At 52.3% G+C, this 115,343-nt stretch carries 101 protein-coding genes, 1 tRNA gene, 8 pseudogenes and 1 riboswitch (1 of these 111 running past the window's edge); of the genes and pseudogenes, 43 read left to right on the plus strand and 67 right to left on the minus strand.

All coding sequences use genetic code 11. From position 1 onward, the window contains the following. Nucleotides 1-553 precede the first annotated feature (553 nt). Genes IEV46_RS10075 through IEV46_RS10090 form a run of 4 tightly spaced genes read right to left on the minus strand, consistent with a single transcriptional unit; the run spans nt 554 to nt 3,612 of the window. Nucleotides 554-1,363 (minus strand): energy-coupling factor ABC transporter ATP-binding protein, encoded by an 810-nt coding sequence (locus IEV46_RS10075; protein WP_229736041.1) that lies wholly within the window; start codon nt 1,361-1,363, stop codon nt 554-556. Continuing rightward, nucleotides 1,360-2,202 (minus strand): energy-coupling factor ABC transporter ATP-binding protein, encoded by an 843-nt coding sequence (locus IEV46_RS10080; RefSeq protein WP_188432452.1) that lies wholly within the window; start codon nt 2,200-2,202, stop codon nt 1,360-1,362. The genes IEV46_RS10075 and IEV46_RS10080 overlap by 4 nt, the downstream gene beginning before the upstream one ends. Beyond that, nucleotides 2,199-2,966 carry an energy-coupling factor transporter transmembrane component T family protein gene (locus IEV46_RS10085; RefSeq protein WP_188432563.1) on the minus strand — a complete coding sequence of 256 codons (768 nt, stop codon included), beginning with the start codon at nt 2,964-2,966 and terminating at the stop codon, nt 2,199-2,201. The genes IEV46_RS10080 and IEV46_RS10085 overlap by 4 nt, the downstream gene beginning before the upstream one ends. 40 nt (nt 2,967-3,006) lie before the next feature. Continuing rightward, complete coding sequence (locus IEV46_RS10090; RefSeq protein ID WP_188432453.1) at nt 3,007-3,612, minus strand: ECF transporter S component; 606 nt, start codon at nt 3,610-3,612, stop codon at nt 3,007-3,009. A gap of 332 nt (nt 3,613-3,944) precedes the next feature. Between IEV46_RS10090 and IEV46_RS10095 the strand changes: the two genes are divergently transcribed. Further along, on the plus strand, nt 3,945-4,475 hold the full coding sequence (locus IEV46_RS10095; protein ID WP_188432454.1) for a hypothetical protein: 531 nt from the start codon (nt 3,945-3,947) through the stop codon (nt 4,473-4,475). Nucleotides 4,476-4,550: 75 nt separating this feature from the next. Here the strand turns inward: IEV46_RS10095 and IEV46_RS10100 are convergent. Beyond that, nucleotides 4,551-5,906 (minus strand): annotated as a pseudogene (locus IEV46_RS10100) (alpha-amylase family glycosyl hydrolase); the annotation flags it as partial. A gap of 285 nt (nt 5,907-6,191) precedes the next feature. Here IEV46_RS10100 and IEV46_RS10105 point away from each other — a divergent pair. Continuing rightward, nucleotides 6,192-7,139: a superoxide dismutase gene (locus tag IEV46_RS10105; protein ID WP_188432456.1), complete on the plus strand. Its 948-nt coding sequence runs from the start codon at nt 6,192-6,194 to the stop codon at nt 7,137-7,139. 91 nt (nt 7,140-7,230) lie between these two features. Here IEV46_RS10105 and IEV46_RS10110 read toward each other — a convergent pair whose 3' ends face one another. From IEV46_RS10110 to IEV46_RS10140, 7 genes are all read right to left on the minus strand, one after another. Next, nucleotides 7,231-7,527 (minus strand): hypothetical protein, encoded by a 297-nt coding sequence (locus IEV46_RS10110; protein WP_188432457.1) that lies wholly within the window; start codon nt 7,525-7,527, stop codon nt 7,231-7,233. A gap of 126 nt (nt 7,528-7,653) precedes the next feature. Further along, nucleotides 7,654-7,950, minus strand: coding sequence for a hypothetical protein (locus tag IEV46_RS10115; RefSeq protein WP_188432458.1), 297 nt, complete (start codon nt 7,948-7,950; stop codon nt 7,654-7,656). Between the two features lie 65 nt (nt 7,951-8,015). Continuing rightward, nucleotides 8,016-9,449, minus strand: coding sequence for an Asp-tRNA(Asn)/Glu-tRNA(Gln) amidotransferase subunit GatB (gene gatB, locus IEV46_RS10120; RefSeq protein ID WP_188432459.1), 1,434 nt, complete (start codon nt 9,447-9,449; stop codon nt 8,016-8,018). Continuing rightward, entirely contained in the window at nt 9,446-10,903 is a 1,458-nt protein-coding gene (gatA, locus tag IEV46_RS10125; RefSeq protein WP_188432460.1) for an Asp-tRNA(Asn)/Glu-tRNA(Gln) amidotransferase subunit GatA, read from the minus strand. The genes gatB and gatA overlap by 4 nt, the downstream gene beginning before the upstream one ends. A gap of 12 nt (nt 10,904-10,915) precedes the next feature. Then, a complete protein-coding gene (gatC, locus tag IEV46_RS10130; protein WP_188432461.1) occupies nt 10,916-11,206 on the minus strand; it encodes an Asp-tRNA(Asn)/Glu-tRNA(Gln) amidotransferase subunit GatC in 291 nt (96 codons plus the stop codon). Between the two features lie 313 nt (nt 11,207-11,519). After that, complete coding sequence (locus IEV46_RS10135) at nt 11,520-11,771, minus strand: hypothetical protein (RefSeq protein ID WP_188432462.1); 252 nt, start codon at nt 11,769-11,771, stop codon at nt 11,520-11,522. Nucleotides 11,772-12,019: 248 nt separating this feature from the next. Beyond that, nucleotides 12,020-13,270: an SGNH/GDSL hydrolase family protein gene (locus tag IEV46_RS10140; RefSeq protein WP_188432463.1), complete on the minus strand. Its 1,251-nt coding sequence runs from the start codon at nt 13,268-13,270 to the stop codon at nt 12,020-12,022. Between the two features lie 344 nt (nt 13,271-13,614). Here IEV46_RS10140 and IEV46_RS10145 point away from each other — a divergent pair, with 344 nt between their 5' ends. Then, complete coding sequence (locus IEV46_RS10145) at nt 13,615-14,232, plus strand: DUF5819 family protein (protein ID WP_188432464.1); 618 nt, start codon at nt 13,615-13,617, stop codon at nt 14,230-14,232. Then, nucleotides 14,229-15,575 (plus strand): DCC1-like thiol-disulfide oxidoreductase family protein, encoded by a 1,347-nt coding sequence (locus tag IEV46_RS10150; protein WP_188432465.1) that lies wholly within the window; start codon nt 14,229-14,231, stop codon nt 15,573-15,575. The genes IEV46_RS10145 and IEV46_RS10150 overlap by 4 nt, the downstream gene beginning before the upstream one ends. 189 nt (nt 15,576-15,764) lie before the next feature. Here the strand turns inward: IEV46_RS10150 and IEV46_RS10155 are convergent, their stop codons facing one another. The 3 genes from IEV46_RS10155 to pruA all read right to left on the minus strand — a co-directional run bounded on the left by IEV46_RS10155 (nt 15,765) and on the right by pruA (nt 18,791). Beyond that, nucleotides 15,765-16,565, minus strand: a complete 801-nt coding sequence (locus IEV46_RS10155) for a cyclase family protein (RefSeq protein ID WP_188432466.1) — start codon at nt 16,563-16,565, stop codon at nt 15,765-15,767. Between the two features lie 133 nt (nt 16,566-16,698). Beyond that, nucleotides 16,699-17,040 carry an EthD family reductase gene (locus tag IEV46_RS10160; RefSeq protein WP_188432467.1) on the minus strand — a complete coding sequence of 114 codons (342 nt, stop codon included), beginning with the start codon at nt 17,038-17,040 and terminating at the stop codon, nt 16,699-16,701. A gap of 200 nt (nt 17,041-17,240) precedes the next feature. Further along, a complete protein-coding gene (pruA, locus tag IEV46_RS10165; protein WP_188432468.1) occupies nt 17,241-18,791 on the minus strand; it encodes an L-glutamate gamma-semialdehyde dehydrogenase in 1,551 nt (516 codons plus the stop codon). Nucleotides 18,792-18,982: 191 nt separating this feature from the next. Here pruA and IEV46_RS10170 point away from each other — a divergent pair, with 191 nt between their 5' ends. The 5 genes and pseudogenes from IEV46_RS10170 to IEV46_RS10185 all read left to right on the plus strand — a co-directional run bounded on the left by IEV46_RS10170 (nt 18,983) and on the right by IEV46_RS10185 (nt 20,879). Then, nucleotides 18,983-19,906, plus strand: a complete 924-nt coding sequence (locus tag IEV46_RS10170; RefSeq protein WP_188432469.1) for a proline dehydrogenase family protein — start codon at nt 18,983-18,985, stop codon at nt 19,904-19,906. 13 nt (nt 19,907-19,919) lie between these two features. After that, nucleotides 19,920-20,123: a hypothetical protein gene (locus tag IEV46_RS10175; RefSeq protein WP_188432470.1), complete on the plus strand. Its 204-nt coding sequence runs from the start codon at nt 19,920-19,922 to the stop codon at nt 20,121-20,123. A 227-nt stretch (nt 20,124-20,350) separates the two neighbouring features. Next, nucleotides 20,351-20,482, plus strand: a pseudogene (locus tag IEV46_RS18485) (tetratricopeptide repeat protein); the annotation flags it as partial. Nucleotides 20,483-20,511: 29 nt separating this feature from the next. Then, nucleotides 20,512-20,691 (plus strand): hypothetical protein, encoded by a 180-nt coding sequence (locus IEV46_RS18490; RefSeq protein ID WP_308420301.1) that lies wholly within the window; start codon nt 20,512-20,514, stop codon nt 20,689-20,691. After that, nucleotides 20,682-20,879: a hypothetical protein gene (locus IEV46_RS10185; RefSeq protein WP_308420298.1), complete on the plus strand. Its 198-nt coding sequence runs from the start codon at nt 20,682-20,684 to the stop codon at nt 20,877-20,879. Before IEV46_RS18490 ends, IEV46_RS10185 begins: the two co-directional genes overlap by 10 nt. Nucleotides 20,880-20,948: 69 nt before the next feature. On the opposite strand, the gene IEV46_RS10190 is transcribed toward IEV46_RS10185, so the two are convergent. The 20 genes from IEV46_RS10190 to IEV46_RS10285 all read right to left on the minus strand — a co-directional run bounded on the left by IEV46_RS10190 (nt 20,949) and on the right by IEV46_RS10285 (nt 41,837). Next, nucleotides 20,949-22,064 carry a hypothetical protein gene (locus IEV46_RS10190; RefSeq protein WP_188432472.1) on the minus strand — a complete coding sequence of 372 codons (1,116 nt, stop codon included), beginning with the start codon at nt 22,062-22,064 and terminating at the stop codon, nt 20,949-20,951. 243 nt (nt 22,065-22,307) lie between these two features. Further along, complete coding sequence (locus IEV46_RS10195) at nt 22,308-22,619, minus strand: TM2 domain-containing protein (protein ID WP_188432473.1); 312 nt, start codon at nt 22,617-22,619, stop codon at nt 22,308-22,310. A 90-nt stretch (nt 22,620-22,709) separates the two neighbouring features. After that, a complete protein-coding gene (locus IEV46_RS10200) occupies nt 22,710-23,210 on the minus strand; it encodes a hypothetical protein (RefSeq protein ID WP_188432474.1) in 501 nt (166 codons plus the stop codon). Between the two features lie 175 nt (nt 23,211-23,385). Then, nucleotides 23,386-25,161 (minus strand): acyl-CoA dehydrogenase FadE, encoded by a 1,776-nt coding sequence (locus IEV46_RS10205; protein WP_188432475.1) that lies wholly within the window; start codon nt 25,159-25,161, stop codon nt 23,386-23,388. A gap of 102 nt (nt 25,162-25,263) precedes the next feature. Next, on the minus strand, nt 25,264-26,445 hold the full coding sequence (locus tag IEV46_RS10210; RefSeq protein ID WP_188432476.1) for an acetyl-CoA C-acetyltransferase: 1,182 nt from the start codon (nt 26,443-26,445) through the stop codon (nt 25,264-25,266). A 172-nt stretch (nt 26,446-26,617) separates the two neighbouring features. Then, complete coding sequence (locus IEV46_RS10215) at nt 26,618-29,017, minus strand: 3-hydroxyacyl-CoA dehydrogenase/enoyl-CoA hydratase family protein (protein WP_268235893.1); 2,400 nt, start codon at nt 29,015-29,017, stop codon at nt 26,618-26,620. A gap of 296 nt (nt 29,018-29,313) precedes the next feature. Beyond that, nucleotides 29,314-29,547 (minus strand): ferredoxin family protein, encoded by a 234-nt coding sequence (locus tag IEV46_RS10220; RefSeq protein WP_188432477.1) that lies wholly within the window; start codon nt 29,545-29,547, stop codon nt 29,314-29,316. Nucleotides 29,548-29,697: 150 nt separating this feature from the next. Next, the gene (locus IEV46_RS10225; RefSeq protein WP_188432478.1) at nt 29,698-30,606 is read right to left on the minus strand and encodes a DMT family transporter; all 909 of its coding nucleotides are present in this window, start codon (nt 30,604-30,606) and stop codon (nt 29,698-29,700) included. Between the two features lie 144 nt (nt 30,607-30,750). Then, nucleotides 30,751-31,050, minus strand: a complete 300-nt coding sequence (locus tag IEV46_RS10230; protein WP_188432479.1) for a hypothetical protein — start codon at nt 31,048-31,050, stop codon at nt 30,751-30,753. A gap of 41 nt (nt 31,051-31,091) precedes the next feature. Continuing rightward, entirely contained in the window at nt 31,092-31,829 is a 738-nt protein-coding gene (locus tag IEV46_RS10235; RefSeq protein ID WP_188432480.1) for an ABC transporter permease, read from the minus strand. Next, nucleotides 31,826-32,548: an ABC transporter permease gene (locus IEV46_RS10240; protein WP_188432481.1), complete on the minus strand. Its 723-nt coding sequence runs from the start codon at nt 32,546-32,548 to the stop codon at nt 31,826-31,828. The genes IEV46_RS10235 and IEV46_RS10240 overlap by 4 nt, the downstream gene beginning before the upstream one ends. Then, nucleotides 32,548-33,462 (minus strand): ABC transporter ATP-binding protein, encoded by a 915-nt coding sequence (locus IEV46_RS10245; protein WP_188432482.1) that lies wholly within the window; start codon nt 33,460-33,462, stop codon nt 32,548-32,550. Before IEV46_RS10245 ends, IEV46_RS10240 begins: the two co-directional genes overlap by 1 nt. A 69-nt stretch (nt 33,463-33,531) precedes the next feature. After that, nucleotides 33,532-35,256, minus strand: a complete 1,725-nt coding sequence (locus IEV46_RS10250) for a sensor histidine kinase (protein ID WP_188432483.1) — start codon at nt 35,254-35,256, stop codon at nt 33,532-33,534. Continuing rightward, nucleotides 35,246-35,971, minus strand: coding sequence for a response regulator transcription factor (locus tag IEV46_RS10255; RefSeq protein WP_188432484.1), 726 nt, complete (start codon nt 35,969-35,971; stop codon nt 35,246-35,248). Before IEV46_RS10255 ends, IEV46_RS10250 begins: the two co-directional genes overlap by 11 nt. A gap of 101 nt (nt 35,972-36,072) precedes the next feature. Further along, nucleotides 36,073-36,525, minus strand: a complete 453-nt coding sequence (gene ybiA, locus IEV46_RS10260) for a riboflavin biosynthesis intermediates N-glycosidase (protein WP_188432485.1) — start codon at nt 36,523-36,525, stop codon at nt 36,073-36,075. 3 nt (nt 36,526-36,528) lie between these two features. After that, nucleotides 36,529-37,455, minus strand: a complete 927-nt coding sequence (gene rnz / locus IEV46_RS10265) for a ribonuclease Z (protein WP_188432486.1) — start codon at nt 37,453-37,455, stop codon at nt 36,529-36,531. A 70-nt stretch (nt 37,456-37,525) separates the two neighbouring features. Continuing rightward, nucleotides 37,526-38,452 (minus strand): methyltransferase domain-containing protein, encoded by a 927-nt coding sequence (locus tag IEV46_RS10270; protein WP_188432487.1) that lies wholly within the window; start codon nt 38,450-38,452, stop codon nt 37,526-37,528. A 94-nt stretch (nt 38,453-38,546) separates the two neighbouring features. Further along, on the minus strand, nt 38,547-40,085 hold the full coding sequence (locus tag IEV46_RS10275; protein WP_188432488.1) for a helix-turn-helix domain-containing protein: 1,539 nt from the start codon (nt 40,083-40,085) through the stop codon (nt 38,547-38,549). A gap of 573 nt (nt 40,086-40,658) precedes the next feature. Beyond that, complete coding sequence (panD, locus tag IEV46_RS10280) at nt 40,659-41,051, minus strand: aspartate 1-decarboxylase (protein WP_188432489.1); 393 nt, start codon at nt 41,049-41,051, stop codon at nt 40,659-40,661. Between the two features lie 120 nt (nt 41,052-41,171). Then, on the minus strand, nt 41,172-41,837 hold the full coding sequence (locus IEV46_RS10285) for a C40 family peptidase (RefSeq protein ID WP_229736031.1): 666 nt from the start codon (nt 41,835-41,837) through the stop codon (nt 41,172-41,174). 499 nt (nt 41,838-42,336) lie between these two features. Here IEV46_RS10285 and ptsP point away from each other — a divergent pair, with 499 nt between their 5' ends. Beyond that, nucleotides 42,337-44,046, plus strand: coding sequence for a phosphoenolpyruvate--protein phosphotransferase (ptsP, locus tag IEV46_RS10290; RefSeq protein ID WP_188432490.1), 1,710 nt, complete (start codon nt 42,337-42,339; stop codon nt 44,044-44,046). Between the two features lie 167 nt (nt 44,047-44,213). On the opposite strand, the gene speD is transcribed toward ptsP, so the two are convergent. Beyond that, entirely contained in the window at nt 44,214-44,621 is a 408-nt protein-coding gene (gene speD / locus IEV46_RS10295; RefSeq protein WP_188432491.1) for an adenosylmethionine decarboxylase, read from the minus strand. A 236-nt stretch (nt 44,622-44,857) separates the two neighbouring features. Next, the gene (fabI, locus tag IEV46_RS10300; protein ID WP_188432492.1) at nt 44,858-45,628 is read right to left on the minus strand and encodes an enoyl-ACP reductase FabI; all 771 of its coding nucleotides are present in this window, start codon (nt 45,626-45,628) and stop codon (nt 44,858-44,860) included. An 865-nt stretch (nt 45,629-46,493) separates the two neighbouring features. Here fabI and IEV46_RS10305 point away from each other — a divergent pair. Beyond that, a complete protein-coding gene (locus IEV46_RS10305; protein ID WP_188432493.1) occupies nt 46,494-47,342 on the plus strand; it encodes a MurR/RpiR family transcriptional regulator in 849 nt (282 codons plus the stop codon). A 45-nt stretch (nt 47,343-47,387) separates the two neighbouring features. Next, nucleotides 47,388-48,287 (plus strand): annotated as a pseudogene (gene murQ / locus IEV46_RS10310) (N-acetylmuramic acid 6-phosphate etherase). Nucleotides 48,288-48,353: 66 nt separating this feature from the next. Here the strand turns inward: murQ and nagB are convergent. Together nagB and IEV46_RS10320 are read right to left on the minus strand one after the other, a co-directional pair. Beyond that, entirely contained in the window at nt 48,354-49,115 is a 762-nt protein-coding gene (nagB, locus tag IEV46_RS10315) for a glucosamine-6-phosphate deaminase (protein ID WP_188432494.1), read from the minus strand. Between the two features lie 250 nt (nt 49,116-49,365). Next, complete coding sequence (locus IEV46_RS10320; RefSeq protein ID WP_188432495.1) at nt 49,366-50,781, minus strand: YvbJ-related protein; 1,416 nt, start codon at nt 50,779-50,781, stop codon at nt 49,366-49,368. A 548-nt stretch (nt 50,782-51,329) separates the two neighbouring features. On the opposite strand from IEV46_RS10320, the pseudogene IEV46_RS18100 reads away from it, so the two are divergent. The 3 genes and pseudogenes from IEV46_RS18100 to IEV46_RS10330 all read left to right on the plus strand — a co-directional run. Then, nucleotides 51,330-51,773, plus strand: a pseudogene (locus tag IEV46_RS18100) (NucA/NucB deoxyribonuclease domain-containing protein); the annotation flags it as partial. Nucleotides 51,774-51,866: 93 nt separating this feature from the next. Continuing rightward, nucleotides 51,867-51,974, plus strand: a pseudogene (locus tag IEV46_RS18105) (excalibur calcium-binding domain-containing protein); the annotation flags it as partial. Nucleotides 51,975-52,126: 152 nt separating this feature from the next. Then, entirely contained in the window at nt 52,127-52,609 is a 483-nt protein-coding gene (locus IEV46_RS10330; protein WP_188432497.1) for a DinB family protein, read from the plus strand. Between the two features lie 261 nt (nt 52,610-52,870). Here IEV46_RS10330 and IEV46_RS10335 read toward each other — a convergent pair whose 3' ends face one another. From IEV46_RS10335 to IEV46_RS10345, 3 genes are all read right to left on the minus strand, one after another. Continuing rightward, the gene (locus IEV46_RS10335) at nt 52,871-53,212 is read right to left on the minus strand and encodes a hypothetical protein (RefSeq protein WP_188432498.1); all 342 of its coding nucleotides are present in this window, start codon (nt 53,210-53,212) and stop codon (nt 52,871-52,873) included. A 144-nt stretch (nt 53,213-53,356) separates the two neighbouring features. Further along, nucleotides 53,357-53,743: a hypothetical protein gene (locus tag IEV46_RS10340; protein ID WP_188432499.1), complete on the minus strand. Its 387-nt coding sequence runs from the start codon at nt 53,741-53,743 to the stop codon at nt 53,357-53,359. Next, nucleotides 53,736-54,689: an alkaline phosphatase family protein gene (locus IEV46_RS10345; protein WP_188432500.1), complete on the minus strand. Its 954-nt coding sequence runs from the start codon at nt 54,687-54,689 to the stop codon at nt 53,736-53,738. The genes IEV46_RS10340 and IEV46_RS10345 overlap by 8 nt, the downstream gene beginning before the upstream one ends. Nucleotides 54,690-54,804: 115 nt before the next feature. Between IEV46_RS10345 and IEV46_RS10350 the strand changes: the two genes are divergently transcribed. Both IEV46_RS10350 and IEV46_RS10355 read left to right on the plus strand, forming a co-directional pair. Next, nucleotides 54,805-55,119: a DUF1811 family protein gene (locus tag IEV46_RS10350; protein WP_188432501.1), complete on the plus strand. Its 315-nt coding sequence runs from the start codon at nt 54,805-54,807 to the stop codon at nt 55,117-55,119. Between the two features lie 25 nt (nt 55,120-55,144). Then, nucleotides 55,145-55,900 carry an FHIPEP family type III secretion protein gene (locus tag IEV46_RS10355; RefSeq protein WP_188432502.1) on the plus strand — a complete coding sequence of 252 codons (756 nt, stop codon included), beginning with the start codon at nt 55,145-55,147 and terminating at the stop codon, nt 55,898-55,900. Nucleotides 55,901-56,027: 127 nt separating this feature from the next. On the opposite strand, the gene IEV46_RS10360 is transcribed toward IEV46_RS10355, so the two are convergent. Next, nucleotides 56,028-56,411, minus strand: coding sequence for a DoxX family protein (locus IEV46_RS10360; RefSeq protein ID WP_188432503.1), 384 nt, complete (start codon nt 56,409-56,411; stop codon nt 56,028-56,030). A gap of 134 nt (nt 56,412-56,545) precedes the next feature. On the opposite strand from IEV46_RS10360, the gene IEV46_RS10365 reads away from it, so the two are divergent. The 3 genes from IEV46_RS10365 to IEV46_RS10375 all read left to right on the plus strand — a co-directional run bounded on the left by IEV46_RS10365 (nt 56,546) and on the right by IEV46_RS10375 (nt 58,024). Then, nucleotides 56,546-56,899 carry a winged helix-turn-helix transcriptional regulator gene (locus IEV46_RS10365; RefSeq protein ID WP_188432504.1) on the plus strand — a complete coding sequence of 118 codons (354 nt, stop codon included), beginning with the start codon at nt 56,546-56,548 and terminating at the stop codon, nt 56,897-56,899. A gap of 53 nt (nt 56,900-56,952) precedes the next feature. Further along, complete coding sequence (locus IEV46_RS10370; RefSeq protein ID WP_188432505.1) at nt 56,953-57,624, plus strand: tetratricopeptide repeat protein; 672 nt, start codon at nt 56,953-56,955, stop codon at nt 57,622-57,624. 223 nt (nt 57,625-57,847) lie between these two features. Beyond that, nucleotides 57,848-58,024 carry a hypothetical protein gene (locus IEV46_RS10375; RefSeq protein WP_188432506.1) on the plus strand — a complete coding sequence of 59 codons (177 nt, stop codon included), beginning with the start codon at nt 57,848-57,850 and terminating at the stop codon, nt 58,022-58,024. A 62-nt stretch (nt 58,025-58,086) separates the two neighbouring features. Here IEV46_RS10375 and IEV46_RS10380 read toward each other — a convergent pair whose 3' ends face one another. Further along, nucleotides 58,087-59,049 carry a 4-hydroxy-3-methylbut-2-enyl diphosphate reductase gene (locus IEV46_RS10380; protein WP_188432507.1) on the minus strand — a complete coding sequence of 321 codons (963 nt, stop codon included), beginning with the start codon at nt 59,047-59,049 and terminating at the stop codon, nt 58,087-58,089. A gap of 433 nt (nt 59,050-59,482) precedes the next feature. Here IEV46_RS10380 and IEV46_RS10385 point away from each other — a divergent pair, with 433 nt between their 5' ends. Next, the gene (locus tag IEV46_RS10385) at nt 59,483-59,632 is read left to right on the plus strand and encodes a hypothetical protein (RefSeq protein ID WP_188432508.1); all 150 of its coding nucleotides are present in this window, start codon (nt 59,483-59,485) and stop codon (nt 59,630-59,632) included. 259 nt (nt 59,633-59,891) lie between these two features. Here IEV46_RS10385 and IEV46_RS10390 read toward each other — a convergent pair whose 3' ends face one another. The 4 genes from IEV46_RS10390 to IEV46_RS10405 form a co-directional block, all read right to left on the minus strand. Next, complete coding sequence (locus IEV46_RS10390) at nt 59,892-61,754, minus strand: bifunctional homocysteine S-methyltransferase/methylenetetrahydrofolate reductase (RefSeq protein ID WP_188432509.1); 1,863 nt, start codon at nt 61,752-61,754, stop codon at nt 59,892-59,894. Between the two features lie 14 nt (nt 61,755-61,768). Further along, complete coding sequence (metH, locus tag IEV46_RS10395; RefSeq protein WP_188432510.1) at nt 61,769-65,245, minus strand: methionine synthase; 3,477 nt, start codon at nt 65,243-65,245, stop codon at nt 61,769-61,771. Nucleotides 65,246-65,323: 78 nt separating this feature from the next. Continuing rightward, nucleotides 65,324-65,434, minus strand: a riboswitch (SAM riboswitch). A 359-nt stretch (nt 65,435-65,793) separates the two neighbouring features. Continuing rightward, nucleotides 65,794-67,509 carry a phospho-sugar mutase gene (locus tag IEV46_RS10400; RefSeq protein ID WP_188432511.1) on the minus strand — a complete coding sequence of 572 codons (1,716 nt, stop codon included), beginning with the start codon at nt 67,507-67,509 and terminating at the stop codon, nt 65,794-65,796. Between the two features lie 296 nt (nt 67,510-67,805). Beyond that, entirely contained in the window at nt 67,806-68,300 is a 495-nt protein-coding gene (locus IEV46_RS10405) for a PTS sugar transporter subunit IIA (RefSeq protein WP_188432512.1), read from the minus strand. A gap of 368 nt (nt 68,301-68,668) precedes the next feature. Between IEV46_RS10405 and IEV46_RS10410 the strand changes: the two genes are divergently transcribed. The 3 genes from IEV46_RS10410 to IEV46_RS10420 all read left to right on the plus strand — a co-directional run bounded on the left by IEV46_RS10410 (nt 68,669) and on the right by IEV46_RS10420 (nt 71,767). Next, the gene (locus IEV46_RS10410; protein WP_188432513.1) at nt 68,669-68,827 is read left to right on the plus strand and encodes a hypothetical protein; all 159 of its coding nucleotides are present in this window, start codon (nt 68,669-68,671) and stop codon (nt 68,825-68,827) included. A 180-nt stretch (nt 68,828-69,007) separates the two neighbouring features. Then, nucleotides 69,008-69,778 carry an EcsC family protein gene (locus tag IEV46_RS10415; protein WP_188432514.1) on the plus strand — a complete coding sequence of 257 codons (771 nt, stop codon included), beginning with the start codon at nt 69,008-69,010 and terminating at the stop codon, nt 69,776-69,778. A 636-nt stretch (nt 69,779-70,414) separates the two neighbouring features. Next, complete coding sequence (locus IEV46_RS10420) at nt 70,415-71,767, plus strand: alkaline phosphatase (RefSeq protein ID WP_188432515.1); 1,353 nt, start codon at nt 70,415-70,417, stop codon at nt 71,765-71,767. 444 nt (nt 71,768-72,211) lie between these two features. Here IEV46_RS10420 and IEV46_RS10425 read toward each other — a convergent pair. The 11 genes and pseudogenes from IEV46_RS10425 to IEV46_RS10475 all read right to left on the minus strand — a co-directional run bounded on the left by IEV46_RS10425 (nt 72,212) and on the right by IEV46_RS10475 (nt 83,432). Next, nucleotides 72,212-72,287, minus strand: a tRNA-Ala gene (locus IEV46_RS10425). A 101-nt stretch (nt 72,288-72,388) separates the two neighbouring features. Then, nucleotides 72,389-73,291 (minus strand): LCP family glycopolymer transferase, encoded by a 903-nt coding sequence (locus IEV46_RS10430; RefSeq protein WP_188432516.1) that lies wholly within the window; start codon nt 73,289-73,291, stop codon nt 72,389-72,391. A 130-nt stretch (nt 73,292-73,421) separates the two neighbouring features. Continuing rightward, nucleotides 73,422-74,294, minus strand: coding sequence for a hypothetical protein (locus IEV46_RS10435; RefSeq protein ID WP_188432517.1), 873 nt, complete (start codon nt 74,292-74,294; stop codon nt 73,422-73,424). Between the two features lie 181 nt (nt 74,295-74,475). Next, the gene (locus IEV46_RS10440) at nt 74,476-74,697 is read right to left on the minus strand and encodes a hypothetical protein (protein ID WP_188432518.1); all 222 of its coding nucleotides are present in this window, start codon (nt 74,695-74,697) and stop codon (nt 74,476-74,478) included. A gap of 50 nt (nt 74,698-74,747) precedes the next feature. Further along, complete coding sequence (locus IEV46_RS10445; RefSeq protein WP_188432519.1) at nt 74,748-75,026, minus strand: hypothetical protein; 279 nt, start codon at nt 75,024-75,026, stop codon at nt 74,748-74,750. A 179-nt stretch (nt 75,027-75,205) separates the two neighbouring features. After that, on the minus strand, nt 75,206-76,684 hold the full coding sequence (locus IEV46_RS10450) for a hypothetical protein (RefSeq protein ID WP_188432520.1): 1,479 nt from the start codon (nt 76,682-76,684) through the stop codon (nt 75,206-75,208). A gap of 192 nt (nt 76,685-76,876) precedes the next feature. Next, nucleotides 76,877-77,686 carry a DUF6612 family protein gene (locus IEV46_RS10455; RefSeq protein ID WP_188432521.1) on the minus strand — a complete coding sequence of 270 codons (810 nt, stop codon included), beginning with the start codon at nt 77,684-77,686 and terminating at the stop codon, nt 76,877-76,879. 143 nt (nt 77,687-77,829) lie between these two features. Beyond that, on the minus strand, nt 77,830-79,341 hold the full coding sequence (gene argH / locus IEV46_RS10460) for an argininosuccinate lyase (protein WP_188432522.1): 1,512 nt from the start codon (nt 79,339-79,341) through the stop codon (nt 77,830-77,832). A gap of 18 nt (nt 79,342-79,359) precedes the next feature. Then, entirely contained in the window at nt 79,360-81,027 is a 1,668-nt protein-coding gene (locus tag IEV46_RS10465) for an ABC transporter permease (RefSeq protein ID WP_188432566.1), read from the minus strand. 31 nt (nt 81,028-81,058) lie between these two features. Further along, nucleotides 81,059-82,154: pseudogene (locus IEV46_RS10470) on the minus strand (ABC transporter ATP-binding protein). Between the two features lie 201 nt (nt 82,155-82,355). Next, the gene (locus IEV46_RS10475) at nt 82,356-83,432 is read right to left on the minus strand and encodes an extracellular solute-binding protein (protein WP_188432523.1); all 1,077 of its coding nucleotides are present in this window, start codon (nt 83,430-83,432) and stop codon (nt 82,356-82,358) included. Between the two features lie 252 nt (nt 83,433-83,684). Between IEV46_RS10475 and IEV46_RS10480 the strand changes: the two genes are divergently transcribed. Then, complete coding sequence (locus tag IEV46_RS10480) at nt 83,685-86,207, plus strand: PIG-L family deacetylase (protein ID WP_188432524.1); 2,523 nt, start codon at nt 83,685-83,687, stop codon at nt 86,205-86,207. Nucleotides 86,208-86,513: 306 nt separating this feature from the next. Here the strand turns inward: IEV46_RS10480 and IEV46_RS10485 are convergent, their stop codons facing one another. Then, a complete protein-coding gene (locus IEV46_RS10485; RefSeq protein WP_188432525.1) occupies nt 86,514-87,857 on the minus strand; it encodes a VWA domain-containing protein in 1,344 nt (447 codons plus the stop codon). A gap of 182 nt (nt 87,858-88,039) precedes the next feature. On the opposite strand from IEV46_RS10485, the gene IEV46_RS10490 reads away from it, so the two are divergent. Then, nucleotides 88,040-88,267, plus strand: a complete 228-nt coding sequence (locus IEV46_RS10490) for a hypothetical protein (protein WP_188432526.1) — start codon at nt 88,040-88,042, stop codon at nt 88,265-88,267. A gap of 234 nt (nt 88,268-88,501) precedes the next feature. Beyond that, nucleotides 88,502-88,966 (plus strand): hypothetical protein, encoded by a 465-nt coding sequence (locus IEV46_RS10495; protein WP_188432527.1) that lies wholly within the window; start codon nt 88,502-88,504, stop codon nt 88,964-88,966. A 288-nt stretch (nt 88,967-89,254) separates the two neighbouring features. On the opposite strand, the gene IEV46_RS10500 is transcribed toward IEV46_RS10495, so the two are convergent. Then, on the minus strand, nt 89,255-90,538 hold the full coding sequence (locus IEV46_RS10500) for a helix-turn-helix domain-containing protein (RefSeq protein WP_229736033.1): 1,284 nt from the start codon (nt 90,536-90,538) through the stop codon (nt 89,255-89,257). A gap of 584 nt (nt 90,539-91,122) precedes the next feature. Between IEV46_RS10500 and IEV46_RS10505 the strand changes: the two genes are divergently transcribed. Next, nucleotides 91,123-91,662 carry an undecaprenyl-diphosphatase gene (locus IEV46_RS10505; protein WP_188432528.1) on the plus strand — a complete coding sequence of 180 codons (540 nt, stop codon included), beginning with the start codon at nt 91,123-91,125 and terminating at the stop codon, nt 91,660-91,662. A 170-nt stretch (nt 91,663-91,832) separates the two neighbouring features. Here IEV46_RS10505 and gmuD read toward each other — a convergent pair whose 3' ends face one another. The 4 genes from gmuD to IEV46_RS10525 all read right to left on the minus strand — a co-directional run bounded on the left by gmuD (nt 91,833) and on the right by IEV46_RS10525 (nt 95,385). Next, nucleotides 91,833-93,251 carry a 6-phospho-beta-glucosidase GmuD gene (gmuD, locus tag IEV46_RS10510; RefSeq protein ID WP_188432529.1) on the minus strand — a complete coding sequence of 473 codons (1,419 nt, stop codon included), beginning with the start codon at nt 93,249-93,251 and terminating at the stop codon, nt 91,833-91,835. A 151-nt stretch (nt 93,252-93,402) separates the two neighbouring features. Next, on the minus strand, nt 93,403-94,710 hold the full coding sequence (gene celB, locus IEV46_RS10515; RefSeq protein ID WP_188432568.1) for a PTS cellobiose transporter subunit IIC: 1,308 nt from the start codon (nt 94,708-94,710) through the stop codon (nt 93,403-93,405). A gap of 20 nt (nt 94,711-94,730) precedes the next feature. Further along, on the minus strand, nt 94,731-95,075 hold the full coding sequence (locus IEV46_RS10520) for a PTS sugar transporter subunit IIA (RefSeq protein WP_188432530.1): 345 nt from the start codon (nt 95,073-95,075) through the stop codon (nt 94,731-94,733). Next, the gene (locus tag IEV46_RS10525) at nt 95,068-95,385 is read right to left on the minus strand and encodes a PTS sugar transporter subunit IIB (protein ID WP_188432531.1); all 318 of its coding nucleotides are present in this window, start codon (nt 95,383-95,385) and stop codon (nt 95,068-95,070) included. Before IEV46_RS10525 ends, IEV46_RS10520 begins: the two co-directional genes overlap by 8 nt. Nucleotides 95,386-95,516: 131 nt before the next feature. Here IEV46_RS10525 and manA point away from each other — a divergent pair. The 15 genes and pseudogenes from manA to splB form a co-directional block, all read left to right on the plus strand. Further along, nucleotides 95,517-96,464 (plus strand): annotated as a pseudogene (manA, locus tag IEV46_RS18775) (mannose-6-phosphate isomerase, class I); the annotation flags it as partial. A 45-nt stretch (nt 96,465-96,509) separates the two neighbouring features. Then, a pseudogene (locus tag IEV46_RS18780) lies at nt 96,510-97,391 on the plus strand (ROK family protein); the annotation flags it as partial. A 33-nt stretch (nt 97,392-97,424) separates the two neighbouring features. Beyond that, nucleotides 97,425-98,150, plus strand: coding sequence for a GntR family transcriptional regulator (locus IEV46_RS10535; RefSeq protein WP_188432533.1), 726 nt, complete (start codon nt 97,425-97,427; stop codon nt 98,148-98,150). A 348-nt stretch (nt 98,151-98,498) separates the two neighbouring features. Further along, nucleotides 98,499-100,247 carry a sensor histidine kinase gene (locus IEV46_RS10540; protein WP_229736035.1) on the plus strand — a complete coding sequence of 583 codons (1,749 nt, stop codon included), beginning with the start codon at nt 98,499-98,501 and terminating at the stop codon, nt 100,245-100,247. Further along, nucleotides 100,244-101,032 carry a response regulator transcription factor gene (locus tag IEV46_RS10545; protein WP_188432534.1) on the plus strand — a complete coding sequence of 263 codons (789 nt, stop codon included), beginning with the start codon at nt 100,244-100,246 and terminating at the stop codon, nt 101,030-101,032. The genes IEV46_RS10540 and IEV46_RS10545 overlap by 4 nt, the downstream gene beginning before the upstream one ends. Before the next feature lie 97 nt (nt 101,033-101,129). Beyond that, nucleotides 101,130-102,431, plus strand: coding sequence for an extracellular solute-binding protein (locus IEV46_RS10550; RefSeq protein WP_188432535.1), 1,302 nt, complete (start codon nt 101,130-101,132; stop codon nt 102,429-102,431). A gap of 80 nt (nt 102,432-102,511) precedes the next feature. Next, on the plus strand, nt 102,512-103,390 hold the full coding sequence (locus IEV46_RS10555) for a carbohydrate ABC transporter permease (RefSeq protein ID WP_188432536.1): 879 nt from the start codon (nt 102,512-102,514) through the stop codon (nt 103,388-103,390). A 90-nt stretch (nt 103,391-103,480) separates the two neighbouring features. Then, nucleotides 103,481-104,371, plus strand: coding sequence for a carbohydrate ABC transporter permease (locus IEV46_RS10560; protein ID WP_373284598.1), 891 nt, complete (start codon nt 103,481-103,483; stop codon nt 104,369-104,371). Nucleotides 104,372-104,422: 51 nt separating this feature from the next. Further along, nucleotides 104,423-106,564: a glycoside hydrolase family 52 protein gene (locus IEV46_RS10565; protein WP_188432538.1), complete on the plus strand. Its 2,142-nt coding sequence runs from the start codon at nt 104,423-104,425 to the stop codon at nt 106,562-106,564. A 39-nt stretch (nt 106,565-106,603) separates the two neighbouring features. Then, nucleotides 106,604-107,233, plus strand: coding sequence for a YesL family protein (locus IEV46_RS10570; protein ID WP_229736036.1), 630 nt, complete (start codon nt 106,604-106,606; stop codon nt 107,231-107,233). 14 nt (nt 107,234-107,247) lie between these two features. Then, the gene (locus IEV46_RS10575; RefSeq protein ID WP_188432540.1) at nt 107,248-108,255 is read left to right on the plus strand and encodes an aldose 1-epimerase; all 1,008 of its coding nucleotides are present in this window, start codon (nt 107,248-107,250) and stop codon (nt 108,253-108,255) included. A gap of 22 nt (nt 108,256-108,277) precedes the next feature. Further along, nucleotides 108,278-109,603, plus strand: a complete 1,326-nt coding sequence (gene xylA / locus IEV46_RS10580; protein ID WP_188432541.1) for a xylose isomerase — start codon at nt 108,278-108,280, stop codon at nt 109,601-109,603. Between the two features lie 60 nt (nt 109,604-109,663). Continuing rightward, nucleotides 109,664-111,163 carry a xylulokinase gene (gene xylB / locus IEV46_RS10585; RefSeq protein WP_188432542.1) on the plus strand — a complete coding sequence of 500 codons (1,500 nt, stop codon included), beginning with the start codon at nt 109,664-109,666 and terminating at the stop codon, nt 111,161-111,163. Between the two features lie 249 nt (nt 111,164-111,412). Further along, the gene (locus IEV46_RS10590; protein ID WP_188432543.1) at nt 111,413-111,682 is read left to right on the plus strand and encodes a transcriptional regulator SplA domain-containing protein; all 270 of its coding nucleotides are present in this window, start codon (nt 111,413-111,415) and stop codon (nt 111,680-111,682) included. Beyond that, on the plus strand, nt 111,675-112,703 hold the full coding sequence (gene splB, locus IEV46_RS10595) for a spore photoproduct lyase (RefSeq protein WP_188432544.1): 1,029 nt from the start codon (nt 111,675-111,677) through the stop codon (nt 112,701-112,703). The genes IEV46_RS10590 and splB overlap by 8 nt, the downstream gene beginning before the upstream one ends. Nucleotides 112,704-112,804: 101 nt before the next feature. Here splB and IEV46_RS10600 read toward each other — a convergent pair whose 3' ends face one another. Together IEV46_RS10600 and IEV46_RS10605 are read right to left on the minus strand one after the other, a co-directional pair. Further along, complete coding sequence (locus IEV46_RS10600) at nt 112,805-114,619, minus strand: acyl-CoA dehydrogenase family protein (RefSeq protein WP_188432545.1); 1,815 nt, start codon at nt 114,617-114,619, stop codon at nt 112,805-112,807. After that, a protein-coding gene (locus tag IEV46_RS10605; RefSeq protein WP_188432546.1) for a class I adenylate-forming enzyme family protein crosses the window boundary here: on the minus strand, nt 114,612-115,343 show its 3' portion. 828 nt of this gene lie beyond the right edge of the window; the window shows 732 of its 1,560 coding nt (coding positions 829-1,560); the start codon falls outside the window, past its right edge; the stop codon is at nt 114,612-114,614. Before IEV46_RS10605 ends, IEV46_RS10600 begins: the two co-directional genes overlap by 8 nt.

The raw sequence follows: 115,343 nt of genomic DNA on the forward strand, positions 1-115,343 counted from the left end.
ATAATGGGGGTGGAGGAGGTGCAACTCCTCCACCTTCGGGGCAATCGGTCGTCCGCCGCGGCGGCCGATCCGCCCAGGTTTCTCTGTGAACCCGGAAACAGTATTGGGTACTAGCTGCCGGGCCACAGGATTCGGGTGGCCGTCCTCAGGAGTTCGATCAACTCGCTGAGGACGGCTGTTTTAGGCAGGTCAACGATCAACAGGACGAGCAAAGCGTGCAAAAGCCGCTTCCATCGTTCCCTTCGCTGCCGCTTCCTCCTCGGGGGAAGCGGTTTGCCTTGCCGCTGCCTTCTCGGAGGCAGCGGCCCAACCGAACCTGGGATGGCTTCACCCCCTCTCTTCCCTGGGGGATCCGCCGACCCGGCAACCACACCTATCCGATTGTCCCTGGCGGGATGACTCCCACCAGGAAGAGTATACCATATCTTCTGTCTAAAGTTTGATTCATTTTCACATACGATAAATTTGGATTCGCGGTGAAATCTCCTTACTTAAGCCCCATGTATAAGTAAAAAACGCCAACCCTCTTCTCGGGTCGACGCCGTCATTTGATTCACTCCTGTGATCTCTTTGCCTCACGGAGGGCGGTTACGAGTTCCTCCACGGTTAAAAAGGTGTCGGATACGCCCAACTCTGCACCGAGTCGGGCCACTGCCGGAGGCTCCAAATGAGCTTGGCAAAGGAGATCGGGACGGGAGAAGATTTCCCGGGTGTCCCCGTCGAGCATGACTTTCCCCCGGTTGAAGACGATGGTTCGTTCAAAGCACTCCGCCACAAAGTCCATATCGTGAATAATCGTCAACACCCCTTTACCCTGATCGGTCAGAGTCCGGATGATTTGTCGGATCCGCTCTTTTCCCTCGTGATCCTGGGCGATGGTCGGCTCATCCAAGATGACGATATCTGTATCCATGGCCACCACGGCGGCGATGCAGACCAATTTTTTCTCCGACAGGCTCAAATCCTGGGGGTTGATCTCCAACCGCTGCTCCAAGCCCACCATTTCCAACGCATCCATCGCATTTTGCCGGGCCGTTTCCCGATCCTGTCCGATATTGAGCGGGCCGAAGAGTACTTCTTCCAGCACGTTTCCCTTAAAGATCTGATCATCAGGGTTTTGAAACACCAGACCGACTTGTCGCGCCAAAGTGGCGGCGGTGGCTGTCCGGGCATCGGTTTCCCCGACAGTGATCCCCCCTTGATCCGGCTTCAACAAACCTTTCAGCAGCTTGACAAAAGTAGTCTTGCCCGCTCCGTTCTGACCGATGATCGCGGTGGGTCGATGGTCGAAGTCGAGGGTGATATCCTGTAACACTGGAACATCCCGTTGATAGGAAAAGGATAGATTCTCCACACGGATCATCGCCATTTTTCCAACACCTCACGCGCTTCCTCCAACGTGATCGGAAACAGGCCGGAATCCACCCGCCGGAGATTCAATTGCCGGCAAACCTTCGTGTAAATCGGCGCCTCCACCCCGTACTCCGCCAGATCTTCCCTCGAAAACACCTGTGCCGGGGTGTCAAAATCCACCACCCGGCCGTCATCCAACAACAACACCTTGTCAGCGAAGCGGGCGATCTTCTCCGGTTTATGCTCTGTCAGGATTACAGTCATCCCTTCGCGACTCAAGCTTTGCACCGCCTGAAACACCTCTTCCGAACCCTGGGGGTCCAGCTGGGAGGTGGGTTCATCCAGGACGATCATCTGTGGCTTCATAGCGATGATGCCGGCAATGGCCATCCGCTGCATCTGCCCCCCGGACAGATCGAAAGGGTTGCGATCTTTGGATTCCTCCAGCCCCATCAGCTGAAGTGCATCATCGATCCGCTCCAGCATTTCCCGGCGCGGCACGCCCATGTTCTCCAGCCCGAAAGCCACTTCCTCCAGTACACTCAATTTGGAGCCGGTCACCTGAGTGAAGGGATTTTGAAAGACAATCCCCACTTTTCGCGATATCTCACTGATCGTATGGTTTTTCACTTCCAACCCGTCGACGATCACCTTGCCGCCATAAGCACCGTGATAAAAGTGGGGAACCAGTCCGACCAGTGCCTGGCACAAAGTGGATTTTCCCGACAGATTGCGGCCGATGATCCCGATGAATTCTCCGGTTTCCACTTCAAAAGAGATATCCTTCAAGGCCAGTTCCTGAGCTCCCGGATAGCGATATTTCAACCCTTCCACCACAAGTTTCTTCATAGAAATACCCTCCAGACCGCCGCCGCGATCATCACCGTCCATAACCCCCACAGAATGGAGCGTGTAGCCACATATGCCTTTTCCTCATGGAGAAAAGTTTTCTCCCCCTTTGCGTTAAATCCGCGGACTTCCAGTGCCATCGCCCGCTCTTTCACTTGGATCAGGGAGCTGAGCACCACCGGGCCGATCAGGGGCAGAAAGGCCTTGATCCTCACAGACAGTTTCCCTTCCGTCTCCATCCCCCGGGAACGTTGGGCATCAGTAATCCTTTTCATCGTCGACATCATCTGGGGAACGATCTGAAAGACGGAGCCGAGGACATATCCAAAACGGGGGGAGAGCCCCCGGCGCACCAGGGATTCAACCAGATCCGACGGCTTCGTCGTCAAAACCAGGATTAAAAAGGAACCGACGATGTTGATCACCCGAAAGGTGATCCACAGTGCAAACAGAAATCCCTCCCGATAATACGTCACCAGCCCCAAGGAAAAAAGCGGCGTTTCATTGGATGGGTGGAACAACCCCTGAATGAGAATCACCGTGATTAAAATAAGAAAGACAAATCCGTAGACCGGCAGCGATTTTTGGAACACCTTTCCGATCCAAAGTAAAAAGAGGCTGCATAACATGCAGATCAGGGCCATATACCAGTTGGGAACCAGGATCGGAAGAGCAATCGCCGCCAAAATATAAACCATTTTATTGACCGGGTCGATCCGGTGAAGGATGGAATCCCGGTCGACGTAGAGACTGATCGATTTCACAATGGCTTCACCGCCTTTCCGATGGAGTCTCTCCACTGGATCAATCCAAATCTTCCACTTGGCTGTGGCGGTGGAACATTTGCTTCACATTGTCGGGAAGTCCCCGGTAGATGGCATAGGCCGCCAAGACAACCAACACCTTGTCCGGAAGATCGACAACGATCTCATCGAGAAAGGAAGCCAACCAGATGGAGGAGGTTTGGGCCATGACTGCGGCAAAGACGGCATCGCCCCAAAGGTTTCCCGTCTGTCCGCCCCAAAAGGCAACATTGAGCGGAGTGGAGATCACCACTGCGGTGAGACCGACAGCCACTCCGACGACCACGGCCTTCCCCCAGCTCTGAATCCACCCTTTGTGGGCCATGATCCCGGCGATCAACCCGATAAAGAGACTGGTGATCCCGTATACAAAGGAAATCGGATCCATAGTCAACCCATAGATGATATTGTTCACCGCTCCGGAAATCGCCCCGATGACCGGTCCTGCCAGCATACTGGCCAGGATCGTCCCGATGGCATCCAGCCACAACGGCAATTTCAATACCCCGGCAAACAGCTTTCCGATATAGTTGATCCCGACAGCTGCCGGAATCAAGACGAGTGAAGCAGTTGAAAAATGAAATGACCATAGGCTTCTCTTTTCCATGTGCAATCCCCCTTACATCTTTTTTCTCCGGTTGTTCGGCTCCGGGCATATCCCCCGTCCATTCCCCATCTCTGATCATAACCCTTTCAGCCTGTGATGAATAGATCCTATATCCTGACAACCATGTATTCTCTCCTGTTTTCCCCGAAAAAACTTCCTGGGACCACCTGGCATTTCTGTTCGGTCCCCTGCCCGGAGTCATCTGAAAATCCAATGCTGGATGTCCCAGCAATCAAACCGCGAGTTTCTCCGTCTTCATTTTCGCAATCCGCCGACAGATGAATCCGCAACTTCCCGCATACAATGGGGAAAAGAAAAAGGAGGTCGGATGTATGGAAAGCTCACAACGGGAATCGGAAGAACAAAACCTTTGCCCACCGGAACAGCCGAAGCAAAAGATCCCGAGGGGGGGGCCGCGCCCGGAACGGATGGATGCAGTGAAGAAAGCACTGGAACAAAGCCTGTTCGCCGAATCAATCCTGCTCACCCTCTCCGGCCAGTTCGCTTCCATCCCCGAGCTGAAAGGCCAACCCGGACTTGCTTCCGTCTCAGGTGAAGAAGCCTGGACCGGCTCCCTGAGACTGACGGCTAAGGGTTGTCTCGAGCGGATGACAGGGCAGGATTGGCATGAAACCGTGCTGTCCCAGCTGGTCCACAGTATGTATGAAGCCCGCCGCCGGGACCGCCTGAAACGCGGGTATCTGATGGAACTGAAGCGAAATGCACCGGAAGATGCCCGTCCGGCTGTGGAAAACTGGATCCACTGGGTGGACTACGCAGAGTTGAGCCTTCAGGAAGCGATGGTCCATGCCCGGGAACTGATCGGCAGCCACTCCTGGGATCACTTCGCTCCTCAAAAATAATGGGCCACACAAGTGGCCCTTGACTGTTTACTGAATCCCTGTTCGCATATACCGGTCTGCCGCCCGTTTCTCCCCTCATTTCGTAAAAATCTTCACCTCTTTCGGCCCCAAGGTGGAGGTAATCTTCCCACCGGAAACAGTCTCCCGATCGGATCCCATCCGGTTGTACATCGTTGTTCCATCGGGGAGATTGGACAGATTGGGAATGGTGCGGGTCTGACTGTTCCAGGAATTGTTGATCATGACAACCACCTCATCCCCGCCCTTGGAACGCTGGAAGGAATAGAAAACATCATCTACCCACTTTTCCTGCTGACTTCCATTCTGCAAGGCGGGATGGGAATTGCGGACAGCATTGAGTTTGGCAACATATCTGTACAGTTCATGATCCGCATCAAACACCATATCTTCCCGGTTATACGGATCCTGACCGCCATGGAACCCTTGCTCGGTCCCCTGATACATAACAGGAATCCCCCGGATGGTGAACATAAAACCGAGGGCCGTTTTTAATTGCGGCCATTTATCCCAATTGGCGCCGGGCCGGCCCGAAGCTTCGTTCAAGAAACGGGGCACATCATGATTATCCAGAAAGACCCCATTCAGATGTATATTGCGGTAGCGCCAATCTTCATTAAATCGCTCCCGGATTTGGTACATGGATTGATCCTGACCGAATACGTCTTTGATCGTATAATACATCGGAAAGTCCAACACACCGTCCAGGTAGTTGGAATAATCCGCCACATAGGCCGGATCCCCATGGTAGACCTCTCCCAAGGTGAAGGTATTGGCTGCTGCATCAAAATCTCGCCAAAACCATTTGGGCACATGTTTGACCGTATCCACCCGCAGACCGTCGACTCCCGTACTTTGAACCAGCCAGCTGATCCACTTTTTCAGCTCTTCTGCCACTGCCGGATTCTCATGGTTCAGATCATCCAGACCAGCAACATCTCCATTTTCCAACCACCATTGATTGTTCCAATCCTGTACATCCCCATGATGATGATACCAGTCATATTGATCGAAGGGAGCCTTTGCATACCCGTTATTCGGTTGAAAATCTCCCGTATGATTTGCCACTACGTCCAACATGACGGCAATTCCTTTGGAATGAGCCTCGGAAACGAGCTCCTTGAGCTTGTTCATATCTCCCAGATGCCCGTCAATGCTGTAAAAGTCGTAAGTCCAGTATCCGTGATATGCTTGGGCGCTTTTTTGCATCGTGACCGGTGTGATCCAGATCGCGGTAAAGCCCATGTTTTTAATGTAATCCAACCGGTTAATGATCCCTTGAAAGTCACCTCCGTGATACTTGCGTGGATCATTCTTGTCAGAAACAAAACCGCCGTAGTTGTCATTGGCTGGATCCCCGTTGGAAAACCGATCCGTCATGATAAAGTAAATACTCCGCTTCTCCCACTCCGTTTCGGACATTCCATGTACGGGCGGTTTCACCACAACCCAAAGCAGAACCAGCGTCAAGAGAATGACCGCACTTTTGGCTCTTTTCCTGCGGATTGGCCCCATCAACCTTCCCCCTTAATGCAATCGTTTGCACTATATAATAAATCAAATGGATTGAATTTTCAATATTATGTCCCTTTTCTCCTTTAGAGATGATGAAGATCGGGCATGTTGAAAATCTCCGCACCAACCTCCTTTTTTCACATATGCTGGAGAAGCTCAACATTTTGTGGGGAGGAAACAGAGATGCTCATGGATTCAGATCCTTATAAAAGGGGAATCCGACAAAAAATCCTGACCATTGTCCAACACAGCCGTCGTTTATTGACCCGTGAGGATCATCTTTCATTCTCGACGGAAGAGCGAAACCGCCTGCTGTCCGATCTGCTTCATTTAGAACAGACTGCCACCTTCCCCGGTACAACTTCCGCCCAGCTATCCTGGCTGTATCAAAGGGCAATCGATCTCTATAACAACTATCTGCAACAACGGGGCAAAAGGGCATCCACATCGAATGAAAGAACTGACACCTCAGCGGAAGAAGAAGAACACACCATTCCTTACAAACCCGTTCCCATCGGACAGCACGTTCTTCCCCCACTCCCCTACCCCTATGATGCATTGGAACCCCACATCGATGAAAAGACCATGCGGCTGCACCACGACAAACACCACAAAAGTTACGTGGATGGTCTCAACAAAGCGGAAAGGATGATGGCCAAGGCCCGGAAGACCGGGGATTTTGAGCTGATCAAACACTGGGAGCGGGAAGCGGCCTTCAACGGGGCCGGCCACTATCTCCATACGATCTTCTGGGATATCATGGGTCCCAGGGAAGGCGGAAAGCCCACAGGAGAGATTAAAAAACAGATCCAACATGATTTTGGAAGTTTCGAATCCTTTAAAAAGCATTTTTCCTATGCTGCAGAAAAAGTGGAAGGGGGCGGCTGGGCGATCCTGGTGTGGTCCCCCCGTTCACATCGCCTGGAGATCTTGCAGGCGGAAAAACACCAAAATCTAAGCCAGTGGGATGTGATTCCTCTCTTGGTGCTGGATGTCTGGGAACATGCCTATTATCTCAAGTACCACAACGACCGCAAGAGATACATCCACGCCTGGTGGAACGTGGTCCGCTGGAGCGCCGTCAATCACCGATATCTGAAAGCAAGGAAATTGCGCTGGAAACCTTATTAAAGAAGACGCTCATTAATATGTAAAAGGGCGGGCAATACCCGCCCCCGGCCTGATGTTCACGGCCAAAATCAAAGGCTTCGGCTCTTTGTCTTCAATATTGCTGGTATCCGGCGGGCTTGCTGATCGATTGAGCTTGCTGAATTTTTTGCTGGGCTTGGCTCAGCCCCTGCACTGCTTGTTGCAATTGTTGCTGCTGCTGGGCGTTCATCTGAGCTCCCTGACTCTGCTGCAATTGCTGAACCTGTTGCTGAGCTTGCTGCAATTGCTGTTGGGCTTGTTGCAAAGCCTGGGGATTGGCCTGGGATTGAGCCTGCTGGACCTGTTGCATCGCTTGGCGTGCCGCCTGAACGGCTTGCTGGAATTGCTGTTGTTGCTGTTGCTGTTGCATAACTCATCGCCCCCTGATCCGATTTTGGCGGGCGGCCGAAAAAGACCCGCCGACAGTTAGAGTGCGACGAAAAAAAGAAAGTTATGCCCCCCTACCGGGAAAGAAAAAACCTGTCGTTTCGACAGGTTATTGTTTGACACGACGCCGGGCCTGCAAAGCGAAATATGCGAAAAAGAGGCTAACCAACCCATAGATCGCGTTCTGTTCCGCAAGAAAAAACTGGATCATCGCATTTCCCAACAAAAGCAGGCTTAAAAGCATATAGGTTCCCCGGGAAAAGGGATTTCCCCGAAATTCAAACATGATAATGAAAAAATACAACGCGATCACCATAAAGTGGACCGCGTTGGGCGGATCATCCTGCAGGTAGAAAATCCCCGTACCCAGAAAAAACAGGACGATCATCCCGTAGAGTATTTGCATGCAAAACACCTCATTTAGTCCCGCTCCCGAAAAGCCCGGCACTTCCACAAAGGAGCGGAAGACTGTCAATCGCCAATGTTCTCGAGGATCAGCTGGTTCACCATCTTCGGGTTGGCTTTGCCTTTGGTTGCCTTCATCACTTGGCCGACCAAAAAGCCCAACGCCCGGTCTTTCCCGTTTCTATAATCGGTCACTGATTGCGGATTGGCTTGCAATACATCGCTGACGATCTCTTTCAGTTTGCCTTCGTCGCTGATCTGTACCCAGCCTTTTTCCTCCACGATTTTGGCCGGGTCTCCTCCTTGTTCCACCAGCTCTTTAAAAACCTTTTTGGCCAATTTGGAGCTGATGGTTCCCTGATCGATCAATTGTATCATCCGTGCAAGGGAACTGGCGGTGATTCGGGTCTCCTCCAGTTCCTTGCCCTGGTTGTTCAGATAACCAAGCAACTCCGAGGTGATCCAATTGGCCGCTGATTTGGGATCTGCCCCTTCCGCCGTCACTTGATCAAAGAAGTCGGCGATTTTTTGGGAGGAAGTTAAGAGGCCTGCATCGTAGGCGGACAGACTGAAGCTGCTCATATAACGTTCCCGGCGTGCATCCGGCAATTCCGGCAGGGAGTCTTTCACTTTTTCTTTCCACGCTTCATCGATGTGAAGCTGAACCAGATCCGGTTCGGGGAAATACCGGTAGTCATGAGCTTCTTCCTTGCTTCTCATCACCTGGGTCCGCCCTTGATCCTCCAGCCAGCGCATCGTTTGCTGAACGATGGTGCCTCCTTCGGAAAGAACCTGTGCCTGCCGCTCTTCCTCGTATTTGAGGGCCCGTTCCACATTACGGAAGGAGTTGAGATTTTTCATCTCCGTCTTGGTGCCAAAGGTGGTGCTTCCGACAGGTCGCAGGCTGATATTGGCGTCACAGCGAAGGGAACCCTCTTCCATTTTTACGTCGGAGACACCTGTGTATTGAATAATCTGCTTCAATTTTTCCAGGTAAGCCCGGCCTTCTTCCGGTGAACGCATATCCGGCTCCGACACGATCTCGATCAGAGGCACCCCGACGCGGTTGTAATCCACCAGTGTGCCGTCCCCTTGGTCGGAGTGGATCAATTTGCCGGCGTCTTCTTCCAGATGGACACGGGTGATTCCGATTTTCTTTTTCTTTCCGTTCACTTCAATCTCCAGCCAGCCGTCGGTTCCGATCGGTTGGTCATATTGAGAGATCTGGTATGCCTTGGGCAGGTCCGGGTAAAAATAGTTTTTCCGGTCAAATTTGCTCACATCGGCGATGTTGCAGTTGAGGGCCAGCGCGGCCTTCATCGCAAATTCCACCGCCTGCCGGTTCAGCACCGGGAGCACTCCGGGATGGCCGAGACAGACGGGACAGGTTTGTGTGTTGGGCGGAGCCCCGAACTCGGTGGAGCAACCGCAAAAGATCTTGGTCTGGGTGGACAGTTCCGCGTGAACTTCCAGGCCGATTACGGTCTCAAATGGACTCATTGGGTGTCACCTCCCAGCTTCGGTTCCGGCAAGCGTTCCCCATGTTGTTCGTAAGCGTGGGCCACCTGAAGTACCTGGGCTTCAGCAAAGGGGCGACCCACAATCTGGAGACCGACTGGCAATCCGTCAGAGAGGCCGCAGGGAACACTTACTGCAGGCAGTCCGGCCAGGCTGACCGGAATGGTACAGATATCATTCAGATACATGGTGAGAGGATCCTTCGTCTTCTCTCCCAGTTTAAAAGCCGTCGTCGGAGTCGTGGGGCCCACCACCACATCGTAACGATCGAAAATGCTTTCAAAATCCCGACGGATCAGAGTCCTCACCTGTTGTGCCTTTTTGTAGTAGGCATCATAATATCCTGAACTGAGGGCATAGGTGCCCAGCATGATCCGCCGTTTCACTTCTTCCCCAAAACCGGCGCTCCGGGTGCGGCTGAACATGTCGATCAGATTTTCCCCGGCGGCACGTTGACCGAAACGCACCCCGTCGTAGCGGGCCAGGTTGGACGAGGCTTCCGCAGGAGCCAACAGATAGTAGGTGGCCACTGCATACTCCACATGGGGCAGTGAAACCTCCTCCACCACCGCCCCCAGATCCTCCAACACCTCCAGTGCCTGGTTCACCCGATCCTTCACACCGGAATCGATCCCGTCCCCCATCAGTTCCTTGGGGACCGCCGCTTTGATTCCCTTCACATTCCCGGTGAGGGCGGAGACATAATCAGGCACTTCCACATCCGCCGATGTGGAATCCAGGGGATCGTGCCCTGCCATCGCCTGCAGGACATAGGCGGCGTCCTCCACGTTTCTGGTGAGAGGGCCGATCTGGTCGAGAGAAGAAGCGAAGGCGATCAATCCGAAGCGGGAGACCCGTCCGTAAGTGGGCTTCAGACCCACCACACCGCAGAAGGCCGCCGGTTGCCGAATGGAGCCGCCGGTATCAGAACCCAGGGCGAAGGAGACTTGCCCCGCCGCCACCGCCGCCGCTGAACCGCCGCTGGAACCGCCGGGGACCCGCTCCGGATCCCAGGGATTGTGGGTCTCGTGAAAACCGGAGTTTTCGTTGGAAGAGCCCATGCCGAATTCATCCATGTTCATCTTTCCGACCAGGTTAGCCCCCGCTTGTTCCAGCCTGTCCATCACGGTCGCATGGTAGAGAGGAGTGTATCCCTCCAAAATTTTGCTGCCGGCGGTGGTGGCCACCCCCTCGGTGCTGATATTATCCTTGATCCCCATGGGAATTCCCACGAGGGGACCCTTTTCCCCGGAACGCTGATCCAGAGCCTGTGCCCGTCGGCGGGCGCCTGCTTCATCCACTTGCAGAAAAGCGCGAAGGTTGCCGTCGGTCTCCCGGATCCGCTTCAAAGAGGCATCCAGGAGGTCCGAGGCAGTGAAATCTCCGTTTTTCCATCCGTTATGTATCTCCTTGAGAGATTTCTTCAACAACGACATGGTCTTCCTCCTTTACTCCTCAAATACATCGGGAACCCGGAACATCCCGTCTTTTTGGTCCGGTGCGTTCAGCAGTGCTTGTTCCCTGTTCAGGGAAGGCCGTTTCTCATCCGCGCGCAACACATTGGCCATGGGCAATACATGGCTGGTGGGCTCCACACCCTCCGTGTCCAGTTCGTTCAGTTTTTCAGCAAATTGGAGAATATCATTTAACTGCCCGGTGTACAGCCGGACCTCCTCATCAGTCAAGGAGAGACGAGCCAGTCGGGCCACATGTTCCACCTGTTCCTTGGAAATCGCCATTTTTCAAACCACCTCCCCATTTATGGAAGCAATCCAAACAGCATCGTCGGCCGCCCGGTTCCACCTATCGAACAGGCCTTTCCTTCCTAAACAGTATAGCACAAACCCCCTTCTCTCTACCCCCTGCCCCTGCAATATCTATTGAGCTCATGGATTGGAAAAAACTCTCCCAACGGGAGCCGAATAAAGAAGGAACAAAGGCTGAAAAGAATTAATTCACCCCGCAAATGAAGTCACTTTCTCTTTGGCAGATCTACCTGCCCATACAAAATTCCGCCTCCCACTGTTCACGTAACCCATAACCTGTCTTACATCAAACATGGATGATATGCGGCGTGTCGTAAAACTCATCATCCTCAAAGCGCCAGTATCCGATGAAGTGATCCCCTTCGCCTACCCCTTCGATATAGGGCTTAATCCACTCGATGAAGAGATTCACTTGATCAAATCCCAAGGAAATATAAGTTCGAATCACTACGTCGATATACTTTTCCCCATCCACTTCATGTATTTGAAGCTCACTATGAGGGAAACCGGCGAAGGATCCATCATCCCCCCATAACATACATTTCCAATCGGAAGTTTGAAACAGCGGGTGGTTGGGAGGATCAAACTCCGATTCCTCTGCATCTGAAATCCAATGTTCGAATCACAGATTCCGGGGCATCGCTTCTAAGTTTAAAAGCTGCAACAAATTCGCATGAATTCATTTGAATTCCTCCCCTTCTCAATTGCAATACATAATGCTGGAAAATTGATTTGTTTTTACAAAAAACCGAACCCATCAAACGGTTCGGTCCATCCATCTTTGGCTCAATAAGTTTCTACAGTTTCCACTGGTGGATCCGGGCGGAATCGATCCAAGTTGACTGTTTCCGCCATCGCCCGGTAACCAGCATCGTTGGGGTGGAGATGATCACCGGAATCGTAGGCAGGGAGGAGGCGGTCCGGGTCTGCAGGGTCGCGGAGAACTCTTTCAAAATCAAACACCCCGTCAAAAGCACCGGAAGTGCGGATCCACTCGTTCACTTTTTTCCGTGTGGCGTTTCCCTCTTCAGTATAATAATCGGATCCTTTATACGGCAGCAAAGTCCCCCCGTATATGTTCACCCCCCGCTCATGGGCCTGATCGATGATGCGCTTCAACCCTGCAATGATGTGCTCGGCATCATAGTCGTGGGGAGTATGGCCAATATCGTTGATCCCCTCGAGCAGGATCACATCGGTTACACCGGGTTGACTCAACACATCCCGCTCCAGCCGGTTCAGGGCGCTCGGTCCATACACCGGGTCATCCCGCCAGATCTTGTTTCCCGAAATGCCGGCGTTCATCACAGACATGCGAATCCCTTCCTGCCGAAGGCGAACCGACAATAGATCGGGATAGCGCTGGTTGGTGCTGTGAGTGGAGCCCGCTCCATCAGTGATGGAATCCCCCAGGGTGACGATGCCGCCGGTGGTTCGAGGGTGGGGAATCACATCCACGCCGGTCAGCCAATACCACGCCTGGATCGGTTGGGTAAAAGCGGTAGGCTCCGTCTCCAACGCATGATTACCCGGTTCGGAAATATAGGAGCGCTGTTTGGCGAGCCGGTGCCAGCTGACAGGCCCGCTCTCCCCAGGGACGTACAGACTGACCGCCAGATCCTCCCCCGCCTTCACCTCGAATCGAAGAGGATCGCTGTGGGCTGTCATCCCCGGTTCAATGGTGACCGTCCCCTTTCCTCCGAATGTGACCCGGGTGTTGGTGTGGGGAAGCAATGCCGCTCCTTCCTCCACCTTCCCGATGTAAACGTTCCTGAAGGTGACCGGTTGCTGACCAAACTGGTTGGAGAGGCGGAGACGCACTCTTTTTCCATCCAGATGGGGATGGATGATCAGTCGCAACGTCCGGTTCTCCACTCCCTCCAGTGCCTCTCCGGAGGGTTTCTGGTGACTGGCCGTCCAGACACCCATCCACGGCTTCTCGGGCTTGACCGCCTCCGCCTCTCCCCGGACATCCAAATGGAACACCGCCCATATCACCCCGATCAGCGCTGCCGCCCCGATCACTATTTTCTTCATTCTTTTCCGTCCCCTTGTATTTTCGTGATTACGATTCCTATGTATATCTCGACTTTCACCTATTTTACCCGGTAATTTCCTGTTTGTTCAACCATCTTCTCTATTCAACAGCGATTTCCGCAATTCTTTCAATTTATGTCCCGTTTTCTGTTGATCTTTTCACCTTTTTCACGGATAAATGATCATCTTATCCCACAGTGCCGGACACATAGATTCCTTCATCTGTACACGCTTGCACATGAGAAATCAAAAACTTAATAGCCAACCACTGAATTTTCCTCCCTTCTCCTCGCAACTCCCTGTGTTATTATGGACACACAAATCCAAGCGGCCGGGGTGATTTGGTGAAACGGTTCGGCATCTCGGGCCCTCTCTGGTGGGCCGTACTGCTGGCGGTTGTTCTTGCCATACACTTTTTCATCACCTTTTGGTACCTGACACCCAACAACCCTGTAAAAAGTAAGTGGTGGGATCGACTGTACGCTTATATGGATCCTCTATTCACCCAAAATTGGCAACTCTTTGCCCCCAATCCCGTTTCCCAACATCAGGATGTCTGGGCCAAGGCCCGGGTGAAGGACCCCGCGACCGGTCAGCTCCGGGAGACGGATTGGAAAAACATCACCCGGCCGATGATCCGGGACAAGCAATCACAACGGATCTCCTCGGAAGGCCGGGTTCTGCGGCAGATCAGTGTGGGGGCCCGCCATTTCCGCGGCGACGACCCGAAGGAGAAACAAAAGGGGGAGTGGATCCTGCAACGGTCTGTCTCCACGGCTCTGGGACTAACCTTCTCCGACAGCGACATCCAACAGGTAAAATTCCGGGTGGTGACCAATCTCTTTCCCCGATTCCAGGATCGCCGCAAGGGGGATGATGAAACGCCACTTTATTTTCATGAATCGGGCTGGCTGGAATTCCTTCCGGTGGGTCCCGCCGCAGCAAAGGAGTGGCCGGAATGATCAAGCGCCTGGAACACTTCCTGACCACGCGCCATCTGCTGATCGGAACAGGCCTGATGCGATTTTTCCTCGGGAGCGGAATCTTGTATCATCTGTTATTCCACTACCGAGAACGACATTTGTTGTGGGGGTCCGGTGGGCTGTGGCCGACGGACAAATTTTTGGAAGCGTCGGCCGAACGGGGGATCATCACCTTGTTCCAACTGTCGGATTCCCCCTGTTTTTTCGAATGCATCTACCATCTCGGCATCCTGATTGTCCTGATGTTCACTCTGGGATTTCGAACCCGGTTGGCGACCGTGCTCACTTTTTTGCTGTTCTGGTCCCTGTATTACCGTAACCCTTTCATTACCAACGGCGGTGACAATTTGGTGCGTATCCAGCTCTTTTATATGATGTTTACTCAGGCGGGAGCCGCTTTTTCCCTGGACCGATGGCTGAAAAAACGGAAACAGGGGAAAATACGGGGCCGGCTCGCCCCCTATGGGGCCGTTCTGCACAATGTCGCGGCGGCGGCCATCATCATTCAACTTGTGTTTGTATATTTTACTTCGGGTATATATAAAGTGATGGGGTCAATGTGGCAAGAAGGAACCGCCGTCTATTATGCGATGCGGGTGCAGGACTATGTATGGCCAAAGGTGAGCCCCTGGTTCTGGCAATCGGAAACGATAATCGTCTTCCTCAGCTATGCTTCCGTACTGTTTCAGGTATCCTTTCCTTTTCTGCTCCTCAACCGGTTCACCAAATACTTGGCGTTGTTGGGAGCCTTCACCTTTCATACCGGGGTGGGACTGATGATGAACCTGGCCCTTTTCTCCTGGTACATGATCGCCTGCGAATGGATTCTGCTCGGCGACCGGGAGTACCGTCGCTTGGCCCGCTTCGGAAAAGGGATTCGATCCAAAGGAGGTGCCTGGATGCTGAAGCACCGACCCGCTTTTTTCACCCGTCGAGAAGTGACCATCTTTTACGACGGCTGGTGTCCCTTCTGCACCCAAAGTGTCAACACTGCCCGTCGGTTGGACTGGTTTCGTCTGTTGAAGTTTGTCTCTTTCCGGGAGCCCGGAGTGCCGGAACGCTTCAACCTCGACCCCGCCCGCCTGGAACAGCGGCTCCACAGTACCGGGGACGGAAAAACTTTTCACGAGGGAATCGACGGGATTCTGCAGATGGTGACCCGTCTCCCACTTCTGTGGCCGGCCCTCCCCTTTTTGTTTCTCTCCCACTGGCTGGGCTTCGGCCAACGGGTCTATGACTGGATCGCCACCCGTCGTACCATCCTCCCCACCGGAGGTTGTGATAAACACTGCTCCATCGAAAACCCGAAAAAATCCTCCTGACACGGAACAAAAGCACCGGACATGGAAAACTCCGGTGCTTTATCAAATGTAACGCCTATTTGATTGTCCCTTGCGGGATCACACACCTTCTATTCAGGATTCTACTCCGATTCCATCATGCCGGACTCTTCAACCATCGCGATCCAGATTATTTATGGACAAATTATCAACTCCTGTATCTTCCCGATCTTACTCCCCGATCTCTTCTTCAAAAATCGCCACCACCCGACTCCAAGCGGCGCTGGCTTTGGCAATTTTTATTGGGAAAGCGCTCACTTTAAAGCCGAAGGGCTTTGGAAGCTTATCCAGGTTGCATAATTTTTCGATCTGACAATACTCTTTCTCTCTCCCCACCAGATGGGCTTCCCAGAATTCCGTTTTTCCTTCCTTCGCCTCCCGTGCCATTTGATCAAGGGGGCGATCCAATCCCCAAGCATCAATACCGATCAATCGCACCCCGTGATCCACCAACCATTCCACTGCGGATTTCGTCAGTCCAGGTTGTTTGAAAGCGTACTGGGGTGTTCCAAAATGCTTGGATGCGCCGGTGTGGATCAGTACAATATCATAAGGTTGAATTGAATACCCGATTCGCTTCAGTTCTCGCTGGATGTCGGAGTCCGTGATACCTTCACCGACTTTCTTATGGCTCAGATCCAAAAGAACACCATCCCCATAACACCAGTGCAATGGCACTTGATCGATGGTACGGGCAGGTTTCCCTCCACTCGTGGGGCCATAATGGTAGGGAGCATCCACGTGGGTGCCGGAATGGGTGGAAAGGTTGACCTCTTCCACCGCCCATCCCACACCGTCCCGCCACTCTTCTCTGCCGATTCCCAGCATATCTTCGGTTACTCGGACGGATTCCTCATGATCGAAATAATGAATTTCATGACGGTTCAATTCATAGGAAGCGGTGGAATTGTCCAAGGGGTCGCTCAGATCAATCAAAATTTTCCGCTTTCCGTTTTTATCAAAGGTCTCCATGCTTTTCTCCTCCAATGACACATCCACCATTTCTGCTGGATGGGGATCGGGTTTGGGTAACTCATTGTCTGCGGATCCACACTCCATCTTTTTTATGTTCAAAAAGAGAGTACCTGGCATACAAATGGAAGCTTTACAAACGCAGGACCGTACTCTTCACCTTATATTCCTGAGCGACATAAGCTCCGATTTTTCCCTGACCTTTGGCAGCCAACAGACTTCCCAGTTGTCGTCCTTCCTCGGTAGCCATCAGTTGACGAATGGTTTCAGCTGATTCATAATAAGTCTCCACCACGAGTTGAATATCTTGCAATCCCGGATCTTGGTTGGGCAATTGAGTGGGAACCAGCTTACTGATTTTCATTTCCAGCACGCCGGGCAATTTCAACATCCGGGGCATGAATTCAGATATGTAAAACCGCTCAAACTCCTGCACATCCTCCATCTTCCGGTATATACCCACCGTCTTGTACATAATCTCCCCCACTTTTCAATCCTTTCAATCTTCTCATCCTGCTGTTTCCTGCCAAAGACTGTAAGCCTGCCCTGTGGGTACATTTTCCTTTCCAAATTAAATCATTATCCTATAAAAGATGCAACACTTTTAGGAGAATTCATTGAATGAAAAAGAAAGTACTCCTCCAAAGCAGAGAAGTACTTTCTCCATCCGCCCGTTCAAAACACTTCCGACACCAGTTTGGCCTGGGTGAATTGAAGCAGGTAGTCAGGGCCCCCGGCTTTGGAGTCGGTACCGGACATGTTGAAGCCGCCGAAGGGATGAACACCGACAAGAGCTCCGGTACTTTTGCGATTGAAGTAAAGATTACCCACATGAAATTCATCACGGGCCTTTTCCAGATGCGCCCGGTTGCGGCTGTAGACAGAACCCGTGAGGCCGTATTCGGTGTTGTTGGCGATGGCCAGGGCGTGGTCGAAGTCCTTCGCCTTGATGAAAGCCAGCACCGGCCCGAAGATCTCTTCCTTGCTGATCCGGGCCTCGGGATCCACGTCAGCGAACAGGGTGGGCTGAATGAAATAGCCATTTCCTTTCCCTTTGCCACCCCCGGTCACCAACCGGCCTTCTTTTTTTCCGATCTCAATGTAATCCATGATCTTCTCCACCGCCCTCTCATCCACCACCGGCCCCATATCGATCTCCAGGTTTCGGGCCGGTGCCACCTTCAACTGTTGGATCAGCCGGGTCACCTTTTCCAACATAATGTCGTAGACATCCTTGTGAACTACCGCTTTGGAACAGGCGGAACATTTCTGACCGCAAAACCCGTAGGCTGAACGGACGATATCCCCCGCCGCTTTGTCCAGATCTGCGTCCCGATCCACAATGATGGAGTTTTTGCCACCCATCTCGGCGATCACCCGTTTGATCCACTTTTGCCCAGGTGCTGTTTTCGCAGCCAGTTCGTTGATACGCAGCCCCACCTCCCGGGAACCGGTGAAGGAGATGTACCGGGCCAGCGGATGTTGCACCAGATACTCCCCCACCTCTCCTCCCGGGCCAGGGAGGAAGTTGACCACCCCGTCAGGCAAACCGGCTTCGATCAAGATCTTCATAAATTGGGCGGCGATCACCGAGGTGTTGCTGGCCGGCTTCAGAACGACCGTGTTCCCGGCCACGACGGAGGAAACCGTGAGACCCACCATGATCGCCAGGGGAAAGTTCCACGGCGGGATCACAATCCCCACTCCCAGGGGGATATAGTGTTGCCGATTGTCTTCCCCCGGATTGCGGGTCAGGGGCACCGGTTGTGACAACCGGATCATCTCCCGACCGTAGTATTCCAGGAAATCGATGGCCTCCGCAGTGTCTGCGTCGGCCTCCACCCAACTTTTCCCCGCCTCCAACACCATCCAGGCGGAAAATTCATGCTTACGGCGGCGCAGAATCCCCGCCGCCCGAAACAGGATGTCGGCCCGGGCTTCCGGGGTCACCCGTTTCCAACTCTCAAAAGTGTGGACCGCCGATTGAATGGCTTTCTCCGCCAACTCCTTGTCCCCCCGGGCCACATAGCCGATCACCTGATCCAGGTTGGAGGGATTGATCGAGCGAATCTTCTTCTCCGTGAAGACCTCTTCTCCCCCGATGATCAGAGGGTAATCCCCTCCCAGCTGATTCTCCACCCGGGACAAGGCCGCTTCAAATGCCGCCCGGTTCAATTCCTGGGAAAAATCGGTAAAAGGTTCGTTTCGAAAGGGAGTGACTCCCATCTCATCCTTCTCCTTTCCTGTGGTTTCTCCCGGATCCGATGATGGGGCAACGGGACCCGGGTTCCACCATCCGCATATATTATTCTGAACCCAAAACCGAATTCCATCCGGGGTGAACCCGTCGGAAAGAGGGAATGATACCGGATACTTTATGTATGCTTCAAATCTCCTGGACAGATTGTGAGGGATGAATGGTGTCCTTTACACGTAAAGTCGTATTAACCTTATCCGCGCATCCGCGGGTGACGAGGCTGATTTCCAGATACGGCATGAAATGGGGGGCCTCCCGCTTCGTGGCCGGTGAAACGATGGCTGAGACCGTCCGCACTGTGAAGGAACTGAACGCCGATGGACTGATGGTTACACTGGATCTGCTGGGTGAAGGTATCACCACCGGAGAAGAAGCAGCAGCAGCCGCTCAGGCCGCCATTGAGTCCTTGGATGTGATCAGTGCAGAAGAGCTCAACTCCACCATTTCCGTCAAGCTGACCCAGCTGGGGCTGGACATCGACCCTGGTCTCTGCCTGGATCATATGGACCGAATCGCCGCCAAAGCAAAGGAAACGAAAAACTTCGTCCGGATCGACATGGAAGATTCCCCCCGAATCGAGGCTACCCTCGACATCTTTAAAACCCTCCTCTCTCGATACGGAAAGGAACGGATCGGTACAGTCATCCAATCCTATCTCTACCGCTCGGAACAGGATGTCCGGGAGCTGGGGGAACTGGGGGCCAACCTGCGCATTGTGAAGGGGGCTTACAAAGAGCCCAAGGAAGTGGCTTATCCGAATAAAAAAGATGTGGACGCCAACTATCTGCGGCTGGTGAAGATGCACCTGTTGCGAGGCGGTTACACCGCTGTAGCCACCCATGATCCACAGATCATCGACTGGACAAAGCGGTTTGTCCGGGAACACCACATCTCCAACGACCGATTTGAGTTTCAGATGCTCTACGGGATCGCCAACACCCTCCAACGGGACTTGGTCAAGGAAGGATACAATGTGCGGGTCTACACCCCTTACGGAAAAGATTGGTATCCCTATTTCACCCGCCGCATCGCCGAACGCCCCGCCAACGCCCTGTTTGTGTTGAAGGGCTTGTTACGGAGGTGAAATCCGGCAACCCATGGAATCGGCCCACAGCGGCCGACTTTTTCTATCTCCCCGACGGATCGAGAGCAATATGATCACCATGTACATTGGAGTTCCGTACGGAAAGATCCGGTTGTCCAGGAGTCTCCGCTCCCTGTTCCAGCCCCGGACCGTGGAGAAGAAAGCCGTCCACACATCCCACCGCCGGGTGATGGAAGTGCTCAGAATGATCCCCTGAAAAGAGCAGGGACATCTCGCTTACCGGACGGGAGCTGTATTCATGTAGAAGTCGTGTCTGTGATAATCGGGAGGCGGGTGTGAAGCAGCGGGGGGCGGTTGCCTCACTTCCTTGATGCAAGTACACTATTGTAAAGGAATTTTATGTTGCCGGGGAATTCAGAAACGAGCGGAGAATTCATGAAAGAACTGCGGGAAGCGGGGCAGCACGAGGAAGCGAGGAAACGGATGTTGAGGTTGGCGGAAAGAGAGTCGGACAACGCCCAAATCCAATTCCAGTGCGCCTGGGTTCACGACTCTCTCGGTTTGGAGCGGGAGGGTGTCCCTTTTTACGAGCGGGCTCTAAGATTGGGCCTCTCCGGCGAAGACCGGCGGGGGGCCCTGTTGGGGTGGGGCTCCACTTCCCGCTGTCTCGGGGATTTTTGGCCATGGCGCTGTACAACCGGGTCCGACATCGGGAGGCGATGGAGATCCTGCTCCGCCTGGACACCACCCGTGATGATTCCATCCGTTCCTATGAAAAAGCGATCCGTTTCTATCTGGACAAACTGAATCAAACTTGGGAGTAGAAAGGAGCATTCAACTTGAAAACATGCCCGCGGAACAGGTGGCCCGTCTCGGCTTTTCCGCCTGGCAGAAAGGGCGGCCGGTGGTGATCACCGGGAGGCTCAACCGATTCCTCGTCTCCCTCCCCCGCCTCCTCCCCCGTCCCTGGATGACCGGTTTGGTCGCACGTGCCTTTCGCAACCGGAGGTGATGACACACGATTCCACTGATCCGCCGTGTATCAGGCGGTTTTTTTCATCCGCAGGAAGTGCCCTTGGGTTCACTCCCTCCACTCATCCAGCGACAGAGCCACTCTTTGGTTCCTGGGGTCCACATCAACGGTGTAGCCTTGTCCATCCCGGATCCAGGCCCCCTTCACCTTGCGGGAGAGTTCATCGAACCAAGCCCGGTCCGTATACCGATCATCGGTAATCACAAAATCAGTCTCGTCCAACATCGTAATTTGAATCACCGGATCCCACAGAAGCGCTGCCACACAATCATAGGGAACCCTTACCTCCTCCCCGTTATCCATCACCAACCCTCTTTCCTCCAACCGGATCTCCCGGAATTGGGTCGACCGCAACCAACGACGCCCGTTCCGGATTGGGGTGAGACCGGCTTCTTTGGCTGCCGCCATCAGATCTCCGGCAGTTTTTGAATCGTAGGGAAAAGTATGAATCACCTCATCGGTTTCCACCTGAATTTCCTCCCCCCAAGAGTCCAATCGAAGCTGAATCAACTGTGCCACAGGGATCGTTTTTACTCTTCCCCAGTGAAAAATCCAGATCTGTCCATCCTTCACCTCCAGATCCCGCCACCAGACGGTCATCACCACATAGAAGAAAACGGCGAAAATTGCGACGACGAGCACTCTGAGGGCGAGATCCAACACCTGATCCCGCAAGGGATAGGAACGATAGATCTCATCAGTAAAAGAGAGAATCAGTTCTTTGCCCTCCACCCGGATCACATCCACTGCTCCGCCCTTTTGAATCACTTTCATCAGTTGGGATCGATCCAAGGGAAAGTAAGGAACGACAAAATTCCCCTCCCGGGTGACTATTTCCCGGTCCATCAGCCCGAGAGGATAAATTTTCTCCTGCACAGGATCCCCCAGGTTCTCCCGGACATCCTCGGTTCCCAGATAGAGTACGCATGCAATCAGGCTCAAAGTAAACATGAAATAGGCGAAGGGATTTCTCTTCCCCCAATGCACCTTCCAAGTCAGCAAAGCGATGGCAGGCAGGCCGGGATAGAAATAAGATTCAGCAAGCCAATACGGGAAATAATCCGGAGTATCCAATAACCGCTGGTGCAGCAAAACATAACCCGTGGCGACGAGGACCGGTATTCCGAAACAGAACATCAACCAGTAACCCACCCATCGTTTCACAGTCACCACCTCCGGAAGGGTTATACTTCCAAGCTCACAGTACTTGACTGTATTTTATTATACTTATTTAATTTTTTCAATAAATTTTAATGATAAACTTATATTTACGGAATAAAATCTTAGATTAACGCCTCTTGTATTTTGTCGAAAATAAAATTTTTATATCGAATGGTTGCAAAAATAGGGATTCACGGCAAAAAACAGAACATGAGGCATAAAAAAAGGTGCCATACCGGCACCGGTTCACAGTTGCGACAGCCATTTGGGGATCGCAATCCCATCGAGCACCCACCAGAAAAGAAAAGGTGCCATCGCCAGAAGTGGGGAGACTCCCAATCCCGGCAGCTGATAAACAAACAGACCAAAGGAGAGAAACAGAAGCCCGATCACACCCATCGCAAAACCGGAATTCTTTCTTCCGAGATAAAATCGGTGTCCTCCCAGCACGCCTAGGAACAACCAGAGGCCGTAAGCGGTGATCAGCCTCTCTCGCGGGTTCTTCTCAGGGGTTTCGAATGGGGCCCTCTTTTGACTGAAGCGATTCTTGTCCGTCATTATCAACACCCTATACTTCTGCTGTTGATTTCAGAGTACTTGACATCTTCCGCCCGGACAACACTGGTTGCCATCTATCCCGGAACCGTTTTACTTCGTTTCCACCGGTTTGCCGTCTGTGGTTTCCACGATGAATTTCATGCCATCCAGATCGCCCCGGTTCAATGAGATATACTCATGGGCGGGCTTGTCATCGTTGTCTTCTTCCAGCTTGACCACAATTTTCACCACGTCGGATTTGATCACCTGCAGTTTTCTAACCTTCAGAGAGTACTTGTCATATTTGGGAGAGGAGGCCTGAACCAGCAGCATATCTTTCGTGTCCCAATTGTTGTTGTCCAGCACACCCGGATGCTTTTCTTTGTTGTAAAGCCAGATCCCGCCGTGTTCCTCCGGGTCAGGTGCACCCATGAACCAGTTGATGTGCTTAAACTCCACTTCCTTAAAGGTTTCACTGGGTTCCACAGCATCGATCTCTTCTTCTTTTGTTTTCTTCTCTTTCTCTCCTTCTTTGTCAGCCACTAGCAGTCCACAACCTGAAGAGAAGACCAACAAAACAGAAAGAGTAAGTAAAAGTGCAAAACGCTTCATTCCCGACATAACCTCCAATGGTTCGTTGGATGACGTACACACCTCTAACAGGGGGCTTTTCGGAGCGGGAGCCGACTCCCTTTCACCGCAGGCTTCGTCCCAGCCTGATCTGACGTCGGCTAAATTATAACACAAAAACCCACGGGAATTCCCGTGGGTGGATAAATTTTGGCGGTTACACCACGAAGCGCTCCGCTTCCAGAACCCGCTTGGCGATGGTCCGCTTCAACTTCACTTCGTTAATCGGTTCAAAACGAGTCAACTTTTTCAGAATGGACACCTGCGTCCGCAGGACATCCCCTTCTTCCATGGAGGTGAGGATATGCTTCGCCTTCTGCTCCACACGCGGGAAAGCTTCATACACATAGGCGGCGGTCAGATCGATCTTGGCCTGTGCCTGGTTGAGACCTTCCTTCTCCAGCGCCTTTTTGGCCCGCAGATAACCGCTTTCCATGGCAAAGATTTCAATGGCGATATCCGCCACATCCCGCAGAATCTCCTGCTCCTTCTCCAGGTCCATCTGATACTTCTCCACAGCCAGACCGGCGGTCATCAGGAAGATCTTCTTGGCATTTTCGATCATTTTCGCTTCCTCTTCCAGCGGAGCCGGCTCCTCCTCGGAGAGGGTGGGCATCATCATCAGCAGCTCTTCCTGGAGACCCGCAGCTTTTTCCATGAAGGGGAGTTCCCCTTTCATGGTTTTCCGCATCAGGGTGGAGGGGATCAAGAGGCGGTTGATCTCGTTGGTACCTTCAAAAATCCGGTTGATCCGGGAGTCACGGTACATGTTCTCAATTTCATACTCCTGCATAAACCCGTAACCACCATGGATCTGGACCCCTTCGTCCACCACATAATCCAGCACTTCGGAGCCGAAGACTTTGGCGATGGAACATTCCAGGGCGTATTCGGCAATCGCTTTGGCCGCCTCGGCGCCTTCCGCCTGTTCCAGATGGGCCAGACCCTTTTCAAAGAACCCGGCAAGACGATAGATCACGCTTTCCAGCGCATAAGTCTTGGCGGACATGGTGGCCAGCTTCTCCTGGATCAACGGGAACTGGGCGATCGGGGTTTTAAACTGTTTCCGCTCGTTGGCATACTTGGCCGAAATTTCGATCGCACGCTTGGAGGAACCGACACAGCCGACCCCCAGCTTGTAACGTCCGATATTCAAAATGTTGAAGGCGATCAGGTGCCCTTTGCCCACTTCACCCAATACGTTTTCCACCGGCACCTTGGCTTCATCCAGGATCAGGGTCCGGGTGGAGGAACCTTTGATCCCCATTTTCTTCTCTTCCGGACCGGTGGAGACACCCGGGAAATCCTTCTCGACGATGAACGCGGTGAATTTCTCTCCATCCACTTTGGCATAAACAACAAAGATGTCGGCAAAAGCGGAGTTGGTGATCCACTGCTTCTCACCGGTCAAGAGATAATGCTTGCCGTCTTCGGAAAGTTTGGCCACGGTTTTGGCACCGAGGGCATCGGAACCGGACCCCGGCTCAGTCAAAGCGTAGGCGGCAAACTTCTCACCTGAGGCCAACGATGGAAGATATTTTTCCTTCTGTTCCTTATTTCCGAAGAAGACGATCGGCAGACTTCCGATCCCGACATGAGCCCCGTGGCTGAGAGCAAAGGAACGGGCAGGTGCGATTTTTTCGGTGATCAGTGTGGAACTGATTTTGTCCAGGCCCAGACCGCCGTAGCTCTCCGGTACATCAGCGCCCAGAAGCCCCAGCTCCCCGGCCTGTTTCAACAGGCGAACGGTGTGGTCAAAGTTGTGGTTCTCAATCTCCTCCAGGACCGGCAACACATTCTCCTTGGCAAAGTCCTCGGTGGTTTTGCCAATCATCTTGTGCTCTTCGCTGAACTCTTCCGGGGTATAGACATCCTCGAGGCTGTGCTCCTCCAGGAGGTAGCTGCCTCCTTTGGTGATGGTTTTTTCCGCCATCTCCGATTCCTCCTTTGCCAATCGGTAATTTGACAATCCGGCCGGGATTCACATGATCACAGTTTTTGAGCCGGAACCCCGGCCTTTCTGGATTTTTCCGGTTCAGTTCACCATTTCAAACACGCCGGCCGCGCCCATGCCGCCTCCGATACACATGGTAACCAAACCGTACTTGCCGCCGCGCCGTTTCAGCTCGTTCAGGATACTGACCGTCAGCTTGGCCCCCGAGCATCCCAGGGGATGACCCAGTGCGATCGCCCCGCCGTTGACATTGACGATGTCGGGGTTCATCTCCAGATGGCGCATCACTTGGATGGACTGGGAAGCAAAGGCCTCATTCAGCTCGATCAGATCGATTTGATCCAAGGTGAGACCCGCTTTTTCCAAAGCCTTCGGGACGGCGACGATCGGACCGATTCCCATCACATCCGGATCGACACCGCCGACACAGAAGGAGCGGAAGACGGCGATCGGCTGGACTCCCAAGGATTCGGCTTTCTCCCGGGACATGACGATCACTCCCGCAGCACCGTCACTGGTCTGGGAGGAGTTCCCGGCGGTGACGGATCCTCCGACACGAAAAGCGGGCTTCAGCTTGCCCAACACTTCCAGAGAGGTGTCCCGACGCGGTCCTTCATCGGTGTCGAAGACAAACTCTTCTTCGTGAAGTTTATGATCGGGTCCGACCACACGTTTTTTCACCGTCACAGGAACGATCTCATCCTTAAACCGACCTTCATCGATGGCTTTGATCGCCCGTTGATGGCTCCGCAGGGCAAAAGCATCCTGATCCTCCCGGGAGACCCCGTAACGGTTGGCCACTTCTTCCGCTGTGTGGCCCATGGACATGTAGATTTCCGGTGCATGGTCCATCAGGTAGGGGTTGGGAGCCGGCTTATAACCTCCCATGGGCACCATGCTCATGCTCTCCACCCCACCGGCGATGATCGTGTCGGCAAAGCCGGCCATGATATGTTGGGCGGCGATGGCGATCGACTGCAATCCTGAGGAGCAAAATCGGTTGATGGTGAGACCCGCTGCGGTGTTGGGAAGTCCCGCCCGAGTGGCGATCACCCGGGCCACGTTCATACCCTGTTCCCCTTCGGGGAAGGAGCAACCCATGATGACATCTTCCACTTCCTGCGGGTCCAGCTGTGGCACCCGCTTCATCAGATCCTGAACCACCCACGCACCCAGGTCATCGGGGCGTGTATCCTTCAACGAGCCACGGTTCGCCTTCCCCACAGCGGTCCGCGCCGCGGCAACGATGACTGCTTCGCGCATACTCCTCTCCTCCTTCACAAGGTTGGGTGCCCCTGAAAGCATTGTGAATCGTACGATCTTGGGCCGGGCATGGATTCACATGATTTACCGAGGTTCTCGGGAAGCCAAGATTATCCATGTAAAAACCCGACCCTTCCTCTGATGACTGTTTTCACAAGGCTTCGACGGCCCATCAGTTTCTGAGGGGTTTGTTCTTGGTCAGCATATGCATCATCCGCTGCTGGGACTTGGGTTCACCCGCCAGGCTGAGGAACGCTTCCCGCTCAATATCCAGGAGGTATTGTTCATCCACCAACGTTCCTTCCGGCACTGTGCCACCGGCCAAGACATAGGCCAGCTTGGTCGCAATCTTATAGTCATGTTCACTGATATAGCCGGACTGAAGCATTCCGTAGGCACCCAGACGCAAGGTGTTGTAGCCGGTCTCCCCCACCACCGGAATCTTCTTCGGTTGCGGCGGGCGGTAACCCGCGGCGTCCAAGGCGAGCACCTGTTGCTTGGCATCATAAAGAAGGTGATCCCCGTTCATGGTGATCCCGTCTTCCCTGCGCAGGAACTTGTAGTCCCGGGCCTCCATGGCGCTGGTGGACACCTTGGCCATGGCGATGGTTTCAAACACATGGTTGACCAGCGGTTGCAGCGCAATGCGGTCTTTGGGGTCGACACCATCCATCCAGCGGAGGAGCAATTCCTTGTTACCGCCGCCCCCGGGGATCAAGCCGACGCCGGTTTCCACCAACCCCATGTACAACTCGGAAGAAGCCTGGATCCGATCACAGGGAAGAGAAACTTCCACCCCACCGCCGAGAGTCATGTTGAAGGGTGCGGCCACCACCGGTTTATCCATGTAGCGCAAGGAACCCATCGTTTTCTGGAACTGACGCACCATCAAGTCCAGCTCCGGCCAGTTCTGATCCTGGGCTTCCATCAGGATCAGCATCAGATTGGCTCCGACACAGAAAGTGCTCCCCTGATTTCCGATAACCAATCCGCGGTAGTTGTCGGAAACTTCCTTCACCGAAGTGTTGATCATCTGGATGATATCCGTCGCAATAGCATTCTTTGGAGAGTGGAACTCCAGCAGGGCCACATCATCGCCGATATCAATCAGACTGGCACCTTTATTGCCTTTGATCACCTTGCCCTGTTCCTTCAGTTTGGCCAGGTTGATTACCTTGGGGTGTTCCTCCACTTTGGTGAATTTGCCGCCGAGATGGAATACCCGATCCTCTTCCGAACTTTTCTCATAGAAGGACTTGGAACCGGAAGCCAAGAGCTCCTCCACCAGCGGCGGAATGGTCTCTCCTTCTTCCTTCATGCGGGCCACCGATTTCTCCACGCCGATCGCATCCCAGAACTCAAAAGGTCCGAGATCCCAGTTGAAACCCCAGCGCATCGCCCGGTCGACACTGATAATATCGTCGGCGATTTCAGGAATGCGTGCCGCAGAATAGAGCAGTACCTTTTTGGAGATATACCAAGCCAGACGTCCCGCGGGGTCATCGGCATAGACCAGCGCCCGCAGTTGTTCTTTCATGGTTTTGGCCCGCTTGGACATTTCCAGGGACGGGGCCTTCAATTTCTTGCGCGGACGGTATTCCTTGGTTTTTGGATCCAAAACAAGGATCTCTTTTCCTTTCTCCGTCTTCACCCGCTTGAAGAATCCCTGGCCACTCTTGGCGCCAAGCCAACCCTTGTTCACCATCTCTTTGAGCAGTTCAGGAACTTCAAAAGCCTTCTTCTCTTCCGCGTCGGTCACATTTTCACGCACATTGTCGGAAACGTGAACAAAGGTGTCCAAACCGACGAGATCCAGCGTGCGGAAGGTGGCACTCTTCGGCCTTCCCATCGCTCGTCCCGTCACTGTATCCACTTCGTCAGGACCCAGCCCTTCCTCCAGCATCTTCTGGAAAGTGACCTGCAATCCGTAGACACCAATCCGGTTGGCAATGAAGTTGGGAGTGTCCTTGGCCATCACCACACCTTTGCCCAAAACAGATTCGGCAAACGCTTTCATCCCACTGACAATAGCCGGATCCGTCGCTTCAGTCGGGATGATCTCCAATAACTTCATATAGCGCGGCGGATTGAAAAAGTGGGTGCCGAGGAAATGGGATCGGAATTCCTCTGAACGGTTGGCCACCATCTCCCGGATGGAGATCCCGGAGGTGTTCGAACTGACGATGATTCCCGGTTTCCAAACCTTTTCCACATCCGCGAACAAATTTTGTTTGATTTTCAAATTCTCCACAATGGCTTCAATCACCCAGTCGACTTCTCCCAACTTTTCGAAGTCGTCCTCCAGGTTGCCCGTTTCGATGAGATCAGCCACTTTTTTGTGGAAGAGCGGGCTCGGCTTCTCTTTGAACAACCGATCCTTTCCCGTCTGAGCGATCCGGTTTCGCACCGCCCGATCTTCCAGGGTGAATCCCTTCGCCTTCTCTTCCTCCGTCAACTCTTTGGGTACGATGTCCAGAAGGACCGTGCGAATCCCGGCATTGGCCAGGTGCCCCGCGATGGCGGCACCCATGACACCGGCGCCGATCACAGCCGCTTTCTTGATTCTCGTCAAGAGTCCTCCTCCTCTCAGTTGGACACATGATCCGTCCAGGGGTTGAATGAACAATCATTCATTCCTTGGGTAGAAAAAAACCTCTCCATTCGGGTTGGACAGGCGGCGTCCGACGGACCCTGATTTCAGCTTTTTCACCGCCGGCGGGCTCGGTAAGCCCAAAGTTGGAAGGGGATAGCCTTCAGTTCTTATTATCGATCCGATCCGCTTCAGAGTCAAGAGTTTATCGTCAATTTTTTCATTTGCAAGAAAGCGGGCATACAAAGAAGAGCGGGCATTCGTGCCCGCTTTTCTCTTTATTTGAAGAAATTGGCGTTGATCTGGATGTACTCTTTTTCCTCTTCCGGAACCATTTCCTCTTCATAAATCGCTTCCACCGGGCAGACCGGTTCACATGCGCCACATTCAATGCAGGTATCCGGATCGATGTAATACATCACTTCATCTCCGTGGATGCAGTCCACCGGGCAGACTTCCACACATTCAGCCGCTTTTTCGTCCTTACAGGCAGAAGTGATTACAAAGGCCAAAATGAATTGCCTCCTTTTGATGATCCAACTTAGTTAATTACTGTTTGGGATGTTCCGGATTCTTCCTGGGGCGAGGGTATCACCCTGGATGATCGATCCGGGCCAAAGGGCAAAATTCCTGACTTTGTTATTTCCTGTAATCCCCTGATCTTAAACAGCGCTTTGCCCCGATTTCCCCTCACCCCCACCTGTATCTGACTTCATTTGCATCAAGGCCAGGGAAGAAAGGAGGAGTCCGGCTCCGACCCACCCTGCAGGAGGCAACCGCTCCCCGAGGAAGATCAAGGCTAGCAAGGCCGCGGTCAAGGGCTCCAACAGGGCCGCCACCGATGCCCGGGTCGCCGTCGACCGGCGCAATCCGTGCATATAAAAGAGATAAGCAGCAGCAGTGGGTACAGCACCCAGATAACAGAGGAGCAACCACGCCTCCAGTGAGGGATCCGGCAACCGGATCACCGGTGATAACAGCAACGCCCCCAGACTGAAGGCAACCGCCAACACCCGGAAAGGGGGGGCATCTGCCAACAGATGCTTTCCAATTAAAGTATAACCCCCGTAGCAAAAAGCCGCAAACAAAGCCAGAGCATTGCCGGTGGTCAGACGGGGATCTGTCAACCCCGCCAGTCCATCCCCTCCGATCAAAAGTACCGTTCCCGCCAATCCCGCCGTCAAGGCGACGAGGGTGGGGGCGCCCAGCTGCTCTTTCAACAGAGTCCGGGCGAGAATCGCCACCACCAGGGGCGCCGTACAGACCGTCAGCATGGTGGCAGTGGACACCAACGTTCGATCCACTGCGGAAAAATAGCCCACCTGGTATCCGGCCACAGCCAGGCCGAACATCGTCAGCCATCCCCACTTTCGCCGCCCCAAAGCTCGGCGCTTCCACCACCTGCTTTCCCATACCGCCGCCACCATGAGAACAGGGGCGCTGATAGTGAGACGCCAGGCGCCGATCACCAGCGGATCCATCCCGTGGCGTGAGATCAACACCTTTCCCGCCAGTCCCGCCGTCCCCCACAAAAACGCTCCCAGACAGATCCAACCCAATCCATGTCGCATCCCGATCCCTCCCTGTTGATCCGGACAGGATGCGCAAATCCTCCGTCAAGCATCGAGGTCCCGCCCCGTCCGTTTTCAGTCTCCGTACAAGTATGTCGGGATTCGGCCGGGTGGGGGGAGCACATTCTTCAGAAGAATCACCACTCACCTCCTTTTAAAAGGAGTATAAGTCTTTCCAATCCAGTTCCAATTGTACCAAAGTTCTGACCCCTGTGCGAGAGGTGACATGTCCTCTTCTTTAACCACCGTCCCTTTCACTTCTACAAAGACGACGATGGAATCCTCTTCCTTGATGTACAAATAGATCAGCCGCAAATCAGGCTTTGCGCCTTCCTGCGGCTGAAGAAGGGAGTGGAATTTCTTCTTTCCATAACCGATCAGCGCCTCTTTCTTTAAAAGTTCGGCATGGTCGGGGGCAGACGTGTTTGTGAAGGAGGGTGACATCATTAAACCGACCTTCCCCCGTGAAAGGTCGGCTTTGGCTCTCACGCCGATTGATCCCGGCGGCAAAAATGAATCCAACCACCGATCCCGGCGACGAGAAATCCGGTCAGAATGACCGAGACCAGGGTTTCCGTGTGAACATCCAGATATCCATTCCCCGCCGGCATCATCGCCAGCATCGGTTGCGCCCAGGGATAAAAAGGGCCAAATTCCTTCGACTGGGCGGCCAAGATCGTCGGCAGAGCCAGCACGATATTGATGGCCAGGGGAACCCCAAAGCTCCTCCATAAAAAGGAAACCCACAACTGAAGAGCCGCCAGAGGTAACACCGCCACCCAACCGGCAATAGCACTTTTGAACAGAATCCCCCAGGAAACGGTGTCTTGGAGCTCGTTCAACCAGGCTGCAATCATATAGAAAATCAGGAGGATCACCTGACTGGCAGCGGCGAAACCCGCCAACAAAAAAGCCTTGGCCAGATACACTTGGGTACGGGAGACTGGTTGGGCCAACAGATGTTTCCATCCGCCGCCCACATGTTCATAACGGCAGATCAAGGCAGCGAACACCCCGGTCAAGACAGGAAAAAAGAGCCAACCATATTGCTGAACCGTCATCATGTACATCCAGAGCCAATCTTCCGTTTCATAGGCATTGATCTCCAAGGATTGACTCCCCACCCAAACGGCCAGGAATGGACCTGGCAACAGCAGAATCCACAGCAGCCACTTTTGCAACTTTAACCACTCACCTGTGATCAAGCGAGCAAATCCCATCATTCGGTCGCCACCTCCCGACGGGAAAAATGCAACGCACCCAGGATCAGAAGGAGAATACCCACTCCGACCCCTGCCGGCACCCAAACTGCAGGATTGTTATCCTCCCAGGCAATCTGCACCGGAATGGAATTCCCCGGATAAGCCCAGGGCATCCAAGCAGGAAGCAATTTATTGAACAAGGACCCAACCACGCCGATAAACACCGGGAGTGCCTGATTGCGAATCACCACCGACAGCCACAGCTGCAGCATCGCCACTGGCAACACCGCCAACACCGGATAAAGCCCCCCTTTCAAAAAGGAGCCCCAGGGAACTTCCTTCCCCATTTCAAACCAGATCCACAAAAAGGCAAAGACCGGCACCATCAAGATCCCTGCCATCAGCAACCACCCGGTCATTTGAATCCCCTTGCCCAGATAGATCCGAAAACGGGACAGGGGCAAGGTCAAGAGGTGTTTCCAGGAGGAAGCTTGATGTTCCGCCCCCACCATCAAGGAAGCCAGCAACGTCGATCCCAAAAGCAATGTCAGCGGAAGTAAAGCTGAAACCTCCTTCACCAAGATCGACCAACTGTCAAGTGGTTGCTGCAGGAGAAAGTCCCGGCGCAATCCAAAATCCACCATCATGGACAGGAGAATCCCCGTTGGACCGAATAAAACCAGCACCGGCAACCAGGTGCGCTTCATCTTCAACCTTTCCGCAGCCAGAATCCGAAGCATCAGAGGCTCTCCCCCTTCCCGGTCAATCCGAGGAAAATCTCCTCCAGGGTAGGCTTCACTTCCTCCACCCGGTAGACGGAGAACCGGTCCATCACCAGACTTTCCACCACCCGGGACGTCGCCTCCCGGTTCAGCCCTTCGATCCAGAGATCCCCCTCTTCTCTGGAAACCTGCCAGCCTTGTTCCCGCAAGGCACGCTGAGCCTCCACCGGGTCCCCCACACCGAAGCGGACCCGGGGCAGGCTTTGTTTCCGAAGCTCCGTGATCGGCCCCTGAAAGATCAGTTTGCCCTGCCGAATGATCCCCACCTGTGAGGCCATCTGTTCCACTTCGCTCAACAAGTGGCTGGAGACCAGCACCGAGACATCCTGCCGACGGGGCAACTCGACGATAAACTCCCGGATTTCCTGGATGCCGGCGGGATCCAGCCCATTGGTGGGCTCGTCGAGGATCAACAGATCCGGCTCCCCGAGGAGAGCCAAGGCGATTCCCAACCGTTGTTTCATCCCGAGGGAATACTGCTTCACCTTTTTATCCGCCGCCTGACGCAGGCGCACCCGCTCCAGCACCTCATCAATCCGTTGTTTGGGGACTCCCAGGAGCCGCCGGGTCACCTCCAGATTCTCCCGCCCCGTGAGATGGCCGTAGTAAGAGGGAGATTCCACCAAGGCTCCCACCCGGCGCAGGATCTGTTTGCGGTTCTTCTCCAGGGGTTGACCAAACATTTCAATCTCCCCGGATGTGGGGCGGATCAGCCCCAGGAGCATACGGATCGTGGTCGTTTTTCCCGCACCATTGGGGCCGAGGAAACCATACACCTCTCCCCGCTTCACCTTCAGATTGAGCCCGTCCACCACTGCCTGTGAACCGTAGCGGCGGGTCAGGTGGACCGTTTGCACCAATGTTTCCGACATTCTCTCCACCTCCTCCCCCATCGTAACGGGGAGAGGTGAAAGCTTCCGAAACACCACCTGAACAGCACCTTAACTTTTCGGGGGCAGGAGGACCTCCACTCGGGTTCCGGATCCCGGTTGACTTTCCACCCGGATCTCCCCTCCATGGGCTTCCACCAGTTGTCTGGCGATGGCCATCCCCAGACCCGTCCCCTGTTCCGAACCGGTACGAGTCCCCCGGTAATACCGGTCAAACAGCCGGGTGACGCTTTCCGCATCCATCCCCCGTCCATTATCCTCCACACGGAACAACAGTCCAGGATAGGAAAGCCCCTCTTTCTCTCCCCGGATTTCCAACGTAAGTCGGATCCGGGTCTCCGGTGGATTGTGGATGGCGGCATTGGCGATCAGGTTGTCCAGCGCCCGCTTAAACCAGGCAGCATCCAGGGGATATGTCACCCTTTCCTCGGGAACGTCCAACACCATTTCACGGTTCTCAAACCGGGGATTGTTTGCCAAATCGATCGCTGACCGCCGGAGCAACTCCGCTGCATCCACCGGTTGGGGCTTAAGAGGAAGGGCCTCGTTTTTCAACCGGAAGGTGAGGCCCAAATCCTCCAAGAGCCGTTCCATGTATTCTGATTTTTCCCGGATGTTTCCGGCGAATTGCCGCACTTCCGCTTCCGACCACTGAAACCGGTCCGTTGCCAGCAGATCGGCATACCCTTTGATACTGGACAGAGGTGTCTTCAGATCGTGGGAAACTCCGGTGATCCACTCCTCCCGTGACTTCTCCAGACGGGATCTTGCTTCCTCAGCCTGTTTTAAGGATCCGGTCAAAGAATCCAGAGACTGGATCACCTCCCGGTATACCCGGTAGGGTCTGCGCAACCTCCCCTCCCCGGACCGGCTGGCAGGACGGCCCCGTTTATCCTTGGGTTCCTGCAACTTTCCATTGGACAGATTTTTCAACCAGTTCATCATATGAAGAATCGGTGAGCCCAACCGGTGGCCGAAGAGGAAGGCGATAATCACCGTCACCAGCGCCCAGAGAGGAAAATAAGTGAGTTCTATCCGGTCATAGGCCTCCATCAGTGGCTCCTCCTCCACAGCCGGTTCCGCGAGCAACCACGTCCAGTCCCGCCCGTTCCGCCGGTCATGCCAGTAATGGAATCTGTACCCCGATCTTCCTTTCCGCGACAGCGCCTCCCTCACTTCTCCCGCCGTCAGTCGGTCCGGATGGGAGGCGGGACGACGGTAAGATTCCACTTCCCTCCCCGTCTCATCCAACACCTGGATCCAGCCGCCGCTTCGGCGGATCTCCTCCCGGATCGGATCCGGAAGCTGAACCCGGTTTCCCCGGATCGCCGCAGATTCCGCTGCCCGTCTGACCAGGGAATTTTCCTCTATCCCCAAGATCCAGGTCAACTTTTTCCCCTTCACACTGCCGTGCCAAGTGTGGAGATCCGAAAGAGCCACAGAATCCTGCAAGCTGCCAGGGGAATATCGCCGGGGGAGTTCCCGCGGTCCCCCCCGGCGGTACACCTCCTCCCCTTGGTCATCCAGAATCTGCAACCAAGCGGACAGGCGCTCCAACTCCCGGATTCCTTCCTCCGACAACCGGACCTGTTCTCCCTCCACCACTGTCGCTTTCTTCATGTTTCGCATGACATCCCCTATATAGGGATTTTCCCCGCCGGGGATATTGATTCCGAAAAGAGAGATCATCACCAGGAAATAGAGGAGAAACATCCCTCCCAAAAAGAGAATGAGCCACAACAGAAAACGCCAGGTGAGCCGGGCTTTAAGTGTCACGGTGATTCCTCCTGTCCGGCGGGAGCAGTTTGTACCCCAGCCCTCTCACGGTGACCAAGTAGCGGGGGGTGGCCGGATTCGGTTCGATTTTCTCCCGAAGTCTGCGGACATGGACCATCACGGTATTGTCGTCCCCCAAACTCTCTTCTCCCCAAACCTGCTCATACAGCTGGGATTTACTGAAGATCCGGTTGGGATGTCGGCACAGAAAGACCAGCAGTTGAAACTCTCTCGCCGGGCAGGGAATCACGGTTCCTTCCACAGTCAGTTGTCCCGCTTCTTCATCGACACAAAATCTCCCCCAGTCATGGACCCGTTTTTCCTCGTGGATCTGTTGACCTACCAACTGTTGGCGCCGGAGCTGAGCCTTGACCCGGGCGGCCACCTCCAGGGGATTGAAAGGTTTGGTGATATAATCGTCTCCACCGATTCCCAGTCCCATCAGCTTGTCCAGATCGTTGGAACGGGCAGTCAAAAACAGGATCGGCACCGTGGTAAAAGAGCGCAGCTGACGACACACTTCAAAACCCTCCAAATCCGGAAGCATCACATCGAGCAAAACCAGATCGGGACGCCCTTTCCGGGCCAGCCGGACCGCTTCCTCCCCGGTGCGGGCGGTCAGGATCTCCTGAAACCCTTCCTTGCGCAAGGTCACCTCCAGCATATCAAGTATGGACGGTTCATCGTCCACCAGCAAAAGGACAGCCATTTTCACACTCCCCCGTTCCTGATCCTCGGAATTGCTTCAGGTTCATCTTAATCCTCTGACAGGGCAGTCGCAAATCAAATCACCGCGGGCGAATGCCCGCGGTTGGATTATGAAGAAGGTTCCGTGCGCAATCGTTCTCTTATTTCCATCAAAATCTTGCCGAGACGGTTTTCTCCGGATCCGTCCCCACCGTCGCCCCAGTAGCGATCATTAGCAGTATGCTCCACCAGCACCGCCTTCTCTGTGCCCAGCAAAACCCGTCTCAGATCGGGATGCTGGGTGAACTTGGCATATACCGCTTCCTCCATGATCCGATCTTTCACATCCTCCCAATCCGGCCGTAAGGGCAAAGCCCGGCTTCTCCCTTGACGTGCTGCTTTCATTGGTGATTTTTCCAATCGGATCACCTCTTCCCACCGAGTACCCGCAAACTTTTGTGCTTGAAAATAATGCTCCGAAGTGGGCCACGTCTTCCCCTTCAACTCAATTGGAAAGGGAGCAAAGTTGGAAAAGCAGCCGTAGGCATCCCTCACTCGGTAAAAACGGATGATTTTACGCAATCATTATTCCCCCCACTCCACTGTTACGGTTTTTCCATCCTTGGCCACCTCAGCTTCCGGAAACAGAACCCGGGCCTCCTCAGCCAGAGATTCCCCTTCCGCTAAAGTGTAACGGGGGCTGATATGGGTGAGAATCAATCGTCTCACTCCGGCGGCACGGGCGATTTCCGCTGCCTGGATCGTGGTGGAATGAAAATGTTCCCGGGCCAAGTCCTCCCGCTCCCTCCCATAGGTGGCTTCATGGACGAGAAGATCGACATCCCGGGCCAACTCCACAGCTGCCGGAGTGGGGCGAGTATCTCCCAGGATCGCCACCCGTCGTCCCCGCTTCGGGGTGGAGAGATAATCCTTCCCGTCCAGAATCCGCCCATCGGGCAGCCGGACCTGTTTTCCTTCTTTGAGCTGTCGATAGTGGGGTCCCGGCGGCACCCGATCCCTATTCAGCAGATCGACGCGCAAGGCCCCCGGACGGTCCGGCTCTTCGATCCGGTAACCGAAACAAGTGATTCCGTGCTCCAGCCGGGCAGCCCGAACCCGAATTCCGTTGCAAGTGAATTCCGACCCATCATCCACTTCCTGAAAAATTAAAGGATACCGAAGGTGGGTTCCGCTCACCTCCAACGTTTCCCGGAGGAAGGTCTCCAACCCCTGCGGGCCGTAAATGGTGAGGGGGCGGTCTCCTTCCTGAAAGGAACGGCTTGCCAGCAGACCAGGCAGCCCGAAAATATGATCTCCGTGCAGGTGGGTGATGAACAACCGGCTCATCCGGGTCAGCTTGACCATTGACGTGAGAACCCGGTGCTGCGTCCCCTCCCCGCAATCAAAGAGCCAGGTATCCCCACCGTAGTTCGGCCACCGGAGAGCGATCGAAGACATATTGCGTTCCTTGGAAGGGATTCCTGCCCCCGTTCCGAGAAAAATCAACTCCAATGTATTCCACCTCCTCCCACCCAACCCCCAAAAAACACCCGGCCGCTTACGACCGGGCGGGAACCTCTTTTTATTTTTTCGCTGTCGGATGTTTGATCCCTTTCCATCCGTAGACTTGAATCAGCTGAAAAGTAGCATAGACACCGTCTTTGTCTCTCCACATTCGGTCGTATCGTTTCAAGACCTCCTCGATCATCAACTTTTCCCGCACCGGTGAGACCGAATGCTCCCGCATCCGGGTCCCCCCCGCACCCATGCTCCGCACCGCCGTCAGAAGGTCTTTGGCAGACGGGTAGGGAAGTCGATGCCAACATTGCAAGAACCGGGGGGAGGAAACCCCCGCCTGCTCCATCAGCCGAATCCATTCACATTCGGAACGAAAGCCACCCACCCGCCTGGAGGGTGGAAGTCCCATCTCCTCTTCGACAGCATCATAGATCCAGGCCAACTCCTGAAGTGTATCCGGACCAAAAGTGGAGAGAATCAGAAACCCGCCGGGCTCCAGAGCATCCACCAGTCGCTGCAAAGTGCTCCCCGGATTTTGCAACCAATGGACAACGGCATTGGCGGCGATCAAATCATAACATCTCTTGCCCAGGGGTTCCTCTTCCACATCTCCCACCCAATAACGGACTTGATTGCCTGTCCGTCCCATGGCAGTGGCCACCATTCTTTTGGAAAGGTCCATTCCAACCAGACCGGCATCAGGAAAATGTTCCAACAACAGTTGGGTTAAATAGCCCGTCCCACACCCCACCTCCAGTATGTTCCCTGCTTCCACCCTGTTTTCATCCAACGTCTGCATGATCCGGTGGGCCATCCGCTGTTGAATCACAGCATGCCCATCATACACTTCGGCCTGTCGGTTAAAAATATGAGCGATTCTTTTTTTCTCCAACTTCATTTTTCCAAACGGCTCCTTCACTCGATCGTACTGAGAGAAGATCCGGCCCCGATTCCGGTCATCACCTTCCCGGTCGGGTTCCCCCCGCTTCATCAATCGGTTCCTTCCCATCCTATCACAGAGTTCAATCAAAGCACCCCGTTTTTAATATAAAAAATATGCCCCTTTTCAGGAGCACTTCACCCTCTCAATCAGAGTCACTGATGATGATATGAACCGACTTGGCCGCCTGGATTGGTTGTCCGTTCAATGTAATTTCAATATGTTGCGGTGCACCGACGGTGATCCAGAGATCTGTCTTGGCACCCTGTTCCAATTTGAAGGGGTATTCTTCCCCGGAATTCAGGGTAAAATCTTTCAGGTAACTGTTCGCTTCTTTTTGATCCCGGATCTGTATCCAGCTGGAATTCTGGGCTTTAAACCGTAGTTCCACCGCATCCGGTTCACTCAATTTGTACTCGGTAAAACCGGCTCCCTGATTAACCGGAACCACCTGCGCCGATGAGGAAATGTTAGATGAGGAACTGTTATCTGTTGAGGCGACGTTGGTTCTCCCCCCTCCGGATGGCCGCTGTTTCTGTTGCGCCTGTTCCTCATTGGGCTTGTTTATACTGTTATAAGCCAGTACCGCCGCCAGTGGAATCAGTATAATCGCTGCAAATACCCCAATACGGGCCCCCCAAGTCTTCGGAAGCATGGCCGCCCATCTGCCCGCTCCTTTCCCCCGTGGCGAAATATCGATCGCTTTCCGCGCGGCGGTTCGAGATAACCGACCTTCCCCGTCTTCCGCCGGAGGCTGATAAGGAACGAGGGCACCGGCGGATCGTGAAGGCAAGCTGCCGGCAGGTTCAGGATACAGAACGGATTCAGATTCCTCGGGGTGGACTGATTCGGTCACTTCCCCGATGGAATTCACCGAAGTGTGACGCCCACTCCGTCTCATCGACTGGCGACTCTGATCCGTTGGAGAGGAGATCATCGGCTCCGAACGGGTCCGCCACTCTCCATAAGGGGATGAATCCTCATGATGAGATGGGATTCTGTTATCATGAGATCCCCCCGTAGCACCGGCAGGATGTCCGGTATACGTCCCAGTTAAGCCCCCCCGGTGCAGTCCGGAATGACGGAGTGCTGGCAGGCGGGTGGTTTCCGTTATTCGCCCATTCTGGTTTCTGCCGGAATGGGACCCAGGTGAGGTTCCACCACTCTGTGGTTCGACGGCTCCCCCCGTCATTCCTGAATCCGGAACTTTGGAAAGCGGCTCTGAGTGTCGGGTCCGGTAAGGGTCATATGTTGTTCTCTCCCGAGGGTCACTGCTTGGAGAAGGCGCCGGAAGGACTGCGCCGGGAGTATCCATCGGTTCGGTTTTCCGCCGATGGATCACCGTATGTTGGAGGTCCGGAGAATCTCCCCCCACAGGTGTCCAAGAGCCTGTCATCTGGTTGATGACACCAGTGGAATCCAATCCATTTCCCTGCTCAGTGTTGTCACTGTCCTGAATGGGACGATACTTCTTCAACAAATAAGTCGGTTCCAGGCCCACGATTTTGGCGTAAGCCCGGATATGAGACCGGACATAAAAAGGGCTCGAAATTTTGTCAAAGTCACCGCGTTCCAATGCCCTCAGACTCACGATGTCTATCTTGGTTTGGTCCCTGATCTCCTCCAGAGACAGACCGGCCTGCTCCCGGGCTTGTCTCAGCTGGTTTCCGATCTCCTCCCACACAGAGACCACCTCCCGCATTTTTTTAAATCCGCTTGATTAAGACTTCCACGGCGTACTGTTTACATCCTGTATAGATTGCGAGGTTATTACATGTAGGACTTTTGTGTTATCATTTAAGTCTGCTAGAGTATAAAGCAAATCACTTGGACATTCAAGTCAATCCCTGATGAGGAGGAACCGCCTTGAACTGGTTAAAACGCCTCGGTGCCAACATCTATTTCATCGTACTGATTGGACTCGCCCTGTTGTTGCTTATATTGGGGGGAGTAAAAATGTTTGGTTAGTGGGCGGATCCGGTTTCGGACCATGAAATGACCTGGGGGAAACGGACGTCACCGGACAATGACTCCCCGCCAGCCGAAAAGGTTGACTTCTATACTATAACACTTTGGATCGGACAAGGCACGAACACAAAAGAAGAACTGTTCATTGAGAGTAAAACAAAGCTTTCACATAAAACCTTCAGCCGATTAAGAATAGACAAAAACCCGGTTGACAATCAACCAGGTTCCTTAATACAGATGGGGGAAATCGATCCCCTCACCCTTTCACCCCCCGATGCCCGTGGATATCCTATTCGCCACGTGGCAACTTCTCCGGACCCAACTTTTTTCTGATCACCTGTACCATCCGGTTGGAATCATCCACCAACACGACTTTGGGTATCAACCGCTCCGCTTCTGTCTCCTCCATGAGTACAGTATTCAGAATAATCACCTTGTCACCGGGTCTGAACAGACGGGCCGGGGGACCGTTCAGACCAATAGTTCCTTCCTTCTCGGAAGGAATGGCGTAGGTTCTCCACGATGCGGCATTTTGAAGGCTGGTCACCTGTACCACCTCAAAAGGGTAAATTCCAGCCTTCTCCATCAAACGGGCGTCGATGGTGATGCTTCCCTCGTAATCAAGATCCGATTCCGTCACCGTCGCACGATGTATCTTTCCCGTGCACATCCAACGCAGCAACCCGCACCCTCCTTTAACCATTTTGATCTTTCCATCCTATGTGCTTCGCCCCCCATCGGTATGGGTCCAACCCAGGCTCACACAAAAAAACTCCCGGAAATCCGGGAGAAAAGAAAAGAATTAACGTACGCGGGTAGCTTTGACGAAGCCTTGATCCAACCAAGGAGTGCTCAATTTGTCGTAGCGGACACCGCCCGGCCCCCAAGTGTGAAGCACTTTTCCATTTCCGGCGTAGATGGCCACGTGACCGATTTGAGACTGGCCTCTAAGTTTGAAGAAGAGCAAATCCCCTTTTTGGATTTGGTTACGAGGAACCTCCACGCCGACCTTGGATTGGGATCTGGACGAACGGGGGAGGTTGACACCATTCTGTTTAAAAACATGTTGGGTGAAGGCGGAACAGTCAAACTTGCCGTCCCTTGCATAATTGGCCCCATATTTATACGGGGTTCCCATGTACTTTTCACCGGTGGCAATGATCTTGTCTCCAAAACTGTTGTTCTGTTCCGATTGGGAAGGCTTCTGCTCATCGGAAGAGTTTGACGGTTCGCTGGGTTGTGAAGGTTGCGGCTTCGATTCCGTCGGTTCTTCAGTTGTCTGTTTCGGCTCTTCTTTAACTGTTTTTCCGAAGTTATATTGGAGGCCCACTTGCTCGAAGATACTTTGAATCATGCTGTTATTTGCAGCCGCGGCGTGGGCTTGTCCGGCTGCAGGGGCTGTTGTCCCCACCAGAAGCAAGGCTGTCGACGTGAGCAACACTTTCTGAAAGATTTTAGGAGTTCGCATCATATCCTCCCTTTTATGATGGTTTTTTTCATGCTCACGGACATACTAACACAGGATCGGTACAATCCCAGTTGTAAGATTTTTGTAATTCACCATATCAAAAGACATCCATCCACTCGAACTTCCTCTGTATAAACCCCCAAAGTTCGAAACCGTCGGGATTTTCGAGGCCCTTACCGCTATGAATCCCGGCCACGAATTACCACCGAATACCTCTTGCACTATAAATATTCAAACAGAATCGAACCCTTATCAATGTGAGGAGCATACACGAACTAGTGAAAGAGTTTTTCGTTTGGTTGAGTTGAAATGGCCTGTTTTTTGCATTATAGTTTCGGGAAAAGGAGCTTACATATGCACCTTCAAAGAAGGTGTTTCTGTTCGGTGACGGTTCTGAGGAAATGTAAAGATGGACTCTATTCCCTTTTCATGAATCTTCTGTTTCCGGTCCGGACAAACACTGTTTTTACAAATTGATGCAAAGGAAAGAGGGGATACCGTGACACAACGTATCGATGGAGTGGGAGCCGCTCCGGGACTCGTTATTGGACAAGCAGTCCTGTGGCGCAAGGAACAACCGCGAGTGAAGTCCCGAAAGGTGGAAAATCCGAACCGGGAAGTCTCCCGTTTGGAGGAGGAGGTACTTCGGGCCAAAGAACAGCTCACTCGCCTGCGGGAATCGGCCCGGGAGCGGATGGGGGACGAGGAAGCAGCCATCTTCGACGCCCATCTGGCCTTTCTCGATGACCCGGCCTATGTCGGCGAAATGAAGAGCCGAATCCTCGACCGTCGGCAAAATGCGGAAGTCATCTGCCGTGATGTGACGGAAGAGATGTCGCAAATGTTGGCTTCCCTACCTGATGAATATATGCAGGCCCGAGCCGATGATATCCGGGATGTGGGGCACCGGCTCCTTCTTCTGTTATCCGGTCAGAAACCCTTTGACCCTTCTCTGATTCAACCGGGGAGCGTGGTCATCGCCGATGAGCTGGCTCCATCGGATACGGCTCAATTCCCACCGGGGATTGCCGCCATGGTGACCGCCCGGGGAAGCAAAACCGCCCACGCGGCCATCATGGCCCGAACTCTCGGGATTCCCGCTGTTCTCGGTCTGGGGGAAGATTTGAAACGGATTCGGGAGGGGGAAACAATAATCGTCGACGGCGAAAATGGAAGCATCACCCTGCACCCCGACCCTGACACCTTGGACCAATCCCGGGAGCGAATCCGCCGGAAGCGGGAACTTTGGGAATCCGCCCTGAAAAAAGCGGACCAAAAGGCCGTCACCAGCGATGGAAGGAGAATCCAGGTCTTTGCCAATATCGGGAGCCCGCAAGATGTGGATGCCGCTCTGAAAAACGGTGCCGAAGGCATCGGACTTTTCCGGACTGAATTTCTGTATCTTGAAAATGACCATTGGCCGACAGAAGAGGAACAATTCCAAGCCTATCGACAGGTGCTGGAATCCTTCGGGGATCGTCCGGTGGTGATCCGCACTCTGGATATCGGCGGGGACAAAGATCTGCCCTATGCCGATCTGCCCAAGGAAGAGAATCCCTTTTTAGGGCACCGGGCCATTCGCTACTGTCTCTCCCACCCGGAGATTTTCAAGACCCAGCTCCGCGCCCTCCTGCGTGCAGGGGTTCACGGCAACCTTTGGATTATGTTCCCCATGGTGGGGAATCTTTCCGAGATCCAACAGGCAAAGAGTCTGCTGGAGGAAGCACGGAAAGAATTGGAAAATCAGGGTTTACACATCGCCCGCAACCCGAAGACGGGAATCATGGTCGAAGTGCCTGGGGCCGCTGTCATCGCCGATGTTCTGGCCAAAGAGGTCGATTTCATGAGTATTGGCACCAATGACTTGACTCAATACACCCTTGCCGCCGATCGCGGAAATGAACGGGTAGCCTCTCTGTATGACGCCGCCCACCCCTCCGTCCTCCGCCTTGTTCGCCAAACCTGCGACGCAGCCCGTCGGGAAGGAATCCTAGTCGGCATGTGCGGAGAGTTGGCCGGCGACCCTCGGATGACAGAAGTCTTGGTCGGACTCGGTTTGGATGAACTTTCCATGAGTGCCGGCACCATCCCTGAAGTGAAGGAAAGAATCCGTCGGGTCCAAACGGATGAAGCCCGCAAACTGGCGGACGAGGTCCTGGTTCAGTCCACGCCGGAGAAGGTTCGCTACCTGGCGGAAAAATCCCGATAATCCCCCGTCCACAGCAGGTTTTTCTCTTCACGATGGCGCAAAACAACAAAGGGGAGAAAACCGGGGGGGATTTGCGACAAACCGCTTCGGTCCAAAGATATCTTTCGGCTACCCAGACACCTCAGGATAAACGAAACGCCTCCTTCCGGAGGCGTTTGAGTTTCAAATCAGATCACCTTTTGAACAGCCTGGACCGGCAGATCGGGTTGGGTCACCTCAATCGGCCCGTCACCGCGTCGCATCACCTTTTCGAAGGCATGCGTCGGTTTCAGCACATCCATCATGTAGCGAATCGCAACCATCGGATCCACTTCATGACCACAGGTGTAACAATCCAGTGCGGCAAACCCTTTTTCCGGGTATGTGTGAATGGAAAGATGACTCTCTGACAGAAGCACGAGAACTGTGGCTCCCTGCGGCTCGAAGGCCTGAGTCTGTGATGACAGCACCGTGGCGCCGCATTTCTCCGCAGCCACTTTCATATACTTCTCCAGCAGACGGGCATCGTTGAGCAGATCAAAATCGACACCCCAAGCATCCATCGCTACATGACGTCCGAAAGTGGAATATTCCATTTTTTCGGCCCCCTTCCTAGGAAATATGGTGTTCAGCCAATATTCCGCTAGGATCTGCTCATTCACCACGGGGGAAGGTTAGTCCATAGAGGTCCCAACCCTTTCAGTGAATCTTGGATCCTTCTAGCGCAATTTCACAAGACTCAACTTATCACACTTTCCGATGGGGTGCAATCATTTTTTACCGGTAAGTTTCACAGGAAAACAAAAAAACCGCCACCTCAGTGGCGGGCGGTTCACATCCCCATAATATTGTATCCGGAGTCCACATGGATCACTTCCCCGGTGATTCCCCGGGCCATATGGCTGGCCAAAAACAAGGCGGTATCTCCCACTTCGGAGGCATCGATCCCCCGGCGCAACGGAGAGCGTTCTTCCACTACGTGAAGCATCGAGTTGAAGTTCTTGACCCCTTTGGCGGCCAAAGTGCGAAGCGGGCCCGCTGAAATGGCATTGACCCGGATGTTGTACTGTCCCAGATCGTAAGCCAAGTATTTCATGCTGGTTTCCAGAGCCGCTTTGGCAACACCCATCACATTGTAGTTGGGGATGACACGCTCGGCGCCCATGTAGGTCATAGTGATGATGCTCCCGCCTTCTTTCATCAGCGGTCGTGCCGCATTGGCCGTGGTCACCAGAGAATAAGCACTGATATCTTGGGCCAGGGCATATCCGTCCCGGGAGGTCTCCACATAGGATACCTCCAGATCCTCTTTCTTGGCAAATGCAATGGCGTGAACCATGGCATCCAGCCGGTCCCAGCTCTGACCGATGGTATCAAAAGCGTGACGGATATCTTCGTCAGAGGTGACATCACAAGGGACACACAAAGCACCCGGCATCTCCTTGTCCACCAGACTCTTTACCTTCTTCTCCAACCGCTCACCCTGATAGGTGAATGCCAGCTCCGCTCCCTGTTCATGGAGCGCCTTGGCAATCGCCCAGGCGATGCTCCGCTGGTTGGCCACCCCCATGATGAGTGCCCGTTTTCCTTCCATCAGTTTCATCAGGTGTTCCCCTTTCATATGTATGCTTTCGGCTTGGCCCAACAGAGATTAGTACCAGCTACTAAATTCAGTTTCAGCGTATCGGAAAAAATAAGGAATGTCAATGTCCCCCCCTCTCCCCTCACACACTTCACCCAAGGCTGTTACTCCCCGCCGGTCGGGATCGGATTTTCCGCTACGTGCGTTGCTCTGACGAGCCAAAGGTACTCCGCGGACACCCCAACCTCCCTCCGATTGACTTTTTCACAACGCTTCTAGTACTGCTTTGAGTGTTGATGAATTTTACTCAAGAAAATGTCGAATATTGCCCCAAGTCAATTGAAAACAGACGGTGATTCTGCATTTGAAGCTCGCTCCACACCCACAATACAGACTATGTTCGACATCGATTGACACTCTTTACGTAAGGCTCAAGGTAGTACTAGGCTGCACATCGGAAGTTAGTTTCCTTTCATTCCATTCCTTAAAGGTTAAAATCTGAACGTATGCATTGATCATCGAAGCTCAAACGGCTTGAGCCGTGCTTCGCCCCGATTTTCCCTCCCTCTTACAACCGACATTTGATATCATGCCGTCCATTGCAAGCGGGAGTAATTTTATATAGTGAGTTTCCAAAATAGATTGCACCATGTAACAATATTTTATTATAATACTTTCAACATCTAGGCCCCGACCTAGGATTTGTAATTAATAAAAAATTTGGATAATTATTCATCATGGTCTCCCCAAGGGTCCATCTTCAAAGTATCAACGGGAAAATGAGAGGGAATTTTCAGCCAACGGAGAGGGCCCATGCTGCGGGAGAAGCCGTGAGGCTCCATTTTCGGCTGATAAATCGCAAAAATATGAAAGCAGGTGGAAAGAGTTGGACGGCGGACTGATCAGATTGAAAGAGGTTCTCACCGGGTTAAAACCATCAGAACGAAAAGTGGCCGAATATATCCTGGCCCAACCGGAACAGGTGGTACAGCTGTCCGTGCACAAACTGGCGGAGTTAAGCGGAGTTTCGGAAGCTACCGTGATCCGTTTGACCCGTTCCCTCAGCATGGGCGGGTACCAGGAGCTGAAGCTTCGCATCGCCGGGGATTTGACGAAAAAAAGCCTTTCCGACAGTTATCAGGAGATCCGAATGGGCGACACGGTGGAATCGATCATCACCGCCGTCAGCAATAACAATCAGAAATCGATTCACGATACGATTTCTCTCCTTTCCGCCGAGGAAGTAAAGCGGGCCGCCGAGGTGATGTCAACAGCGAGGAAGATCGATATCTATGGTGTGGGAGCATCGGCGGTAAGCGCCTATGATCTAAAGCAAAAGCTTTCACGGATCAATTGGTGGTGTGAAGTTTATTGCGACTTTCATGCACAGCTCACTTCAGCTGTCAATCTGGCAGAAGGGGATGTAGCTTTCGGAATTTCATACTCGGGGGAAACCGAAGATATTATTCAATCGCTGACCGAGGCAAAACGGCAGGGTGCAACCCTCATCAGCCTGACCAAATTCGGAAAATCCCCCGTTTCCGATTGTGCCGATATCCGTCTGTTCACCAGCTCCGTGGAACAAAACATCCGCAGCGGTGCGATGGCCTCCCGCATTGCTCAGCTGAATGTGATCGACGTCCTGTTCGTCACGATTGTCAGCCAATTGCACGAGGAGATCATTCCCCGTCTGGAAAAAACCCGTCTGGCTGTCAGCAGGACGAAAAGGGTATAACTTGAATCACCGGGAAAATCTTTTGATGAGGAAAGGATGGATTACATGGTCAACCCTCTGAGTGAACTGACGACAGAGATGAAACTGAGCGGTACACAGAATCTGGATCAGTTGCCCACAGTGGAAATCCTTCGGCTGATGAATGCAGAAGATCAAAAGGTAGCCACCGCCGTCAAAAAAACACTGGGTCCGATCGCAGAGGCCGTTGACCTCATCCACTCCGCCATGGAAAAGGGCGGCAGGCTCTTTTACTTCGGTGCGGGCACCAGCGGCCGTCTGGGAATTTTGGATGCAGCGGAATGCCCCCCACCTTTGGAACCGATCCCCATTTGGTTCAGGGCGTGATTGCCGGAGGACCCTCCGCAATGGTGAAAGCGGTGGAAGGAGCGGAAGACAGCGCCGAACTGGGGTGGAAAGACATCAAGAAATACGGTGTTTCGGCGGCGGACGCAGTTGTCGGGCTGGCGGCGAGGCCGTACTCCCTATGTCCTGGGAGCATTGGAAGCGGCGAAAAAGCTCGGTGCGGCCACCGTCTCCCTCTCCTGCAATCCAAAACCAAAAATTGACCAATACGCAGATGTGTCCATACGGATCCTCACCGGCCCGGAGGTAATCAGCGGATCCACCCGCCTGAAAGCGGCCACCGCACAAAAAATGGTTTTGAACATGCTGACCACCGTCACTATGATCAAACTGGGCAAGGTTTACGGAAATCTGATGGTCAACGTGCAAGCAACCAACCATAAATTGCGGGAACGGGTGAAACGGATTGTGATGGAAGTGACCGGGATCAGCTATGAAGAGGCAGAGGTTTTGACCAAGCGGGCCGGCGGTGATGCCCGCATCGCGATCCTGATGCAGATAACCGGTGTCAGTGCGGAAGAAGCCCATCGCTTGATGGAACAGGCCGGGGGGGAAAATCCGCAATGTGATCGAGGAGATTAAAGACCGTTAATCCCCGTCATGCATGCAAAAAACCTCTCCAGCACAAACAGGAGAGGTTTTCCTCTTTCAATCCAAGGATGACCCGACCTGGGAAAGAGCCTCCTGATCTGCGATCAGTGTCACATCCCTATGGGAGCGGAGGATGGAGGCAGGAAGAGCCGGGGTAATCTCAGCTTCCGTCAGCAGACGCCGGATCACCGGGGCTTTCTTCGCCCCGGAGGCGAGGAGCAAAATGCTCCGGCTCCTGAAGATTGTCGCCAGTCCCATCGTGATCGCGTGGGTGGGTACTTGTTTCGGATCTTCAAAATGGATTTGATTGGCTTGCCGGGTGGACTCGGTGAGTCGCACCACCTGGGTCTCACTGGAGAATGGCGTTCCCGGTTCATTGAACCCGATATGACCGTTCACCCCGATTCCCAACACTTGCAGGTCAATTCCCCCGGTCTTCCGGATCATCTCCTCGTAACCGCGGCACTCCGCCTCCGGTTCCCCTGCCATCCCATCGGGAAGATGAGTCCGTTCCCGGGAAATATCGAGATGTCGAAACAGGTGCTGTTCCATGTAAGCGTGATAGCTGTGAGGATTATCCGCAGCCAGACCCACATACTCATCCAGGTTGAACGTGGTCACCCGGCGATAGGAGGTTCCCTTTTCCTGATGGTCACGGACTAATTCCCGATAAGTCCCCTCAGGAGTGCTCCCCGTCGCCAACCCCAGCACTGAAGCAGGATGTTGACGGACAGCCGCGATGATCCTCCGGGCCGCCTCCCGGCTCAACTCCTCATAATCGGAAACAGCCACCACCCGGATCCCGGATTTGGATATCATATCGATTTCCCCTTCCTCTAACCGTCTGGAATCTTGCCCATCCATTCATTCCATTTTAATCAACCCTTCGACGATCGTAAATCCCCCCGTGGATGCACCACCTCCATAAAGTGCGCATATCGCCGGACTGGTCGAAAAACGCATACTGAGGATATAAATGGTGACGACGGAGAGGTTCCCCCCCACCTTTAAATATTCTGTCGCCTTAACATAAAAAAGCCAGGAAATCCCGGCTTATAATTGAAACTCATTAATTAAATTCGCTCTTTTCTACATCTTTCCCCTTAAAATAACCTAAATCACTCCCAAGGTGATACAATTTTCTTGTGGACGACACCAACCATTTCTTTTTTTTCTCATCATACGTTAATGTTAGTACCATTTCTTCAAAACGTTCCCTCAATGGATTATCCTTATCGATACCCAAATCGCTTTGGTTGGTTTTGTCATGGAACTCAACCGGTATTTTCACCGTGTACAGTCCCTCTTCTTTTGTGAATTCAAGATGTCCGAAATCGATTCGGGTTCCCAGAGCCTTTCCTTTCAGCGGATCCTTAAAACTCCACTCTTTCGTCTCCTCAATCTCTTCCGTGTACTCTTTAACAACATTGTCACCTGCCACTGTAAAGACGGAAGGATTCAGTTTGACTTGGGCTAAGATGCGTTCTTTGGCAAAGGCATTGATCGTATCGATCAGATTTTGTTTTCCTTTTTTATCAGCAAAGGGCATCGGTGTGACATCTATGGATTCGGTATTCTCAGTTACCTCTTTTACCGGACTTTTCGATCGACCCCAAGGGAACTCTTTTTCTCCGTAAATTTTGATGGATCCATCCCCAGATACCGGTCCAAACTTTTGCAGATCCTCAACTTTCCCCACCTTTTTCTTTCCTACGAATACCTGAGTATCCGAAAAGCTGGATTCAATCTCGATTTTTTTCCCCGACAAGTTCAGTGATACTTCCGTTTCTCTATGTTCGCCTCCATCCATAAATAAATCTGCAACTTTTTTGTTCGTCACCTTTGCATAAGGAAATTTCTTCGATCCGGTAAAGTGATATTTTCCTGGCATCAAGGGTCCGATTCTCTTTTTCAATCTCTTTTTAGTGCTTTTGAAAACTTCCTCTCCGTCCATCATGATGATGGCATCAGGCTCATTGCTCGATATGGTAATGTAATAGGGGCGAACTCCAATCTTGTACGAATCGGAGAAAAATCCCTCCTCCTTCTTCAAATAGAAAGAACCCATATTTTTAATGTCAGATAGGGAAATCCCATCAGTTCCATAAAGAGGGTTTTCGGTTGACATCTCTGATTTTGGATCATGAATGCTCTTTTGCGCATCCAACTGCCACATTTGCTGTTTGAAATAACCGGGACTATTTTGGCATAAATCGATAAACTGCTGTAGTTTTTGTTCATCGAGCTCCATCTCTTCATCGTCGAGAGAAATTAGATCTTCCAATTCGTCAATATCGTCTTGTCTTACAGCATTGGAAAAATCCTGAATGACCTGATCAGGATCATCTTTGGAGATCGCACTGATGCTGACCATGATCACAATCAGAACAATGACCAATCCCGAAAGAACAATGGGTTTATTGCGTCCAACGAAAGCTTGTATCTTTTTGTATGCCATTTTTTTGCTGTCATTCACTTTACTCATTACAAACCTCCTGAGCTGTCAATACCCGATTCCAAACCTTCTGCCCCTTCCCTCAACCGACATGGAGGACAGAGTTAAAGGATTCAAGAATCCCATTCGCTCCCTAAATCAGAGTGGCTATAAGAGTTAAAAAAGTTCTATCTGCCATCGTCTTATTTATAGTCAATTGACAACAGAAACGAGAATCTAAACTCCTCCTGTTCAATGATGGCTATACCTTCAATCAGACTTTTGATACGGATTCCCCTGTTTTTGCACCTTCTGATTATAATATGTTTTCTACTATATGAAAATAGGAATATTGTTATATCAATTCCAATCCAAAGAGGAAGTATCTCACCTTTATGTTGGTCATGCAACTGCGTCAAAGTAATAAGTGAATTATATTTCTCGCTCCTTACTTGCAGTTCTCCTCCCCGAAATTTCAGACTAAAATAGATTTATGATTTGTAATGAAGGAACCGGAATTAAAAAACCGTAGTTTCGTCTGGAATCTCTTGATCAAGAAGAGATAAAATCAAAATCACAAATAAATGGGAGAGAATATTATGTTTCAACGCTTCCTGACTGTCTTCTTCGCTGCTCTTCTTATCTTTACCGGATGTTCAGAGACAGCAGATCAAAAACCGATTGATCCATCAAAGCCAGCCGTTGAACTAAATCAAAAGGATTACGATATCGTGCTGGAGTTTCCCGCCGAACGATACCCTGAAACCGCTGCTCATATCCAGGATGCCATCAAGAAAGGACATTCCGATATCTGCACGATTGACAGAGATCGGGCGGAAGAAAATCGGGAGAAATCGCTGAAAGGAATCCCGACCAAAGAGGGCTTTGATCGGGATGAATGGCCGATGGCCTTCTGTCGCGAGGGAGGAAAGGGAGCCCACGTCTCATACATAGATCCTTCGGACAACCGGGGCGCCGGCGCTTGGGTGAGTCGCGAAGTGAATGGGTACAAAGACGGAACCCGGGTCAAGTTCGTAGTCAAGGCCGAAGGGAAGGTCCCGGAAGAAGCAGTACCGTTAAAAGGTGAACAATCTGAGGAGGCGGATGAGGAAACCTTTGAAGATAAGAACTGCTCCGACTTCAAGACACAGAAAGAAGCGAAGGAATATCTATTACCCGGAGATCCTCACCGTCTCGACCCGGACCAGGATGGGATCCCATGTGAACATCTACCGGCCCGTTAGGAATGCCGCTTATTGGAAACTTTCAGGGACCTCTCCTTTATCTGATCAAAAATCATTTCGATCTCAATATTGCTTTGCAGGAATCCGGTCGGGGGATGAAGAATCTATCAAAGAACGTATGTTCCATCTCTTTAGGTGAAAGGGTGACCTTGATGTCGAGTGTGTCCGTCATGCGTGATTTGTTGTTGGAAGAGCTTAAGACCGGACTTCGAACCACCGGGAATCTGCTGGACAAGGTGGAACCGGATCAGTGGTCCCACCAACCCCAGGAGAACATGATGTCCTTGTTGGAACTGGCCCGTCATTTGGCCCAGATTCCGCTGATCGATTTGGCTATCCTGCAGGAAAAAGAAGAAGCGGAAGTGAAAAATCTGGAGGAGGAAACCGCTTATGAAACGGCAAAGGAACTGACTGCCTTGATGGAACGGGGGTTTATGGAACTCAAGGGGTATATGGAAGCACTGTCGGATGAAGATTTTCTCCATAAAGAGACCCGCCCCTTTTATGCTGACCGTGCTTTGACCCAGGCCAAGTGGCTGACGGAAATTGTCACTCACGTATTCCACCACCGAGCCCAGCTGTTCAACTATCTGAAGCAGTTAGGACATCCGGTCAATATGTTTGATTTGTATTAGGGCTCGGTAATTCAGAGACGATGTAAAGGAGTGGGAGAGCCTGTGTGACCGGCGGAGATCCTTTGTACCGCTTCTGCTCCCCGGTCTTGCTGTGCGCTTTTTGCAAGAGATCGGAGACGGTCACACAGGCCCGCCTCCCCTGGCAACGGATTTAACAGACACACCCTGATCTAGAATGGAAATCCCAATCATGAAACAGAAGTTTGATCAAGCCTGGTACATCATGCAGTGCTGTTGAACAGAAAAATCCCCCCTGCCAACTCATGGCGTCTCTTTTCTCCCCAAAATGTCCAGATGCATCCGGTATTCCACCCCGCCCAACACAGCACTGGCCAAAAGGGCTACCGGGAAACGGACATGGGATCCGGGAAACAGGAACTGACTGCTCCAGATGACAGCGACCATAAATGAACCGCCGGCGAGGGTGGACAGCAAGTTTCCCAGCAGGGGTAACACCCATCGGTCAGCAAAGTGGCCCACTGCGGCCAAAAAGAAGGCAACCCCCACCGGGGCCAGGGCGGTGGAGTAGTCCATCCCATCCAGCAACAGGTGGAAGCCGTGGAGGACGGTCATATAGATCACCATTTTGAGAAGAAAGTTCATGCTCCATCCCTCCTCCTTTTAATATGCCTTTCGCTCCCACGGAAAACCGGAGAGAATCGAAAACCCTCCCTTCCCCGCTCGGAAACGGGGAGGGAGGGTTTCGTTTTCCTATATACATGATGATGCCCCCAAACAACGAGGCCATCACCAGCCTGCCTTTGGATGCCTCTTCAGAAAGACTTCCGGAAACAGCAACATAGGGGTCTCCTTTTGCAATGAATTCAATTCTTCCGTGACAATCAGAATGGAAAAGAAGCCATAAGCCCGTTCATCCATGAGCAATCGTCCCCCGTGATCCTTGGCGAAGGCGAGGGCCCGTTCCGTTCCATCCTTCAATCGGAAACAGAAGATATAGGCGTCTTCCCGCCGATCGTACAACCAGACCCACTGCGCCCCGCGAAAAGGAAGACGGACCTCTTCCTCCCACTCCGGCACATGGAGCATCAGCACCTCCTTCCCGGTCAACTCAGCCCAGCTGCCATCTTCGGGAATCGCCGCTTCCGTAACCCGGGGCACATACCGTTCAGCCATGTCTTTCCCCTCTTTCCTCCTGCTTTCTGTCTGTTTGCTTCAACAGATGAAGCAGCAATGGTGTAATCCCGGTCAAGTCCCATACCGGGCGCTTGGCGGCAAACCGGGATGCTGCATCCACCCCTGCACCCACCACCAGTGTGGGAACTGGATGAGAGGTGTGTGACTTGATGCGCAAATCCTCGCTGTTTCCATGGTCACTGACTAACACCACTGTATCCTCTTCCCGTAAGCCGAGCAGTACTTCACCGAGAAACCGGTCGTACTCCCGGATCAAGCGACCGGCCCATCCGGGATCCTGACGGTGCCCCGCCAGGTCGGTCAGGAAGAACTCATGAACCACCACGTCATAGTCCGTGCCAAGCCCCAGCAAGTGGCAGGCGGCCAATTTGGGCTCGATCACGGGCACCTCCGGATTTCTGTCAACCAGGGAGCGTCGGGTCAGGTCATGGTGAACTGCACGGCCCTTCAACAACTGATCCAACATCCGCAAAGGCTGACCCGAACTCAGGATCGTGGCGGTGGAAACGGAGACCCATCCCCTGCGGGTGGTGGGAAGTTCAAAGTACTCCCGGGTATAGCTGTTGGCAAATGTGGCCTTCCATCCGCCGGCCTCCACCTGATGGTACAGGTTATCCTGTTCCACCCATTCCCGCAATCTTCGAAAAGGTAATCCGCGCTGATGCTCCCCCATCGCTTTCGGTGCATTGCGGCCGGTAAAAATCGTCGCCTGTCCTGTCGCGCTTTGAGGCAAACCTTCCACTCCAAGTTTGGCATCCGTTGACAGGAGGAGACAGTTCTTCGAGTGGCGCCCCACAGCTTCCCGGGTCAGGGAAGTCCCACCCAACCTTTTCTCCAGATGGGGAGTGGGCTCCCTGTACCAAGGATTCCAGTCCTCACATTCCCCGAGTCCCACCCCGTCGATAAACAACAAAAAGACTGACATCCCGCCCCTCCTCCCCGAACAGGTCACATCCCTTCCATTGTAACACAGGAAACAGACCCCGGCCTTTGATATAATACCTGTGTATCCTCAGGATCACGCCGAGGAGGGACAGTCTATGATTCCATACAGTAAAATGAGCCGGGAGGAATTAGAGGAAGAGATCCGGCAACTGGTAGAGGAGGAAAGCCGGGCCCGTCGTTCCGCAATGCCAGGTGAGGAGGCTGTGATCCGGCAAAAGATCAACTTTGCCAAGTCCTACCTTACCAATCCGAATACCATCCAGCCCGGAAAACGATTTGCAGTCGAAGGGGAATCCCGCCTGTTTGAGGTGGAGTATCTGAGAGGTGTGATGGCATGGGGTCGATGGCAAGATGAACAAGTCCTCTCCGCCCTTCCCATCGGCATTTTAATACCAGCTCCCCCATCATGATTGATATTGTGCAGGAGGTAGAACGATGTCAGACTGGAGCTTGACCGACGCTTACGGTGAGCAGAAAAGCGAGATCATTTCGCTGGAACTGGAATCCCGGTTGTACGAACACCTGTTGCAAGATTCGGAGTTCACCTCACAGATTCAGGGACTTCGCAAGGAAACTTTTCACCGATTGGGAGTCTATCTCCCTTCGATCCGGATCCGGAACCTTTCCTCCATGGATCCCGGCTCTTATATGATCCGAGTCCGCGGCAGGCGCATCGCCGAAGGGGTTCTGAAACCTCCCCTCCGGTTTTCCGATCAACGCCGGGGGGAAGGGGACACTCCGGCACTCCATCCTCTGCAGCGGACCGAAGGCTGGTGGACGGAGGAGGATGGAGAGACTTGTGCCGAAATCATCATCCACCATGTCCGATCCGCTCTGAACCGGCGTCCGGAAGATCTGGTCACCTTCGATTGGGTGACACGCTGGCTGAAGCAAGCCCAATCCCACAACCCGGACCTCGTGAAGGAATTGGAGTCCCGCCGTCTGACCCCCGGCCTGCTATGGTCGGTGATGAAACTGTTGGCAAAAGAGCGGATTCCTTTCTCCCCCTTTGAAGAGCTGTTGGAAATTATCTTGGAATATTACCTCACCCATCCCCACGAAGGATACACTCCCCCGGAGTGGCACCAACCCCATCCAGCAGAGATCGCCAAATATGTGGCTTCCAAAAACAAGGACCGCCGCCGTCGCACCGCCAAACAGGAAGGCAAAGTCATCGGCTTTTCAAAATAACAGCTTCCCATCCCAGAGGGAAGCTTTTGTTTTATCGTGTAATGAAACATCTGCGTCCCATCATGAAAAAAAACGCATCCAGCCAAAGGGTTGCGGTTTTTGTGCGGTTAAAATCTTCGCTTTTGGATCAGAACAGGGTATAGACACCGGGGCCGGTCAGGGCGAGCCCGACAGCGACGGCGATGATGGCTAGGTTATACTCGATTCCACCTGAGGAGGCCCAGTATCCGTTTTTAACATGAACCTTAATCATGGCCACCAACATAGTCACCGCAATCAAAGCACAAGCGACCGGCATCCAAATCCCTGCGACCCACAGAAGACCGCCGACAAACTCCCCCAGTCCGGCCAGCAGAGCCATCACCACGCCGGGACGGATTCCAATGGATTCAAAAAATTGACCGGTTCCTTTCAACCCGTGTCCTCCGAACCACCCGAACAGTTTTTGCGCACCATGGGCGGCCATCGACAAGCCAAATACCAGACGAATAACAAGAAGTCCTTCATCCATGAAGCCATGCTCCTCTCAATTATAAATAGTTAGTTACTATATAAATGTAAATCACTTACCTTTTGTATGTAATATAAAACAATCACTTACCCATGTCAAGTGAGTATGGTAAAATAGGGTTGGGAGTGGTCCAAATGTCAAGTCAAGAACATCCCTGCACACCGAAACTGTGTCCCAAGTTTGAGTTTGCTTTTGCACTCCTGGGCAAACGTTGGACCGGACTCATTATCCGGGTTTTGCTGGACGGCCCCAAACGTTTCAAAGAGATCTCCGCGATGATCCCCGGTATGAGCGACAAGATGCTGACAGAGCGGTTCAAAGAATTGGAAGCCGCCGGGGTGCTGACGCGAAACATCTTTCCGGAGACCCCAGTCCGCATCGAATATGCTCTGACCGAAAAAGGAAAAGCATTAAAACCCGTGATGGACGAGGTTCAAACCTGGGCGGAGGAATGGTTTGACCAGGAGGACCTTGCCACAAATAAATAGAAGCCCGCTTAGCTCAAAGAAGCGGGCTCTTTCCTTTGATGGGGGATGTTGCCGTGGGTAAATTCTTTTCGTTCTGGATTCTGTGGATTCTGACCGGAAATCCCTTCATGGCCTTGTTGATCCTGCTCGTCATCGTCTATTTTCTGGACAGGCGCTTTGTTGGGTTGTTTCCCAGTGTCACCCGTCCTTTCCGACGAAACAACCAACTTCGGAAATTGAGGCATTCTCTGCAACTCAATCCTCATAACACATCGGACAAACGGGAGCTGGCCCGCCTGCTTATGGAAAAAAAGCGATTCCGGCAGGCACTTCCTTATCTGGAGGAGGTGTTGAAGGTGATCCCGGAATCGGCGGAGATCCGTGCAGAGATCGGGCTGTGCCACCTGAAGCTGGGGGATTTGGAGCAGGGAGAGCGGATGATGCTCGACGCTCTGGAACTGGATCCCCGGGTTCATTACGGAGAGCCCCATCTTCGCTTGGGAGAAGCCTTCAGATCTTCAGATCAAAAAAAATCCCTTCATCATCTGGAAAAGTTTCAAGAGATCCAATCCTCTTCCAGTGAAGCACACTACCGACTCGGCCGCTTGTATGCACAGATGGACCGTCGACAAGAAAGCAAAGAGGCTTTTCGCGAGGCGATCGCAATCTATCACTCGCTCCCTAAATACAAAAAACGGACGGAGCGACCCTGGGCTCTTCGCTCCCGCTTCCGCCTGATGATGTAGAAGCGTTGTGACTTACTTCTTTCGGGGTTTGGTTTTTACTTCCGCGCAAAAGTTCTGACGAATCAAAGACGCTCCATGACCTCCTATGACTCCCCTCCCGACTTTTTCACAACATTTTCAGTCTCCCTCCCTTCAAAGGAGGGGTTTTTTTGAAAAAACAGTGGAATCATGCTTATCCAGTGAAGATTTCGACCATACTGGAGGACAGGAGGTGTGATGTCGGATGTATTACGTCGTCATGGATTCGGAGAAATATCCCCTGTCCATCCTGCATGAAGACCAATACTTTGAGTGGTACAATCCGATGAAAAAAGATCATCGGGTGGAGTTTCGGGGATCGATGAACCAATGCTATTCCTATATCCAAAGAAAACAGATGGAAAAATCGCCCCTCATTTGACAGAATATTTTCTCGGCCCATTGGAATAAAAAAGGCCACGGTCATTGAGCCGTGGCCTTTTTTCACTTGGCTTCCCTTGCCCTCCGCTTTTTGCGAATCGGGGGGAGCAATTTATCTTTACGGACGGTCCGTTCCGGTTTCCAGGTGGAGGGATCATTTTCGTCAAATTGTTCCAGAAACTTGATCACTTCCCGGGTGATCGGTGTCGGGGTGGAAGCCCCGGCAGTCACTCCGACATAGCTTTTTCCTTTCAACCATTCGATGTCGATCTCTGTCACTTCGTTCACCCGATGAGCCTCCACACCGGCCACTTCCCTCGCCACCTGAGCCAGACGGCGGGAGTTGTTGCTCCTAGGATCGCCGACCACGATCACCATATCTGTCTTTTTGGCCTGTTCAGCCACCGCTTCCTGCCGCTCTTGAGTGGCCAGACAGATTTCATTGACAATCTCGGCTCGAGGATACTTTTCCTTGATTTTTTTCATCAAATGACGGGTATCCCACTGACTCATGGTCGTCTGATTGGTGACCAGCACTTTTTCGGAAGAAAGCTGAAGATGTTCCACATCTTCCTCCGATTCCACCAAGTGGACATGATCCGGGGCCACTCCCATCGCCCCTTCTGGTTCGGGGTGCCCTTTTTTTCCGATATAGGCGATTTCGTAGCCTTCCGCCACCTTTTCCCGGATCAGATCATGGGTACGGGTGACATCCGGACAGGTGGCATCCACCACAGTGAGCCCTTTTTCCCGGGCCCGTTGACGGACTTCGGGAGATACACCGTGGGCAGTGAAGATCACCGTCCCCCGATCCACTTTTTCCAACAACTCCAGCCGGTTTTCCCCGTCCAAAGTGATAACCCCATCCTCCTCAAACGCTTCCACCACATGACGGTTATGGACAATCATACCCAAAATGTATATGGGACGGGGAAGGTCCAGGTTTTTGGCTGCTTCGCGGGCCAGAACCATGGCATCCACCACCCCATAACAATAACCACGGGGGGTAATTCGCAACACGTCCACTCCAACATCCCTCCCAAGCCCGGTCGGGCCGGACAAAACATTCCCTGCTATTATATCGCACTTCCCTGGATCTGACCAAGATGACCGGGAACAGAGAGGAAATATAGGCACTTTTCCTCGGTACAGGTGCCCGACATCCCACATAGGATACAGTGTATCCGCCATCAAAGTGAAGGAGTGAGATCAACCGATGGGTGAAAAGAAACACGAACTCCCCAAGAAACCGGTGGCACCTCTACCCAAAATACCGAAATATATTCCAAAACCGCCGAAATTGCCCAAGATACCAGAATATATTCCAAAAATGCCGGAATACATCCACCACATCCCAAGGCACGTCCCGCAGATGCCAGTCCATCATATGCCTGTGATGGTTGACCCCTGCAGTATGGATCCGTATATGATGTACCATCACATGAAGATGTGTCACCGGATGGAACGAAAAATGATGAAGCATTACATGAAACACTGCGGCTACCACCGGATCCATGAGTCCTCCAGCAGTTCTTCCAGCAGCAGCTCTTCTTCCAGCTCCCATATGCACTTCGACAGCAGTCATGGATTTCACCATTGGTATGGATGAGCTGAAACCGAACCGTTTACCTCCCCGAGGGGAGGTCATTTTTTTTTGTTTTTGCCCCGTTCACGTATGTAAAGAACCATCAACACCATGCAAATCACAATCATAAACAGCAGAAGTACATTAAACAATTCCGTGTTTGACAATCGGAGGACCTCCCCTCCAGGTGGTCTGATCATCAAAACATATACTACAATCCGGGAGGATTGTACAGGAAAAAGCCCCTTTCCATGGCAGATGAAGGAAACGGGGCTTGGAGGGATCAAGATCTTTCCACCGTCGCAATTGGGCGTGCCTTCCCTTTTTTTCGGATACTGCGCGTCAGTTCCGCTGTCATCTCCCAATAATGAAAAGGAGTGATCAGATAGATCCCGTTGAACAATGAAACGGCTTCATCCAACAACTCTCCGGCCAGCTTCACACCGGTTTTCCTGCCTTCAGGTCCTTTCAAACCCCGCATTTGCTCCATCACTGTTTCCGGAATTTTGACACCGGGAAGTTCATTATGAAGGAAAAGAGCATTGCGATGACCGGTGAGAGGCATCACACCGATAAAGATCGGGATCGGGATGTGCCGGGTAGTTTCATGGACAAGCTGCAAAGTCTCTACATCATAAACCGGTTGGGTCATAACGAAATCGGCTCCGGCCTCCACTTTTTTCTCCAAGCGGCGGATGGCTGCCTCAATCCGGGAAACATGGGGGTTAAAAGCGGCTCCGACCACAAACCGTCCCTGTTGCCGCAAAGGTTTTCCCGAGAAAGAGATTCCCTCGTTCAATCGCTTCACCATCCGGATCAGATCAAAGGAGTTGATATCATAGATGGAGCTGGCCCCGGGGAGATCGCCGATCCGGGTGGGATCCCCCGTCACCACCAAAATTTGATCAATGTCCAGTGCATGAAGTCCCATCAGATGGGACTGCTGGCCCAGCAGGTTTCGGTCCCGGCAGGTAATGTGCACCAACGGTTCCACCCTCAATCGGCTTTTCAGGATGGAGGCGAGAGCCATGTTGCTCATGCGGGGGGTGGCCATTGAATTGTCAGCGAGAGTGATCGCATCGGCACCCGCCCTATGCAACGCCTCCGCCCCCTGGAGAAAGCCTTGAATGTCCAAGTCCTTCGGTGGATCAAACTCCACGATCACCGTGGTTCCCCGACGGACCTGTTCCACCACTGTGGGTCGGGAGCGCACTTCCAAGGGAAGAGCAACCACTTCCTCCTCCGGGAGCTTCGGATTCACCCGTGGGGCCGGAGGCAGTCCATGCAAGGCTTCCGCCACCTTACGGATGTGTTCCGGAGTGGTTCCACAACATCCCCCGATCAAATGGACCCCCTGTTCCCGCAAGACTTTTGCCCGGTTTCCGAAATACTCCGGCGTGGACTCGTATTGATATTCCCCGTCGCTCCCCCCCAAACGGCCGGCGTTGGGAAAGGCGGTCAGGATGAGCCCGTCGGGAACCACCGTTTTCTCCAGGGCTCGTTCCATTTGCAGAGGGCCGACGCGGCAATTGAGCCCCACTCCGTCCACCCCCTGCTTTTGCAGTTCGGCAAAAGCTTTCGTCAATGTATGTCCGTCCCTGGTTCTTCCCACCTCCAACATAGTGAGCTGAGCCAGGATGGGAAGGTCAGTGAGGGGGCGGATCACTTCCAAAGCCAGCAGCAACTCCTCCAGATCAAAAAACGTCTCCAGGATGATGCCGTCCACACCTCCGTAGAGAAGAGCAGTGGCTTGCTCCTCATAAAGATCCCGATATTCCGCCGGCGACCAGCGGGACACACGGCCGGCATTGATGGAGCCGACGGCACCCGCCACATAAGCTTTCCCTTCTGCCGCACGCCGGGCGATGGCGACGGATTCCCGGTTGATCCGGCTCACCTTTCCTTCCAGGCTGTAACGGGAGAGACGCTCCCGATTGGCCCCGTAAGTGTTGGTCTCGATCAATCGGGCCCCCGCCTCCACATACTGCCGGTGCACCTCTTCAATCCAGTCGGGGCGGGACAGGGAGAGCTCCTCCGCCGTCATTCCAACGGGAATCCCTTGTTGGTACAGATAAGTGGACATCGCCCCATCCCCTACCAACAGGGAATCCCTTAGGAGAGCCCTCAGATCCGGATGGTGAGTCATTGCCTCTCCTCCTCTCACACTGCATTGAAATATCTCGCTTCGGGATGGGAAAAAACCATGGCGGAGACCGATGCCTCCGGTTCCATCATAAAACCCTCGGTCAACTTCACCCCGATCCGCTCCGGCCGGATCAAGCGAAACAGTTTGGCCTGATCTTCCAAATCGGGACAGGCCGGATAGCCAAAAGAGACCCGGATCCCTTGATAACGGGCGGAAAACCGCTCCCTCATCGTCATCTCCGGCGGATCAGGAAAGCCCCAAGCATCCCGCATCATATGGTGCAGTCGCTCAGCGAATGCCTCCGCCAGTTCCAAGGCCAAAGCCTGCAACATATGGGAGTGCAAATAGTCCCCGCTCTGCTTCCACGCTTCCGCCCGCTCCCGAATCCCAAAGCCGGCGGTCACTGTCAGAAAGCCCACCGTGTCCACCACCCCCGAATCCTTCGGCCGCAAAAAGTCGGCCAAACACAGGTAAGGGGCCTTGCTCTGCCGGGGAAAGGTGAAGGTCTCCAACACTTTTTCCCCCGGAAATTCCGGGTCGTAGATCTGGATGGTTTCCCCCTGGGATTGAGCCGGAAAAAACCGATAAATCCCGTCGGCACGGAGTTCCCCCGCCTCTCTCAATTGGGCGATCATTTCGTCCAGTTCCCGTTTCAATTGTATCGCTCTGGGATCTTCCTCCATCAGGAGCTTCTCCACATTTCCTTTCAGCCCCAGATGTTTGCCGAACAACATCTGCTTGTTGATGTAAGGTTCCAAGTGGCTGATGGGATAGTTCCGCAGGATGTGAAGACGATAATCCGGCGGGGGATATACCGGCGCCTCCCGGTTTACCGTGGAGACGCGGACCCGGGTGACCACCTTGCCCCCAACCTCCTCCCGGGTCGATATCTCGGACCTTTGGCTCCGTGCTTTCTCCCGGTTCCGTTTCACCTCTTCCACCAGCTGCCTCCGTTTTTCATCATCCCTGAGTCGATTGGCCAATTCCAATCCATTCATGGCATCCTTGGCGTAAAGAACCAGTCCGTCGTATTGGGGGGCGATCCGCTGATCAGTGAATTTCCTCGTTAAAGCCGCCCCGCCCACCAGGACGGGCAGATCCAAGTCGGCAGCTTTCATGTCTTGGGCGGTCAGTACCATCTGTTGGGCGGATTTGACCAACAGTCCCGACAACCCCACCATATCCGGTTTTTCCCGGCGGCAAGCTTCAATCAGTTGCTCCGGGGGCACTTTGATTCCCAGATTGATCACTTCAAAACCGTTGTTGGATAAAATGATCTCCACCAAGTTCTTCCCGATATCGTGAACATCCCCTTTCACCGTGGCCAACAAGATCTTTCCCTTGCTCTCCTGACTCGTTTTTTCCATGTGGGGCTCCAAAAAAGAGACTGATGCTTTCATCACTTCAGCGCTTTGGAGCACTTCCGCCACGATCAACTGGTTGTCATTGAACAGGCGGCCTACCTCGTCCATTCCCTTCATCAGGGGACCGTTGATAATTTCCAAGGGTTTGTGCTTTTGCAACGCCTCTTCCAAATCGGGGATCAGGCCGTCCTTGCTCCCCTCAACCACATAGCGGGCCAACCGTTCTTCCAAGGGAAGACTCTGCACCGCTTTTTTCTCTGTCGGTTTTTTGTCCCGGTAAAAAGCGGCAAATTCCGCCAGGACGTCATCATAATTTTCTTCGCCCGTTCGGAAAAGGAACTTCTCCGCCTGTGTTCTCTCCGCTTCGGAAATCGAAGCGTAGCGCTCCAGCCTCTCCGTATTGACGATGGCGTAGTCCAATCCTGCCCGGGTGCAATGATACAGACAGACTGCGTTCAGCACTTCCCGACCCGCGGGCGGCAAACCGAAGGAAACATTGGATATCCCGAGAATGGTGCTGCATTCCGGCATCGCTTCCTTGATCCTCCGGATTCCTTCCACGGTTTCCCCGGCAGATCCGATATAGGTTCTGTCCCCGGTCCCCACGGGGAAGATCAAGGGATCGAAAATGATATCCTCCGGCGGGATCCGGTAATGGTTTACCAACAGGTCATAGGAACGCTTGGCCACAGCCAGCTTTTGCTCAGCCTGGACAGCCATTCCCTTTTCATCGATGGTGCCCACGACCACGGCGGCTCCGTAACGGTGAATCAGGGGAGTCACTTCCCGGAAACGGTCTTCTCCGTTTTCCAGATTGATGGAGTTGATGATCGCTTTTCCCTGGGAATATCTCAATGCTCTCTCGATCACCTCAGGATCCGTGGAATCGATCATCAGGGGTACCTTCACTTTGTTGACGACAAACTGGAGGAACCGTTCCATATCCTCCAGCTCATCCCGATCCGGATCCGCCAGACAGATATCGATCACCTGGGCACCCCCCTTCACCTGGCGCCGGGCGATTCCAGAGGCTTCCTCATACTGCCCTTCCCGGATCATGTTGCGAAACTTGCGGGAGCCGATCACATTGGTCCGCTCACCAACCAGAATCGGTCGGTTATCCGCCTCCGGGTAGAGAGGTTCAATCCCGGATACAGCCGGAAAACGGGAAGAATTGGATCGACGGGGCTCCTTGTCTGCCAGCGCTTCGGCGATGGCCCTGATATGTTCCGGCGTCGTCCCGCAACACCCTCCGGCAACATTGAGCCACCCCTGATCGGCAAATCCGGCCAATTTTTGAGCCAAACCTCGGGGTGTTTCATGATAGCGCCCTTCCTCGTCGGGAAGTCCCGCATTGGGGTAACAACTCACCCCGCAATGGGCCAACCCGGAGAGTGTCCGCAGGTGATCCCGCATGAATTCCGGCCCGGTGGCGCAGTTCAGCCCCACAGTCAGAGGATTCAAGTGTTGAATGGACAGATAGAAAGCTTCCACGTTTTGCCCTGCCAGCATCGTTCCCATAGGCTCAATGGTGCCGGAGATCATCAGGGGCACTTTCCTTCCCAATTCATCAAAGGCGTGCTGAATCCCGATCCCCGCCGCCTTCACATTGAGCGTGTCCTGGGAAGTCTCCAGCAGGAGAAGATCGACTCCTCCCCGGATCAGGCCCCGAGCCTGTTCCCGGTAGGATTCCATCAATTGATCGAAGGTGACCCCCCCGGTGACGGAGAGAGTCTTGGTTGTAGGACCGAGGGCTCCCGCAACATAACGGGGATACTCCGGCGTGCTGTACCGTGTGACCGCTTCCACCGCCAGCTCAGCCGCCTTTCGGTTGATCTCCTCCGCCCGCTCTTCCAGACCATACTCCACCAACACCACTCGGGTCGCCCCAAAGGTATTGGTCTCAATCACATCCGCTTTGGCCTCCAGATACTCTTCATGAATAGCCCGGATCAGATCGGGTCGGGTAATGTTGAGGTATTCGTTGCATCCGTCAAACTCTTCTCCCCCAAAATCCTCCGCTGTCAAACCCGCCGCTTGCAATTGAGTACCCATCGCCCCATCAAGAACCAGTATTTTCTCCTCCAACCTCTGTCGGATCGGCTTCTTTCCCCTCGTGCAAGTCATCGCATCCCCACCCCTCTCCCTAAAAATAAAAGACCTCTCATCTCCAGGATGAAAGGTCCGTTGTTTCCGATTCGGTCTCTCTCATCTGCCAGAGATGGCACTCTGCAGGAATTGGCACCACACCGCACAAATTGTACAGTAGGTTGCCGGGCTTCATCGGGCCAGTCCCTCCGCCTCTCTTGATAAGAGAATCAAGTATTCAGTTTTCACGGTTGATCAAATCATCAACCGCCAAGTTTGTGTATACTATAATGAATCAACCCAGAATTGTCAATATAAAGTTTGTCTCTTCACTCATAAAACTTGATAGCCAGTTTAAAATGTCGCGGCAGATATCCAAGACATCTCCGAACCTCCCGTCCCTGACTGCGAAGGTCATAACCAAACACCGTCACCTCGCCTTCCTGAAAAAATCACTTCATGTGAAATCCAACCCTCCCTGTGACAGCTGTTTCACAATGATTCCAAGTGGCTTCGTTTATATATTATCCCGTTGATCGACAGACCTGTTAAATCATTACCTGTACGAGAAAGCAAGATCTCTCAAACTAACTCTCTTCCAAATATTCATCGATACGACCCATAACGGCGTGGATCAGTTGTTGCAACTGTTCGGACGCCTGTTTGTCGGAATTGCCGGTGGTAGCAAAGTAGATCTTGACTTTCGGTTCCGTGCCTGATGGGCGGAGACAAAACCAGCCTCCATCGGGGAGATGAAACTTGAGCATGTTTTCCTTCGGCAGTCCGTATAATCCCTGTGAAAAATCCTCCATGCGAAGGAAGCGCGAACCGTTGATCTCCCGTGGGGGATTCTGTCGCCAGTCATCCATGATCTCTTGGATCTTTTTTGCACCTTCCATGCCCTTCAATGTCCTGGTTTGAATGTCCTCCGCGAAATAACCATGGATTTGATGCAACTCCTCCAGCACCGCATACAAGCTTTTTCCTTGACTTTTATAATAAGCGGCCGCTTCGGAGATGAGCATCGATGCCGCCACGGCATCTTTGTCCCGGGCGTGGGTTCCGGCAAGATAACCACAGCTCTCCTCATATCCGAAAACAAATTGACAAGCACCCGTTTGCTCAAACTTCTCTATCTTTTGGCCAATGTATTTAAAGCCGGTCAGGGTGTTGATCACCTTGACACCGTAACTTTGCGCAATCCGCGCCCCCAATTCACCGGTGACGACGGTTTTGACCATAGCCCCGTCAGTTGGGAGGGTTCCGTTTGCTTTCATCGTGGAGAGCAGATAATGCAGAAGCAAAGCCCCTGTCTGATTCCCCGTCAGAGTGGTATACTCTCCCCTTATATCCGGTATGGCAACACCCATCCGATCCGCGTCGGGATCCGTCCCGATCACCAAGTCTGCCCGGGTTTGCTCCGCCAGCCGGATCGCCTTTGCAAGTACCTTTGGATCCTCCGGATTGGGGATCTTCACTGTAGAGAAGAATGGATCCGGCTCCTCCTGCTCTTTCACAACATGAACCTGTTCAAAACCGATCCGGTGCAAAGCTTGCCGGATAAGAAGATTACCGCTTCCGTGAAGAGGGGTATATACGATTCCCAATCGATGACCGATTTGTCCAATTCCCTCCGGTTGCCGGCTCAAGGAGATGACAGCGTTCAAATAAGCTTCATCCACCTCATCGCCGATCCAATGAAGCCATCCTTCCTCTTCCGCTTCTCCTCGGGTCATTTTTTTTATGTCAGCGAAGGAGTGAACCTGACGAATCTGGGAAAGGAGCTGTATGGCAGCTTCCGGGGGAAGCTGTCCTCCATCCCTGCCGTACACTTTGTAACCGTTATAAGAGGCCGGATTGTGGCTCGCAGTGATGACAATCCCCGCCGTCGCCCGTAAATGTCGAACGGCAAAAGACAATTCCGGGGTGGGCCTCACCCCTTTGAATACTCTTGCACGAATCCCATTTCCGGCAAGGATCAGCGCCGCCTCCAGGGCAAAATTTGCGGAGTGACATCTGGGATCGTAGGCGATGACCACCGAGGGAGACCGTTCCTGTTGCAAGAGATATTGGGCCAGCCCTTGTGTTACCTTTCCCACCGTGTACCGATTGACCCGGTTACTGCCTGCCCCCATCAGTCCCCGCAAACCCCCGGTACCAAACTCCAGATCTTTGTAGAAGCGGTCGGTCACTTCTTTTGGATCATGTGCAATCCTGCGCAGTTCTTCCTTGGTTTCCCGATCGATCGCTGGATCCTTCAACCAAAGCTCCAACAAGCCTTCTGCCTGCCCCTCCCGTGTCATGTCGATCCTCCTCATAAGATGTGTGCCGACCCCATTCCGGCCTCTCTCTTCAAAGTTTCCGGTTCATTTGCACCTTCTTCAGCAGAGGAATTAGAAACGTCCGGAATTCCCTTACACCATACGCCGGGAAAATCGGATGGTCTTCCTCATGATCTGCGCCAAATATTTCAAAGCTTTTCTGACTTGAGGTAAGCCGGATCCGACTTTGGTATTCCCATCCTGTTTTCAAATTCATCATATAAGGAAAAGCCCCTGTCCGTTCAGGCAGGGAGCCGGTACATGCAACCGGATACGATCTAAGATGATTTCAGGGTCACTGCCAGGATCGGGTCCCCCGGATCCGCCTCTTTCATCGACTTGAGCTCCAGACGGTCTACGCGATCCATGTTGGTGATCACTATCGGGGTTACGATGCTTTTCGCCTGTTCCCGAACGGTTTCCAGTGAAAACTGGATCAGAGGCTGACCAGTTTTCACTTGGTCGCCTTCCTTCACTTCAGCGCTAAAACCTTCTCCTTCCATGGCCACGGTCTCCAATCCGATGTGAAGCAACACTTCCAGTCCTTCCACGCTGCGGATGCCAACAGCGTGTTTGGTGTGAAAGAGTTGGATCACTTCACCGTCCACCGGAGCACGGAGAACCCCCTCCGCCGGTTCCATCGCCGCCCCGTCCCCCATCATCTTTTCAGAAAAGACGGGGTCCGGCACTTGATCCAACGGAACCAACTTTCCCTTCAGGGGAGCTGAAAGAACCAGTGATTTCTGTTTTTTCCCGAACCAGTTGCGAAACATCGACTTACACTCCTTTATCGTTTAGTGAAAAGATCTGTGGTTTCATGTTTTCCGAGTCGGTCGGGATTAGTTTTCACAATCCGCTTCATTTGTTCTGACGAACAAAGACGCTTCATGAAAGCCCCAAACCTCCCTGTGCACGGCTTTTTCACAACACTTCTATGGACGCCATGGATTTTCCCCGACCCCGCCCACAATAACTTCCCCGTCGGCAGGCGGATTCCTTCACCAATGGTTCGTAGTGACAATCGAGAGTTTGAAAAACTTTTGAAACAAGGAATCAAACAGGATTTAACTGTCCCTTAAAAAACCATACTGATTTATATGTTATCTTTTTAGTACAAAAGTCCGAAAGGGTGTAGGTCTGGATGACTTCTCTCGATATTGGAGTTCTGGGCTTTGTTGTTGGGACTCTGTTGTTCACCGGAATCTGGTACCTGAAGGAACAAGCCGAACTGCCCAACCCCCCCGCTCCCGAACCACCCCAACGCCCCACCGGAGAACAAGCCGGTATCACTTGTCGGTAATCAGCACCCAAAGCCAACCCACGCCAAAAAGCTTTTCTCGATTCAGACAAAACCTCCCATCGCCTCTGTCCAATTCGCTCTACAACCGCTATACTGAAAGCAAACCCTAGGGATGAGGTGATCCCCTTGCCCACTCCTGTCACGGAAGAATCGAGAGAAGGGCTTTCGGTGGAACTCCGGATGATCGAACGTTGGGAAGAAGAACAGAAAGACCTGTGGTTTTGGGAAAAGATCGGTCGTCTCCCCTTCACTTTGCTGGACCGGATCACGCCCCGGATCCTTCGCGACTGGATCGGTCAGCTTCTGGATGAAATTGGATCCTATATCCAGACCGGGGGCCGCTACCTGATCAACCAGAATGACGTGCTTGACCGGCTCGCCCAAGAGGCGGGACAGCCTTCCGGATCCATCGGTCTCTCTCAAGTTCACCACCTGCCACTGGCCGTCATGGACCGTACAGCGGAGGAATTGCAAAAATCTCGGGTGGAAGTGGCCAAATATCAGGGTGCCACCACCGGGGTCGGAGGCTTTTTGACCCTCGCCATCGATATTCCGGTTCTCCTCGGCCTCTCGCTGAAGATCGCCCAGGAGATGGCCCTCGTTCACGGTTACGATCCCCGGGAAAAGAAAGAGCGCATCTTCATCGTTCAGTGCCTCCAGTTTACCTCTGCTGATTATGTCGGAAAACAAGCCATCCTGAAAAACTTGTCCACCTTTCAACAGGACAACCCCGAACGGGATTCCATTTCTCAATTGCAGGGATGGCATGAAGTGATCGCCACCTACCGGGATCACTTCGGCTGGAAAAAGCTGTTCCAACTCGTCCCCATCGCTGGCATCCTCTTCGGTGCCTGGATCAACAAATCCGCCGTGGAAGACGTGGCGGAAACGACCCGCATGCTTTACCGAAAGCGACGGATTCTAGAAAAGTTGGAGTCCATGGAGCCATGATAAGGGTCACTGCGGAGATTTCCCGCAGTGATCTTGTTTACGGAAGGGATAATGGACTCCTTATCCCCGAACCAGCTGATTCAGCTTGCCGCAAGTTTCATCAAACACAGCGACGGACATCGGGCCTGTTTTTGTCCGCTTCGTCAACTAGACCTCACTGGATTGTGGGCAGCAGGATCCGGAAGGCGCAGGTACGCGTGATGCATTCAGAACAGACGGAATATTGCACGAATGATGGGCCAAACGCCGGTCGAAAGGAGCTGTTTCCGCAACTTTTTTCTGATCGGAACCCTCATCCTACGGTGAAATCTGCCGACAGACCGAGTTGTAACGGGAATCCTGGAACAGATAGGGATCAAGTACATTACTTTATTGATCAAAGACCTGTGCCAGTACGATTCCGCAAGGATCGAGCCAAAGGTACGCGACCAGCCTCCGTCCACTTTCAGCTCCGTACGCAGCGTTCGTAAACGACAGTTCCACTCTCTCTGACATAGGCGACAGACCAGCCCTTGATCTTGCCAATAGGTGAGATCAAGGGATTTATGTGGTTTGTCTTGCCGGCCGCCCATAATTAACTTTAAATTAAAAAAAATTTGGTATAATGGAGGCGACCATTTTTAAGGAGGTTGTGAAATGACACGGAGGCGTTTCCTTATCGTGTTGTCGGCGGTGCTTTTGATCGCGGGGGGTTTGATCGGTAGTTTTTCATTCGCCGATGCCAAAGGGACAAGCCCTGTAAAAAAAGCCAACAGTGTAAAAAATGTGATCCTGTTGATCGGTGATGGCATGGGTCCAGTCTATACAACAGCTTACCGTTACTACCAGGACGATCCGCGATCGAAACAAGTGGGGAAAACGATCTTTGACAAACATTTCGTCGGGATGCAAACCACCTATGCATGGGATCCGGATGAAAATATCACCGATTCGGCATCCGCAGCGACAGCCATGGCTTCCGGAGTGAAAACGTACAATGCTGCCATCTCGGTGGATCTGGATGGACAACCTGTGGAAACCGTGCTGGAGCGGGCTAAATCCCTGGGCAAGTCCACCGGACTCGTCGCCACCTCACAGATCAACCATGCCACTCCAGCCGCCTTTGCCGCCCACAATGAATCGCGGCAAAACTACAATGAGATCGCGGACGAATATTATGATGAACGCATCGACGGAAAGCATAAAGTGGATGTGATGCTCGGCGGCGGCACCGATTATTTTATCCGGGATGACCGTAACCTGGTGAAACAGTTTCAAAAGGACGGATACGATTATGTGACAACGCGGGCGGAACTTTTGAACAGCAAAAGGGATGAAATCTTGGGATTATTCGCTGAAGTGGGACTGCCGAAAAGAATTGATCGCACCGATGAGACTCCTGCGTTGAAGGAAATGACACAGGCTGCACTCCAGCGGCTCAGCAAAAACAAGAAAGGCTTCTTCCTCATGGTTGAAGGGAGCCAGATCGATTGGGCCGGGCATGACAATGATGTGGTCGGAGCCATGAGTGAAATGGAAGACTTCGCCCAGGCTTTGCAAACAGCGATCAACTTTGCCAAAAAAGACAAGCAGACACTGGTCATTGCCACCGCGGACCATTCCACCGGCGGCCTCTCCATTGGCAGTGACGGTCAGTACGTGTGGAATACCGAACCGATCAAACAAGCCAAGCGCACGCCGGAGTTCATGGCAAACGAGATCATCGACGGAGCTGACGTGGAAAAGACCCTGAACCGCTACATCGGCTTTGATTTGACAAACAAGGAACTACAAGCGGTCAAAGAGGCAAGCGCTTCCGGTAAAGCAGCCACTGTGCAAAAGGCCATCTCCCACATTTTCGATGTCCGTTCCAACACAGGGTGGACCACCTCCGGGCATACAGGTGACGATGTGGAAGTCTTCGCCTATGGCAGAGGAAAAGAGATGTTTGCCGGCCGCATCGACAACACTGACATCGCCAATCGGATTTTTGACATCTGGAAACGTTGATTCAAATCATGCAACCCGCCCTTCACCGAATATCAACGGTTGGTAACAAGTTGACGACAAGCGACTGTCCGCTATGGTCCATCTTGATAAGGTGGACCTTTTTTATTGTTCACAGTACCGTCAAGAGCTGTAAGTTAACCATGAAATAGTTTTGGATCTGACACTTTCGGTCTTCCCCGTGCTCCAAACATAAATAATGTTCGGGAACGGAAGTCACGGGACGACTCTGATCTCTTGCAAACAGCGGATAGCGAAACGGGAACAGTGGACCTTGGCGAGACTTTGGCTCCGCTGAATGCAAAGGCGAATCAAATACCCACCATCCTTGCCCTGCAATGGCTTCCCACGAACTGTTCGTTGAGGGGGCCTTGGCTAAAAAGTGAAAATCCCTTTTTCCCAACACAAATAAATCCTTTCTCCAAAGTTTGAAGAAAGGATTTATCATGGTGGAGCATAGCGGGCTCGAACCGCTGACCTCTACACTGCCAGTGTAGCGCTCTCCCAGCTGAGCTAATGCCCCGTAATTTAATTTGGCGGCAAAACTAATCATATAACTTGCTCATCCATTTGTCAAGGGAACTCACAAAAAAATGGGGCGGTTTGCCCCTTCTCAGCATGGAATCAATTCAACCCCAAGGTTCCGCGCATTTTTTGTCCGATTCGGTCCCGCTCCGCTTCGGATACTTGATAATAATAGACTCCATCGATTTTGGTTCCCTTCCCCATTACCTGCAGAGTCTCCATCTGTTGGGTGGCACTCCGGTAATCGACAGCCATTTGCTGCAATTCCTCCGGAGAGATGTTTGTTTTCACATTGGTACCCAGACTTTTCAAAAGGGAGGAGAGATCCATCAAGATAGACGGCCTGGCCGCCTTGGTGATCACTGCTTTCAAAACCTGACGCTGACGGTCGTTTCTGCCCAAGTCCCCTCGCGGGTCTTCATAGCGCATCCGGGTGTACATCAGTGCTTCTTTCCCATTCAGGTGAATCGGTCCCTCCGGGAAGGGAATGCCTTTGTAGTCAAAGGCGAAGGGGTTATTCACCTCCACTCCGTCCAAGGTGTTGATCACATCGGCAAAGCCCTCCATATTCATCTTGATATAGTAGTCGATGGGGACCTTCAAGAAATTCTCCACCGTCTCCACGGCCATGGGAGCACCGCCAAAGGCATAGGCATGATTGATCTTATCCTGTATTCCCTTGCCTGGGATCTCCGTCCGCGTATCCCGAGGAATGCTGAACATCAGTGAGCTGTTCGTTCGGGGATTCACCGTGAGAATCACCATCGTATCACTGCGTCCCATGTCCCCTTTACGTTCATCCACCCCCAGAATCAGGATGGAGATGGGATCCTGCTTGTGAACCGACACTTCCTCCTCCCGCAGGTCTGACTTTTTCTTTTCCCTCGGTTCATAAATCTGAGAGGCAGTCTCTTTCATGGAAGAATAGAGATACCAACCGTATCCCCCCGCTCCTCCCACGACCAACAGAAATATTACGGAAAAAATCTTCAACCCTTTCATATCCTGAAACTCCTTTGGGTTCGGATCGATACCTTCATTAATACTGGAACGATGATGTCTCTTTTTTGCTCAAAGAACCACCTTCCGCTGACGAAAGGCGGTTTTCTTGTCTGTCAGCGGACAGGTTCCCTTACATGCCGAGCAGAGCCAGCCATTTCCGACGGTAGACAACCCCAAACAACAACAGACCGGCTGCGGCAATGACCCCTCCGTAGAGCATCAAGGCCGGATGGTCCACGGCGGTCTTGGGCATTTTGCCTCCCTTGATGTCTTTTACGATCTTCTTGCCGGTTTTCGGATCACCAACACTGGGTTTTTGGTCCCCTGGCAATGGAGTACCCCCGTTTTTTGTCACATCAAAGGAAACTTCATTCCAAACCACTAGTTTTCTCCCGTCGATCTCCCCGTCGAAAAGGGTCACCGCCTGATATTTTCCGGGTTTGAGACCCTCAAAGTCAGCGGAGTGCTTCAATCCTTTCACACCTGTTGCTTTTTTGAAGTCCACCAATTCGATGGCCTCGTCAAAGACCGCAGTCACCCAATTCCCTTCGGCACTTTCCGCCAGGGTCAGTTCACCGGTGACGATGTTTTTGCCGCTGTTGTAATCGTATCCGCTCTTCATCCCCGGGATGATCAGCTGGTAGTCCGTCTCTTGTTTAACCTTCTTTTTGCCCGCTTTTCCGACAAAGGTGATGTGAACAGTATACTCATGTCCCGGGGTCAGTCCTTCATGGAGGATAGAGAAGGCCGCTTGGCTTTTTTTCCCGCTCTTCTTCAACCTCAATTCGGGGAATTCAAAGGTCCAGGTCCCTTTGGCTTTGCGGGCCTCTTTCTTCCCCTTCATCAGCTCGGCATCGATCTTCGCCGCAATATCCTCGATGCCCCCATCCTCATAACCTTGGATCAAAAAGTCGTGATTGGCGACGATCTGATAGGAAGGTGCCGGAACTTTACCGTCTTCTTTGCCGGGCAGAGTGACCTCGATGGATTTCTCCCCGTTCACTTTCTTCCCGTCCGCCGACCGTCAAATGTCACATGGACCACGCAGACTCCTGTGCTGACAACGGCCAGATCGGCTGATGCCTGGTTGCCGCCCTTCAACGAGACTTCGTCGGTCGGGGTGTTGGCCCATTGATAAATCGCAGTGAAGTTCCAGTCGCCCTCCACATCCGTGGCATCCGTCTTCAGAGAGGCTTCTGCTTTGAGGGTACTGGTGGGTTTCCATTCACTGTGTCTACCGAAACTTCGATCCCGACGGTTTCCGGCTCCCCAGGTTCCGGATTGTCCGCTCCGGGTTGTTCAATCGTGATCTGATCGGAGATGACATCAAGGATGTATGGTTTCTGCTTCGGAGAATCCGCCACGTCACCCTCGGCTCGTACACTTCCCTTGAACTCAGCCTTCACTTGATACTTCCCGGGCTTCAAACCCTTGAACTCGTGAGGCTGTTTCACCGTCATCTTATCAAATTAACCGGATACGGCTTAGATTTCTCTACCACCTCACTCTTGTTGTCGATCAGAAAAAAGATCCATTCCCCATTCAATGCAATCGGGTTTTGTTCACCGACCACCTCTGCATCAACCGCAATATTATCCTCTTTCGTCGACATCGCCTTCACATCAACCTTATACCCCTCATTATTTTCAGCCAAAGCCTGAAAAGGGGGCATAAGCAGAGTGAGGATGAACACTGCCAACCAAACCATGGATAAAGCCCGAACTCTTTTTTTCACAACTTCCCCTCCCTATTGAAGAATAATGTGGAAATTTGCTTCTTCCATGGAATTTATTCGTAATCTGGTGCGAATTTCGGACCGTTTTGGACTGATTCAGGCAGTAACAAGTAGATTTAATACAAGAAAAAAGGACTCCGCAGAGTCCTCTCCACAAAGTCCTTTATCTTTATACTTCATCAGGCTGCATTGCGGCGGAGCCTCATGAAGCCCAGCATACCCAGGCCCAGGAGCAGGACCCCGCCACCAATCATCATCCCCAGAGGATATTGGGTGGCTGTTTTCGGGATTTTGCCCCCGTTTTTGATCTTATCGATCACTTGTTTCGGTTCACCAGGCTTCATCGGCTTCTTGTCGTTATCTTTTCCGGGCTTAGTGATGCAGTCACCATTGCCTTTCACTTCAAATTCGACAGAATCATCGATAAAGCCGCCCGGTTGGCCATCCACGGTTCCTTCAAAGATGACACCGACGAAATAGTGTCCAGGCTTTAATTGATCCTTGAACTCGGCGGAGAAAGTTTTCCCTTCATGGGAGTCGGCAAATACGGGTTCAACCACCGGTTTTCCTTCCATGTCAAACAACCCGATCAACCAAAACCCTGTGGCATGTTCTCCTTCCAAGATGGAAGCGGTCACCTGATGTTTGCCGTTCTTGAATTGATACTTCACTTTGTGATCAAAGTCAACATAATCGGGAATATCCAAAGTGATCTCGCTGGATCCTTGCACTTTCAATGCCTCACCGTTGAAAGTGCCGTTGAAGACCACTTTCGCTTCATAGGTGCCACTTTCGAAGGCAGCCAGCCAAGCACCTTTCTTGATTCCCTTTTTGTTTTTCTTGACGACTTTGTCCACCACTTCACCGGTCTCGGTATCCCTCAGGATAAATTTCCACTTTCCGCTCGCCTCATCCCCTTTTTTGGCGTCGGCAATTTTTCCTTTAACTCTGACCAAACCGGTGTAGTATCCATCTTCATCTATGTCCGGAACCACCGTTACGTCCAGATTTTCCGGAAGGGTTGGTTCTCCATCACCGGGCTCTTCACCGGGTACATCCATCTCTTCAATGGTGAAGGGAGCCTCACCGCGGAGTTTGCCCAGCCCAATGGGGCCCTTCCAGTCAATCACAACGGTGTATTCGCCGGGATCGGTCACATGGAGTGTCTCGGTGGCGGAGAGACCGAGGTTTTGCTGTTCAGCCTGAGCCACTTCCTTACCCGCAGCATCCTTTACGCTAAATTTCCAAGTTGCCAGGAACGGGTTTTTGGCCAATTGCGTCTTGAATGTATTGTTGCTGAGGACCAAGGCTGCTGTCACTTCCACACCCGAGGCTTTTCCATCCGCCTCATAGTTGACCTGGGGAGTGACCTGAATCCCAAGTTTCAGTCCCTGTAGTTCTTTTTTGATTTCTTCGGTATTCCCCTCGGTTTCCCGGGGAACGGAAGAGGGAGCAGACTCCTCCGGTTCGGTTCCCTCCCCATCGTCAGTGACAGCCCCCGGGTCGGAATCCTGGGTTTCCTCAGTCTTTACCACATCACTTTGTTCGGTTCCCAGCCCGGAGTTTCCATCCTCAGCCAGTGCCTGGAAAGGTGACAGCACCAAGACCATGGCGAACACCATCAGCCAGGCCATGGAGATGAAACGGGTTCGTTTCAAGTTGTTTTCCCCCTTGAGAGTTTAATGGAGGATCTGGAATCCTCTCACAACCATTATTCGGGGGGAGTTTTTTGTTTGGGGTCCTTTTTTTCCGAAAAACCATTCCTTCCGGAAAATTACTACTTATTACCTAGATGGAAAGGGATGACGAATCCAGGAAAATTATCACGGATATGGGCTTCCTCTCCCTTTTCATTTTTCGGGTTCGATCTCTTTGGCGGAATGCTTTACTTGAGCGGGAATTTGAAACGGCCGGTTCGTTTCCTTGACCTCGGTTTTCAGATGATATTCCGAAGTCAAATGGAACCCATCCACCTTCACTTCGGCATGGATCTTCTGTTCCAGACAGATCGGTCGGAATGTCTTTGCGTCCAGCCGGATCGTCTGTTGGATACGGCTGACTCGGAGATGATCCTTCCATTTTAAGAGATCCGGCGAGGAATCCATCACAGCCAGTTCTTTCTGTCCGTGCCAGACTTCACGGATATAGGGAGCGATTCTCTCCCCCGTCAGCTCCATCTCCAACAGATAGTCCCCCTGTTGTTGAATGACAGACCAATCTTCCCGCAGCAGTTTCAACTTTTTTAACAGTTGCTTCGGATCATGGGGATTGATCAAGTCGAGGGCCATCCCGTCCGTCTCTTTGGCGGAGATCTTTTCCCATCGGTTCATCTCCGGATCCTTGAGATACATCGTTTTATGAGTCAGATAGACCTCTTCCGATTTGGACTTCCCTGCCAGGGCAACAACGTGGAAGCGGTCCGGTCCATATCCGGCCTCTGTTCGGATCTTCTGACTGAGCTCGCTGTGGGAATCCTTGTTTCGATGATAGCTGCGGGTTTTTTGCACCCCCTCGGTCACATACTCCAAACCCTTGACCCGATTCAGATGGGTGTTGGCCCGCTCCAGCATGGCCACCGCCCTTTGGGATTCTTCTTCCTCCTTTGCTTCAGTTTCTCCTGTCCCACATCCGGTGAGAGATGCCACAACCAGCACGGCCACCAGGAGGCAACCCCCTCTTCTGACCATAAATTCCGCCCCTTTTCAAAGATAACTCTCCTATGAATATAGCAAAGGATGGCTCCGGCGTCGCCACCCCATCAGTTTTTTATAAAAAACACCCGACGGTTCGGGTGTGCAGGTTTTCACCTGTTTTGGGAGATCAGTTGTCGGACACGGACTCGCAAGTGTTCCCCGGCAGAACGAATAGCTTCGGATCTTTGGCTCCACTCCCTTCGGTCGGCATCCAACCGTCTCTTCCGGTCCTTCAACATCCGCCGGACTTCCTGAGGGTGGGGTCCCCCAGAGCACCGGCGCACCATGATGAAGCGAAACGGATCGCAGATCTGTATCAGCTTCCCCTCAGGAAAGGTAATCCCCTGTCCGGTGATCTCTTCTGCCGCTTCCTGCAACCACTCCGGTTGGATCCGATCCCTCTTTTCCCGGAAGGCACGGCGGGCCACTCGGGAAGTGATCCGATGAGCCCTCCGGAAGGAGAGCCCCCGTTCCCGGACCAGAGTGTCAGCCAGTTCAGTGATGGTGATCAATCCTTCCCCCGCACGCCGCCTCATCTCTTCTTGATTTACTTCCATGGTACTGATGACGGCGATCATCAAGTCCAGCACCCGCTTGCTCTTGTCGATAGCCCGGTACAAATGGGGCTGTAAATCATCTTCGGTATCGACAACATCTCCAAAGGGGGTATTGTGAATCATGGTGCAAACCGCCTGGGCATCGGCGATGGCACTGCTGGCAAGAGAGCGGGAGTGCTCCACGGAAACGGGGTTTCGCTTCTGGGGCATGATGCTACTGATCTGGACATAGGGATCAGCTACACGCAGGACGTTGAATTCCCGAGTACAGAATTGGAGCAGATCCTGAATCCAACGTCCTGCATCCGTCATGAGCAAAGTGAGAGCAGCAGCTGTTTCCAAAAGATAATCCGCTCCGGCAACGGCATCATAGGAATTTTCCACCAGTTCGTCAAAACCAAGGAATGCCCTCACCGATTCCCGGCAAATGTTGAATCCGGTGGTGGTGAGTGCCGCCGCCCCCAGAGGACTCTGATTGACCGTTTGATATGCGGACCACAGCCGGCGGGTGTCCCGTTCCGTCACATCGTGGATCGCGAGCAGATAGTGGCCCAGAGTGGTGGGTTGGGCCGGTTGGGTGTGAGTATAGGCTGGCATGACGGTCTCCAGATGTTCCTCTCCCACCTCCAACAGGGCTTCCCGCAAATCCTGCACCCTCCGGATCAGCTTCAGCAGTTGTTCCCGCAACACCATTCGGTACATGGCCACCCCCATGTCATTGCGGCTGCGGGCGATATGCATATTTCCTGCCGTTTCTTCCCCGATCTCTTCCGCAAGCAGTCCCTCCACCATGAAAAACAGGTCCTCATACCGGGGATCATAGCGTAGTTGGGACGGATCCATCCCCGCCAGGATTTCCACCCCCCGGAGAATCTCCCCCGCCTCCCGTTTCGACAGAATGCCCTGGTCATACAGCATCAGCACATGGGCACGGTGAATCTGAAATTGCGCCTGGAACAGGTGGTCCCTCTGTTCCTTAAACACCGGTTTCAACAGGCAGTCCACATAGATCCCGCCGGGAAAGACGGTGCCGTCCCGTTGCCGGATCTCTTCCCTTTTCCCCAATGCCGATCCTCCTTTGCGTCAAAGTGTGTTATCCGCCTTCACCCCGAAAAAACGCTGGGAAATCCAGAGAACGCCTGCAATCAAGATAATCTGATACACTGCATAAGCCGCCGCCTGACCCAGGTTGAACATCCGGAGCTGGTTCATGATTTCGATGGAAATGGGACGGTTCGCAATGGTATAAAGCATCACCGAGGAGACAAACTCCCCCACTGCCGTCACAAAGGCGAGCAATGTCCCCGCCAGGATCCCCGGCAGAATGACCGGCAGAATCACTCTGCGAAAGGTGGTAAACCAGCGAGCTCCCAGATTGCGGGCCGCCTCTTCGAGAGAGTCATCCAACTGCTCCAGGGCGGCATGAGTGGAGCGGACCACCAGCGGGATATGCCGCACAAAGTAGGCCAGGGGCAGGATCCAAAAGGTGCCGACCAGAATCTGACCAAAGGTGAAGGGGGTGGGTACATTAAACGCCAGGATCAGGTTCATCGCCACCACGGTGGCAGGCAAAGCCCAGGGTAACATCACCAGAATATCCAGCAGATTTTTCCCCCGGAATTTCCGTTTGGCCAGCACATAGGCGGTCAACACACCGAACAGAAAGTTGCCCGCCGTGGCCAAGGCCGCCATCCACAAACTGTTGCGAACGGGATCCCAGATCCGGGGATCTTTCATCAATAACTGGTAGTTTTCCAGGCTGAACTGGGAGGGATAAGTCTGCCAGGTCCAGCTCCCCTCAGGAACCAGGGAGAGAATCACCAGAGTCCCATGGGGAAGCAACAGCAGGATCACCCCGATCGTCCCGGCAAACACCAACGGCCATTTCACCCAAGGATTGCGAATCTCCCGCTGGTGGTGACTCACTCCTTTTTCCATCATCTGATAATCCCGCCGACCCTGATACCAACGCATAAACAGCAAAAAGGAAATGGAGATGACAGACAGAATCACCGACTGGGCGGCGGCCATGTCCAGATTGCCGTTGATCTTGGAAAAGTAAATCTGCAGACTGAGAACGCGAATCCCCCCGGCGAGGAGAAACGGAGCTGAAAAGGAAGCCATGGAAGTCATAAAAACCAAGAGGGATGCCGCCACCAGCGCCGGGGTCAACAAGGGCAAGATCACGCTCCGAAATCTCCTCCAAGGTCCGGCCCCCAGGTTGGCGGCGGCTTCTTCCAGGGTAGGATGAATTCCCCGGATGGCGGAGGAGACTGTCATGTAGAAATAAACATACATGGTGTAAGCGTGAACCAACAGAATTCCCGCAACCCCCCTCAACCGAAACGGCGGCTCCTGCAAACCGAAGAGATCCTGCAGGAAACGGGTCACCAGACCCGACTCTCCGTACAGGAACATAAAGGACATCACCCCGACCAGCGACGGCAGCACCATCGGCAAGATCGCCGCCGATGCAAACAAGCGACGCCCGGGAAAGTCGTACCGGTGGAAGATCAGCGCCAAGGGAACTCCGATCAGGGCGCTGAACAGCACACTCAACAGGGAGATGTAGACGCTGTTCCACAACGCCTCCAGATTGGACAAACTCTCCGGACTGAAAAAAGCCCGGTAATTTTTCAGGGAAAATACGCCTTCCACCCAAACACTCTCTGCCAAGGTGCGATAACTGGGGTACAGCACATAGGCGAAGAGAACCGCCAGCACCGGCAACAGAAGTCCCCAGGTGACCATCCGTTCCGATCCCAGTCGCCCCCTGATCCACTCAAGCACTCCGATCACCTCCGGGGAGCAGCCGAATGCGATCCGCCGGCAACCGGAACACCACCTTCTCCCCCGTCCGCAGTTCCGCGGTGAGATCCGGACGGTTGACAAAAAGTGCACGAATAAGGACTTCCTCCTCCACCCAAGCGGTACAGTGGAAAGAGAACCCCATAAACTGCACCAGTGTCAGTTCAGCGGACAAGGTGTTTTCTCCGGAATCGGAAACCCGTTCCACCCCTTCCGGCCGGATACTGATCCACACCTTTTCGCCCGGCGAAAAGAGCCCTACCTCTTCCCGCCTTTGCTCCACCCGGAAACGGTGCCCCAAGCTGCGCACCAGAAGCCCCCCTGGATTCACCTCTTCCACTGTAGCCGAAAGCAGATTGGTTTCCCCGATGAAGGAGGCGACAAAAGCATCCGCCGGCTGATTGTAGATCTGTTCCGGGGTCCCTGTCTGCCGGCAGGACCCTTGATGAAAAACAGCGATCCGATCACTCATCGACAAGGCTTCCACCTGATCATGCGTGACGTAGATCGTGGTGATCCCCAGAGAACGTTGCCAGGGAAAGGATTTCCGAGCGCATCTCGTCCCGCAGACGGGCGTCCAGATTGGACAATGGCTCATCCAAAAGCAGGATCCGGGGGCGAACCACCAGGGCCCGGGCGAGGGCGACCCGTTGCTGCTGGCCGCCGCTCAACTGGGCGATCCGCCGGTCACCATATCCCCCCAGTCGGACCAGATCCAGAGCCTGCTCCACCCGCTCCTTCCGTTCCGACTTTGGAATCTTGCGCACTTGGAGTCCGAAGGCCACGTTTTCAAAGACGGTCATATGTGGAAAAAGTGCATAATTTTGAAACACCATCCCGGTGCCGCGCTTTTGGGGAGGAACCTCGGTCACGTCTTTGCCGTCAAATCGGATCCGCCCTTGGGATGGAGCATGGAAGCCGGCGATCATCCGCAGAGTCGTCGTCTTCCCGCAACCGCTGGGGCCGAGGAGAGTGAAAAACTCGCCTTCCCGGATGGTGAGATTCAGCTGTTCCACTCCTGTTACGGACCCGAATCTTTTGGAAACCCCTTTCAGCTCCACCTGACTCAACAGCAGTCCCCCCATCCTGTCGGGTTATTCTCTGGCAAGTTGACCGGCCATATCTTGGGTGAGGAGTTTCGTGTTCTACCACGCGACCGTTGCATCCAAGGGACACAAGGCCCGCCTAAAGTCGCTTTGTTCCAGTACTCACTGTGGCAGTATACGACTCCCCAGCCGCCGCCCATTTTCCGGAAGATCAACACCCCCAGGTTATTCCTCCTTCTGCTTGGCCTTGTTTTTGATCTTTTGATCCCAGTGGTCCATCCATTCGTTTTCCTTTTCCTGGAGGAACCCCCAGTCCAGATCCATGGGTTTGATCCGGGTTTCCGCGATCCAGGCGGGCAAACCTTGTATATCGTTTCGGGTGGGAATGCGGTAGTATGTTTTGGCAAGGTGCTTCATCGCCTGTTTGGAATTGACAAACTCGTAGAATGCCTTTGCCGCCTTCGGGTGCTTGCCCCCCTTGACCAAAGCGATCCCCTCGGTCAAGACCGGAGTGCCGCTTTCGGGAATCACAAAATCAAAGGGATAGTTTTTGGTCTCTTTCAGCATGACGGTGTCCGGCATGTTCCAAATTGTGAGGGCCCCCTCCCCCCGCGCCACCTTACTGTACATCATTTCCGGATTGGCAGAGTATTCCTTGGTGTTGGCGTCCAACTTTTTCAGCCACTCATACCCTTGATCGGGCCTTTTCGTCTCTTTGTAATCCCTGTAGATCAAAGCGGAGAAGACGGTCCGCATGGTTCCGGATGCGAGGGGATAGCGGATGATGATCCGGTCCTTCCACTTGGGGTCCAAAAGATCATCCCAGTCCCGGGGTACCTCTCCTTCGGGGACCTCCCGGGTGTTGTACATAATCACTTCCGGTGTCTGGCTGGTGCCCGTCCAGGACCAATCCGATGCACGGAACTCTTTGGGGAGCGAATCGGCGTAGCCGGGGTGATAAGGTTGAAGCAATCCCTCATCCCGGGCCTGTTCAAACATCACGGACGGGGCTCCCCACCAAAGATCTGCCTGGGGGTTTGCTTTCTCGGAACGGACCCGGTCGAGAATTTCCTGAGAACCGATGTCCAACCATTCCACATCCACATGGGGATACTCTTTTTCAAACTGCTTTTCAAAGTCTTGCAGAATGTCTTTTCCATGGGGAGAATAAACCACCACTTTCTCTTCCAATCCGTCCTTGCGGGCCTGCTCCCCCCCAGATGTGGAGGTCATACAACCCGTGATCGTCCCCACCACCAGCAGGATGACCAACATCATAATCCACTTCGATTTCAACCCCATCTTTCACCCTCCTGCTCCAAAGGGTTCAAGCCCCTGTAAATTGCTCCTCCCCATCGGTCGCTTCCAGCCGGGGGAAAGGAAAACCAGCTATCGGAGGCGGGTCATTCCATTACATGGTTATCCGTTGAAATATGGGAATATTCCAGTCCATCATCCCATTCGCATAGGTCATATATTGGAACTCACCGCGATAACTATACTGAAAGAGACGGGTTTCATACTGGATTAAAATTTAACCGCAGGAGGTCCGGCATGTACCGAATCTGGAGAAGGGGATTCCCTTTGCTGCTCACTCTTCTGTTGGCAGTCAGTCTCTCCATCCCTTCTTTTCCGGCTCAGGCTTCGGAAAAACAGGATCCCGAACTTTGGAAAGTGCTCCGCCCCCTGGACAAAGTGATCAGTTTTATGAACACGGGGGCCCATCCCGATGATGAATTCAGTGCATTGCTCGCTTGGCTTTCCCTCGGTCAGGGAGTTCGCACCTCCAGCTTGTTGGCCAATCGGGGGGAAGGGGGACAAAACGAGATCGGGGATGAACTGGGCAACGGGCTGGGCATCATCCGCTCCCGGGAACTGCAGGAAGCGGCCCGTCTGCTGGGCACGGATCTGTTTCTGCTCAGTGAACAGACGGATGATCCCATCTATGATTTCGGTTTTTCCAAATCCCCGGTGGAGACTCTGGACAAATGGGGAGAAGAGGTGGTCTACGAGCGGTTGATCCGGCGGATCCGGGAACAGCGACCAGATATTTTACTGCCTTCCTTTCGGGATGTTCCCAGTGAACACGGACATCACCGGGCGATCTCCCAACTCAGCCTCAGCGCCTTCAAAGATGCCGCCGATCCGAAGGTATTCCCGGAACATTTAAAACAGGGGCTCCGCCCCTGGCAGATCAAAAAGCTGTATTTACGGGGAACCGAGGATCGGGAAACGCTCCGTTTCAACATCGGACACAAAGATCCGGTCTATGGCCTCACCTATCCCCAACTGGGAGAAGAATCGCGAAAACTGCATAAAAGTCAGGGGATGGGCCGCGACCTCCCCATGGAGGAGTACTGGGTCTCCCTTGAACTGGTGAAATCGATGACAGGGGGAAAAACAAAGGAAACCAACCTGTTTGAAGGTCTCCCTGTCACCTTTGCCGACCTGGGTGCCACTTTGAATGATCCGGGAATGAACCGGCACCTGGTCAGGCTGCAGCGGCAACTGGAACAGGCCCAAAAAGCTTATCCGGATCACCGGGCGGTCACCCGGCAGGTGCAGAAGGCTCTGAGAACAGTGCGACAGGTGACTGCCGCCGTCGCTGACAGCCGTCTCGGTCCGGAGGAAAAAACCGACCTCCACCATCGTTTACAGGTGAAGGAACAGCAGTTGTTAAGAGCCGGAGCTGAAGCTTCAGACGTCCGGCTCCAGCTGACCGTGGATCCTCCCGTGCTGACCCGGGGAACCTTCGCCAAGGTCACCCTGAACATCCAAAACGGCAGCGCTTCGGGGATCAGCCAGTTGCAGGTGGAACCTTTGCTTCCAAACAAGTGGAAGGCATCCTCGGAGTCCGTCCCGAAATCCTTGGCTCCCGGCACCGGAACTGCCATCCACATGAAAGTGAAGGCCCCTGAGAATGCTGCTTACTTTAAACCTTACCAACCACCCGTTCTGCGAGCCCGGGTCAACTACCTTCTGCAGGGTGTGAGGGTGACACGGACGGTCTCCGTGAATCCCCTCAAGCAGACAGTCGCCCTCCTTCCCGACTGGGGTCTGCGGATCACTCCCACCGCAACCACCCTGAATACGGAGAAGGAATCCGAGATCCGGGAAGTCCGGGTTTCGGTCACCAACCATCGACAGGGGGCCAGTACGGGAATTCTTCGTCCTGATCTGCCTGAGGGTTGGAAAGTGGAGCCCCACTCCCGCTCACTCTCCTTCACCCAAAGCGAGGAACAAAAGGAAGCCACTTTCCGCCTGATTCCGCCAAAGTCGGTCCCACCCGGTCGCTATACAGTCGGATTTACGGCCGAGGTGGAAGGCAGACGCTTCCACACCCAGGTGCAACCCATCGCCTATGATCATATCGGGACCAGCTACCTGTTGACCGAGGCCCGTCTCCCCATCCAGGCCTTTTCGCTGAAGTTCGATCCGGGGTTGAAAGTCGGATATGTGGAGAGCGGCTTTGACCAAGTGGCCGACCACCTCCGCCATGCAGGGATGAATGTCACACCCTTGACTGAACAGGAGCTGGTCTCCGGCGATCTCAGCCGATACGACACCATCGTCGTCGGCATCCGGGCCTACCTCTCCCGCCCGGACCTGCTGAAGCGGAATGAACGCCTGCTGGAGTATGTCCAAAAGGGCGGGCATGTGGTGATGCAATACCACAAACCGGGGGACAACTGGGATCCCAACCTGGCTCCCTATCCCCTCACACCCGGGGAACCCTCTATCGAATGGCGGGTGACCGATGAAAAAGCAGCGGTCACGTTTCTCCAACCCGACCATTCCCTCTTTCAAGCACCCAATCGGATCGCGGATAAAGATTTTGAAGACTGGGTTCAGGAGCGTGGGCTGTACTTTCCCTCCACTTGGGATTCCTCCTACACTCCCCTCCTGTCCATGGCCGATCCCGGGGAGGAACCCTTTGAGGGCGGATTGCTGATCGCTGACTATGGGAAAGGTTCCTATATCTACAGCAGCCTGGTCTGGTATCGTCAAATCCAGAACCAAGTTCCCGGCGGTTACCGGATGTTCGTCAACTTGATCGACTATCCCCGGCACCGCTGAAACAGGAAACCCAAAAAAGAATTCCGGAGCTCCAACCGCCGGAAATACTTTCAAGGCTTGGGGGGATCGATCCGTTCCGGCCCCACAACCGAATCGCTGAAATTTCGAGAGGATGATCCGGTGGTCCTCCTCATTCTTTGCAGGAATAAAGTGTTGTCCTCAAAAATTCAGCGGCTTGTTCCCGGAAATATCGGGAACCAGCCGCTGCCACTTGCGGAAGTGTCTGGTCATTCGATTGGATGGAACCGAGCCCAACAATCGTTAGATCAGACACCGCCCCAGCATGCAAAAACTAAAAGCGTGGGATCAATATTGATATTTATCTTGCTCCTGGTGACTCAGATCCTCAATATACTTGACCAGCTCCTCTTTTTTGGATCGAAGCTCTTCCTTCAGGGATTTATAACGACCTCTCCGGTACTCGGCAATCTTTCCCCTGCGCCCGCGAATCTGTTCCCCCAGTTCAAGAGCATCTTTCCTGTCTTTCCAATACCCGTTTTCCTCAAGATAATCCCGGGCTGCCAACATTCGCTCTTCTTCCCGATTATGCTTTTCGAAAATCCGGCCTCCGGGATAACTGATCGATTCCAGAGATTTCGACTTTTTAAAGTATATATCCAACACTTGATTGCGGTTGTTCACCCGCCAGCTCAACCATTCGTAATATAACCTCCGGTATTCATCCTTCCAATACTTGATCAATCCCTCCCGGGAATGCACGGAGATGTACTCCCCATCTCCCGCCTTGGCCACGGCTTCCAGGGCTCTGTCCCCGGCGTTGTCCACATCAAATCCGATGATGTTGACCACCGCTTGGATATTGGATTGGCTTAGCTCTTGGGCAGCCTTTACCGGGTCCCCGCCGCAAGTCTCCACACCGTCACTTACTACATAGACCACGTTGGATACATTCTCCCCTACATGACTACTCAAATCATCCTTCGCTTGTTCCATCGATGCGGCCAAAGGAGTCCAGCCGACCGGCTGAAATCGGTTGAGAGATTTTTCAAATTCCGCCGGATTGTATTCCCCCAAGGGGTAGACTTCCTCAGTACTTTCACAGGATTGTTTCTTATCTTTTGCACTGTTACTCCCCTTATGACCGTAAACCCGCAGGGAAACCCGGGTACCCTTTGGCAGGCGGGAAGCAAAATCCTTCACCGCCTTCTTGGCGAGGTTCATCTTCGATTCGCCATCCACCCTTTCGGCCATACTTCCGCTGGCATCCATCAAGATCAGAACATTGTGTTCCATCGTTTTGGGTCCATCGGGACCCTGGGGCTTGGGCAGTTCTCTGAAGTCGATGTCCGTGTTGAACCCATCGAGCTCTTTCACTTCCTGTTCATAGTTTTCCGCAAACAAAAAGACCAAACGATTAAATACCTCTTCCGACGATAATCCCCGGGGAAACTTTTTCAGCTCTTCACGTACCTTCTCTTCATCATAGTTCTCACCTGCAAAAGGCCCCGGCCCTTCTCGGAGTATGTCGTCGATCTCTTTGGATGCGACAAACTCTTCGATGGTTACCTGTTTTTGTTCTTTTTTCTTTTCCTTGTTCTCTTGATCCGGGGCGTCCGAATCAACCAACAATCCGCAACCGGAAATCAATAACAACAGTACAAGCCATACACTTGTGAATTTACGAAACAAGAATAATTCCTCCTCGCATCTATCATCCCGGTATGCAGATTATTGTATCCCACTTTGGGTAATCATTCCATGGGATGAAACACTTTGATAGAAGGCGAAAGATCTTCCATCCCGTGGTTTAAACCGGAGCTCATCCGATCCATAATGGGAAGTGACGTTTCATCGGAAAGGAGAGAAGGTTTGTGAAAGTCAAAGTGCCTGATGAAGGAGAAATTCTAATTCCCGGTGAGGAGTTGAAGCGACTCCGAATCCTGCTGAAAGAGGCCCGGCAGTTGAATGCTTTCGATTTGAGCCAGGGAACCCTGCCCGAATTGGCGGCGCTGGCCCTCAACCGGGGAATCGGCAGACTGGAAGACGAACTCACCCGTCTCAAACTGGCCCGGAAACAGGAGGATCTGTGCAGAGAGTGAGCCAACGAAAGAGATGAAAAAACCGCCGGAATGGCGGGTCGTTTGACTGAAGAATGGGACCATCCGACTGTTTCCCCTCGCGGTCCCTACTTTGTTGAAATTCCGCAGATCCCAAGCCCGTCCTTCGGACGAGGTTCGCTTCGTTGCGTATCACTCCCGGACGGCTTGACTTGATCTCCCTTCGAAAGGATTTAAAATAGAAGCCGAAATGGATCGGAAAGGGGAGATGAGTTCGTGAGTATCGTGTCCAATCCTGCCTGGCTGTTCGTGATCGCCAGTTCCATCGCGGTCGTGGGGATCGTCCTGTCCTTTAAACTGTCCGTCTCCAACCTTCTGTCGGCGGAAAACAGTGGGGAAGAAACCCTACGAGCTGGATTTCAAAAGGAATTCATCCGCTTCATCACCCGATTGTTGTTCATCGAAGCCTTACCCTTGATCCTCACCGTATGGGGAATTATCCAAATCTTTGACAGTGTTGAGGTGGAAGTGGAGATCCCTCTGATTCTTGTGTTCCTGATCCTGGTGTTTGGGTGGATCCAAATCTTTTTAACCCGGTCACAGGTGATGCGAGATCCTCATTCTTCCGCTTCGCTGAACCGGCATGTCTCCAATTTCTCCATGATCACTATCGCTTTGGCCAGTGCACTTCCCTTGATTTCCCTGATGATGTTGATCATGAAGCTGGCCGATCTTGTGTGAGAGGATCCCCCTGGGCTCGGGTCTGAAAAAAAGATGCCGGCGATGCCGGCATCTTGGAGGATCCATTGCAGAGATGGCGAATCTCGTGAGGTTCGCCATCTCTGCCAAATACGACGCTAGGATAAGTTAATTTAAGAGGGCTTGTGTACAACCATTTAGGCACCCGCCGGATCATCCGTATTAGGTCTATTGTCTGCGATCGAATCACTGGCTGGGTCCTCCTCAACCACTCCATAGTAAGTACTAACAGCAAGGATAAGACCACAAATGAATACCATTACGCCTTTTTTAATCCACTTCATCGATAACCACTCCCTCGTTTTGTCTCAGTTCCCCCTGTACTTTATACATATTATGCATGCATTTCTGAAATTCCTGCTCGTCAAGGCTTTCCCACGAACTGGCGAGACCGTAGAGAGCTCGGTGCTCCCGCTTCTTCAGGTTGTGCTTCTTCGCCAAACTGAGAGCTTCATTGAAGTACTCGATCGCCTCCCGCTTCTTTTCAAGAGAGAGTAAGAGTTCGCCCATGGCTATATATGCGGAAGTCAAGCGTGGCACATCATTTTGCTCTTTTCCGATCCCGATGGCTTTCTCAAGGGATTGCGCGGCCTGATCGTATTGTTTTTTAAGTTTGTACAGGGTACCTAATCGAATGTAGACTTTGCTAATGCTCTTTTGATCATCCAGCTTGTCTTTGCACCCGAGGGCGTTCATAAAGCACTCTTCCGCTTTTTCAAGCTCCCCTTGTCGCAAATGGACGTTTCCAAGGACAATGGCGAGAGGAAAGATGGACGAAAATTTCCGGTTGATCCGGGCCAGCTCCAACCCCTCCGCAGCATAGTGGGCGGCCTCATCATACAGTTCCAGGCGGTAGTTCAATTCCGAGCGCAGCCAGTAGAAGGTCAGTTTGGCGGTCACGCTCTCCATCCGCTCGATGTCTTTCCAGTTCTCCTCCACCACTTTCATGGCAGTTGCAGTCCGGCCCAGCCGTTCCAGGTAGATCCCTTTGTTCGCATGAAGCTGATGCCAGATGTATTGCCGCTCCCCCTCTTGTTGAAAGGCGTCGATCCCGCTCTCCGTGAACTTTAAGGCTCCATCCAGATCATTCTGCAGGTACTGACACAGACCCAGCTCCAGAAAGCAGACCGCTTCTATATTGCTGGAGTCCGGACGCTGGCTGGCCAGTTGAATCCCTTTGTACAAGTTGCGTTCGGCCCGTTTCCAGTTGCGCAGACCCCGGTAACACTTCCCTTTCAGGGAGTACAGCGTGGGAGCCAGCGGGTGATCATCGCCGATCTCCAGGGAGTCCAGTTTCGCAATCGCGCCCTGGATATCGCCCATCTCCCGTTTCAAGTCCGCTGAATTCAGATGGAACTGGGCTTCTTTCAATTTTTCCTTCTCCCCCAGGATCAGTTCAGGGAGGTCTTTCATATCGATATTCAACTTTTCGAGAAGGTAGACGGCACGTTGGGGATTCACATGGGGAACGCCGCGCTCAATGTTGCTGATCGTGGCCGGAGAGATGTTCTCATCGGCCAAATCCTCCAGCCTTAAGCGCCTCTCCTTTCGCACCCTTCTGATGATCTCTCCGATCTCATGCAATTCCAGCGAGTTTATTTTGACTCACCACCCTCATCCTCTTTTTTCTAATATCTCTTTTATCATACAATAGAGTCAGTGGTCTTTCAATTTTTTCCGGTGAGCCCTTTTATTTAATCAGTCAGAACACCCGCTAAACTTGGGAGTTCTATTCAACTCCAAGAGCGATAGAGTTAGAATCGTTATAATGAATAAAGGGTTGTTGATTGACCGGAAAGTGGATGCCGGGAGCAAAGTGACTTCAGGTGCGACTAGTACTACCTTGAGCCTTACTTAACACGACATTCCACTCCCCTGACTCATCACGCCTGTTTTACAGAAATGCCAGCCGAGTCGATACTATTTGGGATAAATTTTGTATAATACCATCAGAAGCGTGATGCAAATGTCCCGAGATCAAATATTTGCATCAGTGAACCTTTGATCTCTTCCCTTGTTTTCCACTGTAGTGCCAACATTTCACCGGGAGGTGAAAGGAGCGGACAAAAACACAGGTTGCATGTGACGTGAATAACTCCCGTTGACTTTCCCGCCATCATATGACCTTGGAGGAACCTATGGACTACCAAATCTTCAAAACCATCAATGGCTGGGCCGGACAAGTGCAGTGGCTGGACTTCATCATGATCGCATTTACCGAGTATGTCCCTTATCTGTTTGCCGGTGTTCTCGTATTGTCGGTTATTCTGCGCTCCACCCGGCCTGCCGGGCTCATGGGCTTTGCAACTTTATTTTTGGGGTTTGGCATCAGTTGGGTGATCGGACAGCTGTATGAACGCACACGCCCTTTTGTAGACCACAAAGTCAACATGTTGATCGATCATGCGGCGGATGCCTCCTTTCCCAGTGACCACACCACGGCAGCCTTTGCGATCGCTTGCGCGCTTTGGATCTACGATCGCAGATGGGGGATTCCCATGACTGTCCTGGCCTTGATCATGGGCTTTTCACGCATCTGGGTCGGCCATCATTATCCCACCGATATTTTGGGCGGCATCCTGGTCGGTTTCATCTCTGCCATCGTTGTGGCTTGGGTCGCCTCAAAAATCGTTGACAAAAGACAAGACAAAGACCGTCTCCAAAGTATGGAGAACTAAGAAAAGACCGCCTGATGGCGGTCTTTTCGGCTCTCTTCCCTGGGCCTCCATGCGAAACCCAACCCTCCCTGTGACACAACGTTCATAGGGATAATCAACACGCCAGCGGTATTTCGAAAATGAAAACCAAAGACTCTCAAGGGATGAGCCTGAGAGTCTTCGCTCTTTTTTTAAAACCCGCTTTGGGCGATCACTTCCTTAAACCAGCGACCGCTCTTTTTGACGGTTCGTTTGCAATTATTTTCTAAATCCACTGAAACCAAACCGTATCGATTTTTATAGGCATTGGTCCATGACCAATTATCCATGAATGTCCACAGGTGATATCCTTTCACATGGGCACCCTTCTCCATGGCACGATGGACCCACCGCAAATGTTCCCGGATGAAGTCGACCCGGTAATCGTCCTGGATCCCGTCCTCTGTCCGAAAACGTTCCTCGTTTTCCACACCCATCCCGTTTTCAGAGATAAAGCACTCGATATTTCCGTAGTTTTCTTTCAGATCCAGCAACAGATCATAGATTCCCTTTTCGTAGATTTCCCACCCCCGGTAGGGATTCATACGCCTGCCCGGCATCACATAGTGATCGAAAAAATGATCCGGCATCAAGGGAGACTCTGGGTGTGGCAGGTGTTCTTTTGCCTTCACTCGGCGGGGTTGATAATAATTGATCCCCAGCAGATCCACGGTGTTCATGCGAATTGTCTCCAGATCCCCCTTTTCCACTTTCGGTAAATGGTTGGTCTCCGCCAGCAAGTTCACCAATTCCTCCGGAAACTCCCCTTTCACCGATGGATCCAAGAAAGAACGGTTGAAGAAGAGATCCGCCCATTTGGCTGCGCGCAAATCCGCCGGATGTTGGCTGCGCGGATAGGAAGGAGTCAAGTTGAGAATGATCCCCACCTTCCCCCCATGTCCAGCCTCATGATAAGCCTGAACCGCCAGAGCGCTGGACAGGATGGAGTGGAAAGCGACTTGGACCGCTCTCTGAAAATTGACGACATTGGGATAGTGGAAGTCGTATAAATATCCCCCCTCCACCGGGACGATCGGTTCGTTATGTGTAAACCAATAGTTCACACGGTCACCGAACCGCGCAAAACATTCCCTCGCATACATCACATAGGCCTCGACCACCTCGCGGCTTTCCCATCCACCCAGCTGTTGTAAAGCGAGGGGCATATCAAAATGATACAAGTTGACAAAGGGTTGGATGTCACAGGCAATCAGCTTGTCGATGACACGGTTGTAAAAATCCACCCCCCGCTCATTTATTTCCCCCCTGCCCTCAGGAAACAGCCGGGACCAGGAGATGGAAAACCGAAAGGAGTTGTGCCCCATCTCTTTCATCAGTTCAATATCTTCTTCGTATCGGTCATAAAACCGGGAAGTATCTCCAGGTCCCACTTGATTGAAGAAACGATAGGGCTCCTGCTCATACCAATAATCCCATATGTTCGGACCTTTGCCCTCCACATCCGCCGCCCCTTCGATCTGGGTCGCCGAGGTGGCTGTGCCCCACCAGAAATCTTTTGGAAAGCGATGGATCACTTGCGCAGAGTTCGCAGTATCGATTCTTTGCTGCATCCTTCCGCAAACCTCCCTGGTTCTATAAGGATTGTGAATGCTGTTAGACAGGTTGTTCGGGATTGGGTTTCACACGACCTTTTCGTTGTTCTGAACTGCCAAAATCACCCCATGTGAAACCCAATCCTCCCTGTGAACGGCTTTCTATGGATTATGCAGACTGTTCCGTCCCTTTGATCTCCCCGGTTGGATCCGGCGTTCCTTTCTTCAGGTTCATTCTGTCGATGAACTTGAGGAAGGGAAACCAGATCGCCAGAACAATACAGAAGTTGATGAGTTGCAGGATCCCTCCCGCCAGGGAGTTCGTCGCCATGATACCGCTGATAAATATCGGAACCGTCCATGGAACAGCCACTCCCGTCGGAGGCGGAACCATTCCTGTCGACATTGCAAAATAGGTGACGAGCGTAACGATCATCGGCGACAAAATCCATGGAATGAGAATCAGTGGATTCATCACGATGGGCAATCCGAAGATCACCGGTTCATTCACGTTGAAAATGCCGGGGGCCAAAGCCAATTTACCCACCTGTTTCATCTGTTTGCTTTTCATGAACAGAAGGAGGGCCACCACCACGGCTAAAGTCATCCCGGTTCCGCCCATGCCGACAGTGTAGGTTTCGATAAACTGCTTGCTGATGATATGGGGAACTTCCCCGGTCTTTGTATAGGTGTTCAGGTTTTCGAGGGAGAGGGTGTTCCAGATGGGATCCATCACAGAATTGACGATGATTTGGCCGTGCAAACCAAAAAACCAGAGCAGCTGAGCAAAAAAGACCGCGATCAGAGTCGGGACAATTCCACTCCCCAGCCCGACGAGGGGGGCTTGGACGACATTGAAAATCAGATCATGAAAGTTGGTCTCCAACAGTCGGGTGAAACCGATATTCACCAACAGAAAAACGGAAAGTGTCACCGTGGCCGGGATCAGTGCGGAAAAGGATTTGGAAACCGCCGGCGGCACCGCTGCCGGCATCTTGATCACCCAATTTCTCTGTACGATCAACCGGTAAATTTCCGTCGAAGTAAAGGCAACCAACATCCCCGCAAACATCCCTTTGGCCCCGAGACGATCCAGAGGGATCACATCCGTGACGATCTCTTTTCCTCCCTCGGGAGTCATAAAAAAAGGAGTGAGCAACAAAAAAGAGGCCATGGCGATCACAGCACCGAAAATCGGCTCCACTTCATAACTTTTTGACAGGTAATAACCGATACCAAATACCACGAACAGGGAGATGATCCCCAAGCTCGCTTGTGGAGCATTTCCCACCGCATCACGAAAAGCGGTCAGACTGCTCTCAGTCAGGAATGACTCGAGAAAAGGCAAGTTCATCAAAACAACGACAATAGAGCCGAAGATGGTGATCGGAAACGCCAGCATAAAAGCATCTCTGAGAACTGTCAGGTAACGGTTGTTATTCAGTTTTCCGGCGAGAGGAACCAGCACCTTGCTCATTTGATCAAACCATTTCCCATTCAATCGGCTCCCCCCTTTCTCCCCTTCTCAAATATTTCAATCAACTCTTGTACCAAGTCCCTCATCGTCTGGGTTGACATGAGATGATCCTCCGCATGCATCAAAAGCAAGGTCAAAGGCCTTCCCTCACCCTGGGTTTCTTTTTGAATCAGATGAAAGTGCACGGTATGGGCTTTGGAAATCATCTCTGAAGCTTCACTGACCAGCGTACGGCAGCCCTCGACATCACCCTCGCGATAACGGCGAAGTGATTCGAGGATGTGACTGCGCGCTTGACCGCTGTGAGAAATAATTTGAAAGGAAATTTGTTCGTCTGTGAGCATTTCCGGTTGGAGTTCACTCATTTTGCCCTCCCATGAGTCGGACCGCCTGTTCATAGACCGCTTTCCCATCCGCCATCCCGTAAGCTATCCGGTCGATCACTTCCACCGGAACCTGATGAGACTCGGCGGCCTGTTGCAATTCTTCTTTAAAAAAACTCATCTGGGGACCGATCAAAACCACATCCATGTTTTTCAGTTCACTCTTGGCCTGATCCTGTCCCACCGCCCGAATCTCGACTTCGTCGCCAATACTTTTGGCGTAGGCTTCCATCTTGGTTACCAACAGACTGGTGGACATGCCGGAAGAACAGGCGAGTAAAATCCTTCGCATCACTATACCCCTTTCCAGTGGTTTGCAAAAGGTTTGGAATCCTCGTAATATATTATACACAGCTCATCACAAATGTCTATACTTAAAAAACACAAAGCTATACTTATGCGAAAAGGAGTGCTTCGATGGCAATGGTAGAACCGATCTTTTTCCATCCTGTTTTTAAGGAAAGAATTTGGGGCGGCAGAAAATTGGAGGATTACGGATATAACTTACCGGAAGGAAGAGTGGGGGAATGTTGGCTCATCTCCGCCCATCCTCATGGAGTCAGCGAGGTCAATGGAGGTGTATTCCAAGGGAAAACCTTACCCCAACTGTGGCAGGAGTACCCCAGGTTGTTCGGTGATCCAAGGGAAGGGAAATTTCCTCTTCTAATCAAACTCCTCGATGCAACCCGTGATTTATCGGTACAAGTTCACCCCGATGACTCCTACGCCCGCAAACACGAACGGGAAACTTATGGAAAAACCGAATGCTGGTACATCCTGGAGTGCGGAAAGGAAGCCGAGCTGATCCTTGGTCATACTGCTGCCACCAAAGAGGAATTGGAATCGATGATCCAAACCGGACAGTGGACGGAACTGCTGCAGCGCATCCCCATCCAACCGGGAGATTTTTTCTTTATCCCCAGCGGAACCGTTCACGCTCTCTGCCGTGACACCGTTGTGCTGGAAATACAGCAAAGCTCGGATGCTACCTATCGTTTATACGATTATGACCGAACAGATCAAAATGGCAGAAAGAGAGTTCTGCATCTGAAGAAAGGGCTGGATGTGATTCAAGTTCCCCATATCCGGTCCATCGAAGAAAGAAAAGTGTTCAAAGAAGGGAGGAATCTGGTTGAAACGTTAACTGAAAACAACCAATTTTCCCTGCGGAAAATCCAGCTACAAGGTGAATTGTCCATGTCACCCCACCGGACGTATGCCTTGGGATACCTGCTGAAGGGTTCAGCCCGCATGATCACAGACGGAGGAATCCATCCACTGAAACAGGGGGACAGCTTCCTGATTCCCCATGACTTGGGTAATTACTCACTGGCCGGGTATGGCGAACTATTTATCACTGAACCAGCCCCTGATAAGGGGTATAATATGAGAAAAAAAGCAAAAGCAGCTGTGGATCTCGGCGGTACCAACCTCCGGGCAGCGGCAGTATTGCCTGACGGAACCATCGGAAAGATGCTGACCACCCAAACCTTTGCTCATCTGGGTCCCGATGATGTGATCCATCACATGATCCATCTGCTTCAATTGCTGCAAAGTGAATGGGACTTCGAGTCCGTCGGAATCGCCTCTCCCGGCCCGCTGGATGCACGCCGGGGCTTGATCCTCAACCCACCCAACCTTCCCGGGTGGAAGGCGATTCCCCTGAAAGAACGTGTGGAGTCGGCACTCAACTTGCCCGTTTATATCGAGAACGATGCCAACGCAGCTGCTCTCGGAGAAGCCCTGTTCGGTGCCGGCAAAGGGAAGGAAAGTGTTTTTTATATGACGGTCAGTACCGGAATCGGTGGAGGATTCGTCTATGACGGGAAAATCATCCGGGGAGCACACAGCTGTGCCGCCGAAATCGGAAACATGGTAATCGACCCCCACGGACCGGAACATCCGATGCTGAACCGAGGGGCCCTGGAAGTGATGGCCAGCGGGACTGCTCTAAATCGACGGATTCAAAAAGAAATGAACCACTTGGACAGTGCCGCAGCACTCTTCCGTTCTGCCGCAGACGGGAATTCTTCCGCAAAGCAGATAGTGGATCAATTTTTGCAGAGCCTTTCCATCGGGATCGCCAATATCGTCCATGTGGTGGACCCGGACCTCCTGATCATCGGCGGTGGTGTTCTTCAATCCAAAGAATGGTTCTGGGAGCCATTGCTCCAAAAGGTGCAAGAATACCTCTATCCGCAACTGCGGGACAAGGTGGAAATCAAACCGGCGGCTCTTGGAGGTAACTCCGGCTTGATCGGCGCGGCGCATCTGGGCCGCCGCCCGTGGAACAGCTGAATATCCAACTACGAAAACGATGGGTGATATGTGATGGGCCAAGTCAAGTATATAAAAATTGCCGATGAAATCCGAAACCGAATCACCCGAGGGCACTACCCCCCGGATCAAGCCATCCCCGATGAGATGTCACTGGCCAAGGAATTCGGATGCAGTCGGATGACGATGAAGAAGGCACTGGAAGTGTTGGTGTTAGAAGGGTTGCTTTATCGAAAACGGGGTCACGGAACTTTCATTCTTCAATCCTCATTGCAGCCGGACCAGGTAAATGTTTTGAGCGGAGAGACGATCGGTTTGACGGCCAGCGCCAAAGGAAGACAGGTCACCAGCCAAGTGATCGCCTTTCACGTTGACTTTCCCGATCCGGAGGTGGCCAAGCATTTGAGCATCGATCAAGAAACGCCCGTCTACCACATCCTGCGACTTCGATTCGTCGACGGGGAGCCCTACGTGATGGAACGGACCTATATGCCCTCCCCGCTGATCACAGGGATCAACGAAGAGGTACTTAAAGGGTCCATCTATCAACATATCCAGGAGAATTTGGGCTTGACCATCTCCAGTTCCCATAAGATGATTCGAGCGGACAAACCCCATGAACTGGATCAGAAACACCTGGCCTGTACACCGGATGATCCGATCTTGGAAGTGGAACAAGTGGTTTACTTGAGTAACGGAACCCCCTTTGAATACTCCTTCGCCCGCCATCGCTATGATAAGTTCGTATTTACCGTAATCAATATTCAACGTCCGCAATGACCGGGAATCTGCACCTAACTGCCTGACTCAGACCAACGGTTTCCCTGGTATTCTGTCCCCCGTCAGCCGATTCTCTCCAAGGATCGTTCACTTGATCTTACCGCCCCCAGCCCGGCTGGGGGCGGTTCACTTTGAGGACCATCTTTTTACAAGGGGTGATGTTCACATTTTGATTCCGCTAGAATCATTGTGAAAAAGTGTTCACCAGGGAATTGAGATTCACATGGAGCATCTTTGGTTCGCCGGAAAAAATGAAGCGAAATGTGCCCCCCTGCCAGCACTCATTCACAATGCTCCCGGTTTGCTAAAATTGAGAAAACGGCGGTCTGAAAGGGGATGGATCCGGTCATGGACAGACTCAAGAGACTGAATACTCTGCGCAATCAGATCCTGTCCGTCTACCTCGTGGTCATGCTGTTCGTCTTGGCCATTGTATCCTTCTTCGTTTACAACCAAGTATCGGCACTGGTGAAAAAGAATGCTGAGAACCAGATGAAACAGACGGCCATTGAAGCCAATGGCAGAATGGAAACACTTTATAATCAAGTGGATACCTTGTCCAGCCAACTTGTAACAGATAAAACGATTCAGCAGAAGCTTCTGTCCATGACTGAGGGAAACCCTCCAGATTTTTCGGAGAGACAAACACTTGCACGTATTATCGGTAACTACCAAGTCTACTCCGAGGGCATTCAGGGATTTGAACTTTATTCTTCCGGCGGAGACCGAATTTACCCTTTTGATGATACTCAACTTTCGGACCGGATTCATCCCAAGTGGATTGAACAGGCAGAAATCGGCAAAGGAAGAGTGGTATGGGCTGGTAAGGACCCTAGGAATGGCGATTATTCCCTTATGATCCGCAGAATCAATTTGTTGGACCACTGGTTTGCAAAGGGAGGCTATTTGATCACCCGCATCGATAACAGCTATTTTCAGATGAATGGTTTAACTTCCAATGAGGGGCAACGGGAGTTTATGATGCTACTGGACCAAAACCTGACCCCCATCACTTCAAACTATCAGGGCAACCTGGAAAGTGTGTTGGAGAAAGGGATGAAGAATATCCGGATCGAAGAGACCGATTATATGGTTGTGAAGGAACGATCGGAGCTGACAGGATGGACTCTGGTCGTATTCATGCCGATGAATCTCCTCTTAGAAGGTGTTTCGACGGTTAAAACATCCATTCTGTTATCCGGTGGAATCGGGGGCGGCATCTTCCTGATCTCTTCCTTTTTCCTGTCCAACTTCATCACGCGGCCGATTCATCAACTGATCGACACCATGAAAAAAGCCCACCTGGATGAATTGAAGCAGAGTCCCAATATATTTTCTTCCATTGAAATCATTGAATTAAATCATACCTACAACCAGATGGCTGAGAATATCAATCACCTCATCCAAGAGGTCTACGAGAAGGAATTGCTCCGCAGCAGAACTGAACTGAAAGCCCTGCAAGCCCAGATGGATCCACATTTCCTTTATAACACATTAAATGCCTTGTACTGGACTTTGGAAGAAAGGGAAGAGGAAGATCTTGCTGAACTCGTCGTGGTGATGTCCGACCTGTTCCGCTATACCATCGGGAAGCCGCAAGAAGATGAGTGGGTGAAAATCCGTAATGAAATCGAACATATTGAAGGGTATTTACAGCTGATCAAGATGAGGTTGGGAGACCGAATCCGCTGGGAAATATCCGTTAAACCACAGCACCTGGATCAACCCATACCCAAACTGACCCTGCAACCTCTCGTGGAAAATGCGATCGTTCATGGAATCGAAAACCAAACGGAACCGGGCCAAATCACCATTAAAACCATGGATGCCGAGAACGGGCATATCCGGATCGTGATAACAGATAACGGGAAGGGAATGGATCCACCCACACTGGAGTGGATCCATCGAAGGATCAAAAATGATGAGGTATCTTCACTATATGAGAACGGAAAAGGGATCGCACTTTCCAACATCAACAGAAGACTTCACCTCTATTATGAATCTGTCCAACTCCCCGACCTGCAGCTGGAGAGCACGCCGGGCGGGGAAACCCGGGTAACCATTGAAATCCCTGCAAAAAAGGGGGTTCAAAAGTGATCGCCAGGACCATTTTAATCGTGGATGATGAACAAAGAACCCGACAGGGCCTCAAAAAGACGCTGGATCAGTGGGCTGCGGGGAGCTATGAGATCCTCACCGCGGAAGATGGAAAGGCAGCCTGGGAGATCTTTCGCTCCAGGGAGGTGCATCTTTTGATCACCGATATTTGCATGCCTGAAATGAACGGACTCCAATTGTTAAAAACATTGAGGACAAATGAACAAAAAACCGTCGTCCTCATTCTTTCGGGATATCCTGATTTCGAATATGCCCAGGAAGCCATCCGCCTTGGAGTGGTCAATTATTTGCTGAAGCCCACCAGCAAGAAAAAGCTGATTGAAGCAGTGGAACAAGCCCTTGAAATCAAAGCCGCCAATGAAAGGATCGAGTACATTCAAAAAGTGGCGGACCCGAGGATCTTACAGATGGAGGAGAACACCCCTCTGAAATTACCCATCAAAAAAGCGATCCAATACATCCATGAGCATCTGAATGACTCCATCACCCTTAAAAGGGTGGCGGATCATGTCCATTTGAATGCAACTTACTTCAGTGCCTTGTTCAAGGAACAAACCGGCCTCAACTTCAGTGAATACCTGACACGTAAAAGGTTGGAGCTGGCCAAAAGCCTGTTGCTGACATCTTCCCTAACCGTTGATGAGATTTCCCGGAAGTCGGGATACCAAACCCCCAAATATTTCATCAAGGTTTTTAAGGATTATGAAGGGGTGACACCCAGTAAATATCGGAAATCTGCAGCTGTCAAAGGCCCGTCCGTCTAAAGATTGTGGTATTTTTCCCAAAGGCGGTAACCTTACCGTCTCTTTTTTTTGATGCTACGCTTGATTATGACGATACCTGAAACCGGGAGGTTCATCCATGATCAAAAAGGCGTATTTCTTCCTGCTTGCCTCTGTTCTTGTTGTCTCCCTCGCTCTGACCGGTTGTTCCAAAGGGGCCGAAAATGAAAGCGGTTCCGGAAAGGTCATCAAATTCATGCATCTCTGGCCTGCCGGCAGTTCCAAACAGCACCACATGATTGTCGAAGAGATCATTAAAGAATTTGAATCGGAACACCCGGGAGTCCGTGTGGAAGTGGAAGTACTTGAAAACGAGCAGTACAAAAACAAAATCAAGGTCCTCTCTTCCTCAAACAAATTGCCCGATGTCGGGTTTACCTGGGCAGCCGGCTATTTGAAGCCTTTCGCCAAGGGAAACCTTTTCGCTCCGCTGGATGACGTCCTGCAAGATGGCTTGAAAGACGATTTTGTCAAAGGCACGACAGAAGCCTATGCAGTGGACGGCAAGACGTATGGATTGCCCCTGGAATTGAATATCGCACCCATCTATTACAATAAGAAAATCTTCAAAGAAAACAACTTGGAAGTTCCAAAAACTTACGAGGAGTTCCAACATGTTGTGAAAACCCTTGAAAGCAAAGGGATTTCTCCCATCGCTCTGGGAAACAAAGACGCCTGGACAGGTTCCCTCTGGTATATGTATCTGGCTGACCGCATCGGCGGACCGAAAGTATTGAACCAGGCAATTGACCGTTCCGGTTCCTTCGAAAACCCTGCTCTCGTTTCGGCAGCGGAAGAAATTCAAAAACTTGTGAAAGCCAACGCCTTTAACAAAGGGTTTAACGGCCTTTCCAACGACGAAGCAAAGTCCGAATTTCTGAACGGGAAAGCGGGGATGTACCTCATGGGAACTTGGGAACTTCCCAACTTTACAACCAATGAAGAGATCCCGCAAGATTTCCGTGATCAGAGTGGATACTTCAAGTTTCCGACCGTCAAAGACGGTAAGGGGGACATCGACAGCTGGGTGGGCGGACCCGGTGTAGGACTGTTTGTCGCTCAAAATTCCGAGGTCAAAGAGGAATCCAAGAAATTCGTCAAATTCTTCATTGAAAAATGGGGCGAGCAATCTGTGACAAAAGCCGGTGTAATTCCCGCCACAAAGGTGGATACTGACAAATTGGACCTGCCGAAGCTGTATATCGATGTGCTGAATGATTTGAACCAAGCGAGCAACATCACCCTCTTCGCCGATGTTCAAATGAGCCCATCCGTTGCCGAAACACACTTGAACCTGATCCAGTCCCTCTATGGCAACGAAATCAAGCCGAAGGATTATGCAAAACAGCATGAGACTGCCTTGAAGAATGAAGAAAACTGAGTGAAGTGTAAAAAGTGGACATTTCCCGTATTCCGGTGATGTCCTCTCTTATCTCCCTGTGAGGGAAGGGGTGAAATCCTTTGAATCAAGTCATGGCCAACAAAAAAGTGATTTTTCTGTATGTAGCACCTGCTCTCTTGCTGGTTTTAGTCCTGGTATATATCCCCATCGTGCTGACCGGATATTACGGTCTGATGAAGTGGGACGGAATCGGAGAGATGGAATTCATCGGGTTAAAAAATTACAAAGATCTCATCCAGGATCACCTCTTTTGGGACAGTGTTTATCACTCCTTCTTACTAGCCCTTTTCTCAGCTCTCAGTTTGATCGGTTATCTCATGATTTCCATCATCTTGGCCGGCAATATCAAAGGAGCGGATCTTCTCAGGAAAATTTACTTGATCCCCATGTTGCTCGCCTCTGTGGTGATCGCCCAGCTCTGGATGAAAATCTACCACCCGAGTAACGGAATATTAAACCATATCCTGATGAAACTTGGCGTTGTAGACCCTCCTTCCTGGCTGGCCGATCCCCGATTCACCTTGTTTGCGATCATCATCCCGGTGATCTGGCAGTACGCCGGCTTCTATATTCTGATCTATTATGCTGCTCTGAAGAATATCCCGGAAGAGATTGTGGAAGCTGCAAAAATCGACGGGGCCACCCCATTCCAGATCGCCACCCGAATCAAGCTTCCATTGATCAAGAGCGTGATCATCGTAACCATCGTGCTTGCGGTTGTGGGTTCGCTAAAGTATTTTGACCTGATATACATCATGACCGGCGGCGGACCCAATGGAGCCAGTGAAGTGATGGCCTCCTACATGTACAATCAAGCATTCAAAGGATTTAACTTCGGCTACGCCAGTGCAGTTGGTTTTTTCCTGCTGCTCATCTGTCTGGTTGCCACCTACCTGATTCGAAAACTGGCTGCAACGGGTCAGGACACCCCTTCTTAGACAGGCGGGATTGGGTTCCACATGCCCTTTCGTCAGGACGTTTTACGGATGAAGATCAATTTTTCATAATTCATGGAAAGGAAGCGTGTCATGGACACAGCAAAACCGGTTCAGACTTCACACAGAGAGAAGTCTCTCCTGCAAATCAAGAGATTGGCGAACCCGGTGGCATACGGAATCTTGTACTCGTTCCTGATCGTCGTGGCCGCCTTTCAGATTTACCCGATTGTCTGGTTGTTCCTTTTCTCCCTGAAAAACAACCAAGAAATATTTAATACGTCACCCTTTTCTCTGCCAACGCAACCGAAATGGGAGAACTATGTCAAGGTGTGGATAGAAGGGAACATCGGCCAGTATTTCTTTAACAGTGTCCTCTATACGGTGTCAGCTGTTGTATTGACTGTCCTGTTGGCCAGCATGGTGACATTTGCGATCACACGGATGAGATGGAAAGCCAGCCAGCCGGTTTTGGGATTGTTCATGATTGGCCTGATGATTCCGGTCCACTCGACCCTCATCCCGTTATTCGATACATTCACCAAAACCAACCTGATTGACAGCCCACTCTCCATCATTCTTTCATACACCGCCTTTAACCTCCCGATCACAATCATGATTCTCCTCGGCTTTTACGAGGCTCTGCCCCGTGAGGTGGAGGAGGCGGCGGTGATGGATGGCGCCACCATCCACCATATTTTCTTCCGGCTCACCCTGCCGATGACTTCGCCGGTCATCGCGACCACAGCCATCATCAACATGATTTACAACTGGAACGAGTTCGTATTCGTCAACACCTTTATCAGTTCAGATACTTATAAAACCTTGACCGTCGGTATCCAGAACTTTATCGGTCAGTATACAACGGACTGGGGTGCGATCGGTGCCACGCTCATGATCAGCATCCTTCCCATTCTAATCGCCTTCTTTCTTCTCAGCAATCGCATCGTCGAAGGGATAACAGCAGGATCCGTAAAGGGATGAGGTACCCGTCGGAACCTCATTTCTCTATCAACAAGAAAGTGGGGAATGAAATTGAATCGGAATCTGTTTTTCAATGCACATCACTCACCGATCGGGGCGTTTTCAAGTTTTACCCTCGGTTTCCCCGGAAACGGTGGCGGACTGGACCTGGAGCTGGGTCGGCCGCCGCGCCGGGACGTCTACATCGGGGCGGAAACGGTGGACCGAGAAGGAATTTATGAGGCTTTTCCCTTTTTCACATCGGCGGATACGGATGAAAGCAAACGCTATGATATCGAAAATATGGATCCGGACCCGAATAAGCCGAAGATCATCTTTCCTTTTTCAAAGGAGAGCATTCAAAGGGACTTTCAACTGGGCACAGACACTTGGAAAGCCGGAGATTTAAGCTTCACCATCTATTCTCAAGTTCGGACGGTACCTGATCCGACCACCGCGACGGAAGCGGAACTGAAATTGGCTCTCGTGCCTGCTGTTTTAGCAGAACTCACCCTTGACAACACCAATGGTACGAAACCCCGACGCGCGTTTTTCGGTTACCAGGGCAGCGATCCGTACAGCTCAATGCGGAGATTGGATGACACCTGTGACGGGATTTCTGGGGTCGGTCAGGGACGGATCACCGCCATCGCTTCCAAAGACCCTGATGTAAAATCGGCGATGCATTTCAGCATGGAAAATATCCTGACAACCCCCCGGGAAGAAAACTGGACCTTTGGACTTGGGCCGCTCGCGGCACTCATTGCCGATGTCCCCGCCGGAGAGCGCCGTACTTACCGATTCGCCATCTGTTTTTATCGCGGGGGAGTTGTAACAGCCGGTATGGATACTTCCTATTACTACACCCGGTTTTTCCCAGACATCGAATCTGTCGCAACCTTCGCCCTCGACCATTTTTCTGAGATCAAGGAGCACTGTAAAGAAGCAAACGAATCCATCGACAAGGCCGACCACTTATCCGATGACCAAAAGTTTATGCTCACCCACTCGATCCGCAGCTATTATGGCTCCACGCAATTGCTCGATGCGGATGGAAAACCATTCTGGGTCGTCAATGAAGGCGAATACCGCATGATGAACACCTTTGATTTGACGGTGGACCAGATGTTTTTTGAATTGCGTATGAATCCATGGACAGTAAAAAATGAACTGAATATGTTCGTCAAACGTTTCAGCTATGAAGATACCGTCCGCTTCCCCGGGGATGACACCGAATATCCCGGCGGCATCAGCTTCACCCATGATATGGGGGTGGCCAACACCCTGTCGCGGCCGGAGTACTCTTCCTATGAATTGTACGGTCTCGATGGTTGTTTCTCCCATATGACCCACGAGCAGTTGGTGAACTGGATTTTGACTGCTGCTGTCTATGTGGCACAGACCGGGGACCAGGAATGGCTGAACGACAACCTCGAAGTCTTTATCGAATGTTTTAAAAGCATGCTGAACCGCGATCATCCGGAACCATCCAAACGTAATGGACTGATGGGGCTGGATTCTTCCCGAGTCATGGGAGGAGCTGAAATCACCACTTACGACAGTCTGGATGTATCTCTAGGGCAAGCCCGAAACAACCTTTACCTCGCAGGGAAAATCTGGGCTTCCTATGTTGCCCTAGAAAAGCTGTTTGCAGAAAACGGCCGGCCGGATCTCGCAAAAGAAGCCGGGGCCCAAGCGGAGAGATGCGCCAACACCATCGTCAGCCATGCCACCTCCGACGGGTATATTCCGGCAGTACTCGGTGAAGGCAATGATTCAAAAATCATCCCTGCCATTGAAGGACTGCTCTTCCCCCACCTGACACATTGCACCGAAGCTTTGAAGGAAGATGGACGATTCGGATCATATCTCCAGGCATTGAAAACCCATCTGGAGACTGTGCTCAAGGAAGGGGTCTGTCTGTTTGAAAATGGTGGCTGGAAAATCTCCTCAACGAGCAACAACTCTTGGCTGAGCAAAATCTACTTATGCCAATTCGTCGCAAGGAAGATCCTGGGCTGGAAGTGGGATGAAAAAGGGGCCCGTGCCGATGCAGTCCATGCAGAATGGCTGACCCATCCCACCCTGTCTGTCTGGAGTTGGAGTGATCAGATCATTGCAGGTGAAATCGCCGGCAGTAAATATTATCCCCGCGGCGTGACAAGCATCTTGTGGTTGGAAGAGAACAAGAAAACCTCTTGTTTTAACAAATAATCGGGTCGGTCTCTTGAAATGAAAAGAAGGGAATTGAGCATGGAATTTGGAAAAACCTCTGGGATATTGTTCACCATCTGCGAATGGATCACAAGATTGGCCTATGTAAATTTACTGTGGCTCCTGTTTTCGGCGGCCGGGATGTTCGTGTGGGGGATTATGCCCTCCACTGTCGCACTATTCACTGTGGTCCGAAAGTGGCTGTTGAAAGAGACGGGGATTCCGGTATGGAACACTTTTTGGAAGACATATCGGAAGGAGTTCCTGAGGGCAAACCTTCTTGGATTACTGCTTCTGATCCCGGCTGTATTGGTCGCAATCGACCTCATGTTCTTAAAAACCGTTGCAGGCCCGCTCCAGATTGCCTTGTTCATCCCTTTATGGACCCTGATCCTATGCTATTTGCTGACACTGTTGTTTCTCTTTCCGGTGTATGTCCATTATCGTGCCGGGATGATTGATTCCATTAAATACGCCTTGTTCCATGCCGTTTTGAATCCCCATCGATCCGTCATCATGCTGGTGGCTGTCGCGGCAGTCATCTTTCTCAATCTGTACATGACAGCGTTGATACCATTTTTCAGCGGTGTGATGATCGCGGCAGTGCTGATGACAGGTGGATATCACAGCTTTAACCGAATAAAGGGGAAAACAGTGACACAGACCTGAATACTTGCTTGAAAATGCTCATCTCCCGGAAGGAGGAATCCACGATCACAGCATTCGTTCAAGAGATTCCTTTTCTGCAGCAACAGGCGATCCAAGCGGGAAATGACAACCTGGAGTTTGTGATTGTACCCGATTGGGGCTCCAATCTGATCTCATTGGTCGATCAGCGATCCAGACACCCACTGTTGAGAGTACCCCATTCAGCTGAAGAATTTTGGGAAACCCCGGTTTTATACGGAACACCCATCCTGTTTCCTCCGAATCGGATCGAGGATGGGAGATTTTCATACGGAGGCCGGGATTATCAATTGGATGTAAACGAGAAAGAACACCATAATCACATCCATGGATTCATCCATACCCGAAAGTGGAAGGTGATCAAAGCCGAGGCAGAGGGGGAACATGCCGTGGTCGTCACTCAGTTTGACTCGGCGGACCATGAGGAAGTAACCCGGCAGTTTCCCCACCATTTCATCCTGAGGATGACCTATGCACTTGAGGGAAGTTCATTGGACAAAACGGCGGAAGTTTGGAATCGGGGAACCGATCCCCTTCCGCTGGGGCTTGGATTTCATACGACCTTTAACTTTCCGGAAGAGACAGCCCAATTTTCCCTGACCGCGGCGAAACGGTGGCGCTTGAACAGCCGGCTCCTGCCGACAGGGGAACTGGAAGAGATCCCTTACAAGAAAGTAATGCAAACAGGGATGAGTCTGAAGGGAATCCCTTTGGACGATGTCTATCTGTCAGGGGGAGATTCCGGGGCTGCCAATGAGGCAACTTTGTGGCTCCAATCGGCAGGAGTTGAGATCCGGTATCGGGTGGACAGCCACTTTAAGCATTGGGTGGTCTACAATTCCGATGGCCATCACGGGTTTCTCTGTCCGGAACCCTACACCTGGGTAACCAATGCCCCGAACCTGGAACTTCCGCTATCCCTCACCGGATTTCAGGAGTTGGAACCAGAAGAAAGCAGGATGTTTAAAACAAACATCACCGTGTCGAACAGGCCCAAAAGATAAAATTAATCCAGGAGGATTTGCCATGTCTTATTTTGAGAAGGTAAACAAAGTGGAATTTGAAGGTCTCCAATCCACAAACAAGTTTTCCTTCAAATATTATGATCCAGAGAAAGTTGTAAACGGGAAAACCATGAAGGATTGGCTCCGCTTCTCCGTTGCCTACTGGCACACCTTCACCTCAGATGGATCCGATCCATTTGGAGCCGGTACAATGATCCGTCCCTGGGACCATCTGACCGGCCTCGACCTGGCAAAAGCCCGTGTGGAAGCTGCCTTTGAATTATTTGAAAAGCTGGATGTTCCCTATTTCTGTTTCCACGATGTGGACATCGCTCCCGAAGGAAACAATTTAAAAGAGACCTACGCCAATCTGGATATTATCGTCGCCCAGATCCGGGACTATATGAAAACCAGCAAAACCAAACTCCTGTGGAACACAGCCAACCTGTTCACACATCCAAGGTACGTGCATGGCGCCGCCACTTCAAACCATGCCGATGTGTTTGCGTACTCCGCTGCCCGGGTGAAAAAAGGACTGGAGATCGGAAAAGAGCTGGGGGCAGAGAACTATGTGTTCTGGGGCGGCCGCGAAGGTTATGAGACCTTGTTGAATACCGATATGAAATTGGAGCAGGAAAACTATGCCCGCTTCCTACAAATGGCTGTGGATTATGCGAAGGAAATCGGATTTGACGGGCAGCTCCTGATCGAACCCAAGCCGAAAGAACCCACTAAGCACCAATATGATTTCGATGTGGCCACAAGCCTTTCATTTCTGCAAAAATACGATCTTGCCCCCCACTTTAAATTTAATGTGGAGGCAAACCACGCCACCCTAGCAGGCCATTCCTTCCAACATGAGTTGAGAGTGGCCCGCATCAACGGAATGCTCGGTTCCGTCGATGCCAACCAGGGAGACCAGCTGATCGGTTGGGATACGGACGAGTTCCCCACAGATCTGTATTCCACCACTCTAGCCATGTATGAAATTCTGAAAAACGGCGGTCTGGGAAAAGGGGGACTCAACTTTGATGCAAAGGTGCGCAGAGGCTCCTTCGATCCCAACGACCTGTTCCTCGCCCATATCGCCGGTATGGACAGTTTTGCCGTCGGCCTGCTGGTCGCCAGTCAGCTGATCCAAGATCGGGTGTTTGATGACTTTATCGTCAACCGGTATAAAAGTTATACAGAGGGAATCGGCTTGGACATCGTGGAAGGAAGAGCCAATTTCCATACCCTTGAATCCCATGCCCTCACCCTGAGTCAGATTCCGAATGAATCCGGCCGTGAAGAGCATTTAAAATCTATCTTAAACCAATATCTGTTGAAAACCCTGACTGAAATGTAATCAGGTGTGCCGGCACGTATGTGTTGTAGCAGCACACTTGATTCATAGGGGGGGACATGGATGAAATATGTAATTGGCATCGATCTGGGGACAAGCGCAGTAAAACTGTTGCTCGTCAACCAGGAAGGGACAGTTTGTGCGGAGGTTTCCCGTTCCTATCCACTGATCCAGACCAAGGCGGGCTACAGTGAACAGGAACCGGAGCAGTGGGTAAAAGCGACCGTGGAAGGATTGGCCGAGCTGGTCCGAATATTCAAAGGAAATGTGGAAGACATCGAAGGCCTGAGCCTTTCCGGACAGATGCACGGCCTGGTCCTGTTGGCCCCGGATGATCATGTGCTCAGAAATGCAATTCTCTGGAATGACACGAGAACATCGGCACAATGTCATCGAATCGTGGAAACCGTCGGCGAAGAATTTTTGCTGCGGACGACCAAAAACCGGGCATTGGAAGGATTCACTCTCCCCAAGTTGTTATGGGTGAAAGAAAACGAACCCGACATTTTTAAAAAGACAAGCGTATTTTTGCTTCCCAAGGATTATGTCAGGTATCGGTTGACGGGGAAAATTCACAGTGAATATTCCGATGCGGCGGGGACGTTATTGCTTGATGTGATGAACCGGGAGTGGAGCGAAGAGATTTGCAGGTTGCTCGAAATACCGGTGGAGATCTGTCCGCCACTGGTGGAATCCCATACCTGTGTCGGTGAACTTCTTCCTTCCATAGTCAGAGAAACAGGTTTGTCACCCCACATAAAAGTCTTTGCCGGAGGTGCCGACAATGCATGTGGTGCCATCGGCACCGGCATTCTTTCGACTGGAAAGACCCTTTGCAGCATCGGTACTTCCGGAGTGGTGCTTTCCTACGAAGCAAAGGGCAACAAAGAGTTTCAGGGCAAGGTCCATTATTTCAACCATGGCCAAGCAGATGCCTTTTACACCATGGGAGTCACCCTGTCTGCAGGTTACAGCCTGAACTGGTTCAAGAACACCTTTGCAAAAAGAGAAGACTTTCAAACTCTCCTGACGGGGATCGATCAAGTTCCTATGGGTGCAAAGGGTCTTCTGTTCACTCCCTATCTGACCGGAGAACGGACTCCACATCCCGACTCTGTGATCCGGGGAAGTTTCATTGGCATCGATGCCTCCCATCAACGATCCGATTTTGTCAGAGCTGTGATGGAAGGGATCACCTTTTCCCTGCGCGAAACGATAGAGATCTTCCAAGAATATGGCGAAGAAGTCGATTCGGTCATTTCCATCGGGGGCGGTGCCAAAAACCCTGTATGGTTACAGATGCAGGCAGATATATTCCACGCGGATATCATCAAACTGTCCAGCGAGCAAGGTCCCGGAATGGGTGCAGCCATGCTTGCGGCCTTCGGTTGTGGCTGGTTCCCATCCCTGGAGGCATGTGCAGAAGTCTTTATTCAGCCTGAAAAAACATACCATCCGATTGCGGAGCATGTTGAAGTGTACAACCAGCTATTTGGAATATACAAACAAGTGTACGGCCAAACAAAGGCACTCAGTGAGGACTTGATGAAGTTTAGAAAGTGAAATCGAAAGCATGGTCCTTCGTCGTCGTGAACAAAAAAACCGGCCTCTCTTTCTGTAGGAAAAAACGATACCCCTGATATCTTGTCAGGGAGTACACCCTGCCGCTGAGCAGAAGACCAACAGCCACGCGATAAGTGAGAAGTGACCCGCACAACCGTACCATAGGAAGCGGGTCACTTTTTTTACCACACAAATACCTTCCCCCGATCTGTGGAATCCTAAGAGACAAAAAAGTGGGAAGGTGCTATCGTGGACATTCAAAATCAGGAATATCCGCCGATTCAAGCAGGAGACATCGTCTATGTGATGGTGCGAAATCCACATACACAAGACGTAGCCAACATACAAGAAGCGGCTGTAGTCCGTGACCCTGTGCGATCCGGAGAATTGAATCTGTTCTTGTATGAAACCCACTATCCGATGAATGAAGAGTTCGCCCTTTACCGCACAAAGGAAGAAGCCGAAAAGGCATATCAGTATTATTTCGGCTCTGCAGGAGAAGAGGTTCCCCATGGTTAAACCCTTTGTTCCACAGTTGGTATATATGGAGCCCCGTGCCCTGGAGTATCCTCTCGGCCGACGCCTGAAAAAGAAATTCACGGATATGGGAATCGAAATCAGGAAAACCACATCCCACAATCAGGTTCGCAACTTGCCCGGGGAAAATGATTTCCAGAAATACCGGACGGCCAAGTCCACCCTAGTCGTGGGAGTCCGAAAAACCTTGAAATTCGACACCTCAAAACCCTCAGCAGAGTATGCGATTCCCCTCGCCACAGGTTGTATGGGGCACTGCCACTATTGTTACTTGCAGACGACCATGGGTAGCAAACCCTATATTCGTACCTACGTCAACGTCGAGGAAATCTTGGAAGCGGCTGAAGGTTACATGCGGGAACGGGCTCCTGAAATCACCCGATTTGAAGCCTCCTGCACCTCGGACATCGTCGGTATCGATCATCTCACTCACACGTTGAAACGGGCGATCGAGTATTTCGGGGAGTCAGAAACCGGCCGGCTCCGCTTCGTGACCAAATTCGCTCATGTCGATCACCTTCTCGACGCCAGGCACAATGGAAAAACCCGTTTTCGCTTCAGCATTAACGCCGATTATGTGATCAAATATCTGGAACCAGGCACCTCCTCCTTAAACGATCGCATCGATGCCGCCGTCAAGGTAGCCCAGGCCGGTTATCCCCTCGGATTTATCGTTGCCCCCATCTATTTGCACGAAGGGTGGCAGGAAGGGTACCGCCTCATGTTTGAGAAACTGGCAACTTCATTGCCGGAGGTGGCCAAAAAGGACTTGACCTTCGAATGGATCCAGCATCGTTTCACCAAACCGGCCAAACGGGTCATCCAGAAAAACTATCCCATGACCAAGCTGGAAATGGATGAGGCACGACGCAAATGGAAATGGGGGCGCTACGGGATCGGGAAGTATGTATACCTTGACGAGGAACAAGCAGAAATTCAGTCCCGTTTGGGAGAATATTTGGAGGAATTCTTCCCCACGGCGCGACTGGAATACTTCACCTGACGCACCCGATGGGTTGGGAGAAAGAAAAAAGAACAGGGAGCTCCCTGTTCCACACTGGTGAGGGATCAGCGCCCCCCTTCAGACGTCATCGTTCCCCGGCTTTATCTTGTGTTTGCTTTCACTTGTTGAAGCTCTTCCACATCCACCTTTTGATAGTCCATCAGCTCATCAAAGTGGATGAGATCGGGAAGCCGGGTTTGTCTGATCCGGTCTTTGGCAGTGGACTGAAAATGCGCTTTTCTGTAGAGTTCCGCGACGATGAATTTGCGTCCGTTACCATCGGCTCCCGCCTGATCTTCCGCCTCTTTCAAGATGCAGACCAACTGGTACACATCGACGATCTGATCCGAAAGCGGCTTGAGGTAATATGTCAGGATCTCTTCCGGTTGTGACTTGAGGAAAGTGAGGTTTTCCCGAATTTGCTGAAGCCGTTCTTCGAGAGCGGTTTTGAAGGGCTGGGACAGAGGATGCGTCAACCCCTCCACTTCGCGGTGTATCACCTGCAGAAAAACCTCATCTGCCCGGAATTTCTTGATGACCCGCCACAGATCCAGTGCCAGGATATTGGCCGTTCCTTCCCAGACGGTGAGCACTTGTGCATCCCTCAACAGGCGCGGGGTTACATACTCTTCGATATAACCGTTGCCGCCCAGCGTCTCAATGGCTTGGTGCGTCATCTCTTTGGCTGCCTCCCCCGTGCGGTACTTGATGAGAGAGATCAGCATCCGGACCATCACTTCCTCTTCGGGAGCAGCCTGACCGCTGTTCACTTTATCATAGAGATGGATCATATCAAAAGTGGATCCGGTGTTGACTTCCAGCTCCACCAACATCTCCGCCAGGGTCTGCTTGACCATGGAATATTGAAGGATGGGACGTCCGAAAGCTTGGCGCTCTCTCGCATAGTGGAATGCTTCATACCAAGCACGGCGCATGATTCCTGTTGCGGCGACCGCATTGCAGATCCGGGAGATGTTCAAGGCTTCCGCCATGTATTTAAATCCCTGATCCGGATCACCGATCAGATACCCTTCCGCCTCTTCCAGAATCACCTCAGCGGAAGGAACAGCATTTACCCCCAGCTTCTCTTTCAGACGACGGACATAGATCCGGTTGCGGGTGCCATCCGGTTTGATCCAAGGAACCAGGAAGAGTCCCAGTCCCCGGGTGCCGGGACGGTCCGGATGGATTCGGGCCAGCACCGTGGCCACCATGGCGCCTGCATTGCTTGCGAAAAACTTTTCACCGGTCAAGCGGTACACCCCCGGTCCCGCTTCCGGATCGGCTGCCGCCATCGTCAAGTTGGCTCCGACATCGGAGCCTCCCTGCCGCTCGGTCAGCCAAGTCGCCCCTTCATAGAGGGTCTCTTCATCGAGAGAGGTGAGCCCTGTCAGATAGGTTTCTTTTTGCTCAGGTGTACCATACCGGTCAATCAGATGAGCTGCAGACAGAGTCAAGGTGACGGGACAGTAAAAACCCGGTTCGCTTTCACTGAGTAGATATCCCTGCAGATAAGAATACAGATAGGGAGCTTTGCGGCCCAACTCCGGAATCTCGCGATAAAGGTGGCCGACAATCCCTGCTCCGTACACTTCTTTGACCGTCTTCAGATAACCCTCGTTTTTGACGATCTGCGAAATTTCCTCGCCCCGCCGATTGTACCTGACCAGCCGGGGCTGACCATCCCGGTCGGTATAGGCCGCCCGTTGATCAATCGGCCCAGCAACCCGCCCACCCAAGTGAGTCAACTCCCGATCCGCCCATTGATGCATATCGTCGGGAAGGTACCGGCGCATCAGGTACTGCAGATTGAAATCTTCCAGGTAAAAGTTGGGCTCCAGGGGTGGCCGGGGGATATTATTCCCTCCGTACCGAGCCTGATCCACTTCCCGCTGGATGTTACGCCGCTTACACATATGAATCAGCCTCCGTCCCAATTTCTTTCAACCGGTGTTTCAGGATTTTACCGCTGGCATTTCGGGGCAATCCGGACACAATCTTCACCCGCCTCGGAATTTTGAATTCAGCGATCTTCCCGGCCAGAAAGCGGCGGATCTCCTTCAGCCAGCCGTCTTCATCCAACGGGTTGGCCCCCGGTTTCGGAGCCATAAAGGCCGTCACCGTTTCTCCCCATGTCGGATGCGGCAGACCCACCACCGCCGCCTCCTGAACTCCGGGATGGCTGTTCAAGGCATCCTCCACCTCTTTCGGATAGACATTGACTCCCCCTGTGATGATCACATCTTTTTTGCGATCCACAATCCAGAAAAACCCGTCCTGATCCCGAAACGCCAAATCACCGGAATAGACCCAGCCCTTTTTCAGAGTCTGTGCCGTTTCCTCCGGCCGGTTGAGGTAACCCAGCATCGTGCCTTCACCCCGCAGTCGGATTTCGCCGATTTGGCCCGTCGGGCAAGGTTGATCCTGTTCGTCCACAATCTCGATTTCAGTGAACAAGGCCCCCCGTCGGCCGATGCTCCCCGATTTTTCATGATGATCCCGATGATGCATCAGAGTTCCGCTCGGTCCGGCCTCGGTCAGACCATAAACACAGACCATCTTCTCCTTGCCAAATGCATCAGCAATCGCATCCGCCTGGTCCTTGGAGAGGGGAGCCCCCCCATACACCCAGTATTTGGA

Origin of the sequence: Kroppenstedtia guangzhouensis, from assembly GCF_014637345.1 — a bacterium.
GTDB classification, from domain to species: domain Bacteria; phylum Bacillota; class Bacilli; order Thermoactinomycetales; family DSM-45169; genus Kroppenstedtia; species Kroppenstedtia guangzhouensis.

Coding starts and splice junctions, on each gene's coding strand:
- IEV46_RS10075 (WP_229736041.1), bottom strand. CDS start 1,363: ATGATCCGTGTGGAGAATCTATCCTTTTCCTATCAACGGGATGTTCCA.
- IEV46_RS10080 (WP_188432452.1), bottom strand. CDS start 2,202: ATGAAGAAACTTGTGGTGGAAGGGTTGAAATATCGCTATCCGGGAGCT.
- IEV46_RS10090 (WP_188432453.1), bottom strand. CDS start 3,612: ATGGAAAAGAGAAGCCTATGGTCATTTCATTTTTCAACTGCTTCACTC.
- IEV46_RS10095 (WP_188432454.1), top strand. CDS start 3,945: ATGGAAAGCTCACAACGGGAATCGGAAGAACAAAACCTTTGCCCACCG.
- IEV46_RS10105 (WP_188432456.1), top strand. CDS start 6,192: ATGCTCATGGATTCAGATCCTTATAAAAGGGGAATCCGACAAAAAATC.
- IEV46_RS10110 (WP_188432457.1), bottom strand. CDS start 7,527: ATGCAACAGCAACAGCAACAACAGCAATTCCAGCAAGCCGTTCAGGCG.
- IEV46_RS10115 (WP_188432458.1), bottom strand. CDS start 7,950: ATGCAAATACTCTACGGGATGATCGTCCTGTTTTTTCTGGGTACGGGG.
- gatB (WP_188432459.1), bottom strand. CDS start 9,449: ATGAGTCCATTTGAGACCGTAATCGGCCTGGAAGTTCACGCGGAACTG.
- gatA (WP_188432460.1), bottom strand. CDS start 10,903: ATGTCGTTGTTGAAGAAATCTCTCAAGGAGATACATAACGGATGGAAA.
- gatC (WP_188432461.1), bottom strand. CDS start 11,206: ATGGCGATTTCCAAGGAACAGGTGGAACATGTGGCCCGACTGGCTCGT.
- IEV46_RS10135 (WP_188432462.1), bottom strand. CDS start 11,771: ATGTTATGGGGGGATGATGGATCCTTCGCCGGTTTCCCTCATAGTGAG.
- IEV46_RS10140 (WP_188432463.1), bottom strand. CDS start 13,270: ATGAAGAAAATAGTGATCGGGGCGGCAGCGCTGATCGGGGTGATATGG.
- IEV46_RS10150 (WP_188432465.1), top strand. CDS start 14,229: ATGATCAAGCGCCTGGAACACTTCCTGACCACGCGCCATCTGCTGATC.
- IEV46_RS10155 (WP_188432466.1), bottom strand. CDS start 16,565: ATGGAGACCTTTGATAAAAACGGAAAGCGGAAAATTTTGATTGATCTG.
- IEV46_RS10160 (WP_188432467.1), bottom strand. CDS start 17,040: ATGTACAAGACGGTGGGTATATACCGGAAGATGGAGGATGTGCAGGAG.
- pruA (WP_188432468.1), bottom strand. CDS start 18,791: ATGGGAGTCACTCCCTTTCGAAACGAACCTTTTACCGATTTTTCCCAG.
- IEV46_RS10170 (WP_188432469.1), top strand. CDS start 18,983: ATGGTGTCCTTTACACGTAAAGTCGTATTAACCTTATCCGCGCATCCG.
- IEV46_RS10175 (WP_188432470.1), top strand. CDS start 19,920: ATGGAATCGGCCCACAGCGGCCGACTTTTTCTATCTCCCCGACGGATC.
- IEV46_RS10195 (WP_188432473.1), bottom strand. CDS start 22,619: ATGACGGACAAGAATCGCTTCAGTCAAAAGAGGGCCCCATTCGAAACC.
- IEV46_RS10200 (WP_188432474.1), bottom strand. CDS start 23,210: ATGAAGCGTTTTGCACTTTTACTTACTCTTTCTGTTTTGTTGGTCTTC.
- IEV46_RS10205 (WP_188432475.1), bottom strand. CDS start 25,161: ATGGCGGAAAAAACCATCACCAAAGGAGGCAGCTACCTCCTGGAGGAG.
- IEV46_RS10210 (WP_188432476.1), bottom strand. CDS start 26,445: ATGCGCGAAGCAGTCATCGTTGCCGCGGCGCGGACCGCTGTGGGGAAG.
- IEV46_RS10225 (WP_188432478.1), bottom strand. CDS start 30,606: ATGCGACATGGATTGGGTTGGATCTGTCTGGGAGCGTTTTTGTGGGGG.
- IEV46_RS10230 (WP_188432479.1), bottom strand. CDS start 31,050: ATGTCACCCTCCTTCACAAACACGTCTGCCCCCGACCATGCCGAACTT.
- IEV46_RS10235 (WP_188432480.1), bottom strand. CDS start 31,829: ATGATGGGATTTGCTCGCTTGATCACAGGTGAGTGGTTAAAGTTGCAA.
- IEV46_RS10240 (WP_188432481.1), bottom strand. CDS start 32,548: ATGCTTCGGATTCTGGCTGCGGAAAGGTTGAAGATGAAGCGCACCTGG.
- IEV46_RS10245 (WP_188432482.1), bottom strand. CDS start 33,462: ATGTCGGAAACATTGGTGCAAACGGTCCACCTGACCCGCCGCTACGGT.
- IEV46_RS10270 (WP_188432487.1), bottom strand. CDS start 38,452: ATGAAGCGGGGGGAACCCGACCGGGAAGGTGATGACCGGAATCGGGGC.
- IEV46_RS10285 (WP_229736031.1), bottom strand. CDS start 41,837: ATGCGAACTCCTAAAATCTTTCAGAAAGTGTTGCTCACGTCGACAGCC.
- speD (WP_188432491.1), bottom strand. CDS start 44,621: ATGGAATATTCCACTTTCGGACGTCATGTAGCGATGGATGCTTGGGGT.
- fabI (WP_188432492.1), bottom strand. CDS start 45,628: ATGAAACTGATGGAAGGAAAACGGGCACTCATCATGGGGGTGGCCAAC.
- nagB (WP_188432494.1), bottom strand. CDS start 49,115: ATGATATCCAAATCCGGGATCCGGGTGGTGGCTGTTTCCGATTATGAG.
- IEV46_RS10320 (WP_188432495.1), bottom strand. CDS start 50,781: ATGAGTAAAGTGAATGACAGCAAAAAAATGGCATACAAAAAGATACAA.
- IEV46_RS10330 (WP_188432497.1), top strand. CDS start 52,127: ATGTCGAGTGTGTCCGTCATGCGTGATTTGTTGTTGGAAGAGCTTAAG.
- IEV46_RS10335 (WP_188432498.1), bottom strand. CDS start 53,212: ATGAACTTTCTTCTCAAAATGGTGATCTATATGACCGTCCTCCACGGC.
- IEV46_RS10340 (WP_188432499.1), bottom strand. CDS start 53,743: ATGGCTGAACGGTATGTGCCCCGGGTTACGGAAGCGGCGATTCCCGAA.
- IEV46_RS10345 (WP_188432500.1), bottom strand. CDS start 54,689: ATGTCAGTCTTTTTGTTGTTTATCGACGGGGTGGGACTCGGGGAATGT.
- IEV46_RS10350 (WP_188432501.1), top strand. CDS start 54,805: ATGATTCCATACAGTAAAATGAGCCGGGAGGAATTAGAGGAAGAGATC.
- IEV46_RS10355 (WP_188432502.1), top strand. CDS start 55,145: ATGTCAGACTGGAGCTTGACCGACGCTTACGGTGAGCAGAAAAGCGAG.
- IEV46_RS10360 (WP_188432503.1), bottom strand. CDS start 56,411: ATGGATGAAGGACTTCTTGTTATTCGTCTGGTATTTGGCTTGTCGATG.
- IEV46_RS10365 (WP_188432504.1), top strand. CDS start 56,546: ATGTCAAGTCAAGAACATCCCTGCACACCGAAACTGTGTCCCAAGTTT.
- IEV46_RS10375 (WP_188432506.1), top strand. CDS start 57,848: ATGTATTACGTCGTCATGGATTCGGAGAAATATCCCCTGTCCATCCTG.
- IEV46_RS10385 (WP_188432508.1), top strand. CDS start 59,483: ATGGAACGAAAAATGATGAAGCATTACATGAAACACTGCGGCTACCAC.
- IEV46_RS10390 (WP_188432509.1), bottom strand. CDS start 61,754: ATGACTCACCATCCGGATCTGAGGGCTCTCCTAAGGGATTCCCTGTTG.
- metH (WP_188432510.1), bottom strand. CDS start 65,245: ATGACTTGCACGAGGGGAAAGAAGCCGATCCGACAGAGGTTGGAGGAG.
- IEV46_RS10400 (WP_188432511.1), bottom strand. CDS start 67,509: ATGACACGGGAGGGGCAGGCAGAAGGCTTGTTGGAGCTTTGGTTGAAG.
- IEV46_RS10405 (WP_188432512.1), bottom strand. CDS start 68,300: ATGTTTCGCAACTGGTTCGGGAAAAAACAGAAATCACTGGTTCTTTCA.
- IEV46_RS10410 (WP_188432513.1), top strand. CDS start 68,669: ATGACTTCTCTCGATATTGGAGTTCTGGGCTTTGTTGTTGGGACTCTG.
- IEV46_RS10415 (WP_188432514.1), top strand. CDS start 69,008: ATGATCGAACGTTGGGAAGAAGAACAGAAAGACCTGTGGTTTTGGGAA.
- IEV46_RS10420 (WP_188432515.1), top strand. CDS start 70,415: ATGACACGGAGGCGTTTCCTTATCGTGTTGTCGGCGGTGCTTTTGATC.
- IEV46_RS10430 (WP_188432516.1), bottom strand. CDS start 73,291: ATGAAAGGGTTGAAGATTTTTTCCGTAATATTTCTGTTGGTCGTGGGA.
- IEV46_RS10465 (WP_188432566.1), bottom strand. CDS start 81,027: ATGGTCACCTGGGGACTTCTGTTGCCGGTGCTGGCGGTTCTCTTCGCC.
- IEV46_RS10475 (WP_188432523.1), bottom strand. CDS start 83,432: ATGGGGTTGAAATCGAAGTGGATTATGATGTTGGTCATCCTGCTGGTG.
- IEV46_RS10480 (WP_188432524.1), top strand. CDS start 83,685: ATGTACCGAATCTGGAGAAGGGGATTCCCTTTGCTGCTCACTCTTCTG.
- IEV46_RS10505 (WP_188432528.1), top strand. CDS start 91,123: ATGGACTACCAAATCTTCAAAACCATCAATGGCTGGGCCGGACAAGTG.
- gmuD (WP_188432529.1), bottom strand. CDS start 93,251: ATGCAGCAAAGAATCGATACTGCGAACTCTGCGCAAGTGATCCATCGC.
- celB (WP_188432568.1), bottom strand. CDS start 94,710: ATGAGCAAGGTGCTGGTTCCTCTCGCCGGAAAACTGAATAACAACCGT.
- IEV46_RS10520 (WP_188432530.1), bottom strand. CDS start 95,075: ATGAGTGAACTCCAACCGGAAATGCTCACAGACGAACAAATTTCCTTT.
- IEV46_RS10525 (WP_188432531.1), bottom strand. CDS start 95,385: ATGCGAAGGATTTTACTCGCCTGTTCTTCCGGCATGTCCACCAGTCTG.
- IEV46_RS10535 (WP_188432533.1), top strand. CDS start 97,425: ATGGGCCAAGTCAAGTATATAAAAATTGCCGATGAAATCCGAAACCGA.
- IEV46_RS10540 (WP_229736035.1), top strand. CDS start 98,499: ATGGACAGACTCAAGAGACTGAATACTCTGCGCAATCAGATCCTGTCC.
- IEV46_RS10550 (WP_188432535.1), top strand. CDS start 101,130: ATGATCAAAAAGGCGTATTTCTTCCTGCTTGCCTCTGTTCTTGTTGTC.
- IEV46_RS10560 (WP_373284598.1), top strand. CDS start 103,481: ATGGACACAGCAAAACCGGTTCAGACTTCACACAGAGAGAAGTCTCTC.
- IEV46_RS10570 (WP_229736036.1), top strand. CDS start 106,604: ATGGAATTTGGAAAAACCTCTGGGATATTGTTCACCATCTGCGAATGG.
- IEV46_RS10575 (WP_188432540.1), top strand. CDS start 107,248: ATGCTCATCTCCCGGAAGGAGGAATCCACGATCACAGCATTCGTTCAA.
- xylA (WP_188432541.1), top strand. CDS start 108,278: ATGTCTTATTTTGAGAAGGTAAACAAAGTGGAATTTGAAGGTCTCCAA.
- xylB (WP_188432542.1), top strand. CDS start 109,664: ATGAAATATGTAATTGGCATCGATCTGGGGACAAGCGCAGTAAAACTG.
- splB (WP_188432544.1), top strand. CDS start 111,675: ATGGTTAAACCCTTTGTTCCACAGTTGGTATATATGGAGCCCCGTGCC.
- IEV46_RS10600 (WP_188432545.1), bottom strand. CDS start 114,619: ATGTGTAAGCGGCGTAACATCCAGCGGGAAGTGGATCAGGCTCGGTAC.